The sequence below is a fragment of the Pseudomonas sp. W5-36 genome (genome assembly GCF_046540455.1).
In the GTDB taxonomy this organism is placed as follows: Bacteria; Pseudomonadota; Gammaproteobacteria; order Pseudomonadales; family Pseudomonadaceae; genus Aquipseudomonas; species Aquipseudomonas graminis_B.
Genome location: NZ_JAXCIQ010000001.1, coordinates 57,672 through 172,544, shown reverse-complemented (window position 1 = coordinate 172,544; position 114,873 = coordinate 57,672). Strand labels below are relative to the sequence as shown.

At 60.5% G+C, this 114,873-nt stretch carries 102 protein-coding genes, 1 tRNA gene and 1 pseudogene (1 of these 104 cut by a window edge); 42 read left to right on the top strand and 62 right to left on the bottom strand.

Annotation, left to right across the window (positions count from 1 at the left end):
* Window positions 1–2: 2 nt before the first annotated feature.
* The 14 genes from SLW74_RS00750 to trmJ all read right to left on the bottom strand — a co-directional run bounded on the left by SLW74_RS00750 (window position 3) and on the right by trmJ (window position 10,831).
* Complete coding sequence (locus SLW74_RS00750; protein ID WP_410927850.1) at window positions 3–1,037, bottom strand: helix-turn-helix domain-containing protein; 1,035 nt, start codon at window positions 1,035–1,037, stop codon at window positions 3–5.
* On the bottom strand, window positions 1,037–1,795 hold the full coding sequence (pilW, locus tag SLW74_RS00745) for a type IV pilus biogenesis/stability protein PilW (RefSeq protein ID WP_410927849.1): 759 nt from the start codon (window positions 1,793–1,795) through the stop codon (window positions 1,037–1,039). The genes SLW74_RS00750 and pilW overlap by 1 nt, the downstream gene beginning before the upstream one ends.
* Before the next feature lie 26 nt (window positions 1,796–1,821).
* The gene (gene rlmN, locus SLW74_RS00740; protein ID WP_410927848.1) at window positions 1,822–2,970 is read right to left on the bottom strand and encodes a 23S rRNA (adenine(2503)-C(2))-methyltransferase RlmN; all 1,149 of its coding nucleotides are present in this window, start codon (window positions 2,968–2,970) and stop codon (window positions 1,822–1,824) included.
* Window positions 2,971–2,997: 27 nt separating this feature from the next.
* The gene (gene ndk, locus SLW74_RS00735; RefSeq protein WP_007916882.1) at window positions 2,998–3,423 is read right to left on the bottom strand and encodes a nucleoside-diphosphate kinase; all 426 of its coding nucleotides are present in this window, start codon (window positions 3,421–3,423) and stop codon (window positions 2,998–3,000) included.
* 90 nt (window positions 3,424–3,513) lie between these two features.
* A complete protein-coding gene (iscX, locus tag SLW74_RS00730; protein WP_192132319.1) occupies window positions 3,514–3,714 on the bottom strand; it encodes a Fe-S cluster assembly protein IscX in 201 nt (66 codons plus the stop codon).
* A gap of 13 nt (window positions 3,715–3,727) precedes the next feature.
* A complete protein-coding gene (gene fdx, locus SLW74_RS00725) occupies window positions 3,728–4,069 on the bottom strand; it encodes an ISC system 2Fe-2S type ferredoxin (protein WP_065990018.1) in 342 nt (113 codons plus the stop codon).
* A gap of 3 nt (window positions 4,070–4,072) precedes the next feature.
* The gene (gene hscA, locus SLW74_RS00720) at window positions 4,073–5,935 is read right to left on the bottom strand and encodes a Fe-S protein assembly chaperone HscA (RefSeq protein WP_410927847.1); all 1,863 of its coding nucleotides are present in this window, start codon (window positions 5,933–5,935) and stop codon (window positions 4,073–4,075) included.
* Window positions 5,936–5,983: 48 nt separating this feature from the next.
* Window positions 5,984–6,502 (bottom strand): co-chaperone HscB, encoded by a 519-nt coding sequence (hscB, locus tag SLW74_RS00715; protein WP_065990020.1) that lies wholly within the window; start codon window positions 6,500–6,502, stop codon window positions 5,984–5,986.
* Window positions 6,503–6,510: 8 nt separating this feature from the next.
* On the bottom strand, window positions 6,511–6,834 hold the full coding sequence (gene iscA / locus SLW74_RS00710) for an iron-sulfur cluster assembly protein IscA (protein ID WP_065990022.1): 324 nt from the start codon (window positions 6,832–6,834) through the stop codon (window positions 6,511–6,513).
* A 51-nt stretch (window positions 6,835–6,885) separates the two neighbouring features.
* A complete protein-coding gene (gene iscU / locus SLW74_RS00705) occupies window positions 6,886–7,272 on the bottom strand; it encodes a Fe-S cluster assembly scaffold IscU (protein ID WP_062383507.1) in 387 nt (128 codons plus the stop codon).
* An 86-nt stretch (window positions 7,273–7,358) separates the two neighbouring features.
* A complete protein-coding gene (locus tag SLW74_RS00700; protein ID WP_065990024.1) occupies window positions 7,359–8,573 on the bottom strand; it encodes an IscS subfamily cysteine desulfurase in 1,215 nt (404 codons plus the stop codon).
* Window positions 8,574–8,617: 44 nt separating this feature from the next.
* The gene (iscR, locus tag SLW74_RS00695; protein ID WP_065990026.1) at window positions 8,618–9,109 is read right to left on the bottom strand and encodes a Fe-S cluster assembly transcriptional regulator IscR; all 492 of its coding nucleotides are present in this window, start codon (window positions 9,107–9,109) and stop codon (window positions 8,618–8,620) included.
* A gap of 166 nt (window positions 9,110–9,275) precedes the next feature.
* Window positions 9,276–10,058, bottom strand: a complete 783-nt coding sequence (cysE, locus tag SLW74_RS00690; protein WP_296308333.1) for a serine O-acetyltransferase — start codon at window positions 10,056–10,058, stop codon at window positions 9,276–9,278.
* Window positions 10,058–10,831, bottom strand: coding sequence for a tRNA (cytosine(32)/uridine(32)-2'-O)-methyltransferase TrmJ (gene trmJ / locus SLW74_RS00685; protein WP_065990030.1), 774 nt, complete (start codon window positions 10,829–10,831; stop codon window positions 10,058–10,060). Before trmJ ends, cysE begins: the two co-directional genes overlap by 1 nt.
* A gap of 235 nt (window positions 10,832–11,066) precedes the next feature.
* On the opposite strand from trmJ, the gene suhB reads away from it, so the two are divergent.
* Complete coding sequence (suhB, locus tag SLW74_RS00680; RefSeq protein ID WP_410927846.1) at window positions 11,067–11,882, top strand: inositol-phosphate phosphatase; 816 nt, start codon at window positions 11,067–11,069, stop codon at window positions 11,880–11,882.
* A 118-nt stretch (window positions 11,883–12,000) separates the two neighbouring features.
* Here suhB and SLW74_RS00675 read toward each other — a convergent pair whose 3' ends face one another.
* The 6 genes from SLW74_RS00675 to queA form a co-directional block, all read right to left on the bottom strand.
* A complete protein-coding gene (locus SLW74_RS00675; RefSeq protein ID WP_065990034.1) occupies window positions 12,001–12,546 on the bottom strand; it encodes a glycine zipper 2TM domain-containing protein in 546 nt (181 codons plus the stop codon).
* A 118-nt stretch (window positions 12,547–12,664) separates the two neighbouring features.
* On the bottom strand, window positions 12,665–13,576 hold the full coding sequence (gene secF / locus SLW74_RS00670; protein ID WP_296308330.1) for a protein translocase subunit SecF: 912 nt from the start codon (window positions 13,574–13,576) through the stop codon (window positions 12,665–12,667).
* A 9-nt stretch (window positions 13,577–13,585) separates the two neighbouring features.
* A complete protein-coding gene (gene secD / locus SLW74_RS00665; protein WP_065990037.1) occupies window positions 13,586–15,454 on the bottom strand; it encodes a protein translocase subunit SecD in 1,869 nt (622 codons plus the stop codon).
* Window positions 15,455–15,516: 62 nt separating this feature from the next.
* On the bottom strand, window positions 15,517–15,855 hold the full coding sequence (gene yajC / locus SLW74_RS00660) for a preprotein translocase subunit YajC (RefSeq protein ID WP_037012510.1): 339 nt from the start codon (window positions 15,853–15,855) through the stop codon (window positions 15,517–15,519).
* A gap of 53 nt (window positions 15,856–15,908) precedes the next feature.
* A complete protein-coding gene (gene tgt / locus SLW74_RS00655; RefSeq protein ID WP_167355804.1) occupies window positions 15,909–17,024 on the bottom strand; it encodes a tRNA guanosine(34) transglycosylase Tgt in 1,116 nt (371 codons plus the stop codon).
* 14 nt (window positions 17,025–17,038) lie between these two features.
* Window positions 17,039–18,118, bottom strand: coding sequence for a tRNA preQ1(34) S-adenosylmethionine ribosyltransferase-isomerase QueA (queA, locus tag SLW74_RS00650; protein ID WP_065990039.1), 1,080 nt, complete (start codon window positions 18,116–18,118; stop codon window positions 17,039–17,041).
* A 108-nt stretch (window positions 18,119–18,226) separates the two neighbouring features.
* Between queA and SLW74_RS00645 the strand changes: the two genes are divergently transcribed.
* The 9 genes and pseudogenes from SLW74_RS00645 to SLW74_RS00605 all read left to right on the top strand — a co-directional run bounded on the left by SLW74_RS00645 (window position 18,227) and on the right by SLW74_RS00605 (window position 26,985).
* Window positions 18,227–18,311, top strand: a tRNA-Leu gene (locus SLW74_RS00645).
* A 339-nt stretch (window positions 18,312–18,650) separates the two neighbouring features.
* Window positions 18,651–20,099, top strand: coding sequence for an OmpA family protein (locus tag SLW74_RS00640; RefSeq protein ID WP_410927845.1), 1,449 nt, complete (start codon window positions 18,651–18,653; stop codon window positions 20,097–20,099).
* A 24-nt stretch (window positions 20,100–20,123) separates the two neighbouring features.
* Complete coding sequence (locus SLW74_RS00635; protein ID WP_410927844.1) at window positions 20,124–21,746, top strand: hypothetical protein; 1,623 nt, start codon at window positions 20,124–20,126, stop codon at window positions 21,744–21,746.
* A gap of 1 nt (window position 21,747) precedes the next feature.
* Window positions 21,748–22,584: a hypothetical protein gene (locus SLW74_RS00630; RefSeq protein WP_410927843.1), complete on the top strand. Its 837-nt coding sequence runs from the start codon at window positions 21,748–21,750 to the stop codon at window positions 22,582–22,584.
* A gap of 406 nt (window positions 22,585–22,990) precedes the next feature.
* A complete protein-coding gene (locus SLW74_RS00625; protein WP_410927842.1) occupies window positions 22,991–23,794 on the top strand; it encodes a hypothetical protein in 804 nt (267 codons plus the stop codon).
* A gap of 2 nt (window positions 23,795–23,796) precedes the next feature.
* A pseudogene (locus SLW74_RS00620) lies at window positions 23,797–24,078 on the top strand (chorismate mutase); the annotation flags it as partial.
* Between the two features lie 397 nt (window positions 24,079–24,475).
* Window positions 24,476–25,099, top strand: coding sequence for a DedA family protein (locus tag SLW74_RS00615; RefSeq protein WP_065990051.1), 624 nt, complete (start codon window positions 24,476–24,478; stop codon window positions 25,097–25,099).
* A 67-nt stretch (window positions 25,100–25,166) separates the two neighbouring features.
* On the top strand, window positions 25,167–25,952 hold the full coding sequence (locus SLW74_RS00610; protein ID WP_369318857.1) for a transporter substrate-binding domain-containing protein: 786 nt from the start codon (window positions 25,167–25,169) through the stop codon (window positions 25,950–25,952).
* 46 nt (window positions 25,953–25,998) lie between these two features.
* A complete protein-coding gene (locus tag SLW74_RS00605) occupies window positions 25,999–26,985 on the top strand; it encodes an ATPase (RefSeq protein ID WP_192132342.1) in 987 nt (328 codons plus the stop codon).
* A gap of 80 nt (window positions 26,986–27,065) precedes the next feature.
* Here the strand turns inward: SLW74_RS00605 and cyoE are convergent, their stop codons facing one another.
* The 7 genes from cyoE to hmpA form a co-directional block, all read right to left on the bottom strand.
* Window positions 27,066–27,956 carry a heme o synthase gene (gene cyoE / locus SLW74_RS00600; protein ID WP_192132344.1) on the bottom strand — a complete coding sequence of 297 codons (891 nt, stop codon included), beginning with the start codon at window positions 27,954–27,956 and terminating at the stop codon, window positions 27,066–27,068.
* Between the two features lie 10 nt (window positions 27,957–27,966).
* Window positions 27,967–28,314, bottom strand: coding sequence for a cytochrome o ubiquinol oxidase subunit IV (gene cyoD / locus SLW74_RS00595; RefSeq protein ID WP_065990055.1), 348 nt, complete (start codon window positions 28,312–28,314; stop codon window positions 27,967–27,969).
* Window positions 28,315–28,947, bottom strand: a complete 633-nt coding sequence (locus tag SLW74_RS00590) for a cytochrome o ubiquinol oxidase subunit III (RefSeq protein ID WP_192132347.1) — start codon at window positions 28,945–28,947, stop codon at window positions 28,315–28,317.
* 3 nt (window positions 28,948–28,950) lie between these two features.
* Window positions 28,951–30,969, bottom strand: a complete 2,019-nt coding sequence (cyoB, locus tag SLW74_RS00585) for a cytochrome o ubiquinol oxidase subunit I (RefSeq protein WP_065990059.1) — start codon at window positions 30,967–30,969, stop codon at window positions 28,951–28,953.
* Window positions 30,970–30,972: 3 nt separating this feature from the next.
* Window positions 30,973–31,908: a ubiquinol oxidase subunit II gene (cyoA, locus tag SLW74_RS00580; protein ID WP_074886395.1), complete on the bottom strand. Its 936-nt coding sequence runs from the start codon at window positions 31,906–31,908 to the stop codon at window positions 30,973–30,975.
* 470 nt (window positions 31,909–32,378) lie between these two features.
* Entirely contained in the window at window positions 32,379–32,888 is a 510-nt protein-coding gene (locus tag SLW74_RS00575) for a disulfide bond formation protein B (RefSeq protein WP_065990066.1), read from the bottom strand.
* Between the two features lie 333 nt (window positions 32,889–33,221).
* Window positions 33,222–34,403: an NO-inducible flavohemoprotein gene (gene hmpA, locus SLW74_RS00570; protein WP_065990068.1), complete on the bottom strand. Its 1,182-nt coding sequence runs from the start codon at window positions 34,401–34,403 to the stop codon at window positions 33,222–33,224.
* Between the two features lie 287 nt (window positions 34,404–34,690).
* Here hmpA and SLW74_RS00565 point away from each other — a divergent pair, with 287 nt between their 5' ends.
* Genes SLW74_RS00565 through SLW74_RS00555 form a run of 3 tightly spaced genes read left to right on the top strand, consistent with a single transcriptional unit; the run spans window position 34,691 to window position 36,465 of the window.
* Complete coding sequence (locus SLW74_RS00565; RefSeq protein ID WP_065990071.1) at window positions 34,691–35,587, top strand: chemotaxis protein; 897 nt, start codon at window positions 34,691–34,693, stop codon at window positions 35,585–35,587.
* Between the two features lie 41 nt (window positions 35,588–35,628).
* Window positions 35,629–36,090: a GNAT family N-acetyltransferase gene (locus tag SLW74_RS00560; RefSeq protein WP_410927841.1), complete on the top strand. Its 462-nt coding sequence runs from the start codon at window positions 35,629–35,631 to the stop codon at window positions 36,088–36,090.
* A gap of 48 nt (window positions 36,091–36,138) precedes the next feature.
* Complete coding sequence (locus tag SLW74_RS00555) at window positions 36,139–36,465, top strand: hypothetical protein (protein ID WP_296306282.1); 327 nt, start codon at window positions 36,139–36,141, stop codon at window positions 36,463–36,465.
* Window positions 36,466–36,551: 86 nt separating this feature from the next.
* On the opposite strand, the gene SLW74_RS00550 is transcribed toward SLW74_RS00555, so the two are convergent.
* From SLW74_RS00550 to SLW74_RS00535, 4 genes are all read right to left on the bottom strand, one after another.
* Window positions 36,552–36,794, bottom strand: coding sequence for a hypothetical protein (locus SLW74_RS00550; RefSeq protein ID WP_065990075.1), 243 nt, complete (start codon window positions 36,792–36,794; stop codon window positions 36,552–36,554).
* 109 nt (window positions 36,795–36,903) lie between these two features.
* Window positions 36,904–37,896 carry a fimbrial protein gene (locus SLW74_RS00545; RefSeq protein WP_296306279.1) on the bottom strand — a complete coding sequence of 331 codons (993 nt, stop codon included), beginning with the start codon at window positions 37,894–37,896 and terminating at the stop codon, window positions 36,904–36,906.
* On the bottom strand, window positions 37,893–38,645 hold the full coding sequence (locus tag SLW74_RS00540; RefSeq protein ID WP_410927840.1) for a molecular chaperone: 753 nt from the start codon (window positions 38,643–38,645) through the stop codon (window positions 37,893–37,895). The genes SLW74_RS00545 and SLW74_RS00540 overlap by 4 nt, the downstream gene beginning before the upstream one ends.
* Window positions 38,636–41,089 carry a fimbria/pilus outer membrane usher protein gene (locus SLW74_RS00535; protein ID WP_410928092.1) on the bottom strand — a complete coding sequence of 818 codons (2,454 nt, stop codon included), beginning with the start codon at window positions 41,087–41,089 and terminating at the stop codon, window positions 38,636–38,638. The genes SLW74_RS00540 and SLW74_RS00535 overlap by 10 nt, the downstream gene beginning before the upstream one ends.
* 60 nt (window positions 41,090–41,149) lie before the next feature.
* Here SLW74_RS00535 and SLW74_RS00530 point away from each other — a divergent pair, with 60 nt between their 5' ends.
* The gene (locus SLW74_RS00530) at window positions 41,150–41,332 is read left to right on the top strand and encodes a hypothetical protein (RefSeq protein ID WP_410927839.1); all 183 of its coding nucleotides are present in this window, start codon (window positions 41,150–41,152) and stop codon (window positions 41,330–41,332) included.
* Window positions 41,333–41,380: 48 nt separating this feature from the next.
* Here SLW74_RS00530 and SLW74_RS00525 read toward each other — a convergent pair whose 3' ends face one another.
* From SLW74_RS00525 to SLW74_RS00515, 3 genes are all read right to left on the bottom strand, one after another.
* Complete coding sequence (locus SLW74_RS00525) at window positions 41,381–42,124, bottom strand: molecular chaperone (RefSeq protein ID WP_410927838.1); 744 nt, start codon at window positions 42,122–42,124, stop codon at window positions 41,381–41,383.
* A gap of 72 nt (window positions 42,125–42,196) precedes the next feature.
* A complete protein-coding gene (locus SLW74_RS00520) occupies window positions 42,197–42,781 on the bottom strand; it encodes a fimbrial protein (protein ID WP_065990085.1) in 585 nt (194 codons plus the stop codon).
* A gap of 338 nt (window positions 42,782–43,119) precedes the next feature.
* Window positions 43,120–43,449, bottom strand: coding sequence for a hypothetical protein (locus SLW74_RS00515; RefSeq protein ID WP_410927837.1), 330 nt, complete (start codon window positions 43,447–43,449; stop codon window positions 43,120–43,122).
* Between the two features lie 301 nt (window positions 43,450–43,750).
* Between SLW74_RS00515 and SLW74_RS00510 the strand changes: the two genes are divergently transcribed.
* The 4 genes from SLW74_RS00510 to SLW74_RS00495 are packed head-to-tail and all read left to right on the top strand — an operon-like array spanning window position 43,751 to window position 50,137.
* Window positions 43,751–44,911 carry an efflux RND transporter periplasmic adaptor subunit gene (locus SLW74_RS00510; protein WP_296306268.1) on the top strand — a complete coding sequence of 387 codons (1,161 nt, stop codon included), beginning with the start codon at window positions 43,751–43,753 and terminating at the stop codon, window positions 44,909–44,911.
* The gene (locus tag SLW74_RS00505; RefSeq protein WP_410927836.1) at window positions 44,908–48,051 is read left to right on the top strand and encodes a multidrug efflux RND transporter permease subunit; all 3,144 of its coding nucleotides are present in this window, start codon (window positions 44,908–44,910) and stop codon (window positions 48,049–48,051) included. The genes SLW74_RS00510 and SLW74_RS00505 overlap by 4 nt, the downstream gene beginning before the upstream one ends.
* A 54-nt stretch (window positions 48,052–48,105) precedes the next feature.
* Complete coding sequence (locus tag SLW74_RS00500; protein WP_065990091.1) at window positions 48,106–48,783, top strand: heavy metal response regulator transcription factor; 678 nt, start codon at window positions 48,106–48,108, stop codon at window positions 48,781–48,783.
* Window positions 48,773–50,137 (top strand): heavy metal sensor histidine kinase, encoded by a 1,365-nt coding sequence (locus SLW74_RS00495; RefSeq protein WP_410927835.1) that lies wholly within the window; start codon window positions 48,773–48,775, stop codon window positions 50,135–50,137. The genes SLW74_RS00500 and SLW74_RS00495 overlap by 11 nt, the downstream gene beginning before the upstream one ends.
* A gap of 637 nt (window positions 50,138–50,774) precedes the next feature.
* Here the strand turns inward: SLW74_RS00495 and SLW74_RS00490 are convergent.
* Complete coding sequence (locus tag SLW74_RS00490) at window positions 50,775–51,116, bottom strand: zinc ribbon domain-containing protein YjdM (protein WP_410927834.1); 342 nt, start codon at window positions 51,114–51,116, stop codon at window positions 50,775–50,777.
* 153 nt (window positions 51,117–51,269) lie between these two features.
* Here SLW74_RS00490 and SLW74_RS00485 point away from each other — a divergent pair, with 153 nt between their 5' ends.
* The gene (locus SLW74_RS00485) at window positions 51,270–51,704 is read left to right on the top strand and encodes a DUF1810 domain-containing protein (RefSeq protein ID WP_410927833.1); all 435 of its coding nucleotides are present in this window, start codon (window positions 51,270–51,272) and stop codon (window positions 51,702–51,704) included.
* 12 nt (window positions 51,705–51,716) lie between these two features.
* Here the strand turns inward: SLW74_RS00485 and SLW74_RS00480 are convergent, their stop codons facing one another.
* The 5 genes from SLW74_RS00480 to pmbA form a co-directional block, all read right to left on the bottom strand.
* The gene (locus SLW74_RS00480; protein WP_410927832.1) at window positions 51,717–52,604 is read right to left on the bottom strand and encodes a ZIP family metal transporter; all 888 of its coding nucleotides are present in this window, start codon (window positions 52,602–52,604) and stop codon (window positions 51,717–51,719) included.
* Window positions 52,605–52,633: 29 nt separating this feature from the next.
* Window positions 52,634–53,245, bottom strand: coding sequence for a superoxide dismutase (locus SLW74_RS00475; protein WP_410927831.1), 612 nt, complete (start codon window positions 53,243–53,245; stop codon window positions 52,634–52,636).
* Between the two features lies 1 nt (window position 53,246).
* Window positions 53,247–53,708, bottom strand: coding sequence for a hypothetical protein (locus SLW74_RS00470; RefSeq protein ID WP_065990102.1), 462 nt, complete (start codon window positions 53,706–53,708; stop codon window positions 53,247–53,249).
* 11 nt (window positions 53,709–53,719) lie between these two features.
* A complete protein-coding gene (locus SLW74_RS00465) occupies window positions 53,720–54,151 on the bottom strand; it encodes a FagA protein (RefSeq protein ID WP_410927830.1) in 432 nt (143 codons plus the stop codon).
* 166 nt (window positions 54,152–54,317) lie between these two features.
* Window positions 54,318–55,664 carry a metalloprotease PmbA gene (gene pmbA / locus SLW74_RS00460; protein WP_192132376.1) on the bottom strand — a complete coding sequence of 449 codons (1,347 nt, stop codon included), beginning with the start codon at window positions 55,662–55,664 and terminating at the stop codon, window positions 54,318–54,320.
* 93 nt (window positions 55,665–55,757) lie between these two features.
* Here pmbA and yjgA point away from each other — a divergent pair, with 93 nt between their 5' ends.
* Entirely contained in the window at window positions 55,758–56,279 is a 522-nt protein-coding gene (gene yjgA / locus SLW74_RS00455) for a ribosome biogenesis factor YjgA (protein ID WP_410927829.1), read from the top strand.
* Window positions 56,280–56,327: 48 nt separating this feature from the next.
* Here the strand turns inward: yjgA and tldD are convergent, their stop codons facing one another.
* From tldD to mreB, 8 genes are all read right to left on the bottom strand, one after another.
* Window positions 56,328–57,770 carry a metalloprotease TldD gene (tldD, locus tag SLW74_RS00450; protein WP_065990106.1) on the bottom strand — a complete coding sequence of 481 codons (1,443 nt, stop codon included), beginning with the start codon at window positions 57,768–57,770 and terminating at the stop codon, window positions 56,328–56,330.
* A gap of 2 nt (window positions 57,771–57,772) precedes the next feature.
* On the bottom strand, window positions 57,773–58,624 hold the full coding sequence (locus SLW74_RS00445; RefSeq protein WP_410927828.1) for a carbon-nitrogen hydrolase family protein: 852 nt from the start codon (window positions 58,622–58,624) through the stop codon (window positions 57,773–57,775).
* A gap of 299 nt (window positions 58,625–58,923) precedes the next feature.
* Entirely contained in the window at window positions 58,924–62,739 is a 3,816-nt protein-coding gene (locus tag SLW74_RS00440) for a YhdP family protein (protein ID WP_410927827.1), read from the bottom strand.
* A 190-nt stretch (window positions 62,740–62,929) separates the two neighbouring features.
* Window positions 62,930–64,387: a ribonuclease G gene (rng, locus tag SLW74_RS00435; RefSeq protein WP_037012596.1), complete on the bottom strand. Its 1,458-nt coding sequence runs from the start codon at window positions 64,385–64,387 to the stop codon at window positions 62,930–62,932.
* Window positions 64,384–64,995, bottom strand: a complete 612-nt coding sequence (locus SLW74_RS00430; RefSeq protein WP_410927826.1) for a Maf family protein — start codon at window positions 64,993–64,995, stop codon at window positions 64,384–64,386. The genes rng and SLW74_RS00430 overlap by 4 nt, the downstream gene beginning before the upstream one ends.
* Before the next feature lie 380 nt (window positions 64,996–65,375).
* A complete protein-coding gene (mreD, locus tag SLW74_RS00425) occupies window positions 65,376–65,867 on the bottom strand; it encodes a rod shape-determining protein MreD (protein ID WP_065990112.1) in 492 nt (163 codons plus the stop codon).
* On the bottom strand, window positions 65,867–67,009 hold the full coding sequence (gene mreC / locus SLW74_RS00420; protein WP_197985961.1) for a rod shape-determining protein MreC: 1,143 nt from the start codon (window positions 67,007–67,009) through the stop codon (window positions 65,867–65,869). Before mreC ends, mreD begins: the two co-directional genes overlap by 1 nt.
* A gap of 234 nt (window positions 67,010–67,243) precedes the next feature.
* Window positions 67,244–68,281: a rod shape-determining protein MreB gene (gene mreB / locus SLW74_RS00415; protein ID WP_020292894.1), complete on the bottom strand. Its 1,038-nt coding sequence runs from the start codon at window positions 68,279–68,281 to the stop codon at window positions 67,244–67,246.
* Between the two features lie 207 nt (window positions 68,282–68,488).
* Here mreB and gatC point away from each other — a divergent pair, with 207 nt between their 5' ends.
* From gatC to SLW74_RS00390, 5 genes are all read left to right on the top strand, one after another.
* Complete coding sequence (gene gatC, locus SLW74_RS00410; RefSeq protein ID WP_065990114.1) at window positions 68,489–68,776, top strand: Asp-tRNA(Asn)/Glu-tRNA(Gln) amidotransferase subunit GatC; 288 nt, start codon at window positions 68,489–68,491, stop codon at window positions 68,774–68,776.
* A 15-nt stretch (window positions 68,777–68,791) separates the two neighbouring features.
* On the top strand, window positions 68,792–70,243 hold the full coding sequence (gene gatA, locus SLW74_RS00405) for an Asp-tRNA(Asn)/Glu-tRNA(Gln) amidotransferase subunit GatA (RefSeq protein ID WP_410927825.1): 1,452 nt from the start codon (window positions 68,792–68,794) through the stop codon (window positions 70,241–70,243).
* An 11-nt stretch (window positions 70,244–70,254) separates the two neighbouring features.
* Window positions 70,255–71,700 carry an Asp-tRNA(Asn)/Glu-tRNA(Gln) amidotransferase subunit GatB gene (gatB, locus tag SLW74_RS00400; protein ID WP_065990118.1) on the top strand — a complete coding sequence of 482 codons (1,446 nt, stop codon included), beginning with the start codon at window positions 70,255–70,257 and terminating at the stop codon, window positions 71,698–71,700.
* 73 nt (window positions 71,701–71,773) lie between these two features.
* Entirely contained in the window at window positions 71,774–72,148 is a 375-nt protein-coding gene (locus SLW74_RS00395) for a septal ring lytic transglycosylase RlpA family protein (RefSeq protein ID WP_065990120.1), read from the top strand.
* A 45-nt stretch (window positions 72,149–72,193) separates the two neighbouring features.
* A complete protein-coding gene (locus SLW74_RS00390; RefSeq protein WP_065990122.1) occupies window positions 72,194–73,246 on the top strand; it encodes a calcium/sodium antiporter in 1,053 nt (350 codons plus the stop codon).
* Window positions 73,247–73,267: 21 nt separating this feature from the next.
* Here the strand turns inward: SLW74_RS00390 and SLW74_RS00385 are convergent, their stop codons facing one another.
* The 5 genes from SLW74_RS00385 to ptsP form a co-directional block, all read right to left on the bottom strand.
* Window positions 73,268–74,209: an AEC family transporter gene (locus tag SLW74_RS00385; protein WP_133776254.1), complete on the bottom strand. Its 942-nt coding sequence runs from the start codon at window positions 74,207–74,209 to the stop codon at window positions 73,268–73,270.
* Window positions 74,210–74,334: 125 nt separating this feature from the next.
* The gene (locus SLW74_RS00380; RefSeq protein WP_410927824.1) at window positions 74,335–75,897 is read right to left on the bottom strand and encodes an alkaline phosphatase D family protein; all 1,563 of its coding nucleotides are present in this window, start codon (window positions 75,895–75,897) and stop codon (window positions 74,335–74,337) included.
* Between the two features lie 517 nt (window positions 75,898–76,414).
* A complete protein-coding gene (locus SLW74_RS00375; RefSeq protein WP_192132392.1) occupies window positions 76,415–78,145 on the bottom strand; it encodes a PTS fructose-like transporter subunit IIB in 1,731 nt (576 codons plus the stop codon).
* A gap of 16 nt (window positions 78,146–78,161) precedes the next feature.
* On the bottom strand, window positions 78,162–79,100 hold the full coding sequence (gene pfkB, locus SLW74_RS00370) for a 1-phosphofructokinase (protein ID WP_410927823.1): 939 nt from the start codon (window positions 79,098–79,100) through the stop codon (window positions 78,162–78,164).
* On the bottom strand, window positions 79,100–81,961 hold the full coding sequence (gene ptsP / locus SLW74_RS00365) for a phosphoenolpyruvate--protein phosphotransferase (RefSeq protein ID WP_410927822.1): 2,862 nt from the start codon (window positions 81,959–81,961) through the stop codon (window positions 79,100–79,102). Before ptsP ends, pfkB begins: the two co-directional genes overlap by 1 nt.
* A gap of 352 nt (window positions 81,962–82,313) precedes the next feature.
* Between ptsP and cra the strand changes: the two genes are divergently transcribed.
* The 3 genes from cra to SLW74_RS00350 all read left to right on the top strand — a co-directional run bounded on the left by cra (window position 82,314) and on the right by SLW74_RS00350 (window position 84,637).
* Window positions 82,314–83,309 (top strand): catabolite repressor/activator, encoded by a 996-nt coding sequence (cra, locus tag SLW74_RS00360; protein WP_065990136.1) that lies wholly within the window; start codon window positions 82,314–82,316, stop codon window positions 83,307–83,309.
* 5 nt (window positions 83,310–83,314) lie between these two features.
* Window positions 83,315–84,094 (top strand): TatD family hydrolase, encoded by a 780-nt coding sequence (locus tag SLW74_RS00355; RefSeq protein WP_192132394.1) that lies wholly within the window; start codon window positions 83,315–83,317, stop codon window positions 84,092–84,094.
* Window positions 84,095–84,187: 93 nt separating this feature from the next.
* Window positions 84,188–84,637: a low affinity iron permease family protein gene (locus tag SLW74_RS00350; RefSeq protein ID WP_065990139.1), complete on the top strand. Its 450-nt coding sequence runs from the start codon at window positions 84,188–84,190 to the stop codon at window positions 84,635–84,637.
* Between the two features lie 73 nt (window positions 84,638–84,710).
* On the opposite strand, the gene garD is transcribed toward SLW74_RS00350, so the two are convergent.
* The 3 genes from garD to kdgD form a co-directional block, all read right to left on the bottom strand.
* Entirely contained in the window at window positions 84,711–86,264 is a 1,554-nt protein-coding gene (garD, locus tag SLW74_RS00345) for a galactarate dehydratase (RefSeq protein ID WP_410927821.1), read from the bottom strand.
* Between the two features lie 12 nt (window positions 86,265–86,276).
* Entirely contained in the window at window positions 86,277–87,647 is a 1,371-nt protein-coding gene (locus tag SLW74_RS00340; RefSeq protein WP_065990145.1) for an MFS transporter, read from the bottom strand.
* Window positions 87,648–87,823: 176 nt separating this feature from the next.
* The gene (gene kdgD, locus SLW74_RS00335; RefSeq protein WP_065990147.1) at window positions 87,824–88,735 is read right to left on the bottom strand and encodes a 5-dehydro-4-deoxyglucarate dehydratase; all 912 of its coding nucleotides are present in this window, start codon (window positions 88,733–88,735) and stop codon (window positions 87,824–87,826) included.
* 545 nt (window positions 88,736–89,280) lie between these two features.
* On the opposite strand from kdgD, the gene SLW74_RS00330 reads away from it, so the two are divergent.
* The 3 genes from SLW74_RS00330 (at window position 89,281) to SLW74_RS00320 (ending at window position 91,088) form a co-directional block, all read left to right on the top strand.
* On the top strand, window positions 89,281–89,781 hold the full coding sequence (locus SLW74_RS00330; RefSeq protein WP_065990148.1) for an Hcp family type VI secretion system effector: 501 nt from the start codon (window positions 89,281–89,283) through the stop codon (window positions 89,779–89,781).
* Window positions 89,782–89,807: 26 nt separating this feature from the next.
* Complete coding sequence (locus SLW74_RS00325; protein WP_065990150.1) at window positions 89,808–90,344, top strand: DUF2778 domain-containing protein; 537 nt, start codon at window positions 89,808–89,810, stop codon at window positions 90,342–90,344.
* Between the two features lie 519 nt (window positions 90,345–90,863).
* Window positions 90,864–91,088 (top strand): hypothetical protein, encoded by a 225-nt coding sequence (locus tag SLW74_RS00320; protein ID WP_141695204.1) that lies wholly within the window; start codon window positions 90,864–90,866, stop codon window positions 91,086–91,088.
* Window positions 91,089–91,153: 65 nt separating this feature from the next.
* On the opposite strand, the gene SLW74_RS00315 is transcribed toward SLW74_RS00320, so the two are convergent.
* The 4 genes from SLW74_RS00315 to SLW74_RS00300 all read right to left on the bottom strand — a co-directional run bounded on the left by SLW74_RS00315 (window position 91,154) and on the right by SLW74_RS00300 (window position 95,674).
* On the bottom strand, window positions 91,154–91,903 hold the full coding sequence (locus SLW74_RS00315) for a FadR/GntR family transcriptional regulator (protein ID WP_065990157.1): 750 nt from the start codon (window positions 91,901–91,903) through the stop codon (window positions 91,154–91,156).
* A 120-nt stretch (window positions 91,904–92,023) separates the two neighbouring features.
* Window positions 92,024–93,760 carry an ABC transporter ATP-binding protein/permease gene (locus SLW74_RS00310; protein WP_369318834.1) on the bottom strand — a complete coding sequence of 579 codons (1,737 nt, stop codon included), beginning with the start codon at window positions 93,758–93,760 and terminating at the stop codon, window positions 92,024–92,026.
* Between the two features lie 100 nt (window positions 93,761–93,860).
* Window positions 93,861–94,421 carry a response regulator transcription factor gene (locus SLW74_RS00305; RefSeq protein ID WP_065990162.1) on the bottom strand — a complete coding sequence of 187 codons (561 nt, stop codon included), beginning with the start codon at window positions 94,419–94,421 and terminating at the stop codon, window positions 93,861–93,863.
* The gene (locus SLW74_RS00300) at window positions 94,418–95,674 is read right to left on the bottom strand and encodes an ATP-binding protein (RefSeq protein ID WP_065990166.1); all 1,257 of its coding nucleotides are present in this window, start codon (window positions 95,672–95,674) and stop codon (window positions 94,418–94,420) included. The genes SLW74_RS00305 and SLW74_RS00300 overlap by 4 nt, the downstream gene beginning before the upstream one ends.
* Window positions 95,675–95,881: 207 nt before the next feature.
* On the opposite strand from SLW74_RS00300, the gene SLW74_RS00295 reads away from it, so the two are divergent.
* From SLW74_RS00295 to SLW74_RS00245, 11 genes are all read left to right on the top strand, one after another.
* A complete protein-coding gene (locus SLW74_RS00295; protein ID WP_192132412.1) occupies window positions 95,882–96,598 on the top strand; it encodes an SIMPL domain-containing protein in 717 nt (238 codons plus the stop codon).
* A gap of 250 nt (window positions 96,599–96,848) precedes the next feature.
* The gene (locus SLW74_RS00290) at window positions 96,849–99,017 is read left to right on the top strand and encodes an HET-C-related protein (protein WP_410927820.1); all 2,169 of its coding nucleotides are present in this window, start codon (window positions 96,849–96,851) and stop codon (window positions 99,015–99,017) included.
* Window positions 99,018–99,129: 112 nt separating this feature from the next.
* The gene (locus SLW74_RS00285; RefSeq protein ID WP_192132416.1) at window positions 99,130–100,728 is read left to right on the top strand and encodes an ABC transporter substrate-binding protein; all 1,599 of its coding nucleotides are present in this window, start codon (window positions 99,130–99,132) and stop codon (window positions 100,726–100,728) included.
* 283 nt (window positions 100,729–101,011) lie between these two features.
* Window positions 101,012–102,640, top strand: coding sequence for an ABC transporter substrate-binding protein (locus SLW74_RS00280; protein ID WP_065990175.1), 1,629 nt, complete (start codon window positions 101,012–101,014; stop codon window positions 102,638–102,640).
* A 351-nt stretch (window positions 102,641–102,991) separates the two neighbouring features.
* A complete protein-coding gene (locus tag SLW74_RS00275; protein ID WP_065990177.1) occupies window positions 102,992–104,593 on the top strand; it encodes an ABC transporter substrate-binding protein in 1,602 nt (533 codons plus the stop codon).
* Between the two features lie 158 nt (window positions 104,594–104,751).
* Window positions 104,752–106,131 (top strand): OprD family porin, encoded by a 1,380-nt coding sequence (locus tag SLW74_RS00270; RefSeq protein ID WP_065990179.1) that lies wholly within the window; start codon window positions 104,752–104,754, stop codon window positions 106,129–106,131.
* A 95-nt stretch (window positions 106,132–106,226) separates the two neighbouring features.
* On the top strand, window positions 106,227–107,834 hold the full coding sequence (locus SLW74_RS00265) for an ABC transporter substrate-binding protein (protein WP_410927819.1): 1,608 nt from the start codon (window positions 106,227–106,229) through the stop codon (window positions 107,832–107,834).
* 64 nt (window positions 107,835–107,898) lie between these two features.
* Window positions 107,899–108,909: an ABC transporter permease subunit gene (locus SLW74_RS00260; protein WP_065990182.1), complete on the top strand. Its 1,011-nt coding sequence runs from the start codon at window positions 107,899–107,901 to the stop codon at window positions 108,907–108,909.
* A gap of 11 nt (window positions 108,910–108,920) precedes the next feature.
* Window positions 108,921–109,832, top strand: coding sequence for an ABC transporter permease subunit (locus tag SLW74_RS00255; protein ID WP_133776273.1), 912 nt, complete (start codon window positions 108,921–108,923; stop codon window positions 109,830–109,832).
* A 10-nt stretch (window positions 109,833–109,842) separates the two neighbouring features.
* Window positions 109,843–110,811, top strand: a complete 969-nt coding sequence (locus SLW74_RS00250; RefSeq protein ID WP_065990186.1) for an ABC transporter ATP-binding protein — start codon at window positions 109,843–109,845, stop codon at window positions 110,809–110,811.
* Window positions 110,811–111,785, top strand: coding sequence for a peptide ABC transporter ATP-binding protein (locus SLW74_RS00245; RefSeq protein ID WP_065990188.1), 975 nt, complete (start codon window positions 110,811–110,813; stop codon window positions 111,783–111,785). Before SLW74_RS00250 ends, SLW74_RS00245 begins: the two co-directional genes overlap by 1 nt.
* 114 nt (window positions 111,786–111,899) lie before the next feature.
* On the opposite strand, the gene SLW74_RS00240 is transcribed toward SLW74_RS00245, so the two are convergent.
* Together SLW74_RS00240 and SLW74_RS00235 are read right to left on the bottom strand one after the other, a co-directional pair.
* Window positions 111,900–114,452: a PepSY domain-containing protein gene (locus SLW74_RS00240; RefSeq protein WP_410928091.1), complete on the bottom strand. Its 2,553-nt coding sequence runs from the start codon at window positions 114,450–114,452 to the stop codon at window positions 111,900–111,902.
* 257 nt (window positions 114,453–114,709) lie between these two features.
* Window positions 114,710–114,873, bottom strand: the final stretch of a protein-coding gene (locus SLW74_RS00235) for a TonB-dependent receptor (protein WP_410927818.1). 2,086 nt of this gene lie beyond the right edge of the window; the window shows 164 of its 2,250 coding nt (coding positions 2,087–2,250); its start codon lies beyond the right edge, outside the window; its stop codon occupies window positions 114,710–114,712.

The window sequence follows — 114,873 nt, the reverse complement described above, 5'->3', positions numbered from 1 at the left end:
ACTTATTGCCCTAGCTTCAGGCGAGCAGTTTCGCCACTGGTGAAAGGTGCCACATCAACCGGCTGACCGTTGTAGCTCACTTGCGCGCCGCGAGCAAAGCCCAGGCGCAGGGTCAGCGGCGGCTTGCCATTGACGTCGAGGCTGTCGCCTTTTTTCTTGAGTCCGCTCATCAGCACTTTGCCGTTGCCATCGGTGACCTGGGTCCAGCAATCGTTGACAAACTGAACCTGAACGCGGCCGGCACCTGCCGGTACGGGCGCCGCGTCAGCCGCTGCACTCGTTGCGGTATTGACGGGTGCGGTGGTCGCAGGCGTTGGCGCCACGGTGGTGACCGGCGCGGTTGGGGTCGACGTGGTATGTGCAGGTGCTACCGGCGCGGTAGTCGATGTGCCGTGTGGAACAGCAGCGCCTGTGACCGTGCCCGTGTTGGTGGATGCACTGCTGGATGCAGCAGGGGCTTCAGGCGCGGACGCAGGCTCGGCGTTGTTCAACGGCAGCGCGGTCTGGCCTTGAGCGACAGCTTGATCTTCCGGCTCGTCGAGCGGATGGATCTGGGTGGTGCCGTCGGCGCTTTCGACTTCGACGTGCTCCATGCCCAGATTAGTCGGTTCCTTGCCAAGCAGCGTGGCTTGATCCTGCCACCACACGAAGCCGCCCCCGATCAAGGCAATGAGCAGCAAGAGGCTGACGATGCGCAGGATATTGTGAGACAGCCGTACTGGCTCTTCGATTCGGCCCAGCGCATGAACGCTGCTGCCCTTGCCGTCGGTGCCGGTGTACTGATCGAACGCATTGACCAATGCAGCTTGATCAAGGTCAAGCAGCTTGGCGTACGCGCGGACATAGCCGCGGGCAAAGGTATGGCCGGGGAGCTTGTCGAAATCGCCCGCTTCCAGATGAGTCAGGGAAGCCACGGTGAGGTTGAGCCTCAACGCCACATCTGGCAGCGACCAGTTCTTGCTCTCGCGGGCCTGTCGCAATGTTTCGCCTGGGTTCGTGCGAGTGGCTGCTACAACTTCGGGATGCGCCGCTTTCATCATTGCTCCGACAGGTATTGCTGATATTCCGGCGTACCGGGATAGAGTCTTTTTAGAAGCAGCCCATAGCTGGCTGCCTTGTTGCGATCATCAAACACCTTCGCCAGCCGCGTGCCGAGCAACAGGCTCCGCGCATTCTGCTCGCTCAACTGGCTGAAACGCTCGTAGTAATCGCGTGCCGGCACATAATGCCTGTCTTCGTACGACAACTCAGCCATTTCCAGCAACGCGCGTGGCTGCTGACGATCGAGGCGCAGGGCTTTGTCGAAATGCTCACGGGCGGTGTCGCGATCCCCAAGCATCACAGCCGTCATGCCGAGGTTTTCGAACACTCGGGCGCGCTCGGCGTAGAGATTATCCTCGGCGGCCTGCTCGAAGCGCTCGTAGGCGTCCTTGTAACGCTTCTGCTGGTAAAGAAAGCTGCCGTAATTGTTGAGAATTCGCGCGTCTTTGGAACGTGCCGACAACGCTTTTTCGTAATACTGGTTCGCCAGTTCCGGTTCCATCTCGGCCTGGAACACCAGCGCCAGCGCAGCATTGGCATCCGCATCAGAGCCGTTCAGCTCAAGCGCTTTTTTCAGAGGCGCCTTCGCACGCTCCATCTGGCCCTGCTGAAGATAGCCCAAACCCAATTGCACGTAAGCCTGACGAGCTTCCTCACGCCCCTTGCTGGTACTCAGCGGATCGACGTTGCCGGTAGACACACAACCGACCAGCAGCGTGGCAAAACAGAGCAGCAGCGCAACGCGCAGGGACATAGAGATCCTCTCAGTCAAATTCGCATTCAATTGCGAGCGGAAGCGACCTGCACCACGTCGGCATCGGCACTGAGCTCTCGCACAGCGATATAGCGCTCGCTGCGACGGGTGCGGTCCATGACCTGCCCGACCAACTGGCCGCAGGCAGCATCGATGTCCTCACCGCGCGTGGTACGCACGGTGACGTTGAAGCCGGCTTGATGCAGCAGATCCTGGAAACGACGGATTGCGTTGTTGCTGGGGCGTTCGTAGCCCGAATGCGGAAACGGGTTGAACGGGATCAGGTTGACCTTGCACGGCGTGTCCTTGAGCAGCTCGATCATCTCGATCGCGTGCTCAGGCCTGTCGTTGATGTCCTTGAGCAGCGTGTACTCGATGGTCAGCACGCGCTTTTCGCCCAGCGCAGCCATGTAGTTGCGGCAGGACTCGAGGAGCATCTTCAGAGGGTATTTTTTATTGATCGGCACCAGCTGGTTTCGCAGCGCGTCATTGGGCGCGTGCAACGAAAGGGCCAGCGAAACGTCGATGTGCTTGGACAGCTCATCGATCATTGGCACCACGCCGGAGGTGGACAGCGTCACGCGGCGCTTGGAAATGCCATACCCCAGGTCATCCATCATCAGATGCATGGCGGCAATGACATTGTCGAAGTTCAGCAATGGCTCGCCCATCCCCATCATCACCACGTTGGTGATGGCACGGTCGATGGTAGCCGGGACACTGCCAAAAGATTTGTTGGCAATCCACACCTGGCCAATGACTTCGGCGGCGGTGAGGTTGCTGTTGAAGCCTTGTTTGCCGGTGGAGCAGAAGCTGCAGTCCAGCGCACAGCCCGCCTGCGACGAGACACACAGCGTGCCGCGTTTGCCTTGCGGAATATAGACGGTCTCGACGCAGCTGCCGGACTCGACACGGACGACCCATTTACGGGTGCCGTCGGTGGAGATGTCCTCGCTGACGACTTCTGGACCGCGAATTTCGGCACGGCTCTGCAGCTTTTCGCGCAGGGCCTTGCCGACATTCGTCATGGCGTCGAAGTTATCGACGCCAAAGTGGTGAATCCACTTCATGACCTGACCGGCACGGAAGCGTTTCTCCCCGATAGACTCGAAGAATTTTTCCATTTCCAGCCGGGTCAAACCCAACAGGTTGATTTTGCCAGTTGATTCAGTCATGGATTCACCCTCACTCGCAGCAATAGCTTAGCGAGTGGTTACCTCGGTAGCAGCGAAGAAGTACGAGATTTCACGAGCAGCAGCGGCTTCGGAGTCGGAGCCGTGAACAGCGTTGGCGTCGATGGAATCAGCGAAGTCAGCGCGGATGGTGCCGGCAGCAGCTTCTTTAGGGTTGGTAGCGCCCATCAGCTCGCGGTTCAGAGCGATAGCGTTTTCGCCTTCCAGAACCTGCACGACAACCGGGCCGGAGATCATGAATGCAACCAGATCACCGAAGAAACCACGGGCGCTGTGCTCAGCGTAGAAACCTTCTGCTTCGGCCTTGGACAGTTGCTTCAGTTTCGAAGCGACAACGCGCAGACCGGCTTTTTCGAAACGGGTGGTGATTTCGCCGATGACGTTTTTGGCAACAGCATCAGGCTTGATGATCGAGAAAGTACGTTGAACAGCCATGGTGTAACTCCAGAAGCAGTGATTATTGCGAAAAATTAAACCCGCGAATTATACGCGGGTTTGATGTTATTGCCTAACGTGCAAATCTGATCAGTCGATTTCGCCGGCCCAGAGCGTCTGGACCGCCTCCAGCACTTTCTCGCCGACGCGGCCAGAGGTGTCGTCGAAATCCGGGAGCTGCTTGATCATCAGTTGCAGCTTGGTGAACCCTACCGAATAAGGGTCAACGCCGGGGTGAGTCTCGGCGAGTTCTTCAGCGATGCGTTGTACGTCATTCCAACCGTAACTCATGACAGCTTCTCGATCAGTGCGGCGCTTCGGCAGCGTGGTTAAGCGAATATTTCGGGATCTCGACGGTGAGGTCTTCGGTGCCGACCTTGGCCTGACAGGCCAGACGGGACTGCGCTTCCAGCCCCCACGCACGGTCAAGATAGTCCTCTTCCAGCTCGTCCGCTTCTTCGAGGGAGTTGAAGCCCGCACGAATAATGCAGTGGCAGGTGGTGCAGGCGCAGACGCCACCACATGCGCTTTCGATCTCGATGTGGTGGTCGTGGGCGAGTTCCAGAATCGACTTGCCGACTTCGGCCTCGACAACCATCCCGTCCGGGCAATGCTCGGCGTGTGGCAGAAATGTAACCTGCGGCATCAGTTATTCCTCAATCTCATTCAGGTTGCGCCCTGACAGCGCGGCTTTCACCGTCGAGTCCAGGCGGCGGGCGGCGAACGCATCTGTCACCTGCGACAGACGCTTGGTCTGCTGCTCGATGGCCGGACCGTCATCGCCCTTCATCAATTCACGAAGTTCTTCCATCTGCATGTCGATCACCATGCGCTCTTCGGCATCGAGCAAGCGTTCGCCATCGGCCTGCAACGCACCTTCGACCGCTTCGAGCAAACGCTGCGCGTCGACCTGCTGCTCTCGCAGCGCGCGAGCCACCATGTCGTCACTGGCGTACTGGAACGAATCCTTCAGCATGCGGGTGATTTCACCGTCAGTCAGGCCATAAGAAGGCTTGACCTGAATGCTCGACTCAACGCCCGACGCCAGCTCGCGGGCGGACACGCTGAGCAGGCCGTCGGCGTCAACCTGAAAGGTCACGCGGATTTTCGCAGCGCCGGCGACCATCGCGGGAATGCCGCGCAGGTCAAAACGCGCCAGTGAACGGCAGTCGCTGATCAATTCACGCTCGCCCTGGAGCACGTGGATCATCATGGCCGACTGGCCGTCCTTATAAGTGGTGAACTCCTGTGCGCGGGCCACCGGGATCGTGGTGTTGCGCGGAATGACCTTCTCCATCAGTCCGCCCATGGTCTCCAGCCCCAGGGACAACGGGATCACATCGAGCAGCAACAGCTCGCCGCCATCGCGCTTGTTGCCCGCCAAGGTATCGGCCTGAATCGCAGCGCCGATGGCGACTACCTGATCGGGGTCGATCTCGGTCAACGGCTGGCGGCCAAACAGTTCGGCCACCGCTTCGCGCACTCGCGGGACGCGGGTGGAACCGCCCACCATGACCACGGCTTCGACTTCATCCAGCTCAATGCCGCAATCACGAACGGCACGACGGCAAGCTTTGAGACTGCGGGCGATCATCGGCTCGATAAGGGCATCGAATGCGCCGCGGGTGAGAACGCCCTGCCACTCGCCATGGACGACTTTCACCGAATCGGCGTCAGTCAGGGATTCCTTCGCCGCACATGCCGCCTGCATCAAGCGGCGCTGGGCAGCAGGATCGAGGTCGTCGGACAGATCGGCTTCAGCAATGATCCAGGTTGCGATGGCGTGATCGAAATCATCACCTCCCAGCGCGCTGTCGCCACCGGTGGCCATGACTTCAAACACGCCGCCGGTGAGGCGCAGGATCGAGATGTCGAAGGTGCCGCCGCCCAGATCGTAAATGGCGACCACGCCCTCTGCGTTCTGGTCCAGCCCGTACGCCACGGCAGCCGCAGTGGGCTCGTTGAGCAGGCGCAGGACGGTGAGGCCCGCCAGCTTCGCGGCGTCTTTGGTGGCCTGACGCTGAGCGTCATCGAAATAGGCGGGAACGGTGATGACCGCGCCGACCAGTTCGCCACCCAGTGTTTCTTCGGCGCGCTGGCGCAGCACCTTGAGAATGTCGGCCGACACTTCGACCGGGCTCTTAGGGCCCTGCACGGTTTCAATGAACGGCATGTGGGATTCCCCACCGGTGAAGCGGTAAGGCAACTGCCCACCCAAATGCTTCACGTCGGAGATCCCGCGCCCCATGAGGCGCTTGACGGAAATAATGGTATTCAGAGGATCTGTCGCGGCCGCACCCTTGGCCGACTGGCCTACTTCGACACGATCGGCGTGATAGCGAACGGCGGACGGCAGGATGACCTGACCGTTGGCGTCGGGGAGCGGCTCACTGATGCCGCTGCGCAGGGCAGCCACCAGCGAGTTGGTGGTGCCGAGGTCAATCCCGACAGCCAGGCGACGCTGATGAGGTTTTGGAGCTTGGCCGGGTTCGGCGATCTGCAGTAGAGCCATTGCTTTTCTGATATCACTGGCGAGCCGCCCCAGAAGGACGGCGCGGGGTTAATCGTCGAGGCGCTCTTCGAGCTGGCGCACTTCGTAGGAGAGCTTGTCGAGGAACTGCATGCGGCGCATCAGCCGTTCAGCCTGATCACGCTGTGCAGCATCGTCCCAACAGGCCGCGAAGCTTTCGTTCAGTTCTTCCTGGGCAACCTTCAGCCGGCGTTTGAATACCGCAACACCCGCCAGATCCGCGTCGTCCTGCAAATCTTCGAGTTCTTCGCGCCATTGCATCTGCTGCATCAGAAACTCGGGATCCTGCACAGTGACTTCCAGCGGAACTTCGCCCTTCAGCGCCAACAGGTAACGCGCCCTTTTCGGCGCATTCTTGAGCGTTTGGTAGGCGTCGTTCAGACTGGCGGAGCGCTCCAGCGCAACCCGTTGCTCAGCCTCAGGGGCATCGGCAAAACGGTCGGGGTGCACGCTCCGGGCAAGCTCACGGTAACGCGTCGCCAACAGGTCGAGGTCCAGATTGAAGCCCGGCTGCAGGTCGAATAAAGCAAAGTGACAAGGAGTACCCACAATAAGCCTCAGACGTTGAAGCTTTCGCCGCAGCCACATTCACCGCGCGAGTTGGGATTGTTGAACTTGAAGCCTTCGTTCAACCCTTCCTTGACGAAATCGAGCTCGGTGCCGTCAAGGTAGACCAGGCTCTTGGGATCGATGATCACCTTGACGCCGTGATACTCGAACACCGTGTCTTCGCTTTCCGGCTCATCGACGAACTCGAGCACGTAGGCAAGCCCGGAACAACCGGTCGTGCGAACGCCCAGACGAATGCCGTCACCCTTGCCGCGCCCATCGAGGGAGCGGCGTACATGGTTGGCGGCCGCTTCGGTCATGCTGATAGCCATCGGAACTCCTTACCTCACGCAAGTTACTTAAAGCAGCGGAACAGACTCTGCTCAGAGCAGGCCTTTCTTCTGCTTGTAGTCGCGAACGGCCGCCTTGATGGCGTCTTCAGCGAGCACGGAGCAGTGGATTTTCACTGGCGGCAGGGCCAGTTCTTCAGCCAGCTGAGTATTTTTGATGGTCTCTGCTTCATCCAGAGTCTTGCCCTTCATCCACTCGGTGGCCAGGGAGCTCGACGCGATGGCAGAGCCGCAGCCGTAGGTTTTGAACTTGGCGTCTTCAATGATGCCCTGCTCGTTCACCTTGATCTGCAGACGCATGACGTCGCCGCAAGCCGGCGCGCCGACCATGCCGGTGCCGACATCAGGGTCTTCCGCGTTCATCTTGCCGACGTTGCGGGGATTCTCGTAGTGGTCAATGACCTTTTCGCTGTAAGCCATGGTGCAATTCCTCATCAGTTACAACACGTCGCTCTCGCGGCACTCGGAAGCTGTTTTCAAAGTGCCGCAGGTGTGGCGACTTTGAATTAATGCGCCGCCCACTCGATCTTGGAGATGTCGACGCCGTCTTTGAACATGTCCCACAGCGGCGACAAGGCGCGCAGCTTGGTCACTGCCTCGCAGACTTTCTGCGCGGCGTAGTCGATTTCTTCTTCAGTGGTGAAGCGACCGAAGGTGAAACGGATCGAACTGTGTGCCAGCTCATCGTTACGGCCCAGGGCGCGCAGCACGTAGGAAGGTTCCAGGGAAGCCGAGGTGCACGCGGAGCCGGACGAAACCGCCAGGTCCTTGAGCGCCATGATCAGCGACTCGCCCTCTACATAGTTGAAGCTCAGGTTGAGGTTGTGCGGCACACGGGCAGTCATGCTGCCGTTGATGTACAACTCTTCCAGGTGCGCAACCTGCTGATAGAAGCGATCGCTCAAGGCTTTGATGCGAACGTTCTCGGCAGCCATGTCTTCTTTGGCCACACGGAAGGCTTCACCCATACCGACGATCTGGTGCGTCGCCAGCGTACCGGAACGCATGCCACGCTCGTGACCGCCACCGTGCATTTCGGCTTCGATGCGAACACGTGGCTTGCGGCTGACCCACAATGCACCAATACCCTTCGGACCGTAGGTCTTGTGGGCCGAGAACGACATCAGATCAACTTTGAGGTTGGCCAGGTTGATTTCAACCTTGCCAGTAGCCTGTGCTGCATCGACGTGGAAGAGCACACCGCGGGAACGGGTCATCTCGCCGATGGCAGCGATATCGTTGACCGTACCAATTTCGTTGTTGACGTGCATGATCGAGACCAGAACGGTGTCGTCGCGCATCACTGCTTCGATCATGGCCGGCGTAATCAGGCCATCTTCGGTCGGTTCGAGATAGGTGACTTCAAAGCCTTCACGCTCAAGCTGACGCATGGTGTCGAGCACGGCTTTGTGTTCGATTTTGCTGGTAATCAGGTGCTTGCCTTTGGAGGCATAGAAATGCGCAGCGCCTTTGATCGCGAGGTTGTTGGACTCGGTAGCACCGGAAGTCCAGACGATTTCGCGTGGGTCGGCATTGACCAGATCGGCAACCTGACGGCGGGCGTTCTCGACCGCTTCTTCGGCCTTCCAGCCAAACACGTGGGAGCGCGACGCCGGGTTACCGAAGTTGCCATCAACCAGAAGGCAGTCGCTCATTTTCTGCGCAACACGCGGGTCGACCGGGGTCGTCGCGGAATAATCGAGGTAAATTGGCAATTTCATTGAATATCTCCTATCGGGCAGGCGCGCCGCGCGTTCATCTGCGTTCACTCAACGGCGGATGTTTCAATCTTGTCCAGTGGCTGCGTCTTGCTACCGCAACGGCGCAGATCCTGACGTTGGGCGACTTCTTGCACTTCACGGCGAGTGACGAGGTCGGCCAGGCTGATGCCACTTAGAAACTCGTGAATTTGCTGACTGAGGTCACACCACAAGTGGTGGGTCAGACAGGTGTCACCGGCATGGCAATCACCGAGCCCCTGGCAGCGCGTCGCGTCAACCGACTCGTTGACTGCGTCGATCACCTGCGCCACCTGAATGCCCTGCATTTGACGGGCCAGCTGATAACCGCCGCCGGGCCCACGCACGCTGGAGACCAGATTGCCGCGGCGCAGCTTGGCGAACAGTTGCTCGAGGTAGGAAAGGGAAATCCCTTGCCGCTCGGAGATATCGGCCAGGGACACTGGCCCATGCTGCGCATGCAATGCCAGGTCGAGCATGGCAGTGACAGCGTATCGGCCTTTTGTAGTCAGTCGCATGACGTGTACCGCGGAGGTTCGGAATGAGGGCGAGTATGCTATTCCCGAGTATTTAAGTCAACTATAAGACCCAGCGGAACAGTCGGGATTACCCGCAAAAGCGCGGCGGCATCATAGCAAAACACGCCGGGATTGGCACATGCTCGACCTGAGGGCGCGCGCTGACTTATTCCCGGGGCGCATTAACCTCGCAACGCTCTTTCATGCAGTCGAAGACTTCCTGACGCAGCTCGGGCAGTTCTTTTTCGCGATACTCGCCGCCCAGGCTTTTCAATGCCTTGCCCATGTCCTCCACGCGCACGTCCATCGCTTGCAGGTGATCGAGCAACTGGCCGATCGCGCGTGCCACCGGATCAGGCATGTCCTCACCAACGCCATACGCATCGAAGCCGAGCTTTTCGGCGATCGCCTTGCGCTTCGCTTCGGCTTCGTCGTCAGACTTGACGATGATACGCCCCGGAATGCCCACCACCGTTGCACCCGCCGGCACAGGCTTGGTCACCACCGCATTAGAGCCGACCTTTGCCCCGGCGCCCACGGTGAACGGTCCGAGCACCTTGGCGCCCGCGCCGACAACCACGCCGGACTCCAAAGTAGGATGGCGCTTGCCCTTGCTCCAGCTGGTGCCGCCCAGGGTCACGCCCTGATAGAGCGTCACGTCATCGCCAATCTCGGCGGTCTCGCCGATCACAATGCCCATGCCGTGATCGATGAAAAAGCGCCGACCGACTTTCGCACCCGGGTGAATCTCTATCCCGGTGAGCCAGCGACCGAAGTTGGAGACCATGCGCGCCGGCCATTTCAGTTCGTTGCGCCACAACCAGCCAGACAGCCGATGCAGCCAGATCGCGTGCATGCCGGGGTAGCAGGTCAGCACTTCAAAGGCATTTCGAGCCGCCGGGTCACGATGAAACACGCTTTGAATGTCTTCCCGCAAACGCTCGAACATTACTGATCCTTCCGCTTATAGGGTTCACCGGTGGCCGCTTTCTGGGTCTCGGTGAGGATGCCGCGCAAGATGCTCATCTCGGATCGATTGACCGCAGAGCGGCCGTACAGACGACGTAACCGCGCCATCAGGTGACGAGGCTTCTCGGGATCAAGGAAGCCAATGGCAACCAGCGTGGACTGGAGGTGCTCATAGAATTTTTCCATCTCATCCATGGTCGCCAGCTCGGTACTGCGCACCGAATTGACTTCGAACTTCTCCACCTTGCTCGCTTGACCGTCGGCCGCGAGCCAGGCCATGCGGGTTTCGTAACTCAACACCTGCACAGCGGCGGCCAGATTCAACGAGCTGAATTCCGGGTCCGATGGGATGTGTACGTGGTAATGGCAGCGCTGCAACTCTTCATTGGTGAGGCCGGCGTATTCACGACCGAACACCAGTGCGATCTCCTCGCCCAGCGCGGCGTGCTCAACGGTTTTGACGCCCGCTTCACGAGGGTCGAGCAGCGGCCAGGGAATGCGGCGGTCCCGGGCGCTAGTGCCCAACACCAGATTGCAGCCTACCAGCGCATCTTCCAGCGTCGCCACGACCTGCGCACCTTCCAGAATATCGCCCGCGCCAGACGCCCGTGCATCGGCCTCATGGTGGGGAAACATGGCGGGATCAACCAGCACCAGACGTGAAAGGCCCATGTTTTTCATGGCACGTGCGGCGCCACCGATATTTCCGGGATGGCTGGTACCGACCAGGACGACACGAATTTTTTGCAGCACTGGTGAAGTCTCGCTAGCAGGTGAAAAGGGGGACGAATGTTACAGAAGCACTTGCTGCAACGCCACGAACCTTGCGCCTCACGCGCCGGATACGCCACTAAAAGGAGACAGGGCACCCCCGACCTCGTCGCGCCAAGCCGACCGGCCGCGCGGCAAAGTCTGCACTCGCGCTGGAAATCATCCAAGAGAACCAATAGAATGGCCGGCTCTCTTTAACGACCTAGGTGATCCATCCATGCAGCCCATGCTGAATATCGCGCTGCGCGCCGCCCGCAGCGCCAGCGAATTGATTTTCCGCTCCATCGAGCGCCTGGATACCATCAAGGTCGACGAAAAAGACGCGAAAGATTACGTGACCGAAATCGATCGCGCCGCCGAGCAGAGCATCATCACCGCACTGCGCAAGGCGTATCCAACCCACGGCATCCTTGGCGAAGAAAGCGGCCTGCATGAAGGCAGCGGCGAAGGTACCGACTACCTCTGGATCATCGATCCACTCGACGGCACCACCAACTTCGTGCGTGGCGTTCCTCACTTCGCCGTCAGCATCGCGTGCAAATACCGCGGTCGCCTGGAACACGCCGTTGTTCTGGACCCGGTCCGTCAGGAAGAATTCACCGCCAGCCGTGGTCGTGGCGCTGCCCTGAACGGCCGCCGTCTGCGCGTTAGCCCGCGCAAGAGCCTTGAAGGCGCACTGCTCGGCACCGGTTTCCCGTTCCGCGAGAATCAGCTCGATAACCTCGATAACTACATGAACATGTTCCGTTCGCTGGTGGGCCAGACGGCCGGTATCCGTCGCGCCGGCGCCGCAAGCCTGGACCTGGCTTACGTGGCTGCGGGCCGTTTCGATGCGTTCTGGGAATCGGGCCTGTCGGAATGGGACATGGCCGCAGGCGCCCTGCTCATTCAGGAAGCAGGCGGACTGGTCAGCGATTTCAACGGCGGTCACGACTTCTTTGAAAAAGGTCACATCGTTGCTGGCAACACCAAATGCTTCAAAGCAGTGCTGACGTCGATCGCTCCATTTGTGCCGACTTCGCTGAAGCGTTAAGCCCAGCACGCTGTACAAGAGAACCGGCCATGTGCCGGTTTTTTTGTACCCTTGAGTTCCATGACACCGGCAACAAAAAAGCACCCGAAGGTGCTTTTTTGAGGAACGGTTAGTGCTATCACTGGCCCGCTTGGCTCAACTCCAGCTGACCTTCCTTGTTGACGGGGATCTGACTGCCCGGATCGCGATCCATACGCACCTGCCCGACTTTGTCGTTGAGCTTGTACTTCACGTTGTAGCCGACGACTTTATCGCTGATGTCATTGACGGTATTGCAGCGCGACTCGGTGGTGGTGTAAGTGTCGCGGTTCTGCATGCCTTCCTGAACCTTGTTACCGGCGTAACCCCCGCCGACCGCACCGGCGACCGTGGCAATCTTCTTGCCATTACCGCCACCCACCTGGTTGCCGAGCAGGCCACCGGCTACGGCACCGATGACACTCCCCACGATCTGATGCTCGTCCTTCACCGGCGCTCGGTGAGTGACTGCAACGTCTTTGCAGACTTGTCGCGGGGTTTTGATTTGTTCTTTAACAGGCTCGACGGCAAGTACGTCTGCGTACTCTGGGCCGCTTTGTTTTACGAGGCTATAGGTGGCCAAAGCACCACCGGCGGTAACACCGACGGCACCCAATACTGCACCAATAAGCAACGACTTGTTCACTTGAACCTCCTGACGATATTCAGCGCGATTCCTCACGCTACTCCCAGCCTTGGAGCACAAAAAAAGGCGCGAGTTCACACTCGCGCCTTTTCAGGTGATGGCCGGTTACCATTACTGGTTACGGACGGTCATCCACCTTGTCGACCGTGACCGGTGGCAGCAAGTCTTCGCTGCGCAGGTTCAGCCAGATCAGCACCACGTTGGCGATGTAGATCGACGAGTACGTACCTGCCAGAACACCGATGAACAGTGCCACCGAGAACCCGTGCAGGCTATCGCCGCCAAAGATCCACAGCGCGACGATCGCCAGCAATGTGGAGATCGAGGTGGCCATGGTCCGCAGCAAGGTCTGCGTGGTGGAGATGTTGATGTTCTCGATCAGCGAAGCCTTGCGCAGCAGACGGAAGTTCTCGCGAACCCGGTCGAATACCACGATGGTGTCGTTGAGCGAGTAACCAATGATCGCCAACACAGCGGCCAGAACGGTCAGGTCGAAGGTCACCTGGAAGAACGACAGAATGCCCATCGTCACCACCACGTCGTGGATCAGCGAGATGATCGCCCCCACCGCGAACTTCCACTGGAAACGGAAAGCCAGGTAGACGAGAACGCCGCCCAGTGCCAACAGCATCCCGAGGCCACCCTGGTCGCGCAGCTCTTCACCCACCTGCGGACCGACGAACTCGACGCGCTTGACGGTCACCGGGTTATCGGCGCCTGTCTTGCGCAGCGCTTCAGCAACCTGAGTGCCCAGCTGCGGGTCTTCACCCGGCATACGAACGAGCAGATCGGTGGTCGCACCGAAGCTTTGCACGACCGCTTCGGTATAACCCGACGTAACCAGCTCTTCGCGCACTTTGTGCAGATCGGCAGGGCGCTCGTAGGTCAGCTCGATCAGCGTACCGCCGGTGAAATCCAGACCGAAGTTCAGCCCTTTATAGAACCAGCTGAACAACGCCAGAACGGTAAGAAGCATGGTAATGGCGAACGCAATGTTGCGAACGCCCATGAAGTTGATCGTACGTTTCATGGCAGCCCCTTAAATCCACAACTTCTTGAAGTCACGACCGCCAAAGATCAGGTTGACCATTGCGCGGGTCACCATGATGGCTGTGAACATCGAGGTAAAGATCCCGAGGGACATGGTGACCGCAAAACCCTTCACCGGGCCGGTGCCCATCGCGAAGAGAATGCCGCCGACCAGCAGCGTCGTCAGGTTGGCGTCGAGGATCGCGGTATACGCGCGGTCGAAGCCCTCGTTGATTGCACGCTGAACCGTCATGCCATTGGCGATCTCTTCGCGAATCCGCGAGAAGATCAGCACGTTGGCATCGACCGCCATACCCATCGTCAAGACGATACCGGCGATGCCTGGCAGGGTCAGCGTTGCACCCAGCAGCGACATCAGCGCCAGCAGCATGACCATGTTGAAGGCCAGTGCCACGGTCGCGATCAGACCGAAGAAACGGTAGATGGCGAGGATGAACAGCGAGACGAACAGCATGCCCCAGAGGGATGCATCGATACCCTTGGTGATGTTGTCGGCACCCAGGCTCGGGCCGATGGTGCGCTCTTCTGCGAAGTACATGGGTGCAGCCAGACCACCGGCACGCAGCAGCAGCGCCAGCTCGGACGACTCACCTGCGCCGTTCAGGCCGGTGATGCGGAATTGAGCACCCAGCGGCGACTGAATGGTCGCCAGACTGATGATCTTCTTCTCTTCCTTGAACGTCTGGACCGGCACGTCTTTTTCGACGCCGTTGACCATTTGCTTGGTGTAGGTGGTGGTCGGCTTCTGCTCGATGAAGATCACCGCCATGCTGCGACCAACGTTCGCGCGGGTCGCGCGGCTCATCAGATCGCCACCATGGCCGTCCAGCTTGATGTTCACCTGAGGACGGCCGTGCTCGTCGAAGCCGGCCTTGGCGTCGGTCACCTGGTCACCGGTGATGATCAGACCACGCTCGACCGGCGCCGCAGGACGACCGCCTTCGCGGAATTCGAACATCTCGGTGGTGGCTTTGCTGTCGTCGGGGCCTGCGCCCAGACGGAACTCAAGGTTGGCCGTCTTGCCGAGGATACGCTTGGCTTCGGCGGTGTCCTGAACACCTGGCAGCTCGACCACGATGCGGTTGGCGCCCTGACGCTGAACCAGCGGCTCGGCGACGCCCAGCTCGTTGACCCGGTTACGCACGGTGGTCAGGTTTTGCTTGATCGAGTATTCGCGGATTTCAGCGATCTTGGCCGGCGTCATGGCCAGACGCAGGATCGGCATCTCGCCGCGATCGCTCGTGGTGATATCGAAATCAGTGTAGTCCTTGCGGATCAGCGCACGGGCCTGTTCGCGGGTATCAGCATCGCTGAAGCCCAGCTGGATGGCGCCGTTGTCCTGCGGCAGGCTGCGATAACGCACTTTTTCCTTGCGCAGCAGGCTCTTCACTTCGCCTTCATAGACATTCAGACGCGCACTGAGCGCTTTGTCCATGTCGACTTCAAGCAGGAAGTGCACGCCGCCGGACAGGTCGAGACCCAGCTTCATCGGCGTAGCGCCAATGCTGCGCAGCCATTTTGGCGTGGTCTGAGCCAGGTTGAGCGCGACAACGTAATCGTCGCCCAGCGCCTTGCGTGCGACATCTTTGGCTGGCAGCTGGTCTTCCTGTTTGGTCAGACGCAACAAACCGCCCTTGCCATTCTCGGCCAGAGAAGCGCCCTTGACCGCGATGCCAGCATCGGTAAGCGCCTTGCTTACGCGATCCAGATCAGCCTGATTGACCTGCAGCGCAGTGCTTGCGCCCGTGACTTGGATAGCCGGGTCATCAGGGTAGAGATTGGGTGCGGAATAAATAAAACCAATCACCAGCACTGCCAGGATCAGGATGTATTTCCACAGAGGGTATTTGTTCAACATCACGCCGCCTGCTTATAACGCGGGGCGCCTTGCGCGCCCCGTCGATTGGTAAAAGACTGGAATCAGATGGCTTTCAGAGTGCCCTTGGGCAGGGTGGCAGCGATTGCGCCCTTCTGGATTTTCAGCTCTACGGTGTCGGACACTTCGATAACAACGAAGTCATCAGTCACTTTGTTGATCTTGCCTGCGATACCGCCGGTAGTGACGACTTCATCACCCTTCTGCAAGTTGCCCAGCAAGTTCTTTTGCTCTTTGGCGCGCTTGGCCTGTGGACGCCAGATCATCAGATAGAAGATGACCAGAAAGCCGACCAGGAAAATCCACTCGAAACCGCCGCCCATAGGGCCTGCAGCAGCAGGGGCAGCCGCATCCGCGAAAGCGGAAGAGATGAAAAAGCTCATTTAACACTCCAGTTGCATATTTTAATAATAGGAAGCGAAAGACCGGATTTCGCTCAGTCCAGTAACGGCGTCACAAGCCCGCGTTTGGCATAGAACGTGTCGACAAAGGCGGCCAATGTACCTTGTTGAATAGCCTCGCGCAAACCAGCCATAAGCAGCTGGTAATGACGCAAATTGTGGATCGTATTGAGCATGCTACCCAGCATTTCGCCGCACTTGTCCAGGTGGTGCAGATAGGCGCGGGAGAAGTTTTTGCAGGTGTAGCAATCGCAGGTCGGATCCAGCGGCGACTCATCGTAACGATGAAACGCATTACGGATTTTCAGAACACCGGTATCGATGAACAGATGACCGTTGCGCGCATTGCGCGTAGGCATCACGCAGTCGAACATGTCGACGCCGCGGCGGACACCTTCAACCAGGTCCTCGGGCTTGCCTACACCCATAAGGTAACGAGGTTTGTCAGCCGGCATGCGGCCCGGCAGGTAGTCCAGGACCTTGATCATCTCGTCCTTGGGCTCGCCGACCGACAGGCCGCCAATCGCCAGGCCGTCAAAGTCGAGCTCACTCAAGCCTTCGAGCGAGCGCATGCGCAGGTTCTCGTGCATGCCGCCCTGAACGATGCCGAACAGCGCCGCGGTGTTTTCGCCGTGGGCGATCTTGGAGCGCTTGGCCCAGCGCAGCGACAGCTCCATGGAGGTGCGCGCAACTTCTTCGTCCGCAGGATACGGCGTGCATTCGTCAAAGATCATCACGACGTCGGAACCGAGGTCGCGCTGAACCTGCATCGATTCTTCAGGCCCCATGAACACTTTTGCGCCGTCAACTGGAGAGGCGAAGGTCACGCCCTCCTCCTTGATCTTACGCATCGCGCCCAGGCTGAACACCTGAAAACCGCCGGAGTCGGTCAGAATCGGTCCTTTCCACTGCATGAAATCGTGAAGGTCGCCGTGGCCCTTGATGACTTCAGTACCCGGACGCAGCCACAGGTGGAAGGTGTTGCCGAGGATCATCTGAGCGCCGGTGGCCTCGATGTCTCGAGGCAGCATCCCCTTGACCGTGCCGTAGGTGCCGACCGGCATGAACGCAGGCGTTTCGACAACGCCGCGAGGAAAGGTCAGGCGACCGCGACGCGCTTTGCCATCGGTGGCCAGCAGCTCAAAAGACATACGACAGGTGCGACTCATGCGTGATCCTCTGGGGCCGAGTCCGTCGGGGTTGATTCCCCGGGAGCGGTCGGCGCGGGATTGCGGGTGATGAACATGGCATCCCCGTAACTGAAGAAGCGGTAACCGTGCTCCACCGCAGCCGCGTAGGCCGCCATGGTTTCGGGATAACCGGCGAATGCCGAGACCAGCATCAACAGCGTCGATTCCGGCAAATGGAAGTTGGTAACCAGCGCATCGACCACATGGAACGGTCGGCCCGGGTAGATAAAGATATCGGTGTCGCCGCTGAAGGGCTTGAGCACGCCATCGCGCGCGGCACTTTCCAGCGAACGCACGCTGGTCGTGCCCACGGCGATCACCCGACCACCGCGTGCGCGGCAAGCGGCCACGGCGTCGACCACGTCCTGAGTGACTTCAAGCCACTCGTTGTGCATGTGGTGATCTTCAATGCGCTCAACGCGCACCGGCTGGAATGTCCCGGCGCCGACGTGCAGCGTCACGAATGCGGTCTCGACGCCCTTCTCGGCAATCGCGGCCATCATGGTCTGATCGAAATGCAGACCTGCCGTCGGCGCCGCCACAGCACCGGCGCGCTGGGCGTACACGGTCTGATAGCGCTCGCGGTCGGCATCGTCGTCCGGGCGGTCTATATAAGGAGGCAACGGCATGTGCCCGACGCGCTCGAGCAGCGGCAGCACCGGCTCGGCGAAGCGCAGCTCGAACAACGCATCATGGCGCGCGACCATCTCGGCCTCGCCACCGCCATCGATGAGAATCGTCGAACCCGGCTTGGGCGACTTGCTGGAGCGCACATGGGCCAGCACACGGTGCTGATCGAGAACGCGCTCAACGAGGATTTCCAGCTTACCGCCCGAGGCTTTTTGCCCGAACAGCCGCGCCGGAATCACCCGGGTATTGTTGAAGACCATCAGATCGCCAGGGCGCAAATGCTCCAGCAAATCAGTGAATTGGCGGTGTGCCAGCGCGCCGCTTGGCCCGTCGAGGGTCAGCAAACGGCTGCTGCGTCGCTCCGCCAGAGGATGGCGAGCGATCAATGAATCCGGGAGCTCGAAGGTAAAGTCAGCGACACGCATGATGGGGTTCGTCTAGCAGGGCCGGGAAGTTTAGCGGAATAAGTGAAAATTGACCATGAAACATGATTGACCAACGGTAGGCTCGTCTCTATACTTCGCCGCCATTGAGCCCTGATGGCGGAATTGGTAGACGCGGCGGATTCAAAATCCGTTTTCGAAAGAAGTGGGAGTTCGATTCTCCCTCGGGGCACCAAACAGCAACACCTTCAAGTGGTTACGTGACTTGGAGCACAGAAAAACCGGCCAGATTTGAGCCGGTTTTTTTGTGGGCGGCATTTACTAAACGGTTAAGCATCAGCATCAATCACCCCCATCCTCAGCACATCGCCAGCCTAAGCTGATCCCCTCAGCAAAAATTCCCAAAACCAAACGGGAATGGCCCTTTGACATTGAATCCCCTGCCCCGCTGTGGTGAAATCCACCGCCTGAGAAATCGGATCCATTGAAGGCTTTTCATCACGGACGAAGACAGGCGATTGCGCCCGGTCATCACGTCCGTGCGCCTTTCGCAGTCTCACAAGGAGCGTACGCATTGAAGTCTTTTCATCCCGGCAAGCTGACGGTGCTGGCACTGGCAGTGACGCTGAGCAGTTGCGCCACGTTCGATCAGGCCGGCCGTGATTACGGCACGGCGATAGGGTGCGCAGGTGGGGCATTGCTCGGCGCGGGTTTGATCTACGCCGCCACGGGTAATGCTGGCAAAGCCGTCGCAGGCGGTGTGGTCGGCGGTGCAGCGGGTTGCGCAGTGGGCCATGTCTGGCAGAACCGTCAGCAGGAACTGCAGCGCATCGCGCAGGAAGAACACCTGAAAATGCAGATCGACACGCTGCAGGCACAGGCCCCCGCGCAGAATGGCAAACCTGCCGTGATGGCGGACGCGGGCATTGTTGCCCAGGTCGAAGATCAGGGCATGTTTCCCACGGGCAGCGACCAACTGACAGCCGATGGCCTGCGTCAGGTGCGCAAGCTCGCCAACGCGTTCAAGCCGGCGCAAGGCCAGTCCAACGCTCAGCCGCAAGCGGTTTTGGTGGTGGGGCATACCGACGCGACCGGCTCCGCAGACTTCAATCAGCAACTGTCCGAGCGTCGTGCGCGCAGTGTCGGCAAAGTCCTGGCGGAGGCCGGTATTTCCGCTCAGAGTCTGTACTTCCAGGGTGTAGGCGCAGCCCGTCCCTTGGCCGATAACACCACCACCGAAGGGCGCGCCCAGAATCGCCGTGTCGAAATCGTCCAACTGGAGTCCACGGCGCTGCTGGAACAACGCGTTAAACAGGAGCGCAGCAACCCGCGCTACCTGGCCCATGGCACTCGCAATCAATCCCCGCCCAAAGCCAAAGTCGCTGCGTCTGCCCCCCAGGCTGAGGCGCCGAAAAAATCTGCCGAGCAGCCGGTTGCCGCGCTGGCCCCAAACTTCATCGATTTCGGCGGAAGCCCCGCCAGCTCGGATGTCAATCAACTGGCCCGCCTGGTCAAACCCATGGAGTCCACGGGCTTCACGCTGATCAGCAAAGCCAACGCAAGCGTGCCGGTCGCGAGCTGTGAAGCCGATCGCCCACGGGTTGCCGGCGCGGTGAAAAATCTTGCGAGCGGACAAGAACTGGCCGAGCACGAGACCACCGATTACCTGCCGGGTTACAACGGCAGAGTCTGGGCCAACAACGTCAACGGCAATCTGGTGACCATCACGCCAATCGCCGTGCTGCGCAACAACGCAGAGATTGCCAAGCAGCCTCGTATCCAACTGGTTAAAGGCTACGAACAGAACAAGAAAGGCAAAGCGACCACCCTCGCTGCTGTTGCCAACACTTTCGAAGGCCAGGACACCGTGCTCTATCGCGTGTTCATCGACGACGCTCAGGCGCCGGTGAACTGCATGGACATTGTTCTGGACAAGAACGGCGGCAAGGCAGTGGACGGCAAGTTGTTCTATGACAAAACCGGCGAGAGCTACGTCGCTAAATTCGTCCCTATTCGCACCTGAAGTCCGTAACGCTCGAGGAACAACATGGAACAGTTTTCAATGGACGCCCTGACCGCTTTTCTTGTAATGCACCGCGTGGCAGTGGGTTTGATCCTGAGCACGTTGGTGCTTCTGGTCGCCATCAGGATCTGGTGGTCGAAAGTCAGCTACTTCTATATGAACGTGGCGTACGCCCTGCCGCTCGTGGGTCGAATCAGCAGCTTGAGCAGAAAGCCGCCTATCACTGAAGCAGATGGTTGGATGGACAGCGAATCACGCCTGTGTGCCGACTATTACTCGTACTACCGAGGTTTCAACAAAAGCCCGGACTATTATGACAAGTGCCGTGATTACCTGAACAAGGTTCACGAGACCGGTCGACGGGAGAAAGGCTTCTTCATGTGGATGCTGATTATCGGCCTGATCTTCTTCGAAGCCGTTGGTTTTGCCTACGTCCTTGCGCCGTTCATGGTGCAGAACATATCCGCCAATGTCGCTGGCATGCTGGCATGGTTCACTGCCTTTCTGCTCTCTGTCGCCGCGGTATTCTTCACCGAGATGGCAGGCCGTGAGATGCACCACAGCAGCCTGATTACCAAGATTCGCACTTGGTATGAACAGTCGCGCACGCCGAGGGATCTGGAGGCGGACACCAAAGTCGATATCGACAATACCTACCGCGACGACGACGAACCCAATTACCTTAAAGTGCTTAACCGCACTGACCACAACGCACGGGTCACGCCTAAATACACGTGGACCACGGTCTGCCTGATTTATGTGCTGGCGATTGCGATTGGTGCCTTTGTCATCCGTAACTACAGCCTCAAATCGATGGAAGTTGATTTGGTCAGCAACCCGGATGCCTTCAGCCAGACTCAGTCGGGCAACACCAAACTGCCGGATTCGCCATTCGAGTTGCCGGCTGAAAGCGCGCAGGAAAACCAGACTGCCGATCAGACCTCGGCGCACGACAAAATGGAGGCCATCCGCGCTGCGTCGCTGACGACTTACATTATTCTTTCGGTCATATTCCTGGGCATTCAGGGCGTGGGCATCGTGCTGTCCAATCGATTCTCCTTCGCGGGGAAACAATCGGGGCAAGCGTGGCAATACACGCGTGGGTTCAATAACGCCGAAGAGTTTGCTGCTCACTATCAGAATCTTCGCGAACATGTCGCCCGTGATGCGCAGGCCAAACTGACAGCCTTACAAAGTCGACTGGCCAACCGCATTACCACCTCAGGCCATGAGCGAGAGCATTTGCTCAAAGGATTTGGTCACCGTAACTTCGATACATATGTCACCAAGCGCCACGAAGGTTTCCGCAAGAGCGATGACAGCCGCCTGGAGCAAGACCGTCTCAGCCGGGAGCAACGGAGTGCAGACCAGGCTCACGAGCGTGCGAGGGCAAAATCGGCTGTCACTCAATCGGCGGCGGCCGAGTTGGCAATGGCTACGCCTGCTGCCGCTTCAGAAGCGACCCCGATTGCGCTCAAGCCTACAGTCGCACTCGACCCGGACAACTTCGACGACCTCAATGACTTCGACGATGACGAACTGGCATTTCTTGCCGGCAAGTACGAAGTCACTGTCGAACAGTTGAAGAAAGTCCAGAAGCTGCAACGCATGGCTGCAAAAGCCACTCAAACACGTCAGGAGCAGTGATATGAAACGGCGCGCCTTGCTGGCAAGCACTCTCCTGTTACTGGGCACGCCGTCACTGCAAGCGGCTGAGCGTAATGACCTGCCCAGTTGCTATGACTTCGCAAAGCTGTCCGAATACCGACCTGCCTCCTCCGGGCGCGAGCTGATTATCATCGTCGACCAGACGGTTCAGTTGCCGAAGGACCTGAAGGAGTCGACTTACAGTCACGCGCTGCGGTACGTCAAACCGGGCGACAGCGTCCGGCTGTACCAGTTTTCCGCTTACTTGCCGGGTAATTACATGAAGCTTATGTATACCGGGCAACTTGAAGACAAGCTGGATGATAAGAAACGCGACGACATCGGCATGAACAGCCTGCGTCAGCTGGACAACTGCCTGGCCAAACAGGTCGATTTCTTTCGCAAAACATTGGGCCAAAAACTGGTAGAAAGTTTCGCGAAGCCGGGCGAGGACATCGCAAAGAGCGAGATCTTTTTTAGCCTCAAGCAGATAGGCGAAGACATCGCACCGCGGCCTGCACAGGAGAAGGTGGTGTTGCTGGTCTCCGACATGCTGGAAAACAGCGACTTCGGCAGCTTTTACGCCAGCAACCAAATCCGCGCCATTGACCCGGCTGCAGAGTTGAAAAAAGTCGAGCAGAAGAAACTGTTTGCAGACCTGGGCGGCGCCAAAGTCTATGTACTGGGCGCAGGTCTGGTACCTGGGACCGCCAAGAATGGCTATCGGTCGGGCAATACGGTGCAGAAGCTGGAGACCTTCTGGAGCGGATATTTGAGCCAGTCCAATGCTCGACTGGTGAGCTTTGGGGCGCCGTCGCTGACAGTTGATTTGCAGTAGGGCGCAGACTTTCGCGTCTACCAAGACGGGATTTGGCCGGAAAACCGCCAGATACGACGCCGCAAATCTGGCGGCGTCAACACCGGTCGCTTCCCGACTGAAGCCGGTCCCACTGACACAACGCGCGCCTTCGTAGGACTGGCTTTAGCCGGGAAGGCGCCATGTGCCATGCCGCATATCTGGTGGAGTTCATACCACCTCTTTTCAGTGCTACCCGTAACCGCTTCCGCACTTAGCCGTTTTCTCTGTAGGCAACATCCGACAAACGACTCAGAACCCTCTCTACTAGCATCACCCCGCATAGTGAGTATGATCGAACAAGGACGGCACTGAGCCAGTTTTCAACCCTCGGCTGCGCTTAAGGATAAGAGATGCAATCAGTCATTTACCGCGTGGACCTGAGCCCATGCTCGCTGGCCGAGTTCCAGCAGGATGTAGAAAAATACGCGGGCAATATCAGATGTGTCGAGTGCGAGGCAGGCGCTTGGTTTGTCAGCGGATCACTGGTGGGCTGCGCGAGAGAGCTGCATGTTTCGCAGCGCATCACAAAGAAGGCTGCCAAATCAAAACGGTGGTGCTCGTCGTCGATGGCGAAGAGCCAGGCATTGTCGATGGTGAAGACACTGCGCACATCGTTGTGGATCTCGACAAGCGAAAACCCCAAACCATTCTGACACCGGCCCCACCCGCGACACCCCCCGTGGGATCACCTTGGGGCAGCATCCAAAAGCAATACGCAAACGCGGCCGACTATCCAGTCAATAAGTCGCTGAGACAAATCCTGTCGAAGCTGATGCGTAATCCTGACTATCCCGAAGATGAAACCAACATCAGGATAACCGCCGACAATGGGCGGGTAGTCCTTGAAGGAAGCATTCGCCGCTTGCTGTTCTCCCAATATCAACTTTCAGATATTGAGCTGGGCTCGGTGCGGCTGTTCTGGGGACAGATCAACAACGTCAACAGAAAGGAGGGTTCAGCCTGGCTCAACTGCGGCGACTATCTCAGTGAGCCAAGTATCCTGATTCGAGATAAGGATCTGGAAGATGAGATGCTTTCGGCATTTAAGCTCAGTGGCCTTAACGATCTCGCAGGTGCACGATTCATCATGGTGGGCCACCTGTCGGGATCTCCTAAAAAGAAAATCCTGAACTTCGGCTTCGCCAAATATATCGCCTTCGTAAAATACCGGATCAAAGACGAGAATTGACTGTGGTGACCTGCACACCGCTTGAAGAAGTCCGGCGGCACATCGACCACATTGACCGCGACCTTGTGTCATTGCTCGCCCGTCGTGGGAATCTGGTTAACCAAGCCGCAGCGTTTAAAAAGACGACTGCAGAGGTCAACGCGCCCTCGCGGGTTGAGGACGTAATTGCGAAAGTGCGCGCGGTCGCTGAGGAGTGCGGAGCCTCAGCAGAGGTGGTGGAGAAGGTAAACCGAGCGATGATTGCAGCGTTCATCGAAGAAGAGTTGTCGGCTCATGCTGCATTGAAAATGCGGTATTGCGATCTAACCACCCCAGCCGCAATCCCTGCCCCCATTAAAAGTCGTGCGAAGTCAGCCCAGCACGACCTCGTTGCTGTCCACATCCCCCGCCTGTTCGATCGCGTTAGGTGCCGCATTCCGCGCCGCCGCCCATGGGCCTTTCCGTGTACCGAACGCAGTCAGGACCGGTGCCGAGCAGGGTGAGAATTGTCTACGATCATCTGATCCAGTGTCTGGGGGACCCGCAGACCTTCCCCTGACGGCGCGGCGACGGAGGATTCGACTTACAACGACCGAACCGATGACGACCCGCTTCGGTCGAACGCCGTGCAATACCCCCCGAGGCGTGCACGCTGCTGGACGTTTTAGCAGGCACTCATTCACCGAAAACCACCGGCCTTCCATGTTCGAACACATCGACTTCAACTATCTGCTTTCAAACTACGGGTACTGGGCCGTGTTCATCGGCTGCCTGCTGGAGGGGGAAACCATCCTGATCCTCGGCGGGCTGGCGGCACACCAGCATGTCCTGCAATGGCAGCAAGTGCTCATCTACGCCACATTGGGCGGGATGCTCGGCGATCAGATACTGTTCTGGACCGGGCGCTACTTCGGGCCACGCCTGCTGCCTCGCTTGCACCGTCAGCAGGCGACCATCGATCGCGTGTCGGACCTGATCAAGCGCTACCCCACGGCGTCCATTTTCTCGGTCCGTTTTCTCTACGGCATGCGCCTGATCGGGCCTCTGGTGATCGGCGCGAGTCGCTTGTCGCCCATCCGCTTCGCGATCATCAACCTGATCGGCGCGGCGGTCTGGGCGAGTCTGTTCCTGGCTGCGGGTTACTGGGCGGGCGGCTTCCTGGAGAACATGCTCGGCAACCTGAAACCTTATAAAATGCCGATCTTCCTGGGCGTGGTCGTGGTGGGCGCGGCCGTAGCGCTGTATCGCCATCGTCGCGCGAAAACCCGGCCTGCACGCCAAGCAGCCAAGCAGGCGAAAGACGTCCCGCCCTCCTCCGCTGGATAACGCTTCCCATCTGCGGCGACCGCCTCTATAACGGCAGACAGGCATTAGACGCAGAGGGATCGACTCGATGAACACACGCATCACCGCCGGTTTGCTGTTGAGCATGGTCAGCATCGCACAGGCTCAGGCCGCTGAGACGCCGTCGCGCCTGGACACCGTCATGCAGAAGGGTCAACTGGCCGTTTGCACGACTGGGGATTACAAGCCGTACACCTTTCTCAAGCCTGACGGCCAGTACGAAGGCATCGACATCGAGCTGGCTCAGTCGCTGGCGCAGAGCCTGGGCGTGAAGATCGAGTGGGTCCCGACCACTTGGAAAACCCTGATGCCCGACTTCACGGCCGGCAAATGCGACATCGCCATCGGTGGCATCTCGGTCACCCTGGAGCGACAGAAAAAGGCGGCGTTCAGCAGCACGCTGGACATCGACGGCAAGGTCCCGCTGGTGCGCTGCGAAGACGAGTCCAAGTACCAGACCCTCGAGCAGATCAATCAGCCCGGCGTTCGCTTGATCGAACCTCAGGGTGGCACCAACGAAGCCTTCGCCCACGCTTATTTACCCAAGGCCAGCCTGGCCTTCCACGACAACAAAACCATTTTCCAGAAGTTGCTCGACAAGCAGGCCGACGTGATGATCACCGACGCGTCCGAAGCGCTGTACCAACAGAAACGCATGCCCGGCTTGTGCACGGTCAATCCGTCGCACTACATGCAATACGGCGAAAAGGCCTACCTGCTGCCCCGGGATGATGTGGCCTGGAAGGCCTATGTCGATCAATGGCTGCATCTTTCAAAAGCCACCGGCGCTTACAAGAAAGTGGTCGGCGAATGGCTGGCGATGCCCAACGAGTGACCATGCGCATGCCCGCAAGACTTCGGCACAGGACCCCGCCGTATCCATGAAAACCAACAGAACCATTACTCGCGCGTTTTGCGTCGAGCTGCAGCAAGAGCTTTCCATCGTAGCGGCGCGACGTGAGTACTTTTCTCAAGAGCCGCCTCGGGCGCGCTTCAGCTTTTTGTGCTCGTCCGAGCCGTGCCGTGCCCTGGGTGTCAAAATCACCGGGGTTCGCTATGACGTGAAGCCCCAGGAGCACCCGACCTTCGTCGCCGCGCACTACCGGGCCAACCCGAACTACGAACATCATGCCGATTGCGAATGGGTGGATGAAGCCGTCGAAACGCCGGTTGTGCAGGAAGCCGAAACTGAGGCCGAAAGCGAGCTGCGCAAGGTCAAGCGCAAGCTGGATGACTACATAGATGTCTTCGATCCGACCCCGAAGGAACGCGCAAAACCCACACCGCCGACAGATAAGCCTGACGCCGATCCGCTCGAGAGGCCCGAAGACGCCACGCCTCCCGCCGACGCGCTCAAGGCCAGACAGGACAAGCAGAACCGCACCAGCAATCTGGAGCGTTTGGTCGACAGCTTTCGTCAGGCCCAAGCCTCGTTGACCAAGGAAGAGCTTGCACTGCTGACCCTGCGCATTCCGGGTCAGGGTGAAGTGTCGTTGCGCGCCTATTTTCGCCATATCAAATTCGCTCAGCTCAATGACGAGCGCCGGGTGCTGTATGGCGGCGGGCTGGTCGAGCGCTACGGGACAGGCTTCAAATTCAAGTTCTTCGATCGCCTGCAAGGCAAGTTGGTGACCTTGTACGTGTCACCCGCGCAGATGCAGGCCTACCGCTCAAGCCGCTACCTCAGCGAGCTGCTGAGCCACGCCGATGAGGTGCGCTTCTTCACGGTCTTTGCCTTGGGCACACTGGTCGCCAGCCCTTCCGGGAAAAGCGTCAGTGTGGAGATCGAAGACTTGCGCCATCTGGCCATCGTGCTTGGGCCGGCCAAGGACGCCGAGGAGGCCTCTGCGAAAGGGCCAACCAGCTAAACCAGAGACCTTATTCGGCTCGAAAAAAAACCCGGTTTCTCTCGCGAGCGACCGGGTTTTTTTACGTTTCATTCAAGAGACTAAGGCGCTGCGTATGTCACCAACAGTTCCTTAGTTACCTGAAAATCCAGCGACATGGCCACGCTCAAGGCAGTGATCGTGAAGATGGAGAACACGAACAGCTTACGTGCCCAAACCGTGTCGTCTTTGGCTTTGTAGCCGGTCCAGGCCATGTACAACCAGTACATGCCCATCGCCGCTGCAACGGCCAGATAATTGAGCCCGGCGTAACCGCCGAAGGTCAGCATCAAGGTCGCCAGCAGGAAAGCCAGGATGTAGATCAGGATGTGCCGCTTGGCGACCCGGATACCACGCTTGACCGGCAAGACCGGAATCGAGGCAGCCCGATAGTCATTGAAGCGGAAAATCGCGATGGCGTACGAGTGAGGCATCTGCCACAAGCTGAACATCACCAGCAAGGTCAACGCCGCGAGGTCGAAGGTGTTGCTGACCGCGACGTAACCGATCACCGGCGGCATCGCACCCGACAGGCTACCTACCAACGTGCCATGAACCGACCTGCGCTTCAGGTACAGGCTGTAGAAGCCGACGTAGATCACGAAGCCGATCACGGCAAACAGCGCCGCCAGTGCGTTGGCCTTGGTGTACAGCAGGCCGACGCCGACGACGCCGAGTACGGTGGCATAGATCAGTGCCAGTTGCACTGACACCAACCCTTGCACCAGCACCCGATTCTTGGTGCGCTCCATCTTCACATCGATATCGCGATCGATGCAGTTGTTGAACACGCAGCCAGAAGCCACCACCAGTGAAGTCCCGATCACCGCTGCCAGGAACAGGCCGATGTCGACATGTCCCTTGGACGCCAGAAAAAAGCCACCTGCCACCGAAAGCACGTTACCGAAAATGATCCCCGGTTTGGTGATTTGGATAAAGTGCTTCAGTGACATCAGGTTTTCCTCACTTCGCCATCATGGCGGTGTGAATGCTGAACATGATCCAGGTGCTCAAGCCAACGAGCAGCACGATCACCAGCCCAGCGAAGGCAAACGCGATGACGTTGTTGCGCTGTGCTGCGGAGCGGTCAAGGTGCAGGAAGTACACCAGGTGAACGATAACCTGCACGACTGCGAAGATCAGAACGACCCACAGCGTGGCCACTTTCGAAATCGTCGGGAACATCACCAGACCGAAAGGAATCGCGGTCAGGATGATCGACAGTACGAAACCGACCATGTACGACTTGAAGCTGCCGTGGGCGGCAGGTTCATGGCTGGCAGCGTCATTTGAGTGATGTGAATTCGCCATTTAAATGGTCCCCATCAGATAGACAACGGTGAACACGCAGATCCAGACAACGTCCAGGAAGTGCCAGAACAGGCTGAGCATGCTCAGGCGAGTCTGGTTGGTCCCGGTCAGACCGTGCTTGGAGACCTGATACATCATGATCGCCATCCAGATCAGGCCGCTGGTCACGTGCAGACCGTGGGTGCCGACCAGCGTGAAGAACGCCGACAGGAAACCGCTGCGGTTAGGGCCGTAGCCTTCGGAGATCAGCAGGTGGAACTCGTTGATCTCCATGCCGATGAAGCCCAGGCCGAACAGGAAGGTCACGAATAACCAGCCCAGAACGCCCGACTTGTTGCCCTTGTGCATCGCCAGCATGGCGAAGCCGTAGGTGATCGAGCTGAGCAACAGGCAGGCGGTTTCGCCAAGCACGTATGGCAGCTCGAAGATATCGTGGCCCGCAGGGCCACCCGCTACGTTGTTAACCAGTACCGCGTAAATGGCGAAGATCGACGCAAACAGAATGCAGTCGGTCATCAGGTAGATCCAGAAACCGTAGATCTTCATCTCGCCGGCGTCATGGTGACCATGGTCGTGCTCGTGGTCATGACCGTGGTCGTGCCCCTTCGCACCATCTAATACTAAGTTCGACATTGTTTATGCCTGCTCCAGCTTGTTGACAGGAGTGTTTGTCTGACCGTTGCGGACCCGAGCCAGGATCGCATGCTGTTCGCCTTCGATGCGTGCCACTTCGGATGCAGGAACCATGTAGCCCTGATCGTCACGTGCAGCGTGAATCACGAAGTACACGATGGTACCGATCAAGCTGACGGCAGCCAGCCAGAAGATGTGCCAGATCATCGCGAAACCGAAGACGGTCAGCAGGAGGCCCATCACCATGCCCGTCGCCGTGTTGTTCGGCATGTGGATGTCGGAGTACTTGGCCGGAACCTTGTACGCCTCGCCATCACGCTTGGCGGCGTAGAACGGATCGATCTCGTTGGCTTTCGGCATTTCTGCAAAGTTGTAGAAAGGCGGTGGCGACGAAGTGGACCATTCCAGGGTGTGGCCATTCCATGGGTCACCGGTCAGGTCGCGGTTCTGCTCGCGATCACGGATAGACACATAGATCTGGATCAGCTGGCAGGCGATACCGACGGCAATCAGTGCAGCGCCCACGAACGCGACGTGCAGGTACGGCGTCCAGTCCGGGTTGTCAGTGGTGTTCAGACGACGGGTCATGCCCATGAAGCCCAGTGCGTACAGCGGCATGAAGGCGACGTAGAAACCAGAGATCCAGAACCAGAACGCTGCCTTGCCCCACTTCTCGTTCAGCTTGAAGCCGAACGCTTTAGGGAACCAGAACGCGAAGCCGGCGATGTAACCGAACACAGCACCACCGATGATCACGTTATGGAAGTGCGCGATCACGAACAGGCTGTTGTGCAGAACGAAGTCGGCACCCGGGATAGCCAGCAGTACGCCGGTCATACCACCGATGGAGAAGGTCACCATGAAGCCCAGGGTCCACATGACTGGCGCGGTGAAGCGCAGACGGCCCTGGTAAATCGTAAACAGCCAGTTGAACAGCTTCACACCCGTCGGGATGGAAATCAGCATCGTCGCCAGACCGAAGAAGGCGTTGACGCTTGCACCCGAACCCATGGTGAAGAAGTGGTGCAGCCAGACCATGAAGCCCAGAATCGAGATCGCACCGGAGGCGTAGATCATCGAGTGGTGGCCGAACAGACGCTTGCCGGTGAAGGTCGAGATGACTTCGGAGAAGACCCCGAACGCCGGCAGAATCAGGATGTAGACCTCAGGGTGACCCCACGCCCAGAACAGGTTCACGTACATCATCGGGTTACCACCCAACTCGTTCGTGAAGATGTGGAAGTCCAGGTAACGGTCGAGGGTCAGGAACGCCAGGGTGCCGGTCAGGATCGGGAACGAAGCCACGATCAGGACGTTGGCCCAGGTGCAGGTCCAGGTGAAGATCGGCATGTCCATCAGTTTCATGCCAGGGGTGCGCATCTTCAGAACGGTGACCAGGAAGTTAACCCCGGTTAACGTCGTCCCCAGTCCTGAGAGCTGCAGTGCCCAGATGTAGTAATCCACACCCACGCCCGGGCTATAGCCGAGTTCGGAAAGCGGTGGATAGGCAACCCAGCCAGTGCGTGCGAACTCGCCGACGCCCAGAGACACGTTCACCAGAATCACGCCGGAGATCAGCAGATAGAGGCTCAACGAGTTCAGGAACGGGAAGGCAACGTCGCGAGCGCCGATCTGCAGAGGCACCACGATGTTCATCAGGCCGGTGAAGAAAGGCATCGCCATGAAGATGATCATGATCACACCGTGAGCGGTGAAGATCTGGTCATAGTGCTCAGGCGGCAGGTAGCCGGGCGAGCCTTCAGTGGCCATGGCCAATTGCGAACGCATCAGTACGGCGTCGGCAAAGCCGCGCAGCAGCATGACCATTGCAATGATGATGTACATGACACCGATTTTCTTGTGGTCGACGGACGTCAGCCACTCGGTGTAGAGGTAAGTCCATTTCTTGAAGTACGTGATCAGGCCCAACAACGCCGCGCCACCGATCGCGATCATGGCGACCGTGATCATGACTATCGGCTCGTGGAACGGAATCGCGTCCAGACTTAATTTACCAAACATTGCTTACTCCTCTGCCTGCGCAGCTGACTGCTTACCCATGTCCATCCCTTCCGTACCTGCTACTTCTTTCTTCTCATGGACAATCTTGCCCGGCTTCATACCTTCATACTTGTCGATGATGATCTGGAACAGGTTCGGAGTGACCGAGGAGTAGAGTTCAACGGGGTTACGTTCGCTAGGCTTGGCCAGCGCGGCGTATTCGGCCGTTGCCAGTGTTTTAGGTGAATTCTTGACGTCGGCAACCCAGGTGTCGAAATCAGCCTGTGAGGTGGCAGTCGCCTTGAACTTCATGCCGGTGAAACCTGCGCCACTGTAGTTGGCGGAGATGCCATCGAACTCGCCGTTTTCATTGGCGATCAAGTGCAGCTTGGTCTGCATGCCGGCCATCGCGTAGATCTGGCCGCCCAGTGCAGGGATGAAGAACGAGTTCATGACCGAATCGGACGTGATGCGGAAATTGATCGGCGTGTTGGCCGGGAACACGATCTTGTTGACGGTGGCGATGCCCTGTTCCGGATAGATGAACAGCCACTTCCAGTCCAGCGCGACCACTTCAATGGTCAGCGGCTTGACGTCCGACTCGAGCGGGCGGTAAGGATCCAGCGCGTGGGTCGACTTGTAGGTCACGTAGCCGAGCACGATGATGATGGCCAATGGAACCAGCCAGACCACCAGTTCAATGCGGGTCGAATGCGCCCAGTCAGGCGTGTACGTCGCGCTCTTGTTCGTAGCGCGATACTTCCAGGCGAAGATGATGGTCATGAAAATGACCGGCACCACTACCAAAAGCATCAGCAAGGTAGCAGTGATGATCAGGTCACGCTCTTGAACGCCGACATGCCCTTTGGGATCCAGCAGGGTGTAATCGCACCCGCTGAGCAGGAGCATGCTGAAAAGGGCCAAGAAGCCAAAAAACCTGGGGTACCTTTTTTTACTCATCTCACGACCTCTAAAAGCAGCTTTCGCATCGCAGTTGGGTTTCGACCGCCAACACTTCACCCTGCCAGGTGCTGGCAAATGCTTGGATTGAAAAGGGGCCTGTCAGGAAGCATGTGGGCCTCACAACAAATCCGGGTTGAGCTTTGGTTTCTTATTCGAATGGTGGCACCCGCTAATGCGGACCAGATCCTTTGGCGCAGACATTCAGAACGTGACTCAGGAGGCCATTCGAACCGCGTCTACTAGAGCGAAAAGACGCTCAATAACCTCGATTTACACCGTCCCGCAAATGAGGGGGGGCGTGAATTGGGGGCGATTGTAGATACGTAAAGTTTTATTGACTATAAGTTTCTGCGCAACAGTTAATTTCGGAATCGGTAAAAATGCGGTGTTATGTCGCACCCTGAAAAGGCGGAAAGCCCCGGTTCCCGTGGAGGAGCACAGGGGCTTTGTTACGCAACACTTTGTAATCAGCGTGCTTTCATCCTGTTACGAATGATTCCTGCCGGAACCAGCACGACAGTCAGAACAAACGCTACCAATGCCCACTGCGCCAGAGACAAACCGAGAACTGGCGGATATGGCGTCTCGCAGAAACCACCTACCTGAAAGCCTAGCGGAAATAGCGACGCCAGAGGCAGACCGTCGACGATCGGCTGAAGCACGTCGATGCCGCAGCTCTCTGTCGGATGGGTCTGGATATACACATGACGCCCCGCTGCAACGAGGCCGCCTACTGCGCTCAAGGTGACCAGCGCTTCACAGATCGTCAGGCTCAGACGCCCGGGCATCGCTGCGCCGATGAACGCAAACACCGCGATGAACAACAGCGCATACCGTTGCAGAATGCACAGCGGGCAAGGCGCTTCGCCCAGCACCACCTGCATGTACAGGGCGCCGCCGATCAGGGCCAGGCAGATGATCCCGAGCACCACCAGAAGCTGCTTTTCACGCCGCAGGTACACCATCTCGTCAGTCATTCACATATCCTTTGAATTGGAGTCATCCGGATCGACGGATGCGTTGTGTTGCGGCCCGGACGCCCCGGAAAGCCGGCGATTCTACCACCGTCGTGCCCGTCCGTTCACAGAACGCCCGCCGTAGCACAACAGCAGCAGGCCAACGCCCGGCACCGCAACCGGCGCAATGGTGGACACTTGCGCATTACCTGAGCGTTAACATCCCCATACACAGCCCCCACCCGGCCTGACACCTTGCTTATATATAGAAGAGTGCGGCTTTTTGTCGCAGACGCGCATCGCCGCGCGAACTCCTTCTATATATATGTAGGATGCGTCTAATTGTCGCAGCGATCATTCCAGCGCCGATGCAGGCCCGAAGAATTCGTAACGCGTCTGCGCATCGGGTACGCCCGCCGTTTTCAATTCACGCTTGATCGCAGACATGAAGCCTTTGGGCCCCAGAAAGTAGGCGTCAACATCCCGGTTCTCCGGAAGCCACTGTTCCAGCCGCGTCTGATCGAGAAGCCCTGTCCCATGGGGTGCGGGGCTTACGCCATCATCTTGCGCGTAGCAGTAGAAACGCTTGAGTTGGGGATGCCGGGTGGCGAGGTTTTCTATCCAGTCGCGAAACGCGTGCACCGAACCATTGCGAGCGCAGTGGATGAAGTAGATCGGACGCTGGGTATGCAGCGCGGCTTCCAGCATCGCCAGGGTCGGCGTGATGCCGACGCCGCCGCTGATCAACACCAGCGGTTTGTCGCTGTGGGTCAGGATGAATTCCCCTGACGGCGGAAACAGATTGATGCTGTCCCCCAGCTGCAGGTGATCGTGAAGGTAATTGGAGGCAACGCCGCCAGGCTCGCGCTTGACGCTGATGCGGTACTGATTGTTCCCCGCAAGCGCTGACAGCGAGTAGTTCCGGCGGATTTCTTCGCCCCCCACCTGCAGTTGCAGGCCGATGTACTGGCCGGCAGTGAATTGCAGAATCGGGTGGCCGTCTGCGGGGGCGAAGTAGAACGAGGTGATTTCTGCGCTCTCCGGTGTCTTGGCGACGACCTTGAATTCCCGTGCGCCGCGCCAGCCGCCCACTGCCTGGGCCTTCTCGTCGTAGATGGCTTTTTCTGCACCGATCAAAATGTCGGCGAGCTGGCCGTAGGCGTTGCCCCACGCGGTAATCACCTCGTCAGTGGCGATCTCGGCACCCAACACTTCGCGAATGGACTCAAGCAGGCATTCCCCGACGAGAGGGTAGTGCTCGGGAAGGATCTGCAGTGCCACGTGCTTGTTGATGATCTTGGCGACCAGATCGCCCAGCTGATCAAGCTGATCGATGTGCCGCGCATACATCAATACGCCGTTCGCCAGCGCGCGTGGCTGATCGCCGCTCACTTGGTGGGCCTGATTGAACAGAGGACGCACCTGCGGGTATCGATCGAGCAGCATTTTGTAGAAATGGGTGATCAGCGCTTCGCCTCCGCTTTCCAGCAGTGGCACTGTCGACTTGACGATGGCACGATCCGATGCAGACAACATAGAAAACTCCTGAGATAGAATGAGCTGGCAATACCTCAGCAGTTCATGAACCGTGCCAGCTGCGCGCCCCCCTGAAACCGGCCTCCGCGATGAGGGTGAGTCAATTTGACTCCTCGCATTGCGTGTCAAAATGACCCTGCCGGGGTCAATTTGACTGTGCAGGATGTGCACCGAAATGAGCCTTCAGGTCGAAAGGGTTAAAGCCTGACTTGCGCAGGTCGATAAACCGTCATCGAAAGCTTTTGGCCGATTCCACGCGGCCAGGCAACGCATCACAGAAGGTTTATATGTCCAAGAACGTCCGCGCAGATTCACTCTCGCTTCTGCTGTTCACGTTACGCAGCGGAAAGCTGATGGCGATCAACCTGCTCAAGGTCAGTGAAATCATCCCCTGCCCTCCCCTCACGCGCTTGCCCGAATCCCACCCGCACGTCAAAGGCGTCGCGACCCTGCGCGGCAACCCGCTGTCGGTGATTGACCTGAGTCGCGCGATTGGCGAGCGTCCGTTGGTGGACCCGGATGGCGGCTGCCTGATCGTCACCGATGTCAGCCGCTCCAAGCAGGGGTTGCATGTACAGGCCGTCAGCAAGATCGTTCACTGCCTGACCACTGACATTCGCCCCCCACCCTTCGGCTCCGGCAACAAGTCGTTCATCACCGGCGTGACGCAGGTGGACGGGACGCTGGTTCAGGTGCTGGACATCGAGAAGGTCATTCACGGCATCGCGCCGGCGCGGATCGTCGCCGAACGTGCCGAGCTGAGTACCGAAGACGCTGCCGTGCTAGCCAAGGCGCGCATTCTGGTGGTCGATGACAGTCAGGTGGCGCTGCAACAATCGGTGATCACCCTGCGCAACCTGGGCATCGAATGCCACACCGCCCGCAGCGCGCGGGAAGCCATTGATCAGTTACTTGAACTGCAAGGCACGGCGAAGCAGATCAACGTCCTGGTGTCCGACATCGAGATGTCGGAGATGGACGGCTACGCGCTCACCCGCACGCTTCGGGAGACCCCGGACTTCCAGGAGCTGTACGTCCTGCTGCACACTTCACTGGACAGCGCGATGAACGCCGAGAAGGCCAATGCTGCCGGCGCCAACGCTGTTCTGACCAAGTTCTCCTCGCCCGAGCTGACACGATGCTTGATCGAAGCCGCCCGCACGGTCGAAGCTCAGGGAATCTGAGTCCGGCCGCAGGCGATGCCTCCACCGCGCACTACTGGCTGATGCGCCGCCACCTTGCCCCGGCCCCTGATGATGCGGTCTGGCCCGCTGGTGTGCGCCCCGTTGAGCTCAGTGCGCACAACGCCCCGGCGGTTCATCAATTGCTGATGCTGGGACGCGAATACGGCGGCGGCCGGGTGCCCGACTATGCCACCTGGCTGGACGCCTTCGAGACTGATCCCGAGTTTGACCAGGCGCTGTGTTTCGTTGTGGAGGATGCTCAAGGCGTGGTGGCCGTGGCGCAATGCTGGACCAGCGCGTTCATCCGCAATCTGGTGGTTCACCCGCGCGCGCACCGTCAAGGCCTGGGTCTGGCGTTGCTGAATCAGGCGTTCTCGGCCTTCCGCCAGCGGGGCGAAGGCCACGTCGATCTCAAGGTGATGGAAAGCAACCTGGGCGCACGCCGACTGTATGAGCGCGCCGGTATGCAATATATTCAGCGCCACGAACTCGAACCGCGCTGAATCTGCGCCGAGACGCGTTCCCCCCTCATGCCATGGAGAGCCCTACCCATGAAGATGCACGCCGCGCTGTTACTCGTTCTCACCGCCTGCGCCGCCGGCCAGGCCAATGCCTCCAGCCCGGACGCCTGGGCCGGCTTCAACAAAACCCTGGTCGACAGTTGTGTCAGCGCCAGCTCCCTGAAGAATGCCAAACCTGCCGGCGCCGATGCGGCCTTCGATGACAGCGTCGGCTTCAACGCGCTGTTGATCAAAGGCCAGTACAAACAGGCGTTCATGAAGAACAAGACGGGCACCGAGCTGTGCCTCTACGACCGCAAGAACAAGAAAGCGGTGATCACCGAATGGGATAACGTCACAACGTTGCCGGAGAAGTAAGGCTCAGTATCAGGACAGTTTTCGTAACGAAGCATGACCACGGCGGGGGTCGGATGACCCTGCCGTGCGCGCCAGCGAAGGTGTGATCAGCGCTTGCCCATCGACCGACGGGTGCCTGATGGCGCGACGCCCGGACGCTTGTCGTGGTTCGATTTGCCCGAGCCTTTGTAGTGCTGCTGGTCCTTCTTGGCCTGCAACAGCTCGCCCGGTTTGAACGGGAAGCTGAAGGCCGGGATCGCAGGTTTTGTGTCCGCCGCCGCAGCGTTGGCGTCGACCGAAGCGTGCGAATCACGAGCATCAGGAGCGGGCGTGTGTTCGGGGGTGGTCATGAAAGCTCCGGAATGGCAGACGTTCGAGAATACGGGCGGCGCCCGAGGGCCGCGCAGCATACCTGAATCGCCAGCGGATCGCTTCTGCCAACAGACCGGCTGCGCGCGCCTATTTGTAGAACAGATCCACCATCACTTCCGCCGAAAACGGGCCTGCGGTCGGCTTACTGGTTTGCCAGAGCAGCTCGGCGTTGAAGTCAGCGGTCTCCGAGTAATTGCCCTCCAGCAGATCGGTCAGGTGGAAGGGTTCGAGGAACGGCACGGGCGAGCTGTCCCGGGCATGGGTGATGCGAACGCCGATGCTGTCGTTGTTGATGGGCACCAGCACGTCGCCCTTGAGTGTTCCAGACACCGGCGTGATGCGCGCATTGAGGCTGAACGGCGATTCGCAGGTGCGGCTGGTCGCCAGGGCGAAGCGCTGAAAGGTGGCGACTTCTCCCACCCGCACGTTGCGGATGGCCACGTCGCCGAAATCCACGGTCTCGGGCATGACCCGCAACTCAGCATCGCAGGCGACGAAGCGCAGCCCTTCAAGGTTGTTGATGACGTAGCTGAGCGTGCGGTCTCCCCCCGGACTCTGCCCGCTGCCAGCGTCGAGCTGGAACAATCGATAGTCGTGCAGATCACTGGCGACGCCGGAGGGCGGGGTCGGACCGTACTTCTGGATGAACACCGAAAACGCCAGGTTGAACGCGACGCTCGGGCAGGCCGAGCGTGCCTCCGTGCAGGCCGGGGCTTGCTGACGCGTGGGAATACGCCCGCTGGTTTGCACGAAGTCGACGCCGCTCAATGTGAGTCCGGCGCGAATGCCTTGTCCGATCTGCAGGTTGTCAGGGTTCAGATAAATCAACACATCCTCGGGACCACCCGGTTCGTCCCTCGCACATTCGACGGCAAGGTTCAGTCGCTCCGAACGCCAGACCGCGCTGCCATCGGGCAGATTCGCCGGGATGGCGACGGTGCTGCCGAGGTCCGCGCGCACCACCGTCTCGCCGGCGCCCTGGGTCTTGCAGGTCAGCGCCAGTGCGCAGCCGGGCATCAACAGCATCAGCAGCGGCGTCGTCAGCAACGTCAACCACCCTCGGATGATGGTTCTTTTCATGTCAGCATTTCCCTATGGGTGAGTGTGAATCCGGCGTGCGCAGCGGCACAGTAATCGCGCTGTCCGCCGTAATCAGTCATGGCCTTGAAACTCAGGATGAAGGGCACCGGGACTTTTGTGCCGAGGACAGGGAGGGGCAGCGATGCGTCCGAAAAAGGCGCCAGCAACCGGTGGTCTGCGACCTCGATTCCATTGAGGCGCAGGTCCAGCAGCGAAACGTGATACGGCGTCGGGTTGCGCACCGAAAGCCTGTCGCTCACCGATGGCGCGCGTTGCCAGAGGAGCGTTTGTGCCGCATCCGCCGGGTCGCCGGTCAGCCCCGCTGGCCGATAGAACACGTTGATGCGCTGGCGGATGGCAATGCTCAACTGCTGAACCGCCGGGCTGCGCCGAGGGATTTCCAGCACGAACAGGTGCAGCATCGATTCCCGGTCCTGGGGCATGCCGATGCCTTCATACAGCAGGCGCAGGGTCTGCTTGCCCTTGGCTGGCAGGCGCACCAGATGCGGGGTCAACGCGAACGGCAGGTCGGCCGCACTCCCATCGCCTGGCTGATCGTCGCCGCGGGGCGCATCGAGCCAGGCCTGAATCAAGGCCTCGGCATCACTGCGATTGCTGACCTCGATCGTCGCCTCGTTATCGCGACCGTCGAAGATCAACCGGGTACCTGACAGCGAGACCGCGCCTTGGGCCATGCCGCTGATCACGGCCAGAAATAACCCTGACAGACAGGCGCGTTTCATAGGCATTGCACCTTCAGGCGATCGTAGCTGCGATGGGCTTCCTTGGGCGGCAGCACGAACGATGCACGGCACTGCTGATCGGTCCATTTGACAATGAGTTCGCCGCTGTCCCGCTCGCTCAGCACCAGCGCACGCCCGCTGGGGTCGACGGTTGCCAGCGGCTTGCCCTGCTCGTCTTCAACCGCTGCGCCCATGGGCAAGCGGCTGCCATCGGCCCGCACCAGTTCGAATTGCACACGCCGGCCGATTGCCGTGCGAAAGCTGATCAGGGGTGCCGCGCCGCGCCGGGGCACGACTTGGTCCACGGCATTTTCCAGCTCAACATCGGCGCCCAACTGGCGAGTATCGAGGTTGACCCAATTGGTTCGATAGGGCTGGGCGTAAGGCAGGATGGCATAGCCGTTATCGGCGGTTTCGACGTTGCTGAAATTGCTCAGCCGCGCACCGCTGACGTCTTTTACCTGCACCAGCGCGAAGGTCTCGCCCAGGGGCTGGCCCAAATTCACCCCGCCGCCGTGAGCAACCACCGAACCCGAAGCGCCCAGGCTCAACGCCTGATAATCCCTGCCCTGTCCGTAGCCCGCATCAAAACGCCCGTAGGCCGTGGTGGTGCTGAGCTTGCCGAACCCTGACGACCCCGACTCACTGTCGTGACCCGCCTGTACCGAGTAGAAGCTGTTGCGGTCGTCGAAGAGTTGCCCGTTGAGGCCCGACTGCACGCTGGACGCGCCAGAGCTGTCGCGAACGGCATTCCCGAACACCCGCGACGAACCGGATTCGCTCCCCAGCGGCAGGCTCAATGTCAGCGCGACACGGTTGTCCGATCGATTGTCTCCGCTGCGCTCGAAGGTCTGGTTACGCTCGACCGACAGGCTGTAACTGAGGCTGCGCCACGCCGAGTTCCACGACAGAAAAAACTGGCGCGTCTTGCTGCCCCGGTCCCAGTAACGTTGTTCGGATCCGGTAAAGCTTAGCGACGCGCCCTGCGCCGGCAGCGATTGGGTCAGGCTGATTTCGAGGCGATCCTTGGCCCGCGCGCTGGCGGATCCGTCACGCGCCTGCAACGCATCCACATGGTCGTCGAACGTCAGGTATTGATTCGTTGAATAGCGATAGCCGGCCACGGCGAGGGTGGTTTGGGTCAGGTCCAGCGTGTTGGCGTAGCGCACCCGCAGGCTCTGCCCGCTGTAGCGTTGCTCACGCTGGCGGCTGAGGGACTGGGTCACGTCCAGCGACACCGCGCCGAGCCCGGTGTTAACACCCGCCCCGATGTTGCCGGCCTGGTAATCCTCGGCGATTTGCACGCCGCCCGCTGCCGTTACCCGCTCGGTCAGGCCGTATACCACGGTGCCGGAGGTGAAGCCGGGAGAGAGACCGTCCTCGGTGTTGCTGTCGTATTGGCCGGCGGCGAGGCTGTAACGCAACGCGCCTTTGGGCACCATGATGGGCAGCGATGCGTAGGCCTGGACGAACACGCGCTTGCTGCCGTCGGCTTCGACCACCGTCACTTCCAGATCGCCGTTCGACCCGCTGGGATAGATGTCGGTGATTTCAAACGGGCCCGGCGAGACGTTGCCGCTGTACAGCATGAAACCGTTCTGACGCACTTCCACCAACGCGTTGGTGTCGGCGATGCCACGAATGACCGGCGCGAAAATCCGCTCGCTGTCGGGCAGCATGCCCTCGTCGGACATCACCATGGCGCCGAGGAATCGAACGCTGTCGAAGACTTGCGAATCGGTAAAGGTTTCGCCCAGGGTCAGCTGGCCTTTCATTGCCGTGAGGTCGCGCTGCACGAATGTCCGGTTGCTGCGAAAGCGGTACGGCTGATCATTGCCATAGGTCAGCGAGGACTCGTTGCGCAGTCGCCAGGCACCGAGGTTCACGCCGTTGCGCAGGCTCAGGTAATACTGATCCTGGGCGTGAGAGCGACCCTGGCCACTGCGGGTACGGCGCGCGCCGCTGAAGTTGTAATTGACGAAACCGACCGTCTCGCCCTCGTCCCATAACTCCGGCGGCACGTAGCCGCGAGCGCTGCGCAACATCATGGCCTGGGGAATGCTGATGTTCAGGCGCAGGCTCGCCGGCTGGTAGTCGACGCGGGCGAATTCGACCCGCGCCGGGAGATCGAAACATTCCGTCGACGAGGCATCGCCGGCTTCCACAGCCTCCGGGTTCATGCCGAACTGGCGGAGCATGTCCAGGGTGAGGCAGGCCTCGACGGTGCCTTTTGCAGGGTTGGCGATGAAGCTGATGTCACGCCGCCCGCTCAGCACACGATTGACGTATACATCCACCCGATAGGTCCCGGGGACCACGCTGTTACCGTGCAAAAAGGTCGCGAGATCAGCAGGCTGATCGGTGCCCTGGATGAACGAGGTGTTGAATTTCACATCGGTCGCGGCGCTGCTTTGGTCAGTCATTGCAGTCGCGGATGAGGCCAGTGCCATGCCTGCCGAGGCAAGAATAATCCTCGCCAGGGGGCTGATCCGGACAGGCAGGTGTGCCAAATGTCTGCGGTCGATGCGGGACGAGCATGCTGCGATCCGTGCATCTCCCTGGGTGTGATCTCGGGGTTCCATTGGCTGGTTTCACTCGTGTTCTCGATTCCGACGCGCTGGCAAATCATGTTTGGCAGGCGCAAGGCGCTGGCAAATCATGTTTGGCAGGCGCAAGGCGCTGGAGCCGCATGACTGCGACCGAAGAAAGACCTGGGTAAAATCCGGCCCGCGACTGAGTGGCTACTCGGCCCGGGTGATGACGTTGGCGGCCTTGATGGCTTGAGTCGTCTGGCCACCGGACACCTTTGCGGTGTACGGCTCCTGCGCGCCGAAATCGTTGATGCTGATGAACCGCAGGTCCACCGCGTGACCACTGGCCGAATGAGTGAGCGGCAATTGAACGGTCTGCTTTGGCGCCAGCATCCTGCTGTCCGCCTTGAACAGCGTCTTGCCCTGCTGGCGGGCGTCGATCTGAATCATTGAAACGTGATACGACGTCGGATTGCTGACTTCCAGCTGGCCGTCATGCATGCGCCATTTGAGGTTTTTGGCAGCGTCGAGCGGATCGTCACTCAAACCGGCGGGCCGGTAGAAGAGTTTGATGCGCTGACGAATCGCGATCTGCAGCTGATTATCCTTCGCCGATTGCGGGATCTCCTGGACGTTGAGCCAGAACACCGACTCGCGATCCTGAGGCAAACCTTCGCCGGCGTAGATCACCCGAATCATTTGCCGGGCACTGCCCGCCATTCGCGCCAGCGGCGGAGTGACGACAAAAGGCAGATTCTCGGTGTCGTTCTGCGCTTCGAGCCATGACTGGGCGAGGATGTCAGCCGTCCCGCTGTTGTTCACAACGAAACTGACTTCCTTGTCCGTAGCCTGGTAGATGACACGCGTGGTGTTGAGCACGATACCCGCCTGCGCCGGGGCAGCCAGGAGCAGGCCCAGCCATAGGGCCGAGCCGCGAATGAAATCAGGAAACATGGTGAGACCGTCTTGGGCTGTGGGGTGGACACGCCAGGAAGGCGAGCGAGCAACGCCCGCTCGCCCGCTACATCACTGGTAATCCATCACGAACGGCAGGAAGCCGTCGGCATTACCCGGGTTGGTGGCCGCGCCGTTGAGGACGTACACCGCGCCGAAGTTGATCTCGGCGGTCGCGCCATCGGCACCGTCCTTGACCAGCGGCGTGTCGATGGTTTCGTTGCCGCTCAGGTCCATCAACTGATTGGATGCATTGAGCAGACCGATGCCCACACCGTCCGCCGCGCCGGTGGCCCGCAGCAGTTTCTGATCGAGGTTATCCAGACCGCTGCCCTGGCGAGCAACGAAGCGCATGTTCACAGTGTTGTATTGAGAGGCGCCGCCGGTGCAATTGACCAACAGCTGGATGGGCGATGCGGTTTCAAGTTTGTTGTCGGCGAAGAGACCGATGTCGGAAAACGAGACGTTGCCCAGGTCTACGTTGATCTCGCCGGGGTTGTTGCCAGGGGTGGCGCCCGTTCCGGCGCCGATGTCACACGTGATATTGGTCAGGGTACCGGTGAAAACAAGTTTGCCGTTGTTCGCAGCATTCGCGGTCCCGGAAATGCCAAGCCCCATTGCGGCCACGATAGCCAGGGTAAGAGAAAGCTTTTTCATATAACGACGTTCCTTGTGTCGATTCGTGTGTGCCCAAAAGGACGACACGAACTATAAGCAGCGTCTTCAAGGTCGGCTGTCAGGCGATCTACCTCTTTTGGATTGAAAATACAGTTGCGCGTGTGGGACCTTTCAGTAGGAGGTGACGCTTCTGTGTCAGACCCCAGGCAGGCCGCGGCTTGCGGCATTACGTCCTCAGAAAACCTGAGGCGAACGTTTGCACGGTGCCCCGAAAGGCCTGGCCGCAGACGAGCCCCTTTAAAGCGTTCACCCACAAAAAACCCGGCTCGATTGAGCCGGGTTCGTCAGCAGATAGCTTCGGGTGAGCGCGAAAGCGCTTATGGATAAGTCAGCGTGACGATGCCCGCGTGAGCCTCAGACCCGGCTGCGGACAGCGCGTTGTAGGTCACCTGTACGGGCCCGACTCGCTGAGCGCACGCGTCATCACCACGGCTTGCGCTCAAGGTGAGATGAGTGTCGGCTGGCACGGTATTAAAGGAGCCGGTTGAAGACGGAGCGCTATAAACCTGCGCGTCGCACGTCGCATTGACCACGCTACCGTGAAACATTAGCGCGCCTTGGGCAGCCCAGGCGGCAGGCGCCGTCATGTCACACGCACCGATGACCGCGATCGAGAAAAACAGCGAAACAGCCTTTTGGCTTTTCATCGCACTACTCCGGAGTAGGGACCTGCTGAGCGAAATCAGTCCAGCCCCTGGTGAACCAGCATTCAGAACTCACGAAGTTTATGTAGGAATTTTCCCCGTCACAGTAGAACTCGTTCATCGAAACTCGTGGCTTCTATCTGGGTATCGCCCTGCGGCGTTGTTTCTTTACCCACGTTCATCGTCTGCCCTTATTCACCTGACAATATTGACAGGCAGCAGTCATTTTGCTGACCGGGTCAAAGGGTTATAAAGAACGCTCTCGGTTACCCGCCCCTCATTCACTGGTTGGCCCTGTCCCTGTATGCAGAAGAAGAACAACGTTGTGATGCTCGCGACCCTGTTGGTCGTGCTCGTGGTGATAGGCGTCTGGGCAGTGACACGTCCCGCGGCAAAGAAGGTCAGCACCCCGGTTGCCGTGCCGGTGCGCGTGATCAACGTCATGCAGGAAGACGTGCCGCGTTACGTCACCGGCATCGGCTCGGTGCTGTCGCTGCAAAGCGTGGTGATTCGTCCTCAGGTGGACGGGATTTTGACCAGGGTGCTGGTGAAGGAAGGGCAGCAGGTCAAGGCGGGTGATCTGCTGGCGACCATCGATGATCGCTCGATCCGCGCCGCACTCGATCAGGCAAAAGCGCTGTTGACCCAGAGCCAGGCGCAGCTGAACGTGGCCAATGTCGACCTCAAGCGCTACAAGCTGCTGACCGTCGACAACAGCATCTCGAAACAGCAGTACGATCAGCAGCAAGCGCTGGTCGACCAACTTAAGGCCACGGCGCTGGGCAATCAGGCGTCGATCAATGCCTCGCAAGTGCAGCTGTCCTACACGCAAATACGCTCGCCGGTGACAGGTCGGGTCGGCATCCGCAACGTCGATGAAGGCAACTTCCTGCGCGTCAGCGATGCGACCGGGCTCTTCTCGGTGACGCAGATCGACCCGGTGTCGGTGGAGTTTTCCCTGCCGCAGCAGATGCTGCCCACGCTGCACGATCTGATTGCCTCCAACACGCCCGCACCGGTCAATGCCTATCTCGGCGAAGGCGCGACTGGCACGCTGCTGGGTCAGGGGAAGTTGCTGTTGATCGACAATCAGGTGGCGGCCAGCACGGGCACCATCCGCGCCAAGGCGATATTCGACAATGCGGACGAGAAGCTGTGGCCAGGGCAGCTGGTGACCGTGCGCATTCAGACCGCCATCGATCGCAATGCCTTGAAGGTTCCGCCACAGGTGGTGCAGCGCGGCATCGACCAGCATTACGTGTATCGGGTCAAGGGCGACACGGCCGAGGTGGTGCCGGTCAAGGTGCTGTATCAGGACAGCGACCTGATGCTGATCAGCGGGGTGGAGGCCAATGACGTGCTGGTCAGCGACGGTCAGTCGCGTCTGAAAAACGGTTCGCACATCGAGGTGGTCAAGGGTGATCCTGTGGACACCCTGGCCGACTCCACCGGGGCGGCGAAATGAACAGCCGCGGGTCCATCTCCGCGTGGTGCGTCAACCACCCGATCGCCACGGTTCTGCTGACCTTCGCGCTGGTGCTGCTGGGCTGCATCGCCTTCCCTCGCCTGCCGGTGGCGCCGCTGCCGGAGGCCGAGTTTCCGACGATTCAAGTGGCTGCGCAGTTGCCCGGCGCCAGCCCGGAAACCATGGCATCGTCGGTGGCGACGCCGCTCGAAGTGCAGTTCAGCGCCATCCCCGGCATGACCCAGATGACGTCGAGCAGCGCGCTGGGCTCCACCAACCTGACGCTGCAGTTCACCCTCAACAAAAGCATCGACACCGCCGCGCAGGAAGTGCAGGCGGCCATCAACACCGCGGCCGGCCGTTTGCCCGCAGACCTGCCGACCCTGCCGACCTGGCGCAAGGTCAACCCGGCGGACAGCCCGGTGCTGATCCTCAGCGTCAGCTCGAACCTGATGCCCGCCACCGAACTCAGCGACGTCACCGAATCCCTGCTGGCGCGCCAGTTGAGTCAGATCGATGGCGTCGGACAGGTCAACATCACCGGTCAGCAACGTCCGGCAATTCGCGTGCAGGCGGCGCCTGAAAAACTTGCATCCATCGGGCTGACCCTCGCCGATCTGCGGGAATCCCTGCAGCAGACCAGCCTGAACCTGGCCAAGGGCGCGCTGTACGGCAAAGACAGCATTTCCACCCTCGCCTCCAACGACCAACTGTTTCAGGCGAAGGACTACGAACAACTGATCGTTTCCTACAAAGATGGCGCACCGGTTCATTTACGTGACGTGGCGCGGGTCATCAACGGTTCGGAAAACGCCTACGTGCGGGCCTGGTCCGGGGATCAGCAGGGCGTGAACATCGTGGTGTTCCGCCAGCCCGGCGCGAACATCGTCGAGACGGTCGACCGGGTGCTCGGCCAGTTGCCCAAATTGCAGGAAATGCTCCCGGCGTCGGTGGACGTCTCGGTGCTCAGCGACCGCACCAAAACCATTCGTGCATCGTTGCATGAAGTGGAGATGACGCTGCTGATTGCCATCGCGCTGGTGATCGCGGTCATGGCGCTGTTCCTGCGCCAGCTCTCTGCGACGCTGATCGTGACCGCCGTGCTGGGCGTGTCCCTCGTTGCCAGTTTCGCGCTGATGTACGTGCTCGGCTTCAGCCTGAACAACCTGACGCTGGTGGCCATCGTGGTGGCGGTGGGGTTTGTCGTCGACGATGCGATTGTCGTGGTGGAGAACATCCACCGACACCTGGAAGCCGGCGAAAGCAAGCGCGACGCGGCGATCAAAGGGTCCAGCGAAATCGGCTTCACCGTGGTGTCGATCAGCTTTTCGCTGGTCGCGGCATTCATTCCGCTGCTGTTCATGGGCGGCGTGGTCGGCAGGCTGTTCAAGGAGTTCGCGCTGACCGCGACATCGACCATTCTGATTTCGGTGGTGGTCTCGCTGACCCTGGCGCCTACCCTCGCGGCACTGTTCATGCGCGCACCGAAACACGATCCCCACGCCAAGCCCGGCTTCGGCGAGCGACTGCTCGCGCGGTATGCCCGCGGCGTGCGCTTTGCCCTTGCGCACCAGCGATTGATGCTGGGTATTTTCGGCCTGACGTTGGCGCTTGCGGTGGTCGGCTATGTGCTGATCCCCAAGGGATTTTTCCCGGTTCAGGACACCGGTATGGTGCTGGGCACCAGTGAAGCGGCGGCGGATATTTCCTTCCCGGACATGATCGAGAAACACAAACAGCTGGCGAAAATCATCGCCGCGGATCCGGCGGTCAAGGCGTTTTCCCATTCGGTCGGTGTCAGCGGCAGTAACCAGACGATCGCCAACGGCCGGGTGTGGATCGCCCTCAAGGACCGTGCAGACCGTGACGTTTCCGCCAGCCAGTTCATCGACCGGATCCGGCCGAAACTGGCGCAGATCCCCGGCATCGTCCTGTACCTGCGCGCGGGGCAGGACATCAACCTGAGTTCCGGGCCGAGCCGCGCGCAGTACCAATACGTGCTCAAGAGCAACGACGGCGCGCTGCTGAATGTCTGGACGCAAAAGCTGACCGATAAACTGAAGACCCTGCCGGCCTTCCGCGACCTCTCCAACGACCTGCAACTGGGCGGCAGCGTCACGCACCTCGACATCGACCGCAGCGCCGCCGCGCGTTTCGGCCTCACCACGGCGGACGTCGATCAGGCGCTGTACGACGCCTTTGGTCAGCGCCAGATCAACGAATACCAGACCGACATCAACCAGTACAAAGTCATCCTGGAGCTGGAGCCGCAGCAGCGCGGCAAGGCCGAAAGCCTCAATTACTTCTACCTGCGCTCGCCGCTGACCAATGAAATGGTGCCGCTGTCGGCGCTTGCCAAGGTCGGCGCGCCGAAGATGGGACCGTTGTCGATCAGCCATGACGGCATGTTCCCGGCCGCGAACCTGTCGTTCAACCTGTCGGCGGGCGTTGCCTTGGGTGATGCGGTGGTGCTGCTCGATCAGGCGAAGAACGAGATCGGCATGCCCGCCTCGATCATCGGCAACTTCCAGGGCGCGGCCCAGGCGTTCCAGAGTTCGCTGGCCAACCAGCCGTGGCTGATTCTCGCGGCGCTGGTGGCGGTGTACATCATTCTGGGCGTGCTGTATGAAAGCTTCGTCCATCCGCTGACGATCATTTCCACCCTGCCCTCCGCCGGTATCGGTGCGCTGTTGCTGCTGTGGCTGATGGGTCAGGACTTTTCGATCATGGGCCTGATCGGGATCGTGCTGCTGATCGGCATCGTCAAGAAGAACGGCATCCTGCTGGTGGACTTCGCGCTGGACGCCCAGCGCAATCGCGGCATGTCTCCGCGTGACGCCATTTATGAAGCGTGTCTGACGCGCTTTCGGCCCATCATCATGACCACGCTGGCGGCATTGCTCGGCGCGCTGCCGTTGATGCTCGGTTATGGTGTCGGTGCGGAGCTGCGTCAGCCCTTGGGCATTGCCGTTGTCGGAGGGTTGCTGGTGAGCCAGGCGCTGACGCTGTTCACCACGCCCGTGATCTACCTGCAACTGGAGCGACTGTTCCACCGCCCGCGTCAGACGCCTGCTTCGACAGCGCCGGGCGCGACAGCATCCGGTAAGCCGGCGGTTGCGGAACTGGCCACTGAAAAGTAAGCCGTTGAAACCAAGTACCTAATAAGCAAGCAGTGAAAAAGTGAGCGTGGACCGATGCGTGTCCTGATTATCGAAGACGAAGAGAAAACCGCCGATTACCTGCACCGGGGCCTGACCGAGCAGGGTTACACCACCGACGTCGCGCGCGAAGGCATCGAAGGCCTGCACATGGCGCTGGAAAGCGACTACGCGGTGATCATTCTCGACGTCATGCTGCCCGGCCTCGATGGCTATGGCGTGCTGCGAGCCCTGCGTGCGCGCAAGCAGACGCCGGTGATAATGCTCACCGCCCGCGAGAACGTCGACGATCGCATTCGCGGCCTGCGCGAAGGGGCTGACGATTATTTGGGCAAGCCGTTTTCGTTTCTGGAGTTGGTGGCTCGCCTGCAGGCTTTGACCCGGCGCAGTGGCGGCCACGAGCCGGTGCAGATCAGCGTCGCTGATTTGTGGATCGACCTGATCAGCCGCAAGGCCACGCGGGCCGGCGCACGTCTGGATCTCACGGCGAAGGAGTTTTCGCTGCTGAGCGTACTGGCTCGGCGTCAGGGGGAAATCCTGTCGAAGACGTCGATTGCCGAGATGGTCTGGGACGTGAATTTCGACAGCGATGCCAACGTCGTCGAAGTCGCGATCAAACGCCTGCGTGCCAAGCTCGACGGGCCGTTCGAGCAAAAACTGCTGCACACCATTCGCGGCATGGGTTACGTGCTGGAGAGCCGTCGTGTCGACTAATTCCATCGCCCTGCGCCTGAGCGGCATGTTCGCCCTCGTGGCGCTGCTGGTGTTTCTGTTGATCGGCTGGGCGCTTTACCTGCAAGTGGACAAGGGCCTCGGGCTGTTGCCGGAAGCCGAAGTCGACGCCCGTTACAGCGTGCTCGAATCGGCCGTCCAGCGTTATGGAACGCCCGAGCACTGGGCCAAAATCAACGCCAAGCTCAGGCTGCTCAGTGAGGAAGACAAACGCCTGCGCTTTTGGGTGGTCAGCGACAACCCGACCTATGAATTCGGCAACCCGGACACCGAGATCCGCGCTTTCGCCAAGGGCCCGCTGGGCATGCGCGACTTGAACCTGAGCGGCCATGACTACCCGTTCAAGGTGCTGGTCAGTCAGTTCCCGGCGAAAGATCAACGTCCGCCGCTGCGTTTTCTGACAGCGGTGGACACCGAAACCTTCTGGCAGACCCAACATTCCCTGCTCATCGCGCTGATCAGTCTGGCCGCCGTCGGCATCCTGCTCGCGTCTGCTCTGGGTTACTGGGTGGCGCGCATCGGCTTGAAGCCGCTGACGGAGTTGTCTCTGGAGGCGCGCAAACTGACGCCGCCACGACTGAGCGGGCGCCTGAAATTGTCGCATCTGCCGCCTGAACTGGATCAGTTCGTGACCTCGTTCAACTCGACGCTGGATAGGGTCGAGCAGGCCTATTCACGGCTGGAGTCATTCAACGCCGACGTTGCCCATGAACTGCGCTCTCCCCTGACCAACCTCATCGGTCAGACGCAGGTGGCGCTGACCCGCGGGCGCTCGGCCGAGCATTACTTCGAGGTGCTGCAATCCAACCTCGAAGAGCTCGAACGGCTGCGCTCGATCATCAATGACATGCTGTTCCTGGCCAGCGCAGATCAAGGCAGCAAAGCTACTCAACTGACCCAGGCCTCACTCGCCCAGGAAGTGGCGAAGACCCTGGATTATCTGGACTTCATTCTGGAAGACGCCCAAGTGCATGTTGAAGTGCGGGGTGATGCCAACGCGCCCATCGAAACCGCGCACTTGCGCCGGGCGCTGATCAACCTGCTGCACAACGCGGTGCAGCACACCTCGCCTGGGCAGTTGATTCAGGTGGACATTCGCGATGAAGGCGATCACGTCAGCATCGGCGTGACCAATCCCGGCGCGCCGATCGCCGGGGAACATCTGCCCAAACTGTTCGAGCGCTTCTATCGCGTCGATGCCTCGCGCAGCAACAGCGGCGCCAACCACGGGCTTGGCCTGGCGATCGTCAAAGCCATCGCCCTGATGCACGGCGGCACCGTGTTCGTGCGCAGCGAGGATGGAGTGAATACGTTCGGGATTAATTTGCCGAGTTGAGGCGGGCATCTGGGTTAGCGTGCGGAAAACCATGCCGCACACAATCCATTGTGGGAGTGAGCTTGCTCACGAAGCGGTGGGTGCATCCGCGAATCATCTAGCGGCTGAAATGCCGTGTTCGCGAGCAAGCTCACTCCCACAGGTCCAGCAGCGTCACCGAGATACTGAGTTCACCCCCTTGATGATCGTTCCCACGCTCTGCTTGGTAACGCCGCCGGGGATGCTCCGCGTTTGAATAACGCGGAGCATCATGAGCGGCATTCCCACGCGGAGCGTAAGGAACGATCACAGCGCACGATAGCGAGGCCGCATGAATCGCGCCTACCGACTAAGCTCTGCGCTTTTTCAACTCGCGCCTCAAGCGCGTGTTGTCCACGGCAAGCGACACAACTATCAAAGTGCTCAGTAGCTCAAAACCGCTCAGCCCGGCGTAGTGCCAAAACACCCAAGCGGCAAAGGCGACGATCACCGCGACTGTCAGTAGCAAGACTGAGTCTTTCACACTACATGCCTCAAAAATCTAAAGTTGGCTCGGCCAGGAGTAGCGACTTGCTGATCGTTCCCACACGGAGCGTAAGGAACGATCAGCAGGTAAACCGTGAGGAACGATCAATCTGCCGATCAGGCCGGACGGCGATCAACCCTTCTTCACAAACTCCGACTTCAGCTTCATCGCGCCGATGCCGTCGATTTTGCAGTCGATGTCGTGATCGCCGTCCACCAGGCGGATGTTTTTGACTTTGGTGCCGACCTTGACCACCAGCGACGAGCCTTTGACCTTCAGGTCTTTGATGACTGTGACGGTGTTGCCGTCCTGCAGGGTGTTGCCCACAGCGTCCTTGATCACCTTGGTGTCATCGCCCGCTTCGGCGCTGGCGCCGTCAGCCGACCACTCGTGGGCGCATTCCGGGCACACGAGCTGGCTGCCATCTTCGTAGGTGTACTCGGAACTGCATTTTGGGCACGGCGGTAAGCTCACGGCGGATCTCGCATCAGAGGGAATAGGCGCAGGATTATAAGGGTTTTTACGCGGTTGAGGAGCAGGCGCCTGAAAGTGCTGGAAACATCACTCGCTGCTGTAGTCTCAATCGCAAGCGCGGCGAGGTGCCGCGATCAGGGCGAGGCGTCAGCAATGAACGATCCATTTGGCCTGCAACGATTTGTCGAAGCGCAAGCGTCGATGCACGAACGCGCACTGGCGGAACTGAAGTCCGGGCGCAAGCAGTCGCACTGGATGTGGTTCGTGTTCCCGCAACTGGCCGGTCTGGGCCACAGCGACATGGCTCGGCGGTACGCGATCAGTGGGCGTGACGAGGCGATTGCCTATTTGCAGCATCCAGTATTGGGCGAACGGTTGGCGCGCTGCTGCGAGGCGTTGCTTGAATGGAAAAACCGCAGCGCCATGCAGATCATAGGCTCGCCGGATGACATGAAGCTGCGATCAAGCATGACGCTGTTCGCAGCGGTGGCGCCGGATACGCCGGTTTTCCAGCAGGTGCTTGAGGCGTTTTTCGACGGCAAGCCGGATGCCGTCACGCTGTCGAAGCTGGGCGGAGGCAGGCTGTAGCCGCCCGCCCCCTCAGGCCAGCGCCGTGTCCATCACCATCATCAAGCAGAATCCGACCAGCAATCCGAAGCTGGCGATTTTGTCGTGACCGTTGCGGCGGGATTCGGGGATGACTTCGTGGGTCACCACCAACAGCATCGCCCCCGCCGCCAACGCCAGTCCTACCGGCAACAGCAACGCAGCCACTTCCACCAGCCAGGCGCAGAGCACTGCGAACACCGGCTCGACCAATCCGGACGCCGCGCCGATCAAAAACGCCTTGAGCCGCGACATGCCGGCAGAGGCCAGCACCAGCGCGATGACCAGCCCTTCCGGCACGTCCTGAATGGCAATACCCATTGCCAGACTGTCGGCGTGAGCCAGACCACCCCCCGCCGACACGCCCACCGCCATCCCTTCGGGAATGTTGTGGGCAATGATGGCGATGACAAACAGCCAGATGTTCGAGGGGATCGTCGGTTTCCCGGCCACCTCCGATAACGGCGACCCTCTGGAAACCAGCGTGTCGACCAGAAACAAACCGGCCGCGCCAAGCAGTATCCCGAAGCTGATCAACGCTCCCGCGCCCCACGGGGTGAAGCCCAGATCGTGGGCCGCGCCCAGGCCCGGCACGATCAACGAAAACGCTGTCGCCGCCAGCATGATGCCGGCGCCGAAACCCAACAGGCCGTCGGACACTGCCACCGGCATGCCGCGGATCACCAGCACCGGCACGGCGCCCAGGGCAGTGCCCAACGCGCAGATGGCGCCGCCTTCCAGCGCTCGCAACATTCTCGGCTCAAGTGCAACCCATGAGAGTCCCTGGGCCACCAGCAGAGCGGTGCCCACGAGGACCAGAATCGAGCCCAATGCCAGCCGCAATAACCGCACGCTGCCGAGAGCCAGTATGTCCGAACGCATAAATCGCCTTATCCGGGGTCTGGTAGGGATCAGCCGAGCGCCGCTGCGTAGCGCCGGGCAACTTCATCCCAGTTGACGACGTTGTAGAACGCAGCGATGTATTCCGGACGACGGTTCTGGTAGCGCAGGTAATAAGCGTGCTCCCAGACGTCCAGCCCGAGGATCGGCGTGTTGCCGTTCATGAGCGGGCTGTCCTGATTGCCGCTGCTTTCCACGATGAGTTTTTTGTCCGGCGTGACGCTCAGCCAGGCCCAGCCGCTGCCGAAGCGCGTCAACGCTGCTTTGGTGAAAGCGTCCTTGAACGCGTCGAATCCGCCCACTTGCTCGTCAAGCGCCTTCGCCAGCGCACCGCCTGGCACGCCGCCGCCCTGGGGGCTCATCACCTCCCAGAACAGCGAATGGTTGGCATGCCCGCCGCCCTGATTGATCACCGCCGGGCGCAGTTTTTCCGGAAGCTCGGCCACGCTGGCAACCAGCTTCTCGATCGGCCACTCCGCGTATTCGGTGCCCTCGACGGCTGCGTTGAGGTTGTTGATGTAGGTCTGGTGGTGCTTGCTGTAGTGAATTTCCATGGTCTGCGCGTCGATGTGGGGTTCGAGCGCATCGTAGGCGTAGGGCAAGGCAGGCAAGGTAAAGGGCATGTCAATGGACTCCATACGAGAGGGTGCCGGCGCGAGCGGCGTGGTGCTGAAGCGCCGAGCGGGAATGTTCGCCGCGGCTGTTGAGCAGGCGTTGGGTGCGTGGGTACTCGCCGTATTGGCCGACGAAACCCAAGAGTTCGCTGTAGGTTTTATTACTGTGGCGCAGCGCTGCCTGTCGCAGGGCGGGCGTCATTTGCGGGTCCTGAATCACATTCAGCATCCGCTGATGCACGGCGCAGAGGTATTCGGCGCTCTCCTCGGGCTGACCCAGACTCAGGTGCAGATCCGCCAGGTTGTGATGAGAAATCACGAACGCCGCAACGGCCTCATCGGCGACGCTCCAACGGTCGAAGAGCACCTGCGCCAGCGCGAGGGCTTGCAGGTACAGCTCGCGCGCATCGATCAAGTCGCCTCGGTTAAAGCAACTGTTACCGCTCAGGATGGTACGTTTCCATTGCTCCATGGCGCAGGTCCTCACGAGTGGCGCCGGCGATCAAAAGCCGTCGGCAGGGCGTTTTGCGGATTCGATGGCGCGGGTTCGGTCAGAGGAATCGACGGCAGCAGTGCGCAGGTCGCCAGACGCTGAGCGAAGGCCTGAACCCGTTGCTGTTGCGCAGCGGATTCGGCGAGGGCCTGCATGTCCCGCAGCGGACGCCATGCCTGGTCCAGGCACAGACAACGCCAATGCCAGGGCAGCGCGGTATCGCTGGCGGTGTCGACCAGCAGGCGAAAGGTGCATTCACAGATGAGGGATTTGGGCGTGGCGGTGAAGCGCGCCAGATAGCGGCCTTCCGCAAGGTAGTGTTCGATGAGCCGCGGCTCGTCCGGATCCAGCGCGCAGCGAATCCGCAGACTCAATGCGCGCCAGTGTTCCAGGTACGGCGACTCGTGCAGAACAGTGCCCATGACCGAGGCCCACTTAACGAATGAGATTCATTATTAAATGAGTTTAAGAATCAACACAACCCCGGCGATGTATTGAGTCTGCTGCAGTGTCTGAAAGCGCCCATAAAAAAGGCCCGCACCGAAATCGGGGCAGGCCTTGGGGGTGACGCGCTAACGCAGAGCGGAATCAGCTACCCGCCACCATCATCTTCTCGATCAGCACAGAACCGGTGCGGATGTTGCTGCGCAGCTCCAGATCACTGCCCACGGCAACGATTTGCTTGAACATGTCGCGCATGTTGCCGGCGATGGTCACTTCCTGAACCGGGAACTGGATCTCGCCATTCTCGACCCAGAAACCCGCAGCGCCACGGGAATAATCGCCGGTAACCATGTTCAGGCCGCTGCCCATCAACTCGGTGACCAGCAGCCCGCGCCCCATGCGGCGGATCAGCGCCGCCTGGTCTTCAGTGCCGTGGCTGACGAACAGGTTATGCACGCCACCCGCGTTCGCGGTGCTCGGCAGGCCCAGTTTGCGGCCCGAATAGGTGCTGAGGATGTAGGAAACCAGATCGCCATTTTCGACAAACGGCTTGGCGTAGGTCGCCAGGCCATCGCCGTCGAACGCGGAACTGCCCATGGCGCCAACCAGATGCGGACGCTCGTCGATGGTCATCCACTCGGGGAACAGGCGCTGACCGATCGCGCCTTCGAGGAATGAAGACTTGCGGTACAGGTTGCCGCCAGAGATCGCGCCCAGCAAACTGCCGAACAGACCGCCCGCCAGCTCGGCGGAGAACAGCACAGGCACTTCGCAGGTCGGCACCGGCCGCGCGCCCAGCCGGCTTGCGGCACGCTCGGCGGCTTTCTGGCCGATCAGCCGGGCGTCCATCAACAGCTCGCCACGGCGATTGACGTCATACCAGTAGTCGCGCTGCATCTGCCCTTCGCCTTCGGCGATCATCACGCAGCTCAGGCTGTGGCGGGTCGACGCGTAGCCGCCGATGAAACCGTGGCTGTTGCCATAAACGCGGCAGCCCTGATGCACGTTCAGCGTGGTGCCGTCGGCGTTCTTTATCCGGCTGTCGGCGTCGAAGGCGGCCGCTTCACAGACCAGCGCGCGTTCGATGGCCTGCTCGGGGGTGATGTCCCACGGGTGATAAAGGTCGAAATTCGGCTGGTCTTTGGCCATCAACGCAGCGTCGGCGAGCCCCGAGGCCTCGTCTTCCGACGTGTGCTTGGCGATGGCCAGCGCGGCGGCAACGGTCTCGCGAATGGCGTCGGGGCCGCTCGCGGAAGTGCTGGCTGAACCCTTGCGGTGGCCTACGTACAAGGTGATGCCGAAACCTTGATCGCGGTTGAATTCGACTGTCTCGACTTCGCGCTGGCGAACCGTGGTGGACAGGCCCTGCTCCAGCGACACGGCGACTTCGCACGCGGTCGCGCCCTGACGTTTGGCTTCAGCGACGATCTGCTCGACCTGCTGTTGCAATGCCGGCAAAGCCTGCGGGCCGACGCTTTCTGATGCACTCATGACGTTCTCCATCAAATTCTGATTTCAGCAGCCGGGCCGGACAACCGGGCCCTGACTGGTTATCATGGCGGCGTTTATTTGCGGACGGCCCCCATGGTTGATTCTTACGACGACTCCTTCGACGGAGAGAAAAGCAAAACCCAGGTCAAACGAGAGCTTCACGCTCTGGTGGAGCTGGGCGAACGCTTGACGACATTCAAGCCCGATGTGCTGGCCAAGCTGCCTCTGACCGACCCTCTGCGTCGGGCACTGGCCGATGCTCCCAAGCACACCGCGCACATTGCGCGCAAACGCCACATTCAATTCATCGGCAAGCTGATGCGCGATCAGGATCTGGATGAAATCCTGGTGCTGCTCGATCAGCTTGACGCCTCTACGCGCCAGTACAACGAGCGCTTTCACAATCTGGAACGCTGGCGTGATCGCCTGGTGACCGGTACCGACGACGTGCTTGAGCAGTTCGTCAGTGAGTACCCGGACGCCGACCGTCAGCAACTGCGCTCGCTGATCCGTCAGGCTCAGCATGAAGCTGCGCAGAACAAGGCCCCTACCGCGACCCGCAAAATCTTCAAATACATCCGCGACCTGGACGAAAGCAAACGCGGACTGCGCTAGAACTGCTGCGCCGTTTGAGTCACTCAACCGGCGCAAGCCCCTCGATTATCAAGCCCCGCCTGTGCCGCCAACGGTGATCGCATCGATCTTCAGCGTTGGCTGACCGACGCCTACCGGAACCGATTGACCGTCCTTGCCGCAGGTGCCGACGCCGCTGTCCAGGGACAGATCGTTGCCGACCATCGACACACGGCTCATGCATTCCGGGCCGTTGCCAATCAGCGTCGCGCCTTTGACCGGCGCGGTGATTTTGCCGTCTTCGATCAGATAGGCCTCGCTGGTGGAGAACACGAACTTGCCACTGGTGATGTCCACCTGCCCGCCGCCGAGGTTGGCGCAGTAGATGCCGCGCTTGACCGAGGCGATGATTTCCGCCGGATCGCTCTGGCCGCCGAGCATGTAGGTGTTGGTCATGCGCGGCATCGGCAGGTGTGCGTAGGACTCGCGACGGCCGTTGCCGGTGCGCGCGACGCCCATCAACCGTGCGTTGAGCTTGTCCTGCATGTAGCCCTTGAGCACGCCATTTTCGATCAGCGTGGTGCACTCGGTCGGGGTGCCCTCGTCATCGACGGTCAGGGAGCCGCGGCGATCGGCCAGGGTGCCGTCATCGACGATGGTGCAGAGTTTGGACGCAACCATTTCGCCCATGCGGCCGCTGTAGGCCGAGCTGCCCTTGCGGTTGAAGTCGCCCTCAAGGCCGTGGCCGACGGCTTCGTGCAGCAATACGCCGGACCAGCCGGAACCCAATACGACCGGCAAGGTGCCAGCCGGCGCCGGAATGGCTTCCAGATTGACCAGCGCCTGACGCAACGCTTCACGGGCATAGCCCATGGCGCGGTCGTCGCTGAGGAAATAACGGTAATCAGTGCGACCGCCGCCGCCGTGTCCGCCGCGCTCACGACGGCCGTTCTGCTCGACGATCACACTGACGTTGAAGCGCACCAGCGGACGCACGTCGGCGGCAAGACCGCCGTCAGTGGACGCCACAAGAATACGTTCCCAGACACCGGCCATGCTCACGGTGACTTGCTGAATACGCGGGTCCAGCGCACGCGTGGCGGCGTCGACGCGCTTGAGCAGTTCGACCTTCTCGGCGCGGGTCATGACTTCCAGAGGGTTGTCCGGCGCGTACAGCTGGGCGACGTCCTGGGTGGTGAACGCCTGAACACGGCCGTTCTGGCCCGCGCGGGAAATCGAGCGAGCGGCCCGGGCCGCCTGGATCAGGGCTTCATGAGTAATGGCGTTGCTGTAGGCGAAGCCGGTTTTCTCGCCTGACTGCGCGCGTACGCCGACGCCCTGGTCCAGGTTGAAGCTGCCTTCTTTGACGATGCCGTCTTCCAGTGCCCAGGACTCGGAAATCTGCCCTTGAAAATACAGGTCGGCGGCGTCGATGCCTGGACCGGCCAGCTCGCCGAGCACCGATTGCAGGTTGTCTAAGCTCAGGCCGCCTGGTGCCAGAAGGTGTTCGCTGACAGAGGACAAGTGGCTCATATTCACTCCGGGGTATTGGCAGGTCGCACGGCGGCCTGCGAAAAAAATCGCCGGTGATTCGCTACCGGCATGCGCGCCCGTATGGACGCTAGTTCGACGCTGTCTCGTTCGGCCAGCAGCACGGCTTCACCCTGCGCCTGCTCGGCCAGCACGCGGCCCCATGGATCTATGATCGCCGCATGCCCAAATGTTTCTCTCGGCCCCGGATGAATGCCGCCTTGGGCCGCCGCCAGCACATAGCACTGGGTTTCGATGGCCCGGGCGCGCAGCAGAATGTCCCAGTGCGCCGCGCCGGTTACGGCGGTAAAGGCCGATGGCGCGGTGATCAATTCAGCCCCGGCTTCCCGCAGCGCGGTGTACAGCTCGGGAAAGCGCAGGTCGTAACACACCGAAAGCCCCAGGCGCCCGACCGGGGTGTCGGCCACCACCACGTTGTTGCCATGGGCGTAATCGTCGGATTCCCGGTAACGCCCTCGCGCATCGGCAACGTCGACATCGAACAAGTGCAGTTTGTCGTAACGCACGACTTGCCGGCCCTGATCGTCAATCAGCAACGAACACGCCGTGACCTTGCCATCCGGCTGGCCTTCCGGCGGCAGCGGCAATGTCCCGGCCACTATCCATAAGGTGAGGTCGCGAGCGGCAAGTTTCAACCATGGCAGGATCGGACCTTCGCCAAGGGCCTCGGCGCGGCCGATGGCAGCGATATCACGACGGCCCATGGCAGCGAAGTTTTCCGGAAGCACCGCCAGTTTGGCGCCCGATGCAGCGGCCTGTTCCAGCAGCCGGCGCGCCTGAGCCAGATTGCCGAGCACATCGCTCTGGCTGACCATCTGAATGACTGCGAAGGACATACACGCTCCCCGATCGATAGAACTGCACTCTACTCCAGGCGCCGACGATTGGGCTCGTTCGAAAGCCCCAATTCGACAGCCAACCTTAGTCGGACCGGCTTTAGCCGGGAAGGCGTCGGGTGTTACACCGCAGAGTTTGGCCAACGGAGACAGATTAATTTACGGTGAAGCGCTGTAAATAAATCAGTCCCCTCTCCCCTCGGTCCTCACTGACACCGCATTTACCCAGTGGGACCGGCTTTAGCCGGGAAGGCGTCGGGCGTCACGCTGCACAGGTCTGCGTCGTGCCAAGGCAGTGATTACTGCGGTTTCTCGAACGGCTTGTCGAAGGTGATCTTCGGCTCTTTCCAGGGACCTTCGACCTTGTACTGCACGCTGGCGAAGCGCGATACGCGATCGCCGAGCAGCTTGTCGACCAGGAATAACGCGCCGCCAATCGCCGGTGCTCCCACGATCAACGCGGCAATCGGCAAGTTATTGGTCACCGGCAGGGTCACCAGCAGCTTGGCGTTGACGCGGTCGCGGACCATGTCCAGCGTGCCGTCGAGCTCCAGATTGGTGGACGGGCCGGTCATGGTGATCGGGTCGCGGGTGACGTATACGCCATCGCTCGCTACCAGGAGCCCTTTGACCTTGTCGTAACTCAGGCCCTTGCCCAGCAGGTCGGAGAAGTCCAGACGCAGACGCCGGCCAATGGAATTGAAGTTGAGCAGGCCGAACACCCGCAACGCCTGCGCACCGCCCTCGACCTCAACGAACTGGCCGTTTTTCAGCGTCGCATCCAGGCTGCCGGAATAGCGCTTCAACCCCACCCAGGCGGGCGAGCCCGGCCAGCGACCGTCAGCGTTCAGCTCGAATTCCTGACTGGTGACCGTAGGCGCGAAACCCCAGGCCTTGAGCACATCTGCGAGATTCTTGCCGCTCACCTGGCCCTTGAACCAACTGCTGGTCGTCCCCGGTGTACCTTCCCAACCGCCATTGCCCAGCAGCGCAATGCCTTTGAGGCCCAGATTCATGTCGGACATCTGGATACCGTTCGGCGTCGGGCGGATCTTGAGCGACCACGCCCCCATCAATTGATCGCCCTGAAACAGCTGAGTGATCTTGATGTTCAGCGCGGGAATATTGCGCGGGTCCACGTCCGCCAACGGGTCCGGCGCGTTTTCAACGACTGCCGCGTTGGGGTCCGGTGCAGGCAAGCGTACATACAGCAGACTGATGTCGATCGGCGCGGCTTTGCTGTCCGGCAACGTCGCAGTGCCTTTTACCTTCGAGCTGTCCAGCGACAGCGCCCATGCGGCACTGCTGCGCTGGAGCTGAACGCCCACTTGCTCCAGCGTCGTGCCCATCGCGGTCAGCTTGCCGATCTGCAAATCGACGCTGTTGAGTAATTGCTTGGCGCTACCCCCCGGGTCATTGCCGGCATACCGCTCAGCCATGGCTTGCCAGGGCGCGATGTCCAGTTCCGACAACGAACCGCGAACGCGCAATCCCTTGGCGTCCGGCACGATCGCCCCGCCTTCACCGAGGAAGAGTTCGCCACGGCCGTCGCCGAATTTGCCCGGCGGCGACGCAAACGCGAGATTGGCGATATTGCCGTAGCCGACGTCGATGCGCCGCTCCGGGCCTTGCAGGTTCATGCGCAAATCGGTGTCGCGCGCATCATCTGCGGTTTTGCCGAAGGGCGCCGGCAAATCGACCGCCAACCCTTTCAGATTCGAGTTGATCTGCAGCTGACTGGCGTTGCCGCTCAATGTCAGTTGCAACTGGTAGGGCAGATCGCCTGAGATCGGCAACGGCTGCGTCACGCCCAGCCAATCGGTCAGGCGCTTGCTGGCGATCTGGCTGCTGGCGGTAATACGCGTCACCGGTGCTCCCGGTTTGCCTTCGGCGAAAATCTCGGCGTTCACCGGCTTGTCAAAGGCGACGGCCTTGACGTTCTTGCCGCCCAGGCCTTTGGTGTAATCGAAACGGAAGTCGCCGCGCAGTTGCGTCAGCTCCAGCACCGGATCAGCAAGCTTGAGCCGCGAATTGTCGGTACTGAAATCGACGACGACTTTAGGCTCTTGGCCCTTCACCAGCGGTATATCCAGGTTGATATGCCCCTGCAGCGGCCCTTCTGCCTGCCAGCCCGCGAAGGTCTGCCCGGTGCCGATTGGCGCTTCCTGGAGAATCTTCATGCCGTCCTGGAGGCTGCCTTTCAGATCCCCGTCCACCAGCAGATGGCTGGACTGGCCCGCCGGAACATGGGGAATGTCCACCGCGACATTGCTGACCTGGGTGTTCAGCAACTGCCCCTTGCTGGCCCGAATGCGCACGCCACTGTTTTCGACGAAGACGTCACCGTCGACATTGTTCAGCTGCGGCCATCCCGGCTGGAACGCCAGGCTCGCGTTGCGCACCTTGAAAAACAGGCTGATAACCCGCGCCACGTCAGGCGCATCTTTGCTGATCGAGCCCTGATACTGGAAGAAACCCTGATCGACGTTGCCACCCAGAATTGCGGTGCGCAACCACTGATCAAGGGACGGGCTGAGCACGGCAGGCAGGTATTTGGAGGTGTAGCGCCCGTCGCCGTCGACCAGCCCGACGCGCAGGTCCATGTAGTCTTCCTGGCTGTGATCGAAGTGCAGGCGAATCAGGAAGTCGCTGGCAATATTGCCCTCCTCCCCCTGAACCTTGATGTACGGTGCAATCAGCGTGAAGCCCTGATCGTCCAGCGACCAGGTCAGCTTTGCATTGGCGTGACGGTACTTCCATTCGTTACGGAAGATCGGGTCCAGGTGCAGCATGAAATCATCGGTGTCGAGGCGCAGTTCGCCCTGACCCAGATCACCGCTGATCGCGCCGCTGACGTTCCCCGCCGCCGGCGCGCCGTGGTAGGCGTCGAAACCGACCTTGTCCAGATTGGCAGCGAAGCTCACTCGTTTTGGCGGCTCGGCCTGCGGTCGGTAATCAACCAGCACGTTGCGCAGGCCCCCGGTGACTTTCAGGCGGTCGACCGCCACCATTACCTTGTCAGGCAACGGCGCCAGTGAGTCGAGCAGCGGCGTGATCGGCGTCAGATCAAGCCGGTCAGCCTGCACGTGCCACAGCTCTTCGGCATCGGCCGTCGCAGCGGTCTGCTGCAGATCAACGCGGCTTTCCCAGCGCTTGCTGTTCAGGTCCATCGCCAACGAATCGAGCGTGGCGCTGAAGCCTTTTTCGTCGCGCACAAACCAGGCGTTAAGGGCCAGATTGTCAATGCGTGCAGGCTTGCGGTCGGCGTACGAGCCTTTGAACTGCGGCGCATTCAAGCGGGCGACGGCGCTTTGCAGATTGCCCTTGCCCCAGTTCAGCCACAACTCGCCGCCGGCCTTGAGCTTCTGAATTTTCCAGTCGCGGGTCAGGCTCTTCGGCAACCACTGCGACCACTCGCTTTGCGGCAAGCTCAGGTAGGCCTGGGCCTCGCCGTCGCGCCATTCATGGGCGCGCACCGTGGAGCGCACGTTCAACGACAATGGCTGGCCGTCGGGCAGGTTCAGGCGCGCGTCGAGGCGCTGATGCAGACTGCCGGTCTTCAGCGTCAGGCTCACATAGGTCAGCGTCAGGGGCGAATGATCATAGGGCTGCAAGGTGATCTGGCTGTCGAATAGCGACAGGTGCGAGACCATCTGCATCTGATTGAGGATTTGCTCGGGATCGGTCACCTGATCGGGCTGTACGGGCAGGCCCTGCAGTGCCCAGTGGCCGTTCTGGTCTTCTTTCAGACCAATCTGCAGGCCGTCCAGCTCAAGGCGTTCGAGACGCACTTCGCGGGTACGCAGGCTGGCGAGCAGGTCGGGCATGGCGCGCACGTGATCGAGCCGAACGGCGTTGCCGCCCTCGCCGATCATCACATCACGCGCAACAAAGATGGGGGCGAAGCCGCTCCAGCTGCCTTCCAGCCGACCGATGCTCACCGGCATGCCCAGCGCCGTCTGCGCCTTGGCTTCCACGTCGGCGCGGTATTCGGCCACCATCGGCACCAACTGACGGCCGATGCTCACGTACAGCGCAACCAGCACCACGAAAAGGGCGCACAGACTCAGCCCCCAACGGGTCAGCACAGCCAGAAACCGCGTCAGACGTTCCATGTCGCTGCGCCTCCGCAAAAACCGCCTGCACATGGCGTCAGGCCCAATCGTGCAGGTGCGGGTACGTCCAGGTTGTGCTCAATCGCCACGCGTTGTTCTCTTTGGACGGCATCCGTTCCGTCTGCCTCAAGGGCACTGTTTTCTGTTTTCAACTGCACCGCCACTGGGCAGCACGGCGCATCACGCACTCTCAGAGCAGCACGACGTCATATTGTTCCTGGGAGTACATGGTCTCGACCTGAAAGCGAATGGTCCTGCCAATGAACACTTCCAGCTCGGCCACGTTGCCGGATTCTTCGTCGAGCAGCCGGTCGACCACTTTCTGATTGGCGAGCACGCGGTAGCCCACCGCCTGATAAGCCCGGGCTTCGCGCAAAATCTCGCGGAATATCTCGTAGCAGATGGTTTCCGGGGTCTTCAGCTTGCCACGGCCCTGGCAACTGCTGCACGGCTCGCACAGCACTTGCTCCAGACTTTCCCGGGTGCGCTTGCGGGTCATCTGCACCAGGCCCAGCTCGGTGATGCCGATGATGTTGGTTTTGGCGTGATCGCGCTCGAGCTGTTTTTCCAGGGTCCGCAGCACCTGGCGCTGATGCTCGGCGTCTTCCATGTCGATGAAATCAATGATGATGATGCCGCCGATGTTGCGCAGCCGCAGCTGTCGGGCAATGGCGGTCGCCGCTTCAAGATTGGTCTTGAAGATGGTCTCTTCGAGGTTGCGATGACCGACAAACGCACCGGTGTTCACGTCGATGGTGGTCATGGCTTCGGCGGGATCGATGACCAGATAGCCGCCGGACTTGAGCGGCACCTTGCGGTCCAGCGCCCGCTGAATTTCATCCTCGACGCCATACAGGTCGAAGATCGGCCGCTCGCCGGGGTAATGCTCAAGGCGGTCGGCGATTTCCGGCATCAGCTCGGCGACGAATTGGGTGGTCTTCTGGAAGGTCTCGCGGGAGTCGATGCGAATCTTCTCGGTGCGCGGGCTGACCAGGTCGCGCAACGTGCGCAGCGCCAGGCCCAGGTCTTCGTAGATCACGCTGGCCGGGCTGATGGTTTTGATCTGCTCGCCAATCTGGTCCCACAGCCTGCGCAGGTAGCGGATGTCCATCATGATCTCGTCGGCGCCCGCACCTTCGGCCGCCGTGCGCAGGATGAAACCGCCCTTCTCCTTGATCCCTTCCTTGGCGACGCAATCGCTGACGACTTGTTTCAGGCGCTCGCGCTCGGCTTCGTCCTCGATTTTCAGGGAAATGCCGACGTGGGCGGTGCGCGGCATGTACACGAGGTAGCGCGACGGGATCGACAGTTGAGTCGTCAACCGCGCGCCTTTGCTGCCGATCGGGTCCTTGGTGACCTGAACCACCAGGCTCTGTCCGTCGTGGACCAGCGAACTGATGGTCTCCACGGCCGGGCCTTCGCGCATGGAGATTTCAGATGCGTGAATGAACGCCGCGCGGTCCAGCCCGATGTCGATGAACGCCGCCTGCATGCCAGGCAGCACGCGCACCACTTTGCCCTTGTAGATATTGCCCACGATCCCGCGACGCTGGGTGCGTTCGACGTGCACCTCTTGCAACACCCCGTTCTCAACGACGGCCACGCGCGATTCCATCGGCGTGATGTTGATCAGAATCTCTTCACTCATGACTTGTCACCTTCCGGGCGTTGCCAACAGGGTATGCCGAAACGCTGGAGGATTTCTGCGGTTTCGCACAAGGGCAAGCCGACCACGGCGGAATAACTGCCACTGAGGTTTTCCACAAACACCGCGCCCAGCCCCTGGATACCGTAGCCGCCGGCCTTGTCGCAGGGCTCGCCGCTGGCCCAGTAGCGGCGGGCCTCGTCTTCCGGGATCGCCCGAAAGCGGACACGGCTGGTAACGGTTCGGGTTTCGCAGCGTTCTTCGTGCACCACGGCGATGGCGGTCAGGACTTCGTGTTCCCGGTTCGACAATGCGGCCAGCATCGCCAGCGCCTCGTCTTCGTCCGCCGGTTTGCCCAGGATGCGGCCGTCGAGGACCACGGCGGTGTCGGCGCCCAGTACGCAGGCGGTCGGGTAGGCGGGATCGTTGGCGAGCTGCAGCAGCCCGGCGTCCGCCTTGCCACGGGCCAGCCGCAGGACGTACGCGGCGGGGGTTTCGTTGGCCAGAGGGGTTTCGTCGATGTCGGCGCTGAGGGTCGTGAACGGCACGCCGATCTGGGTGAGCAGCTCACGACGGCGCGGGGAGCCGGAGGCAAGAAGAAGGTGGGGCATGGGACGTCTCCGTGTCGTTGATCACAAGCGTAGCCTTGGTGCACACCGCTGAAGGGAGGGTGCTCGCGCCGGCCTCTTCCCTTGTAGGACCGGCTTCAGCCGGGAAAGCGCCAGGTGTAACGCCGCAACATTCAGCTGCCGGGGACAGATTAATTTACGGTGAAGCGCTGTAAATAAATCAGTCCCCTTTCCGTTCAAATAAATCAGTCCCCTTTCCGCTAAATCAGTCCCCTTTCCGTTCTTTCCGTTCCTTCATCCTGTAGGACCGGCTTTAGCCGGGAAAGCGTCGGGTGTCACGCCGCAGGATTGGGGTGCTCACACTGGCCTCTTCCCGGCTGAAGCCGGTCCTACAAAAACTGGCAGATGCCGTTCCCAATTACTTAGTTGATCTTCAAACGCAGGCGTAACCCCCGCAGTCCGTAGCTGACCCATGGCCAGAGCAATGCGCTGACCAACGCCGGCAACACCAGCGCCAGGGTCGGTTGACGGTTGCCGGTCAGGGCGCTGAGCCACAGCTGCACCAGCTGCGCGAGGCCGAAAATCACCAGGATCACCAGGCACTGCTGCCACATCGGGAACATGCGCAAGCGCTGCTGCAGCGACAGCACGAGAAAGGTAATCAACGTGAGGATCAACGCGTTCTGCCCCAGCAACGTGCCGTACAGCACATCCTCGGCCAGCCCCAGCATCCACGCCGTAACCATGCCGATCTTGTGCGGCAACGCCAATGCCCAGAAGGCCAGCAGCAAGGCCAGCCACAGCGGGCGAAATATTTCCATGAACTGCGGCAGCGGCGAAACGCTGAGCAGCAGGCCGATGGCGAAGGTCAGCCAGACCACCCAGCCGTTTCGTGCGGGAGCGTGACGCGCCATTATTCTTCCCTCTCGCGTGGAGCGGCCGGGGTCGCAGCAGGCGTCGCCGGTCGGGTGGCGGCAGGTTTCGCCGCAGGTTTGGCGGGCGGCTTGCTGGTCGCGGGCTTGGCAGGCGTGGTCGCCGCCGGTGCAGTGGTCGCCGGAGCAGACGCGCTGTTGGCGTTGGCCGGCGTCGACGAAGCACTGTGTCCGGCAGGCTTGGGCACGGTGGCCGGAACGACCGCCTTGTTCGGAGTGGCAGCAGGGGCGGCACCCGGCACAGTGGCCGAGGGCACCGCCGCCGGGTCGGCCGTCTGACGATCAAGGGATTCCTGCTGCTGCGCGGCGTCGGCAGCGCGCTCTTCAGGGGAACGGCCGTCCGAGAACACCAGCAACAGATAACGGCTGCGATTCAGTGCGGCGGTGGGCACCGCCCGGACGATGGCGAAAGGCTGGCCGGAGTCGTGGATCACCTCTTTGACCGTCGCCACCGGATAACCCGCCGGGAAGCGCTGACCGAGGCCGGAACTCACCAGCAGGTCGCCTTCCTTGATGTCGGCGGTGTCCGCCACATGGCGCAGCTCAAGACGTTCAGGATTGCCGGTGCCGCTGGCAATCGCGCGCAGGCCGTTACGGTTCACCTGCACCGGGATGCTGTGGGTGGTGTCGGTCAGCAGCAGTACACGGGACGTGTAGGGCATCAACTCGACCACCTGCCCCATCAGGCCGCGCGCATCGAGCACTGGCTGGCCGAGGACTACGCCGTCGCGCTCACCCTTGTTGATGATGATCCGGTGGGTGAACGGGTTGGGGTCCATGCCGATCAGCTCGGCGACTTCGACTTTCTCGTTGACCAGCGCCGACGAATTCAGCAACTCGCGCAGGCGCACGTTCTGCTCGGTCAGCGCCGCCAGCTTTTGCAGGCGGCCCTGCAGCAGCAGGTTCTCGGTCTTGAGTTTTTCGTTTTCGGCGGCGAGCTCGGTGCGGCTGCCAAACTGGCTGGCAACGCCCTGGTACAGACGCTCGGGCAGATCGGCAATCCAGTAAGACTGCATCAGCACCAGTGACATCTGACTGCGGACAGGTTTGAGCAGGGTGAAACGCGCGTCCACGACCATGATGGCCACAGACAGCACGACCAGCACCAGTAGACGGACGCCCAGAGACGGACCCTTGGAAAAAAGCGGTTTAATGGGCCGCTCCTTCCAGAGATGCGCGCAGAGGTGCGTGAGTGTGGCTGTGCTTATTCATGCGACATGAAACCGGCCTGATGCGGGTTGGTGGAAATGCAGGGCGTCAGACTTGCAACATCGCTGCGCGACGTCAACAGGTCGGACACGAACAGGCAGCACGGTGAGGTGCTGCCCGTTAAGCGCAACATGCTGCGTACCGGCGACTTATTCGCTGGAGAGCAGGTCCATGGTGTGCTTGTCCATCATTTCCAGCGCACGACCACCGCCACGCGCAACGCAGGTCAGCGGGTCTTCGGCCACGATCACCGGCAGACCGGTTTCCTGGGCCAGCAGCTTGTCGAGGTCACGCAGCAACGCGCCACCACCGGTCAGCACCAGACCGCGCTCGGCGATGTCCGAAGCCAGCTCTGGCGGAGACTGTTCCAGAGCGCTCTTCACGGCCTGAACGATGGTTGCCAGGGATTCCTGCAACGCTTCCAGCACTTCGTTGGAGTTCAGGGTGAAGGCACGTGGCACGCCTTCAGCCAGGTTGCGACCGCGTACGTCGACTTCACGCACTTCGCCGCCCGGGTAGGCCGTGCCGATTTCCTGCTTGATGCGCTCGGCGGTGGATTCGCCGATCAGGCTGCCGTAGTTGCGACGCACGTAAGTGATGATTGCTTCGTCGAAACGGTCGCCACCCACACGGACGGACTCGGCATACACCACGCCGTTCAGGGAGATCAGCGCGATTTCGGTGGTGCCGCCACCGATGTCGACAACCATCGAGCCGCGGGCCTCTTCGACCGGCAGGCCGGCACCGATGGCCGCAGCCATCGGCTCTTCGATCAGGAATACTTCACGTGCACCGGCGCCCAGAGCGGATTCGCGGATGGCGCGACGCTCGACCTGGGTGGATTTGCAAGGAACGCAGATCAGCACACGAGGGCTTGGCTGCAGGAAGCTGTTCTCGTGAACCTTGTTGATGAAGTACTGAAGCATTTTTTCGCAGACGCTGAAGTCGGCGATGACGCCGTCTTTCATCGGGCGAATGGCGGCAATGTTGCCCGGGGTACGGCCCAGCATCCGCTTGGCTTCCATCCCGACAGCAACAACGCTCTTCTGATTTCCGTGGGTCCGAATGGCCACAACTGATGGTTCATTCAGCACAATGCCGCGCTCACGCACGTAAATAAGGGTGTTGGCAGTGCCCAGGTCGATGGAAAGATCGCTGGAAAACATGCCACGCAGTTTCTTGAACATGGGGAAAGGACCCTAGGCAACGCGTGGGTAAAAAAGTGCGGCAAACTCTAACAACGACAGGGATTTTGGGCAAGGAGCCAATATGTTAAATTGGCTGTTTTTCCGAGCACTACCCTGGAAGATCGCGGCCTTATGACCGTTTAAAGGGCGTAGTGTTCCGCAATCTGACGTACGGCTCACCCCGTGCGCATTCCACTGGAGAACCCCATGGCGCTTGATCGCTCCGACGTGGAAAAAATCGCTCATCTGGCCCGACTGGGCCTCAATGACGCCGATATCCCGCGTACTACTGAAGCACTTAACAGCATTCTCGGGCTGATTGATCAGATGCAGGCGGTCGATACCACCGGCATCGAGCCCCTCGCGCACCCCCTTGAAGCCTCGCAACGTCTGCGTGTAGACGCCGTTACCGAGATCAATCATCGCGATACCTATCAAGCCATCGCACCAGCGGTCCAAGACGGCCTTTATCTGGTTCCGAAAGTCCTCGACTAAGGGAATGTGCCTGCAATGCATCAAATGACTCTGGCAGAGATCGCTCGCGGACTCGCCGATAAAAAGTTTTCTTCCGAAGAATTGACCCGCACTCTGCTGGCGCGCATCGCCCAGCTGGATCCGCAGCTCAATAGCTTCATTACCGTCACCGAAGACCTGGCGATCACCCAGGCGCAGGCTGCCGATGCCCGTCGCGCGGCAGGTGAAACCGGCGCGCTGCTGGGTGCTCCCCTGGCGCACAAGGACCTCTTCTGCACCAAGGGCATTCGCACCAGCTGCGCGTCGAAGATGCTCGACAACTTCAAGGCGCCCTACGACGCCACCGTGGTTGCCAGGCTCGCCGCCGCCGGCACCGTGACCTTGGGCAAGACCAACATGGACGAATTCGCCATGGGGTCGGCCAACGAATCCAGCCACTACGGCGCGGTGAAAAACCCGTGGAATCTGGATCACGTCCCGGGCGGCTCCTCTGGCGGTTCGGCAGCAGCAGTTGCCGCGCGTCTGCTGCCAGGCGCCACCGGCACCGACACCGGCGGCTCCATTCGCCAGCCTGCTGCACTGACCAACCTGACCGGCCTGAAGCCGACTTACGGTCGCGTGTCGCGCTGGGGCATGATCGCCTATGCCTCCAGCCTTGATCAGGCTGGCCCGATGGCGCGCACCGCTGAAGACTGCGCGTTGCTGCTGCAAGGCATGGCCGGTTTCGACGTCAACGACTCCACCAGCATCGACGAGCCCGTGCCGGATTACAGCGCAGGCCTCAATGCCTCGCTGCAAGGCCTGCGCATTGGCGTACCGAAGGAATACTTCAGCGCCGGTCTCGACCCGCGCATCGCCGATCTGGTCATGGCCAGCGTCGAAGCGCTGACAAAGCTCGGCGCCGTGGTCAAGGAAATCAGCCTGCCGAACCTGCAACACGCGATTCCGGCTTACTACGTAATCGCGCCGGCCGAGGCCTCTTCCAACCTGTCGCGTTTCGACGGCGTGCGCTTTGGCTATCGCTGCGAAGACCCGAAAGACCTCACCGATCTGTACAAGCGCTCCCGTGGCGAAGGCTTCGGCCCTGAAGTGCAGCGCCGGATCATGGTCGGTGCCTACGCGCTGTCGGCCGGTTACTACGACGCTTACTACCTGCAGGCGCAGAAGATTCGCCGGCTGATCAAGAACGATTTCATGAACGCGTTTGCCGAAGTCGACGTGATCCTCGGCCCGACCACGCCGAACCCGGCCTGGAAAATCGGCGCCAAGAATGCCGACCCGATCGCTGAGTACCTGGAAGACTTCTACACCATCACCGCCAACCTCGCGGGCCTGCCCGGCCTGTCGATGCCTGCCGGTTTCGCCGACGGCCTGCCGGTGGGCGTGCAATTGCTGGCGCCGTATTTCCAGGAAGGCCGCTTGCTGAACGTTGCCCATCAATATCAGCAAGTAACCGATTGGCACACCCGCTCGCCGGCTGGCTTCTAAGGAGAAAACACATGCAATGGGAAGTCGTCATCGGGCTGGAGATTCACACCCAGCTCACCACCCAATCGAAGATTTTCTCCGGTAGCGCCACCACGTTCGGCTCCGAGCCGAACACGCAGGCCAGCCTCGTCGATCTGGGCATGCCCGGCACGTTGCCGGTGCTGAACAAGGAAGCCGTGCAGATGGCGGTCAAGTTCGGCCTGGCCATCGACGCCGAGATCGGTCAGCACAACGTGTTCGCCCGCAAGAACTACTTCTACCCGGACCTGCCGAAGGGCTATCAGATCAGCCAGATGGAATTGCCGATCGTTGGTAAAGGCCATCTGGATATCACCCTGGAAGACGGCACCATCAAGCGCATCGGCGTGACCCGCGCCCACCTTGAAGAAGATGCGGGCAAGAGCCTGCACGAAGACTACAGCGGCATGACCGGCATCGACCTGAACCGCGCCGGTACGCCGTTGCTGGAGATCGTTTCCGAGCCGGACATGCGTTCGGCCAAAGAAGCGGTTGCCTACGTCAAGGCGATGCACGCGCTGGTTCGCTACCTTGGCATCTGCGACGGCAACATGGCCGAAGGCTCGCTACGCTGCGACTGCAACGTGTCGATTCGCCCGAAAGGCCAGGTTGAGTACGGGACGCGCTGCGAGATCAAGAACGTCAACTCGTTCCGCTTCATCGAGAAGGCGATCAACAGCGAGATCCAGCGCCAGATCGACCTGATCGAAGACGGCGGCAAGGTCATTCAGCAGACCCGCCTGTACGACCCGAACACCAACGAAACCCGCGCCATGCGCAGCAAAGAGGAAGCCAACGACTACCGTTACTTCCCCGATCCCGACCTGTTGCCGGTGATCATCGAAGACGCGTTCCTGGAGCAGACCCGCGCGACCCTGCCGGAACTGCCGCCGCAGAAACGCGAGCGTTTCCAGTCGCAGTTCGGCTTGTCGCTGTACGACGCCAGCGTGTTGGCTTCGAGCCGCGAACAGGCAGACTTCTTCGAGAAGGTGGTGAGCATTTCCGGTGACGCGAAGCTTGCGGCCAACTGGGTGATGGTCGAGTTGGGTTCGTTGCTGAACAAGCAAGGCGTCGAGATCGACGAGTCGCCGGTCAGCGCTGAACAGTTGGGCGGCATGCTGCTGCGCATCAAGGACAACACCATTTCCGGCAAGATCGCCAAAATGGTGTTTGAAGGCATGGCTAATGGCGAAGGCAGCGCCGACGAGATCATCGATCAGCGCGGTCTGAAGCAAGTCACCGACAGCGGCGCCATCGAGTCGATGCTGGACGACGTCCTGGCTGCCAACGCCGAACAGGTCGAGCAATACCGCGCGGCCGATGAGGCCAAACGCGGCAAGATGTTCGGCTTCTTCGTCGGGCAAGCGATGAAGGCATCCAAAGGCAAGGCCAACCCGGGCCAGGTCAACGAACTGCTGAAGCGCAAGCTGGAAGGCTGAGTGCGTTCACGCTAGCGGTTGTTCCCGCGCCTGGCGCGGGAACGATCAACACTTTCTGTAGAGACCCTGCCCCATGCGGCGAATCCTCGGCGCTTGCGCCCTGCTCTCTCTGCTGGCCGGCTGCGCCAGTGACGGCATCATCGACCCGCACGGCTACAACGCCACCGGCGGCGCCTCGTATTACGGCTCGCAACATCAAGGTCAGCGCACCGCTAGCGGTGAACGCTTCGACGCCAATTCACTGACCGCCGCGCACCGGCAATTGCCGTTCGGCACGCGCGTGCAAGTCACCAATCTGGACAACGACCGCAGGGTCATCGTCCGCATCAACGACCGCGGCCCGCACACCCGGGGGCGGCTGATCGATGTGTCACGTGCAGCCGCCGCGCAATTGGGTATGCTGCGCAGCGGAACCGCCCAAGTGCGGGTACAAGCCCTCGACGACTGACTGGTGCCCTGAATTCTTGCCCTAACGAATCTGCCCCTGCCCACGCTGATCGAGCTGGCCTGCGGCCTGCTGTTGATGATCATCGGCGCACAACTGTCGGTGCGCGCCGCTGTGGCCCTGGCCGCCCTGCTCAAAACCCGCCCGCTGTTCCTCGGCCTGACCGTCGTGGCGCTGGGCAGCAGTGCCCCGCAACTCGCGGTCGGGCTGCAAGCGGCGTTCACTGACAGCACCGACATTGCGGTCGGCAGCGTCATTGGCAGCAATATTTTCAACGTGCTGGTCACGCTCGGGCTGTCCGCACTGATCATCCCGCTGCGCGTGGCCCGGCAACTGGTGCGCGTCGATTTGCCATTGATGATTGCGGCCACCGCCCTGGTCGCAGCGCTGGCGTGGAATGGCGAGCTGAGCGCGCTGGATGGCGTCGTGCTGTTGATGGGCATGGCGGCGTATCTGTTCGTCGTGGTCCGTCAGTTCGCCCACGGCGCGCGGCATGTGGCGAGAACGGACCTTGAACCGCGCCGACGCATTTGGCCGATGCTGGGCCGGCTGGCGCTGATGGCCTGCGGCCTGGCGCTGCTGACGTTCGGCAGTCACCTTCTCGTCGGCGCGGCGGTTTCGGTAGCCCTGGATCTGGGCCTGTCGGAGCGGGTCATCGGCCTGACCGTGATTGCGGTTGCGACCTCGCTGCCGGCGTTGATGACCTCGCTGGTCGCGGCATTGCGCGGCGAGCGGGATATCGCGGTGGGCAACATCATCGGCAGCAACCTGTTCAACCTGCTGGGCGTGCTCGGCATCACGGCGTTGATCTCCACCGGGCCGTTGTCGATCTCGCCCAATGCGCTGGATTTTGATTTGCCGGTGATGCTGGGCGTCGCGGCGCTGTGCGTCCCGCTGTTCTATTCGGGGTATCGGATCACCCGGCTGGAGGGGCTGTTGTTGCTCGGGCTTTACGCGGTGTACGGGCTGCACATCGTGTCGTTTACCACGGGCATGCCCCTGGCCGAGCGGCTGGAGCGTTTGATGATTCACTACGCGCTGCCGGTGATTGCGCTGTGTATCGTCGTGGGAACGGTGCGGGCGTGGCGGCGTCAGCATTGATGGGCGACAGGCCTACTAAGACTAAATCCACCCGCCCCACTGCAGAATGAATATCCCGACGTTGGTCGTGACCGCTGCTGCCAGGGTGGTCATGACGATGATCGACGCGGCCAGCTCGTGGTTGCCGTTGGCCGCGCGGACCATGACGAAACTGGCGGATGCCGTCGGGGCGCCGAAGTACAGAAACAGAATCCCCAGTTCCGCATGTCGAAAGCCCAGCAGCCACGCGCCCAGCGTGCAGATCAGCGGCAGCCAGACCATCTTCATCAGGCTCGCGCTGATCGCCAAGGTGCCGCTCTCTCGCAACGACTTCAAAGACAGCGTGCCACCGATGCACATCAGCGCCAGCGGCAGGGTCATCTGCGCCAGGTAGCTGCCGGAGGTATCGAGCCATTTGGGGAGCGGGATCTGGAAGTAGGCGAACGGCGCCGCGACGACAATGCTGATGATCAGCGGATTGGCCATGACGCTTTTTGTGATGCTCCACGGGTCGGACTTGATCACCGGGCTGTAGACCGCCAGCACGACGGTGGACAGGGTGTTGTAGAAAAGAATGACCAGCGCCGCGAGGATCGCACCGAGGGAAATGCCGTAGTCGCCATACATGCTCGCGGCCAGGGCGAGGCCGATCACGCCGTTGTTGCCGCGAAACGCCCCTTGGGTGTAAGTCCCACGCTCGGCGAACGGCACGCGGTAAATGGCCCACCCCCACGACAACGCGAAACCCGCCAGCGTGGCGACGATGAAGTAGATCAGCACGCCCGGCTGAAACGCCGCGTGGAGGTCAGCGTGAATGATCCCCAGAAACAGCAGCGCCGGCATGGTGCAGTTGAACACCAGCGACGAGGCGGTGTGGATAAAGCTGTCGTTGATCCAGCCCACGCGCTTGAGCAACACGCCGAGAAACAGCATCGCGAAGACCGGCGCGGTGATGTTCAGGGTTTCCAGAAAGATTGCCAGCATGCACGCCAACCCTGAGCCGTCGTTAGGTGCCTAATGATAGGCCAGCGGCGCGGGAAGTGTTACCGGCAATTACCTGGTTATCGTACGACTGATCAATAAGCCGGACCGCGTTGCCTGTCGGGGCGTCAGGCCTGGCTGGCAGGTTGCAGCCTCTTCTCAAACACCGAAACCCCGTCCAGATCCCGCAGTGTCACGGTCATTTCCCCGCTTTGGCCGTCAATGTTCACCTCACCAAAAAACTGGAAGCCGGCGAAGGGTGAAGTGTTCTGCGCTGGCGGAGCCTTCTGGAATACCAACTCGGGCCCGAAGGTCTTGTCCAGAGTATTAGGCCCGTAACTGCCCGCATTCAAAGGCCCGGCCACAAACTCCCAGAACGGGTCGAAATCTTGAAACACCGCCTGATCGGGTTGGTAGTGGTGCGCCGCGCAGTAATGCACATCAGCCGTCAACCAGACGGTGTCGCGGACCTTCTGCTGGCGCAGGAAGCCCAGCAGTTCGGCGACTTCTTGTTCACGGCCTTTCGGCGCGCCGTCGTCGCCGTTGGCGATGGCCTCCCAACGCATCACGCCGGGGCTGATCTCGCCGTCGGGCACGCCCAGGCCGATGGGCATGTCAGCGGCAATGACTTTCCACTGAGCCCCAGAGGCTTGAAGTTCGCGCTTGAGCCAATCCAGTTGCTCGCGGCCCAGAAAGGCAGTGGTCGGCCCGGGCTTGTCGGCCAGATTGGCGTCGTTGCCGTCGCGATAGCTGCGCATGTCGAGCACGAACACGTCCAGCATCGGGCCGTAAGCGATCTTGCGATAGACCCGCCCGCCGTTGTCGGCGCTCTGCAGGCGCATCGGCGCATATTCGAGGAACGCCTGTCGCCCGCGCGCCGCCAACAGCTGGATGTCCTTGACCTTGTAGCGGTCGTCGAGCTGCTTGCTCGGTGACCAGTTGTTGGTCACTTCGTGGTCGTCCCACTGCCAGATCTGCGGGACCTCGGCGTTGAAGCGCCGCAGGTTTTCGTCCATCAGGTTGTAGCGGTAGGCGCCGCGGTATTCGTCGAGGGTTTCGGCGACCTTGCTCTTCTCTTCCGTGGTGATGTTGCGCCAGACACGCCCACCCTCGGTGACCACTTCGGCAGGCACCGGGCCGTCGGCGTAAATGGTGTCGCCGCTGTGGATGAAGAAATCCGGCAGGCGCAGACGCATGGCTTCGTAAATGCGCATGCCACCGATCTCGGGGTTGATGCCGAAGCCCTGGCCAACGGTGTCGCCGCTCCAGACGAAGCGGATGTTGCGGCGATTGACCGGCACGCTGCGCAGATGGCCGAACCAGGGTTCGCTGGCGACGCCGGTTTGCGCGTCCTCGAAGAACACGCGGTAGAAGATGGCTTGATCCGCCGGCAGGCCGGTCAGTTCGACGCGCGCGGTGAAGTCGGTGCGTGGGTCGGCGAGCAGCGAGACCGTGCGGCGGGGGTTGCTGAACATGCTGCGGGTGTCCCATTCGACCACCATCCGCGCAGGCCGGTCGCTGCGGCTCCAGACCATGGCACGGTCGCCGAGCACATCGCCGGACTGCACGCCGTCGGTCATTTTCGGGCGATCCTTGACCGACGCAATAACCGCCGGCGCAAGCCCCGGCAACAACAATCCGGCGCCAGCGGCCTGGATGATACGGCGGCGAGTCAGGTCGAACCGGGACATGTTTATCCTCCTCAAGGGAATGCCAAAAGGAGGAAGCTAGCAGCGGATTGTTTGCAGGAGATGACAGGGAAGTGAACAGGCCGAGTGTTGTCTGTGTCTGGCACAAGATCCAGTGCCGAGTGTTGTCTGTTCTGGCACAAGATCCAGTGCCAAGCCCGGTCCCTGTGGGAGTGAGCTTGCTCGCGAAGAGGCCCGAACATCCGACACACATTCAGCGCCTGGGATATCGCTTTCGCGAGCAAGCTCACTCCTACAATTGATCGTGTTCCGCCGCGGAAATCCGGGGCGCACTCAGCCTTCTGTAGGAGCGAGCTTGCTCGCGAAGAGGCCCGAACATCCGACACATCTCCGGAAGCCGGACCGCACACTTGTAGGACTGGCTTTAGCCGGGAAGGCGTCGGTAGTCACACCAAAGTTCTGATGGCGGGCACACCGGCCTCTTCCCGGCTGAAGCCGGTCCCACTAAAAGCATCGCGCGCATCCCGTGGAACCGGTTATAGCCGGGAAGCGCCAGCGGTTACGCGCCGGCGGGCACCGCGTCCAGTTCTGCCGGTTCAGGTCGTTTCAGCAGCGCGTACAGCACGCCGGTCACGACGCTGCCCGCCACGATCGCCAGCAGGTACAGCAGCGCATGGTTGATTGCGTTCGGAATGAGCAGCACGAACAACCCACCGTGGGGCGCCATCAGTTTGCAGCCGAAGAACATCGACAGCGCACCGGTCAGCGCGCCGCCCGCGATGCTCGCCGGAATCACCCGAAGCGGGTCTTTCGCGGCAAACGGAATCGCGCCTTCGGAGATGAAGCACAGCCCCAGCACGAAGGCCGCTTTCCCCGCTTCACGCTCGCTCTGGGCAAACTTGCGCCGGGCGATCAAGGCCGCGATGCCCATACCAATTGGCGGCACCATGCCGGCAGCCATCGTCGCGGCCATCGGCGCGCCGCTGCTGGAGGCCAGCAAGCCCACGGAGAATGCATAGGACGCCTTGTTGATCGGCCCACCCAGATCCACGCACATCATCGCGCCCAGCAGTACGCCGAGCAGCACCGCGTTGGCCGTGCCCATGGTGTCGAGGAAGTGGGTCAGCCCTTCGAGCATGCCGGCGACCGGCTTGCCCACCACATAGATCATCACCAAACCGGTGAACAGGCTCGCCAGCAGCGGAATGATCAGAATCGGCTTCAGCGCTTCGACACTCGCCGGCAGCTTCGCGTAGCGATTCACCGCCCAGGCGCTGTAGCCCGCCAAGAATCCCGCAATGATCCCGCCAATGAAGCCGGCGCCCAGGGTGCTGGCGAGCAGACCGCCGATCATTCCCGGCGCAAGGCCCGGACGGTCGGCAATGGAATACGCGATGTACCCGGCCAGCAACGGCACCATCAACTGGAACGCCGCGCCCGCGCCGATCTGTTTCAGCGCAGCCGCCAATGTCCCCGGTTCCTCGGCCGCGTGAATGCCGAACACGAACGAAAGAGCAATCAGCAAACCGCCGGCCACCACCATCGGCAGCATGAAAGACACGCCGGTGAGCAGGTGTTTGTAGACACCGGTCTTCTCTTTTTTGGAGGACGCCTTGGACGTTGAAGCCGTGGACTCAACCTCCGCCTCCGCCAGCGCTTTTTTCAGCGTCGCGTCGGCCTGCTTGAGCGCAATACCGGTGCCGCAGCGATAGATGCGCTTGCCGGCGAAACGCTCGGTAGCGACTTCGATATCACACGCCAGCAGCACCACGTCGGCGTCGGCAATGGCCTGGGCGCTGAGCGGATTACGTGCACCGACCGAGCCCTGAGTTTCCACCTGCAGGTCATAGCCAAGCTTTTTCGCCGCCTGCTGAATCGCCTCGGCGGCCATGAAAGTGTGGGCAACGCCGGTCGGGCACGCCGTCACCGCCACCAGACGCGGCTGCGCGCTGGACGTGGCAGGCGGGGCGGAAGTCGCGGTGTGCTCGGTCGCCAGCGCCGACGCTGAACGCAGAAAGCCGTCGGCATCCTGCAACGCCTGTGCGGGCGTGGCCTGATACAGGCGCTTGCCGGAAAAACGCGTCAAGTCCAGCGCGCCGGTGTTGACCACCAACACCCAGTCCGCCGCTTCGATGTCGCCCGGCGACAGTTGCTTTTCCGGATGACGCGGATCGTGGATCTCGACGCTGGTGCTCCAACCCTGGCGTTGGGCCGCCGCATCCAGCAGACGGGCACTGAGGACGCTGCTGATTTTGCCGTTCGGACAGGCCGTAACGATGGCTAACTTCATCACACTTCCTCTCTTGTTATGCCGTCAGGACGCGGACGTTGACGCCGCTTTCCAGACGTTTCAATTGCGCCGGATCATTGATGCCGAAGCCGATCTGAGTGACGGCCATGGCCGCAATGGCCGTGGCAGTCCGCAAGGTTTGCTCGGGTTTGTGCCCAGACAGCAAGCCGTGAACCATCCCGGCCAGCAGCGAATCACCCGCGCCGACGGTGCTGGCGACGGTGACTTTGGGCGGCAATGCCTGCAAGGCCACGTTGGAACTGAACCAATGAACGCCTTCCGAGCCCTGGGAAATCACCACGTGCTCGATGCCGCGCTGGCGCAGGTCGGCTGCGGCCTCTGCTTGCGCGGCGATGGAAATGATCGGCGCATCAAGGGCGTCGGCCAGCTCTTCGGTGTTGGGTTTGATCATCCACGGCGACGCTTCCAGTCCAGCGCGCAACGCTTCGCCGCTGGTGTCCAGCGCCACTTTCAGGCCCATCTCGTTGAGGCGCAGCAACAACGTTTTCAACCACTGGGGGCTGACGCCACGGGGCAGACTGCCGGCCACGACCACCGCATCAAAACCCGACGCGATCTGCTCGACCCGAGCGGCCAGCGCTTGTTGCGCCTGCGGGCTGACTTCCGGGCCCGGGCCGTTGAGGTCAGTAATGCGCCCGCTGCTTTCCGCCAGCTTGATGTTGCTGCGCGTCTCGCCCGGCACCCGCACGAATTCGTCGACGAAGCCGCGCTTGGCGAACAGGGTTTCGAACGGTTGCTGGTTGTCCACGCCGAGGAAACCGGCAACGGTCAGCTCGTGGCCCAGATCAGCCAGCACCTGGGCGACGTTGATGCCCTTGCCCGCCGCGTGGCTGAGCATGGCGTCGCTGCGGTTGACCTGGCCGATCTGCAAGGGGCCCAACTGCACGGTCAGGTCCAGCGCCGGGTTCATGGTCAATGTCAGTATTTTCGCCATTACAGCCCCTCCACGAGGGCACGCACGTCCGCCGCGCTGCCAACGGCCAGGGCCGCCTGCGCAAGTTTCCGGGCTTCGATCAGATTCAATTCACGGACGCAGGCTTTGACTTCGCCGATGCTCCGCGCCGAGACGCTCAATTCATCCATACCCAGACCGACCAGCACCGGCACGGCCAGCGGGTCGGCGGCCAATTCGCCGCAGACCCCCACCCATTTGCCATTGGCATGGGCCGCGCGCACGGTGATGTCGATCAGTTGCAACACCGCCGGGTGCAGGCCATCGGCCTGGGCAGACAGGGTCGGGTGACCGCGGTCGATGGCCATTGTGTACTGGGTCAGGTCGTTGGTGCCGACGCTGAAGAAGTCCACTTCCTTCGCCAGCACCGGCGCCAGCAACGCCGCCGATGGCACTTCAATCATGATGCCCAGTTGCAGGTCGGCCACCGGGATCTCCAGACGCAGACGCTCGGTCATGTCGCGGGCCTGACGCCACTCTTCGACGGTGCCCACCATCGGAAACATGATGCGCAGCGGGCGATTGTCTGCCGCACGCAGCAATGCGCGCAGCTGGATTTCCATGATATCCGGGCGCTGCAAGGTCAGGCGAATGCCGCGCACGCCGAGAAACGGGTTTTCTTCTTTATCGATGGGCCAGTAAGGCAGCGGTTTGTCGCCGCCGACGTCCAGGGTGCGAACCACCAGCGGGCGACCGTCGAGGTCTTTGAGCACGCGACGGTATTCCGCTTCCTGGGTCGCTTCATCCGGCGCGGAGCTGTGGGCCATGAACAGCAACTCGGTGCGCAGCAGGCCAATCCCTTCGGCGCCCTGCTCCACCGCTGCCGGCGTACCGGCGCTGTCACCGATGTTCGCGAAGACCTCAACGGCGTGGCCGTCCTGGGTGATCGCAGGCTCCATGCGCAGGGCAGCGGCAGCCTTGAGCCGTTGCTCGCGGGTGTCACGGTCCTGCAAGGCGCGCTTCAGGGTCGCGTCGTCCGGCGCGACGTCGAGACGCCCGCGCTGGCCGTCGATCAACAGTTGCGTGCCGGACTTGATCAGCAATACCGCATCGCCCGCACCGACCAGCGCGGGGATGCCCAACGCCCGGGCAACGATGGCGCTGTGGGCCGTAGCGCCGCCGCGCGCGGTGAGAATGCCGGCGACACGGGCAGGGTCAAGACGTGCGACGTCGGACGGGCCGACTTCATCCATCACCAAAATGTACGGTTCTTCCGGCTCAACCAGGTCCTCGACGCCACAGATCTGCGCCAATACGCGGCGACCGACATCCCGCAGGTCAGCGGCACGTTCCGCCAGCAGCGCATCTTTGAGCTGTTCCTGCTGACGGGCGGCGGCCTCTATCACGTTCATCCATGCCGCAGCGGCGCTTTCGCCTTGTTTCAAGCGCTGCGCCACTTCGTCGACCAGTTCGGGGTCGGCGAGCATTTCCTGGTGAGTGACGAAAATCTCGCGAATGGCCTTCGCCGTGCTGCGTTGAATCAATTGCTCGATGTCGAGGCGCACCTGCGCCAGCGCGCTGTGCAGACGTTCGTGCTCAACGCTTTGCGATTCGCCCTGGGCCGGGTAATCGAACACTGGCAGAACATGCACGTGGGCCGGGCCGACGGCGATGCCGGGCGCCGCAGGAACGGCCTGGATGTGAGTGCCCGCAGCCGGCGCGCTGAGGGTTTTCTCAACAATCGTCGGGGCGGGTGCGGGCTCACTGTGGGCCGGCAACGGTTCGATTTCTTCGCCCAGACCTTCGAGCACTGCGGCGATCAACGCAGGCAAGGCATCGGCGGCAATGGTCGGCTCGGCAATGAACTCAAGGGACTGACCGCGCTGCACGCCGAGGCTCAGCAGCTTGCTCAAGCTCTTGGCCGACACCGGATTCTCGGTGCCATCGACGATGCGCACGCGGATGTCGCCCTCAAAACCCTTGGCCAACTGCGCAAGGATTTTCGCCGGACGCGCGTGCAGACCGTGGGCATTGGCCAGGGTCACGCGCTCGCTCGGCCAGTCCGGCGGCACTTCGCCGCCCAATGCCTGAAGCACGGCGCGGCTGCTGGTCGCCTCGCCCAGTACGTGGCCGCGACCTTCGATCAGCAACGCGCATAGACGTTCGAGCAACGCCTGGTGGGACTCACCCAAGCTCGCGAGGCAGAACAGGCCGGTCAGCGACTGGCCCAGATGACGCATGGGTTTGTCCGGGGTGACGAACGCCAGGCCGGGCTTGTTGACCATCTGTTCGCTGTGCAGCCACCAGAGGCCTTCGCCCAACGGCAGTGGCTCGACCTGCTGCAGCACCGCCGCGAAGCCGTTGTTCACACACTCGGCCTTGCGCAGCAGACGCGCGCCGCGCCAGACCAGTTCTTCGAAATCATCGACCATGACGCCCAGGCTGATCATCTGCGCATCGAGGGCCAGTTCTTGTGGCGCACCCTGCAGCAGTTTGAGCAGCGACTCGGGGTCCTTCGCCTGACGCAACGCTTCGCCCAGGTCGTTTTCACCGAGTGCGCGGGTCAGCAACTGGAGCAAGCGCAGATGCTCGTCGGACTTGGCGGCGATGCCGATGGCCAGGTAGACCATTTGCCCGTCGCCCCAGTCCACCCCTTCGGGGAATTGCATAAGGCGCACGCCGGTGGCGAACACCTGGTCGCGGGTCTCTGGCGTGCCGTGGGGAATGGCAATGCCCTGCCCCAAAAAGGTCGAGCCTTGTTGCTCGCGCGCCTGCAAGCCTGCAAGGTAGCCGGCAGCTACCAGGCCGTCAGCGACGAGCAAGTCAGCCAGCAGTTGCAACGCGGCGGGCTTGTCCACCGCCGACTGGTCCATGGAAATTTGCTCTATGGTCAGCTCGAGCATTGCGTTCTCCTGTGCTGCGCGGGGTCGCGCCAGATTCTTGTTGTAGGACCGGTCGTACACACCGATGACTGACGGTTTGCGAATATTGAATGCGGCATTCAGAGGTCCGATTGGGCAAAAAGTGCCATAAACAGGCCTGCTGAATCGTTTAATCTGAAGTGCCGCGCACGTTACTTGATAATTCCGGCGGTTTGAAGCTCATCCGGTCGAATCGTGTAGGAAACATCCCGTGCAGGTCACAAGCTTCCTACGAGGCGACGGTCTGCTGTCATGATGGCTGTTAATCGGTGAAAATCCCTGCCACGGTAGTTCAGCTCCCACTTTTGCTTCTCATCACGAAAGGATGCCCGGCTTGAAACTCAGTGATATTGCGCGTCTGGCCGGTGTTTCTGTGACCACGGCCAGCTACGTGATCAACGGAAAGGCCGAACAGCAACGCATCAGCAGTGCAACGGTCGAGCGCGTGCGCGCGGTGGTCGACGCCCATGGCTTCAGGCCCAACCCGCAGGCGGCCGGGCTGCGCAGCCGGCATACCCGCACACTGGGCTTCATCCTGCCGGACCTGGAAAACCCCAGCTACGCGCGCATCGCCAAGCAACTGGAACAGGGCGCTCGCGCGCGCGGCTACCAATTGCTGATCGCCAGTTCAGACGACGATCCCATCAGCGAGTTGCAGTTGTTGCAGCTGTTTCGTGCGAGACGCTGCGATGCACTGTTCGTCGCCAGTTGCCTGCCGGCCAGCGATGACAGCTATCGCGCGCTGCAGCAGCAAGGAACGCCAGTCATCGCCATCGACCGGGAGATGGACCCGGCACACTTCTGCTCGGTGGTCAGCGACGACCACGACGCCAGCCAGCAACTGACCCGCAGCCTGCTGGAGATAAAACCCCGACACATCGCCTTGCTTGGCGCGCAGCCCGAGCTGAGCGTCAGTAAGGCGCGGGCCAAGGGCTTCGAAGACGCGCTGGAGGGTTTCGAAGGCTCGGTCATCAGCGAGCACGGCGACGCGTTCAGCCGTGACTGCGGCCTGCAACTGGCCAGCGATATGTTCGATCGGCTGGGTTATTTCCCGGACGCGCTGATCACGACGTCCTACGTCCTGCTGCAAGGGGTGTTCGACCTGCTGCACCAGCGGCGCCTGAACCCGGACCAACTTCACCTGGGCACGTTCGGTGACACGCAACTGCTGGATTTCCTGCCGCTGCCGGTCAATGCCATGGCCCAACAGCACCACTTGATCGCCGAAAAAGCCCTGGCCCTGGCCCTGTCGGCCATTGAGCAGGACCAGTACGAACCGGGCGTGCATGCCATTGTGCGGACGTTCAAGCAGCGGATTCACGAGGCGTAAGCAACGTGCGACTGATCGACACCCACACACACCTGGATTTCGACGATTTCGATGCCGACCGCAACGACGTACTCGCCAACAGCCGGCAGCTGGGTGTGGAGCGCCTCGTGGTGTTGGGCGTGTATCAGCGCAATCTGCAGCGAGTGTGGGATCTGGCGCTCAGTGAGCCGTCGGTGTACGCCGCGCTGGGCTTGCACCCGGTGTTCCTGGAAGAGCATCAGCCCGAGCATGTGCAGCAACTGCGCGACTGGCTGACGCGTCTGGCCGGGCATCCCAAACTGTGCGCCGTGGGCGAAATCGGTCTGGATTACTACATCGAATCCCTGGACCGCCCGCCACAACAGGCCTTGCTCGACCAGCAGTTGCAGATGGCAGCGGACTTCAACCTCCCCGCCCTGCTCCACGTGCGCCGCAGCCATGCCGACACCCTCGCCGCGCTCAAGCGTTTCAGGCTCAAGCGCTGCGGTATCGTTCACGCCTTCGCCGGCAGCCGCGAAGAGGCGCGGGAATACATCAAGCTGGGTTACAAACTGGGGCTGGGCGGTGCGGCGACGTGGCCGCAGGCCTTGCGCATGCATCGGGTGATCGCCGAGTTACCGCTGGACAGCGTCGTGCTGGAAACCGACTCGCCGGACATGGCGCCGGCGATGTTTCCGGGCATGCGCAACAGCCCCGAGCATCTCCCCGACATTTGCGCCGCCATCGCCGAGCTGATGAAAATCCCTGCCGACACGCTGGCCGCAGCGAGCACCGCCAACGCGTGCGAAGTGTTCGGCTGGGTCTGAAGTCTGTCGCCGATTTCATGTTGTAAGAAGAAATTTCAAAGACGCAGCGTGGTCCCTTGGGTACCTCTCTAGGCTCACAAAGGAAACCCGTTAATGAAATTCTCGAAGTTCGCGCAGGCCTTGTCGCGATGGTCCGGCAGCCCACGAACCTTCCTGGTGGCAATCGCGCTGATTTGCGTGTGGGCCGCGACCGGGCCGCTCTTCCACTACAACGACACTTGGCAACTGATCATCAACACGTCCACGACGATCATCACCTTCCTGATGGTTTTCCTGATCCAGAACACCCAGAACCGCGATACCGATGAGTTGCATATCAAAATCGACGAACTGCTGCGCGTGACCAAAGATGCACAGAACGCCGTACTGAGCCTGGATAATCTCAACCAGAAGGAACTGCACGCGCTGCGCAAGAAGTACAAGGCGATGGGCAAAGGCATTGAGTTTGATCACGCCGAGGCGTTTCCGGAGCCTGAGCCTGAGGCGGGTGAGGAGGCCGGTACATCCGCTAAATCTTCAGCGGCTGCAGTGACTTCTTCGTGAGCACGCTCACTGCCACATGAACCGTGATCCAGCCGGGCTCAGATGCCCGGCTGGTAAAGGGCTGAATGCCGGCTCAGGTAATCGGCGCCGGGTTGAACAGGGTGATGTCGTTGTGCAGACGATACTTCTCGGTCCAGGTCGTCTTCTTGCCACTGGCCACGTCCAGATAGAAGTGAAACAGCTCCCAACCCAGATCCTCGATGCTTGCACGCCCGGTCGCAATGCGCCCGGCATCGATGTCGATCAGGTCCGGCCAGCGCTGGGCCAGCTCGGTACGGGTCGACACTTTCACCACCGGTGACATCGCCAGACCGTAAGGCGTGCCGCGCCCGGTGGTGAACACGTGCAGGTTCATCCCGGCCGCCAGTTGCAACGTCCCACAGACAAAATCGCTCGCCGGCGTTGCGCAGAAGATCAGGCCTTTGCGCGTCACCCGTTCGCCAGGGCCAAGCACCCCGTTGATCGCGCTGCTGCCGGATTTGACGATCGACCCCAGCGACTTCTCGACGATGTTCGACAACCCGCCCTTCTTGTTCCCGGGCGTGGTGTTGGCGCTGCGGTCCGCTTCGCCCTTGGCCAGATAACGGTCGTACCAGTCCATCTCGCGAACCAGGCCTTCAGCGACTTCCATGTTTTCCGCACGGGAGGTCAGCAGGTAGATCGCGTCACGCACCTCGGTCACTTCCGAGAACATTACGGTCGCGCCTGCGCGCAGCAGCAAGTCCGAGGCATAACCCAATGCGGGGTTGGCGGTGATGCCAGAGAACGCATCGCTGCCCCCGCACTGCATGCCCAGGATCAATTCCGACGCCGGCACGGTTTCGCGACGACGCTGGTCGAGCTTCTTCAAGCGGGTCTCGGCCAATTCCATGATCTGCTCGATCATTTCGTTGAAGCCGTGTTTGGAATCCTGCAAGCGATACAGCCACGGCTCGCTCAGATCGACCGAGGCGTCGTCGATGTGCATGACCTGATCGGCCTGCAACTTCTCGCAGCCCAGGCTGATCACCAGCGCCTCGCCACCCAGGTTCGGGTTGCGCGCCAGGTTGCGCACGGTGCGGATCGGGATGTACGCGTCCTTGGCGGTGATGGCGACGCCGCAGCCGTAGCTGTGGGTCAGCGCCACCACGTCATCGACGTTCGGGTATTTGGGCAGCAGTTCTTCGCGGATGCGCTTGACGGCGAAATCCAGAACGCCGGTCACGCACTGAACGGTCGTGGTAATGCCGAGGATATTGCGCGTGCCGACAGTGCCGTCGGCGTTGCGATACCCCTCGAAGGTGAAGCCTTCCAGCGGCTCACCGCGGACCGGCACGGCATCGGACATCGGCAGGCTGTCCAGCGCTGGCGCCGACGGCATGCGCAGCTGATCTTCCCTGACCCAACTGCCCTTCGGGATTGGCTGCAGCGCATAGCCGATGGTGTGGCCGTAACGAATGATCGGCTCCCCTTCGGCGATGTCCACGGTGTTCACCTTGTGGCTCTGCGGCACATTGTCGACGGTCACCAGACCGTTATCGAATTCAGTCCCCGCCGGGACGCCCTGGTCATTGACCACGACGACGACGTTATCAAGCGCATGCAGGCGAATGTAACGCGGCGAGTCGGCATGTTGGATCAAGTTCATCACGGTTTTTCCTCAGAGTTTCGCTTGAGAAAGCTCGGCTTCACTGGCCGGCAAGGCACCCTTCTTTGGGGTTTCCTTGAGTTCTACACGTTTGATTTCACCGACGATGAAGATGTAGCTGATCACTGCCACCAGCGCGTTGGCGCCGACGAACACCAGGGCCCATTTGAACGAACCGGTGGTGCTGATGATGTAGCCGATGACGATCGGGGTGGTGATGGAGGCGATGTTACCGAACATGTTGAACAGACCGCCGCTCAAACCGGCGATTTGTTTCGGCGACGCGTCGGACATGACCGCCCAGCCCAGTGCGCCCACGCCCTTGCCGAAGAAGGCCAGTGCCATGAAGCCCACGACGACCCATTCGACATCGACGTAGTTGCAGGTCACGATCGAGGTCGACAGCAGCAGGCCACCGATGATCGGCGCCTTGCGTGCGAAGGTCAGCGAATGGCCTTTGCGCAGCAGGTAGTCGGAAATGATCCCGCCCAGTACGCCGCCGATGAACCCGCAGATGGCCGGCAGCGATGCAATGAAGCCCGCCTTGAGGATGGTCATGCCCCGTTCTTGAACCAGGTACACCGGGAACCAGGTCAGGAAGAAGTAGGTGATGCCGTTGATGCAGTATTGAGCCAGGTAAATCCCCAGCATCATGCGGTTGGTCAGCAACTGACGCACGTAGTCCCATTTGGGACCGCTGGCGGAGCCTTTACCCTTGTCCTGATCCATGTCGACCATGCCGCCGTTGTTAGCGATGTGATCGAACTCTTCCTTGTTGATTTTCGGGTGGTTGCGCGGGCTGTGGATAACTTTCAGCCAGATCAGCGAGAACAGGATGCCGATACTGCCCATCACGATGAACACATGCTGCCAGCCGAAGGTATAGACGATCCAGCCCATGATCGGGGCGAACAGCACGGTGGCGAAGTATTGCGCCGAGTTGAAGATGGCCGAGGCCGTGCCGCGTTCAGACGTCGGGAACCAGGCCGCCACGATACGGGCGTTGCCGGGGAACGACGGTGCTTCGGCGAGGCCCACCATGAAGCGCAGGGCGAACAGCAGGAAGATGGCGGTCGAGAGACCGAATTCACCCACGTAGCCTTGCAGCACGGTGAACAGCGACCAGGTGAAGATGCTCATTGCGTAGACTTTCTTGGAGCCGTAACGGTCCAGAAGCCAGCCGCCCGGGATCTGGCCGGCGACGTAGGCCCAACCAAATGCGGAGAAGATGAAACCGAGGGTGACGGCGTCGATGCCGAGGCTTTTTTGCAGGCTGGAGCCCGCGATGGCGATGGTTGCACGGTCGGCATAGTTGATCGTGGTCACCAGGAACAGCATGAGCAAGATCAAATAGCGGACGTGCGTCGGCTTGGTTTTCAGCATGTTCGAAACTCCCACTAATTATTTTTTTGTGCGGGTAAACGATCTTATGTGTGTGTGCTGCTCGCCCCTGCCCCTAAAACAGATGCGATCTGAAGCGGTACTGCCAGGTATCCGTTAGCGAAGCCCCGAGGGCAAAAAACCGCTGATCGCTCAGCGGTTTTGCGGCATCCGGGCGGTTACTGCTTGCCCTGCTTGTCCATCAGAGCAGCCAGCAAGTCCACTTCCTCGGAAGTCAGGTCAGTCAGCGGCGCACGGACCGGACCTGCGTCGTAACCGGCAAGCTTGGCGCCCGCTTTGACGATGCTTACGGCATAGCCGTGTTTGCGGTTGCGGATGTCCAGGTAGGGCAGGAAGAAATCGTCGATCAGCTTGCCGACGGTCTCGTGATCGTCTTTGGCGATGGCGCGGTAGAAGTCCATGGCCATTTTCGGCAGGAAGTTGAACACCGCCGACGAGTAAACCGGCACGCCCAGCGCCTTGTAGGCGGCGGCATAGACTTCTGCGGTGGGCAGACCACCCAGGTACGAGAAGCGGTCGCCCAGACGACGGCGGATCGAAACCATCAGCTCGATATCACCCAGGCCGTCTTTGTAGCCGATCAGGTTAGGGCAGCGCTCGGCCAGTTGTTCCAGCAGCGCAGGCGTCAGGCGGCAGACGTTACGGTTGTAGACGACAACGCCGATCTTGACCGATTTGCAGACCGCTTCAACGTGGAGGGCAACGCCGTCCTGGCTGGCTTCGGTCAGGTAGTGAGGCAACAGCAGCAGGCCTTTGGCACCCAGACGTTCGGCTTCTTGAGCCATCTGAATCGCCTGGCGGGTGGGACCACCGACGCCAGCCAGAATCGGCACTGTGGTTTCGCAGGTGTCGACGGCAGTCTTGATGATTTCGGAATATTCGTCGCCGGTCAGGGAGAAGAACTCACCTGTGCCGCCCGCTGCGAAAAGCGCGGAGGCGCCGTAAGGAGCGAGCCATTCCAGACGCTTGATGTAGCCAGCGCGGTGGAAGTCGCCCTGGGCATTGAAATCGGTAACCGGGAAGGAAAGCAGACCGTGAGAGAGGATGGACTTCAGTTCTTGTGGATTCATTATTCGAACACCCTGGGGAGCTATTTTTGTGGATGAAGCACCAGTCCTGCGCTGATGTCGTAAGTCATCGTACAACTGGGAGGGTGATCACTCAATAGCGTTTTGAAATATTTATGCCGGGTGAGGATGAGTGGTGCCTGGCTGCTCTCGCAAGTGGTAACGGTGCCTGATTATCAGAAGCCGCAGCCGCCCCAAGGGCTGCGCTAAATGGCGCTATTTGTAGGAGTGAGCTTGCTCGCGACCTGGCGCGAAGCGGCAGCATCCTTTTGAAGGCGGCATGTCGGAACGAACTGCAGCTTCAGCTTTACGACTGCTGCGCAGCCGATCGCGAGCAAGCTCACTCCTACGGCCTCCGGCCAGAATCAAGCGCTTTCACCGCCCTCTCGGATTATTCCGTAGTCCAGTGATCCAAACGTTGTAGTCCTTCTCTGAAACTGCTCGCGCACCTGCCTGGAAAACCTTCTGCGGGGCGCGGCACGTCGCTAAAGTCATTGCGGTTCAAATTCAAATTCTTAATCACCGCGAACCGCAAGGAACGAAACGAAATGGCAATTGATGCATTTTTAAAAATGGCTGACATCCCGGGTGAGTCACTGGATGCCCAGTTCAAAGACTGGATTGAGATGGAAGACTTTGATGTCGGCGCCAGCCAGTCAGCCTCCGCAACCACGACGAGTTCGGGCGGGGCCAGCAGTGGCCGCGCGAAAATGAGTGATTTGTACTTCCGAAAAGCTGTCGATAAAGCAACACCTAAGCTGCACGAAGCCTGCTGCAGTGGCAGGCACTTCAAAGAAGTGACGATCGCGTTAAATCGGGCGGGCAACGACAAGATCAAATACCTAGAAATAAAGCTTGAGGAAGTGATTGTTTCTTCAGTTTCGCTGAATGGCAACGGCAGCAAAGAAACCGGTTTCCCCACCGAAACAGTCCGCCTGAATTACGCACGGATCAAGATGACCTACATACAGCAGAAGCGCTCCGATGGATCAGGCGGCGGCCAGATAGTCGGGGGCTGGGATGGTGTTGCGAACAAGGTATACGCGTAAGGCAAACTCGCAGGAGGATGACTGGCATGGCTGGTAAAAATGAGCGGAACCCGAATATTGCTTACTGCACCTATGTGCTTAACGGCGAGCCGCTGAGCGAGTTGACGTGTGAGGGAATGACTTATGAAGCTTTCTCAGGGGACGTATCAAGTTATGTGAACAATTCACGCTACCAAGACGTGGTGAAGCTGGGTCCTTTGCCGCTTGGCAGGTATTACATCTTGGACAGGGAGTCAGGAGGCATGCTGGGCTGGCTGAGACAACCCGTGAATGATTATTTTGCGGAGACTGACAGAAGCGAGTGGCTAAGTCTTTATCGTGATGACGAGGTTGTTGATGACATGACGACTATCAATCACATTCAGAGAAGCGCATTCAGGATCCACCCAGTCGGGCCAAGGGGCATTAGCCAAGGCTGCGTCACTCTGACATCACAACTGGCATTCGACGAATTAAGAACAATTTTACGCAACAGGCCAGGCGAGATACTGGACGGCAGGAATATAAAATATTACGGCGTATTGGAGGTATTCGATAAGCCTCCAAGCAAGAACAACCAATGACGGTGCTGACTACTTTCATAAAAGTCATTATTACCCTCGCCCTTACCATCCTAATGACAAAGTGCGCGATGAATACCTGGCCCATTCCAGTGATATTGCGTACTGATCAAGGCTTGCTCGCTTACGCATGGTTGCTCACTTTGCTTGACCTAGAGGGCATCGAAGAGGGCGAGGAAATGCTGATCGCCATATCCCTGTGCATGGGCCTCGCCACTTCGACAGTAGTCTGCGCGCTGCTAACTAAGGGGCTACGAAAAATTAAACATGCGTTAACGAGCCGGAGCACAAGGCAATAGCTAGCAGAAAACTCCATCGGCATGAGTGAGCGAGGGCTAATAGAAGTGTGTGCCCATACCTCACGGGGCCGCACCTTGCCGATCCATACGTAGACCAGACACAACGATGAAAGGTTAGACAATGTGCGATGAAAGGCGACACAGCTTGGCGTGCAAGGCCTTAACATGCTTAATTAAGGCTGTATTCATTCTAGGTCTCACTACCTTGCTTACAAGGTGGGCAATGACCCTATGGCCGATTCCCCGGATCCTTCATACCGACTGGGGCATGGGCGCTTATCTATGGCTGCAAAGACTTTTTCACCTGAACGGCTGCGAAGACGGGGAAGACATGCTCATTCTCTTGACGCTCAGCTTGACGCTCATGGTTTCAACGCTGACATGCTTAGCCCTCACCAAAGCCTTGCGAAAATGGAGACGCGCACCGATCGATCAAAACGTCGAATAACCCAGCCATAACCTTGTTCGATCAAGGGCACCGCAGCAACGCGATCCCCTATCAATCAATCCAGATCAAGCCCGCTGCGACTCAGCCTCTTCATGAGCATGGCGCAGGCGTTCGCGGCTGTTGGTCAGGTGCAGGCGCATGGCGGCGCGGGCGGCGTCGGAGTCCTGGCGCGCAATGGCGTCGTATATTTCCTCGTGCTCTCGGCTCAGGCGGCTCATGTAGTGCTGGTTGTCGTCGTGGGCGAGGCGCGCGGAGTTCAGGCGGGTGCGGGGGATGATGCTCGTGCCCAGGTGATTCATGATGTCGGTGAAGTAGCGGTTACCGGTCGACAGGGCGATCGCCATGTGGAACTGGAAATCGGCGCCGACCGCATCGCTGGCATGGGCCGCGCTTTCGGTGAGTGCGTCGAGGGCGGCGCGCATGTCGGCCAGTTGTTCGGCGGAGCGGCGTTGAGCGGCAAGGCCGGCCGACTCGACTTCAAGGCTGATGCGCAGCTCAAGAATCGCCAGGACATCACGCAAGGTCACGATGGTCGCCGGATCGATACGAAAACCACTCGGGCTTGGCGTGTCGAGGACGAAGGTGCCGATGCCGTGCCGGGTTTCCACCAGCCCGGACGCCTGCAGCCGCGAGATGGCTTCGCGTACGACGGTACGGCTGACCCCCTGCTCTTCCATGATGGCGGACTCGGTGGGCAACTTATCGCCGCGCTTGAGTCCGCCACTACGGATGCGCTCGGAGAGTTCGGTAACCAACTCCTGCGCGAGACTGCGGTGCTTTCGGCGGGCGCGAGGCGGAGCGCTCTGATTTTCCATATCCAACATGCATCTCTAAATACGCTGAACGCTGATGATAGCTCACCAGGTTGTGTGATCACACAACAACCCCGGTGAGGCGCCTTGTTTACGACACTTTATCGCTTCAGCACTCTACGCTCAAAATGCCGTTTCGGTGAGCGGCTGCTCATGCAACTGACCGCCGTCGATGCGCACGTGCCGACGATGGAAGCGCTTGAGGCTGCTGCGGTGGCCGATACTGAGCAAGGTCACGCCCGGCAACTCGTCCAGCAACGCCTGATACAACGCAGCTTCATCCTCCTCGTCCATCGCTGAGGTGGCTTCGTCCAGGTACAACCAGTCCGGCGCGAACAACAGGGCGCGGGCGAACGCGACACGTTGCTGCTCGCCCGGCGACAGCATGCGCTGCCAGTGCTCGGTCTCGTCCAGTCGAGAGATCAGATGACCGAGGCGGCAGGTTTCCAGCACTTCAGCAAAGCGCTCGGCAGGATAGACTTCGGGCGCCTGGGGATAACTTAGCGCCTCCCGCAGCGTGCCGATCGGCAGATACGGTTTTTGCGGCAGGAAGAAGGCACGTTTTGCCGGTAACTTCACGGCACCGTGGCCTTCTTTCCACAACCCGCCCATCGCCCGCAGCAGTGTGCTTTTACCGCTCCCGGAGCGGCCGCTGAGCATGACCTTCTCGCCTGCGGCAATGCTGATGTTTGCGTTGTTCAGCAACTGGCGACCGCCGGCGAGGGACAGCGCGAGGCCTTCGAGCTGCAAGGCATCGCCCTCGTGACTGACCTTGATGGCCGGCACGCGCGCTTCGTTTTCGTCCATGGCCTGACGGAAACTGAGCAGACGATCGCAGGTGGCGCGCCACGACGCCAGTTGGGTGTACGCGTCGATGAACCAGCTGAAGTTCTCCTGCACATTGCCGAACGCCGAGTTGATCTGCATCAGCTCGCCCAGTTCGATCTTGCCAGCGAAGTAACGCGGCGCGGCCACGACAAAGGCGAAAACGATGGCGATCTGCGAGTAACCGGCGGTGAAGAACGTCAGGCGCTTCTGCACCTTCATGATCGTCCAGAAGTTACTCCAGACCATGCCGAAACGCGCGCTCAGACGCTGATTTTCGTTGGCCTCGCCGTCGGACAGGGCGATGCTTTCGGCGTTCTCGCGAACGCGCACCAGCGAGAAACGCATGTCGGCTTCGTAGCGCTGTTGCTGGTTGCTCAGCACGATCAGGCGTTTGCCGATCAGGTGAGTCAACAAGCTGCCCACCGCTGCATAAATAAGTGCGGCCCAGAACATGTAGCCGGGAATGGTGATGCCGAACAGCTCGATGCTGCCGGACACGCCCCACAGAATCACCGAGAACGACACCAGACTGACGACGGTGCGCAGCAGGCCCAGGCTCAGGCTGAGGGTGTCGGACGTAAAGTTGTTGAGGTCTTCGGACAGACGCTGGTCAGGGTTATCGGTGTAACCGCCCTGCTCCAGCCGGTAGTAATTCTTGTGCGCGAGCCACTTGGCGAAATGCTGTTCGGTCAGCCAGCGACGCCAGCGGATGGTCAGCATCTGGGTCAAATACAAGCGATACACGGCACCGAGGATGGCGATGGCCGCAATGCCGCAGAAATACAGAATCAGGTGCGTGAAGGCCCCCAGATCCTTGTTCTGCAGCGCGTTGTAGAAGTCGCGGTACCAGCTGTTGACCAGCACCGAAATGAAGACACTGAACAGCGACAGCACGATCACTGCGATCAGCAGCACCCAGGCCATGCCTTTTTCTTCACTGCGCCAGTAAGGCGTGACCAGCTTCCAGACCCGGGAAAAGAAACTCCCGTTTACAGCGTCATTGACCCTGGATTCGTCTACATCAAAATTCATGGCAAAAAGCTCGGCAGCGGGCAGTTATAGGCGTTGGCGCCAATGTGCCAGACGCCACAGACGATCTTCCATGAATAAATGTTTAAGAAGCTGTCCGTGCTTAACGACGGACCGGGCGCTTCTGCAACTTGCGCTGCAAGGTGCGTCGGTGCATGCCCAGCGCACGGGCGGTGGCGGAGATATTGCCTTCGTGCTCGGTCAACACGCGCTGAATGTGCTCCCACTGCAAGCGGTCCACCGACATCGGATTTTCCGGCACCAGGGTGTCCAGATCGGCGTGTTCGGAGAGCAGCGCTGCCAGCACGTCATCGGCATCGGCGGGTTTGCACAGGTAGTTGCAGGCGCCGCGCTTGATCGCTTCGACTGCCGTGGCGATGCTCGAATAACCGGTCAGGATCAGCACGCGCATTTCCGGGTCCAGTTCCAGCAGCTTGGGCAACAGCACCAGCCCCGAGTCGCCTTCCATTTTCAGGTCGACGGCGGCGTAGTCCGGAATGTCCTGCTGCGCGAGGGCCAGGCCCTCGTCAGCGGAACCGGCGGTGCTCACGCGGAAGCCACGGCGCGCCATGGCCCGCGCCATCACGCGGGTGAAGGTGGCATCGTCGTCCACCAGCAGCAGGTGCGGCAGTTCTTCGCCTTCAACCTGGATTTCGTCAGTCATGCTTCATCTCCTCGTGCGTCACGGGGCAGGCGCAGCTCGGTCAGCGTGCCGCCTTCCTCGTGAGGATAGAGTTTCACCGAGCCGCCCGCGCGGGTCACGCTGGCCTTACTCAAGAACAGGCCAAGGCCGAAGCCTTTGCCCTTGGTGGTAAAAAAGGGTTTGCCGATCTGCTCGGCGATGGCCAAAGGAACGCCGGCGCCATGATCGCGGATGCTGATGCGAATCTCGGTGGCGGTCCAGTCCAGATTCACCTCGAGCCCTTCGGCGCAGGCATCGGCGGCATTGTTAAGCAGGTTCAGCAGCGCCTGGGTCAGATCGGGCGGCGGCGCCAGCATCGGCACATCGCCCTGCCCCAGGCGCTGGAAGCGGTAGGTGGCTTCCGGGCGCATCAGGTGCCAGCGGTTGAGCGCCTGATCGAGCCAGTGCGTGACGGTCTGCTCCTGAACCGACAGCCGGCGATTTGCCTCAGCAGCGCGCACCAGTTGCTGCAGCGTCTCTTTGCACAGCTTGACCTGGTCCTGCAGCACCGAAAGATCTTCCTGCAACGCAGGGTCCTTGTGGTGATGCTGCATTTCCTTGAGCAGCACGCTCATGGTCGCCAGCGGCGTGCCGAGTTCATGGGCAGCCCCGGCAGCTTCGGTCGCCACCGCCAGCAATTGCTGGTCGCGCGCGCCTTCTTCCCGGCGCAAGGCACGCATGTGTTCCTGACGGCGCAGCTCTTCGGCCATGCGCGCGGCGAAGAAGGTGATCACCCCGGCCGCCAGCGCAAAGCTCAGCCACATGCCGTAGATCTGCATGTTCTCGCGGGCCACGAAGGCATCCAGCGGGAAAAACTTGGCCAACATCAGGGTGTACAGCGCGAGTGCAATACCCGACAGGATCAGCGAGTAACGCCACGGCAACGTCACCGCGGCGATGGTCAGCGGCACCAGATAATAAGAAACGAAGGGGTTGGTCGAGCCGCCGGAGAAGTACAGCAGCGCGCTGTGGATAAACAGGTCAAACGCCAATTGCACCGCGTATTCGAGCTCGGTCACCGGCCACGAGGTGCGCAGGCGGATGGCCGTCAGCAGGCAGACGATCGCCGAAAAACCCAGGGTGATGTCCAGCTGCAGCCAGGGCAGCGGCAGCAGATCGAACAGGTAGGCGAACCCCACCGAGCCGGCCTGCGCACCCAGCACCAGAATACGGATGAAGGTCAGGCGCCAGAGGTTCTGACGGGTAGCGGAAAGCAGTTGCAAGGGGGCGAGCATGAGCTCTCCTGATGAGCGCTCCAGGCGAATCGAAGCGAGTATAACCAATGCGACAACAGTTGCCGTCAAAGTGCGTCAAAGCGCCACATTCATTTGACGCCTATCAGACCGCGCAGGAACAAGCCTACGGGTTCACAGTCTCATGGGCATCCGTCCGCCAAGGGCTTGCCACACGCCTCGGGACGGTTCGCCAAACAAGGAGTTTTTATGTTCAGCCTTCGCCCCACTGCCACATTGTTCACCCTCGGCGCACTCGCGCTGGCCAGCACCCCTGCCCTCGCCGACGACGTTCACTACAACCAGGTTTCGGTCCGTGCCGAGGTCAGCCAGGAAGTGCAGCGCGACCTGATGACCGTCACGCTGTACACCGAAGCGCAGAACACCGATCCCGCCAAACTGGCGGCCGGCGTTACTGAAACCCTGAACAAGGCCCTGGGCGAAGCGCGTCAGGTCAAGGACATCAACATTCGTCAGGGCAGCCGCAACAGCTACCCGGTCTACGACGACAAAGGCCAGAAGATCACCGGCTGGCGTGAGCATGCGGAAATTCGCCTGGAAAGCGCCGACTTTGCCGCCCTGTCGAAGTTGACCGGCGACTTGCTGGGCGGCGACATGAAGATGGGCGGCATGGACTTCTCGATTTCCAACCCCGCGCGCAAGACCAGCGAGGACGCGCTGCTCAAGGACGCCGTCACCGCCTTCCGCGCCCGCGCAAAACTGGTGACCGACGCACTGGGCGGCACCGGCTACAAGCTGGTCAACCTGAACCTCAACACTTCCGGTTTCCCGCAGCCGTACCTGCGCGCGCCGGTCATGATGATGAAGGCCGCGCGTGCCGACGCCGCGCCAACGCCGGATGTCGAAGCCGGCACCAGCCAGGTCAGCGTCGCAGCAGACGGTGTCATCGAAGTCGCTATCCCTTGATGCACGCGGCGGCAGCCGGTGGCTGCCGCTCTTTCCCTCGCCCGCTCCCACTTTTTCCGGCCATTCCGTGGCCCCTTCCCCATCAGCGCGCCCCCTGTCTCCTACGCCTCAGGGCGATTCGACCGATTTCCACGCTGGCCGGAATACATAGAATTGTCCCCGGCAACACTCACCCTCAACACGCACCTAAGGCCGCCTGATCCACAGGGCACGGCCGTGCACAGCTAATGATTCAAGGAAGAATCCGATCATGCCTTTTCAAGCTCAACCCGTCATTCCGGTCGACATGACCAGCTGCACGTTACGCAGCACGTTCGCGCTGGACCTGCTGACCCAAGTGGCCGAAAAACTCGCGCCAGATTCTTTCGCCCTGGAGATGAGCAACGTCTTCGGCAACGACATCCCGCCTCACCGCTACACGAATCTGCAGGACAAGCTGCTGGCGGGTGAAATACACCACCCTGAGGTCCTCCTCTCCCGGGATCTGGGCTTCGAAGCGGACTACGACAACCGCGAGCGGGTCATCCGCGTCGATTGGGCATTTTTCGCTCGCACGACCGCCAATCCGCAGCACTACTGGTGGTTGTTGACGGCACTGCTCCACGAATTCGGTCACCACATCGACAACGTCCTGCGCCGGGAACTGACCGATGAGCACGCGCCAGTGGCAACCGATGCGCCGTTCGAAGAGGGCCATCTGTTTACTTTGTGGTTGACCGAAGCAGCCTCACCGTCGCGAGACGACATGACCTTCGCCACGTATGCCGAAGAGGCCTCCACCGAGCGTCAATACGCGACTTCCTGGAAGCAAGCCTGCGAAGCCATTCGCGACTATCTGGCCTCGACCGATCTGCGCTTCGAGCCATCGCACGTCCATTCCGATCGCGAAGCGTTCGAAGCGGGCACTGACACCAAAGGCAGCACTCACCAGACGATCGAATGGGTGCTGCAGGACTTCAAGCTCAGCCGAATGGAAATCGACGCCGTTTACTTCGGCAACTGGTTACGGGATTACTCTCAGGTTGTTGATCCCAAGATCACCCGCGCGGCGGACATGCCGGGCGAATTCCCGGCGACGCTGTCGCGCGACGCCTGGACCCGTCTGGTCGACGTGCTGGCGGCGAAAAAATTCATCGACCTGCGGATACGCTACCCGAACGAAATGAAGGTCACGCCGGAGAAGCTGGGTGTCTATCGGCCGACGGAGCACATCGACAATCCGTTGGTCATCGATCCGCCGTTCCCGGACCCGAAAGTGCGTGATCCGGACTTTGAAGCCTGGGTGCTGCCCGGCGACCCATCCCTGGGTGCCGAGCTCGCCACGTCGATGAAGCGCTACATCGGTAATGCGGTCGGCTACATGGAACAGGAGCTGCGGCTGGCCATGAAACACGGCCGTTCCCTCGACGGCCTGCGCAGCTTCGGCGCCGCACTGCATGTGGTCGAAGACTTGTTCGCTCATTCGAACTTCGTGGAGCTGAGCCTGATCAAGGCCGGGCATGTCAGGGTTCTGCCGTGGACAACGCCTGTTCACGTCAAATGGAATCTGCCCTTGGTCACAGGCACGTTCGGGGCCACCGACGTGGTCGCCAGTCTGGCAGGCCCCCTGGGCAAAATCCTCTTCTCCACCGAAGAGCTGCAGTTTGAAATCTCCCAGCCGGGTTATCGCTCGGACCGGGACAAAGTGATGCTGATACTGCTGAGCGAACATCCCGAACAGGCTTACTTCACTGCATTCAACGCGCTGCTCACGGCCAGGGACGGCATGGTGACGCTCGCTCAGGCGGTCGGTGTGGATACGCTCAGGCTCTACCGCTGGCTGCTCAACACCCCGGCAGCCATTTTGATCAACGCTTACAACAGCGCGGCGCAAGGCGTTCTGACCTGGATCGGCAACAGCGTCGACGATGCACAAACGCTGCTGGGCAGCGATCCAAACGAAGATCCAGACATCGAGCCCACCCACTCACAACTCTCCAAGGATCACGCTGAACACCCGCTTCACGATCTGGCGGCGCTGCTTGCCACCGAAGCCGTGCGCAGGGTCGCCCGGTCAATGGTCGATTACTGGGAGGGCAAACCTGGCGCAGACCCGGTCGCTGTGGCATCGGCCTTCTTTTGCCACCCGGCCGACAGCGAGTGGCAATACCCGATCGTCAACGCATGGGCGGCCAGCAACCCGGCGGAAGTGGCGCGCAGTGAATCAAAGAGTGAGCTGGACAGAACCCAGCAGTTGGCGATCGACGAGCTCCGCGCCATTCAGAACACGCTCATCAAGGACAGTCAGAACTACCTGAATGAGGTGCTAAACACCAAGCTGCCAGCGCCGTCACGCCTTCAGAGGTATCTGGAGGAAGGGTTCATGAAGCTGGCGTCCGAAACCACGTGGTGGAAAGACCTGCAGCAAATCATCAAGTAATAAGCTTATGAATTTCCGAGGCTTGTTGCCCGAGTGAGCCGTGCGGCATTCTTGGCTGTCTATCATCCTGTCGATGAATTCAGGCATGAGTGCCGCACTTAATGAGGTTCACATGGACACATCCTTCAAACCCCTGCTCTTGGCAGCGGCTATGGCACTTTGCGTTCCTTCGGTCCAGGCGGCCAGCACCCTCGTGTATTGCTCGGAAGCCAGCCCTGCCGGTTTCGATCCCAGCCAGTACACCAGCGGCACCGAGTTCGATGCGTCAGCAGAGACCGTCTTCAATCGCCTGACCCAGTTCAAGCGCGGCGGCACAGACGTCGAGCCTGGCCTGGCAACCCAATGGGACGTGTCCGACGACGGCTTGACCTACACCTTTCACTTGCGGCCTGGCGTGAAATTCCACACCACGGACTATTTCAAACCGACCCGCGACTTCAACGCCGATGACGTGCTGTTCACCTTCAACCGCCTGCTGAACCCGGATGACCCGTTCCGCAAGGCGTACCCGTCCGAGTCGCCGTACTTCACTGACATGGGCATGAACACCACCATCAAGCAGGTCGAAAAGGTCGACGATCAGACCGTCCGCTTCAAGCTGAACAACATCGATGCCGCGTTCATCCAGAATCTGGCAATGAGCTTCGCCTCGATTCAATCGGCTGAATACGCGGCGCAACTGATCAAGCAGGGCAAGGCTGGCGACATCAACCTGAAGCCGATCGGTACAGGGCCGTTCGTGTTCAAGCGCTATCAGAAAGACGCGCAGATCCGTTACGTCGGCAACACGGAATACTGGAAGCCGGAGGACGTGAAGCTCGACAACCTGATCTTCTCGATCAATACCGACGCCGCCACCCGCCTGCAGAAACTCAAGACCGGCGAATGCCAGATCAGCGGGTATCCGCGCCCGCAGGACATCGAAGAAGCGCAGAAGGACCCGAACCTCAAGGTGCTGAGCCAGGCCGGTTTCAACCTGGGCTTTCTGGCGTACAACGTGACTCATCCCCCGCTCGATCAGCTGAAGGTGCGTCAGGCGCTGGACATGGCCATCGACAAGCCGGCCATCATCAAGGCGGTGTACCAGGGTGCCGGGCAGTTGGCACAGAACGCTCTGCCACCGGCGCAGTGGAGCTTTGATCCGAACATCAAGGACGCGCCCCACGATCCGGCAAAAGCGAAGCAACTGCTCAAGGAGGCGGGCGTTGCACCGGGCACGCAGATCAACCTGTGGGCGATGACCGTGCAGCGCGCGTCCAACCCGAACGCACGCATGTCGGCGCAGATGATTCAGTCGGACTGGGCGAAGATCGGCATCAAAGCCAACATCGTCAGCTACGAATGGGGCGAGTACATCAAGCGCGCCAAGGCGGGCGAGCATGACGTGATGATCTACGGCTGGACCGGTGACAATGGCGATCCCGATAACTGGCTCGGCGTGCTGTACAGCTGTGGCGCGGTCAAGGGCAGCAACTACGCCAAATGGTGCAACCCCAGCTACGACAAACTGGTGACCCAGGCCAAGCTGACCAGCAACCGTGATGAGCGCATCAAGCTGTACCAACAGGCGCAGAACATCCTGAAAAAGGACGTGCCGATCACCCCGATCGCCAATTCCAAAGTGTTTCAGCCGATGCGCAAAGAGGTTCAGGATTTCAAACTCAGCCCGTTTGGCCTGACCCCCTTCTACGGCGTCAGCCTGACCAAATAATCAGGACAAACCAACAGCGAAGTAACACTTGATGACCGAAGCGGGTGCAATCGCCACGTTGCGATGCACCCTTTTGGTGCTGCAAAGATATCGATATGCGACACGCAAACGTTCAACAGCGTCAGAAATTACACTTATGCGACATTCGTGTACGTTCGTGCCACTGTTTGTCACCTCGCTGGCGCCAACATCTTGCTTTGGGTATGGCGCCTGCATAAGTATCCGTGGGACAGGCTCAAAAGGCCGTACCCTCAATCAAAAAATGACAACAACTGAGGCCACCATGCTCAAAAAAGCGGTCATTCCGTTTCTTCTCGGCGCAGGTTTGATCGCCAGCGCTCCCTTCGCCCATGCAGCATCGAGTCTGGTGTTCTGCTCCGAAGGCAGCCCTGCTGGTTTCGATCCAGGTCAATACACCACCGGTACCGACTTCGATGCTTCGGCCGAGACCGTTTTCAACCGTTTGAGCCAGTTCGAACGTGGCGGCACCGCTGTCATTCCAGGCCTCGCCACCAGCTGGGACGTTGCCCCGGATGGCCTGACCTACACCTTCCACCTGCGTGAAGGTGTGAAATTCCACACCACGCCCTACTTCAAACCGACGCGTACCTTCAATGCCGATGACGTGCTGTTCACGTTCAACCGCATGATCAACAAGGACGACCCGTTCCGTAAGGCGTACCCGACCGAATTCCCGTACTTCACCGACATGGCGATGGACACCAACATCACCAAGATCGAGAAGGTCGACGATCACACCGTCAAAATGACCCTCGGCACCGTCGATGCTGCCTTCATCCAGAACCTGGCGATGAGCTTCGCCTCCATTCAGTCCGCTGAATACGCCGCGCAGTTGCTCAAACAAGGCAAACCGGAAGACATCAACCAGAAGCCGATCGGCACTGGCCCATTCGTGTTCAAGAGCTACCAGAAAGACTCCAACATCCGCTTCACCGGGAACAAGGACTACTGGAAGCCTGAAGACGTCAAAGTCGACAACCTGATTTTCGCCATCACCACTGACGCCTCGGTTCGTGCGCAGAAGCTGAAGAAAGGCGAATGCCAGATCACCGCCTACCCACGTCCGGCTGACCTCGCTCCGCTGAAGGCTGACCCCGCGCTGAAGATGCCTGATCAGGCCGGCTTCAACCTGGGCTACATCGCCTACAACGTGATGCCGAAGATCAAGGGCGAAGACAAGCCGAACCCGCTGGCTGACCTGAAAGTACGTCAGGCGCTGGACATGGCCGTCGACAAGAAAGCGATCATTGACGCGGTGTATCAGGGCGCAGGCCAACTGGCCACCAACGCCATGCCGCCGACCCAATGGTCCTACGACACTACGATCAAAGATGCACCGTTTGATGTCGCCAAGGCCAAGGACCTGCTCAAGCAGGCGGGCGTGAAGGAAGGTACCGAAATCACCCTCTGGGCGATGCCGGTTCAGCGTCCTTACAACCCGAACGCCAAGCTGATGGCCGAGATGCTCCAGAACGACTGGAAGAAGATCGGCATCAACGCCAAGATCGTTTCCTACGAGTGGGGCGAGTACATCAAGCGCGCCAAGGCCGGCGAAAACGGCGCCATGCTGATTGGCTGGAGCGGCGACAACGGTGACCCGGACAACTGGCTGGGTACTCTGTTTGGCTGTGACGCCCTCAACGGCAACAACTTCGCCAAATGGTGTGACAAGCCGTTCGATACCTTGATCCATCAGGCCAAGGAAACCACCGATCAGGCCAAACGCACCGAGCTGTACAAGCAGGCTCAACATCTGCTCAAAGATGCCGTGCCTATGACCCCCATTGCTCACTCGACTGTTTATCAGCCAATGCGCAAGGAAGTTCAGGACTTCAAGATCAGCCCGTTCGGTCTGAACTCGTTCTACGGCGTCAGCGTCAGCGGCAAGTAATACGTCCAGATGACCACTCGGTCGCGTTGCCCCAGGGCGACGCGATCGCGTTGTTATGTGCTCGATCGTTAAATGAAATTGACTATCGTTAGATGCGTAGCGATTGGCGGTTAGCGCCTGTCCGACAGCCCCTGCCTACTTACGATAAGCACTTTTCCTACAAACTTTGAAGCACGCGTAACTATGGACTGTGGGGCGCCAGAGACATACCTTCTGACAAGCCGCAAATACAGTCCGTTGTCTATCTTGAACAGTGAGATGTATCAGGTGTTGACTCTCCATTTGCGCAAACGATTGCCATGGATTGCGCAGGCATTGCCCTTTAATGCGCCTCTCACGATAAGGAATATCATGCGTCCAACTATCGTTATGCCGTCACTTATTGCCGCTGGCCTCCTGGCTATGACGCCCGTTGTTCAGGCCGCCAGCAAAAGCCTGGTCTTCTGTTCGGAAGGCAGCCCGGCCGGGTTTGATATTGGCCAGTACACCTCCGGTACTGACAACGATGCCGCCGAACCGATCTACAACCGTCTCGCCGAGTTCGCACGCGGCGAGACCACCGTGGTACCTGCTCTCGCAACGAGCTGGGACATCTCCCCTGACAACCTGACTTACACGTTCCATCTGCGCGAAGGGGTCAAGTTCCACAGCAACAAACTTTTCACGCCCACGCGCGATTTCAATGCCGACGACGTGCTGTTCACCTTCAATCGCATGCTGCACAAGGACCATCCATTCCGCGTGGCGTATCCGACGGAGTTCCCGTTCTTCACCAGCATGGGCCTGGACAAAAACATCAAGTCGGTGGAAAAGACCGACCCAATGACCGTGGTGTTCACGCTCAACAACGTTGATGCGGCATTCATCCAGAATGTTTCGATGAACTTTGCGTCCATTCTGTCTGCTGAATACGCTGACAAACTGATGGCCTCGGGTGATGTGCGCGACATTAACCAGGCGCCCATTGGCACCGGCCCGTTTGTGTTTCAGCGCTATCAAAAAGATTCGCAAATTCGCTACGTGAAAAACAAACAGTTCTGGGACCCGAGTCGGGTCAAGATTGATCAGTTGATCTTTGCGATCAATACAGATGCGTCGGTGCGGGTTCAAAAACTCAAAAAGAACGAGTGTCAGGTCACTTTGAATCCACGCCCGGCGGACGTTGAATCGATCAAAGAGGACAAGAACCTGAGGGTCATCGAAAAGCCTGGGTTCAATCTCGGATACATTACCTACAACGTCCGCCACGCCCCGCTGGACAACTTGCAGGTTCGCCAGGCGCTGGACATGGCGGTGGATAAAAAAGCGATCATCGAGGCGGTGTACCAGGGCGCCGGGCAACTGGCCCAGAACGCCATGCCACCGACGCAGTGGTCTTACGACGACACGGTCAAGGACGCGCCCTACAACCCGGAAAAAGCCCGCGAGTTGCTGCGCGCCGCCGGCGTCAAGGAAGGCACCGAACTGACCCTCTGGGCGATGCCGGTCCAGCGCCCCTACAACCCCAACGCCAAGCTGATGGCCCAGATGCTCCAGGCCGACTGGGCCAAGGTGGGCATCAAGGCGACCATCGTCAGTTACGAGTGGGGCGAATACCTCAAGCGCAGCAAGAACGGCGAGCATGACATTTCGCTGATCGGCTGGACCGGCGACAACGGCGATCCGGACAACTGGATGGGCACGCTGTACAGCTGCGCGTCCATCGGCGGCAATAATTACTCGATGTGGTGCGACGAGAAATACGACGCCCTGGTCAAGGCGGCCGTCTCGAACACCAACAAAGACCAGCGGATCGCGCTGTACAAACAAGCTCAGCATTACCTGAAAGAACAGGTGCCCATTACGCCGATTGCCCACTCGACGGTGATTCAGCCGATGCGCAAGGAAGTGCAAGGTTTCCTGGTGAGCCCGTTCAACCGCAACAACTTCTCGGGCGTCAGCATCGCCGACTGATTCAAAAACATGCCTGGGGGCGCAACCACGCCCTTTGGCATTGCTTTATCCGCGTTTCGCCGGATAGGCAAGAAAATGGCCCATGGGGCCGCACCACCGAGCGGGCTACACCATAAAAAGCCCGCCTCTAAAAAAGCAGCAATCGGGAGCTTCAGAACGTGAAAAAAGCCAGCACCGCTGTATTCGCCTTATCCGTCCTCGCCATCAGCGTCGCGGCCCAGGCAGAGCCGACCAGTCAGGAATTCGTTCCGACCACACTGGCCACCACCAACCTCCAGGGCGAAGCAAAGGGCTTTCTGGAAGACTCGAAACTGACCGGTTCGACCAAGAACTGGTACGCCAACGAACTGCTGCGCCGTGGCGGCGAGTTCCGCCGCAGCGAGAACGGCGTTGTGGTCGACAGCGACCCGCGCCGGATCAACTGGGTTCAGGGCACCATCGTTGATTACAGCTCGGGCTTCACCCAGGGCACTGTCGGCTTCGCCACGCAAATGGCGGTCTACAACGCCGTCGCGCTGGACCGTGACAAAGACGACCTGATGGGCGGCGCCAACCGTACGCTGACCGAAAACAATGGTGACCCTGTTGGGCAGTGGAGCAAGTTGGGCCTGGGCAACATCAAGGCGCGCGTCTCCAACACGACCCTGACCGCCGGCCGTCAGTCGATGAACACCCCGGTGCTGGCTTACATCGGCAACCGTGCGCTGCCTTCGAGCTTCGAAGGGGTGAGCGTGCTGAGTGAAGAGTTCAACAACATCTCGATCCAGGCCGGCAGCTTCGACCGCGTATCGCCACGCACCGAGCAGAGCCTGACCAAGTTCCGTTCCGAGTACACCAACAACACCGCCACCGCCGATCGCGTTGACATGGCGGGCGTTGATTACAAACCCTTCAAAAGCCTGACCACCAGCTTCTACGCGTCCAACGTCGAAGACTTCTGGCATCAGTACTACTTCGCCTTCACCCACGAACTGGGTGACCCCGATGTACTGGGCCTGAGCACCAACCTGAACTACTACAAGACCAAGGATTCCGGTCAGAAGAAGATGGGCGAGATCGACAACGACACGTACAGCCTGTCGTTGACCGCCACTCACAAGGCGCACAGTTTCAGCGTCGCGTACCAGGAAGTCGAAGGCGACACCTACTTCGACTACGTCCACGACACCAACGCGATCTTCCTGGCCAACTCCCTGCTGTCGGACTTCAACGGCCCGAACGAGAAGTCGGTGCAGCTGAGCTACCTGCTGAACATGGCTGACTACGGCGTGCCGGGTCTGAAATTCAACATCTATCAAGCGCGCGGTTTCGACATCGACGGCACCCATTACAAAGGCACCGCTTACGATGTCCGCGGCATGGACGGCGAAAATCACTACGAATACGGTGTCGGCTCGTCGTACACCCTGCAGTCCGGCCCGCTGAAGGCCTCCACGATGCGTGCGACCTACACCACTCACCGCGCGAGCGCCAACCAGGCCGACGGCAACATCAACGAATTCCGTCTGGTGACCACCATTCCATTCAACATTATGTAATCAGTACGATCGATCGGGCCTCAAGGTGCGGTTTACCGAACTTCGTGGCCCGATACCGACTCACTAATGGCTTCATCACTTGCGGAGTGCGTTACTTGAAATCGACATTCAAACTCGCAACATTGCGCAGCGCGATCGCACTGGCGGTATTCAGCGTTGCGGTCGGCGTATCGGCCAAGCCTCTGGTGGTCTGCACCGAAGCCAGCCCGGAAGGTTTCGACACAGCGCTCTACACCACCGCCGTGACCGCCGATGCTTCGGCGGAAACCATTTACAACCGTCTGGTGGATTTCAAGCCAGGCACCACGGAAATCGTTCCGGCATTGGCCGACACGTGGGAGATCAGCGATGACGGCCTGACCTACACGTTCCACCTGCGCAAGGGCGTCAAGTTTCACACCACCGAATACTTCAAACCGACCCGCGACATGAACGCCGATGACGTGGTCTGGAGCTTCCAGCGCCAACTGGACCCCAACCACCCGTGGCACAAACAGTCGATGGTCGGCTATCCGTACTTCGAGAGCATGGGTTTCAAAGAGCTGCTGAAGAACGTCGAGAAAGTGGACGACAGCACCGTCAAGTTCACCCTGACCCGTCGCGAAGCGCCGTTCCTGGCGGACGTCGCCATGGCTTTCGCCTCGGTGTACTCGGCGGAATACGCCGATCAGTTGCTCAAGGCCAACAAGACCGACAACCTCAACAGCCAGCCCATCGGCACTGGTCCGTTCGTCTTCCAGCGCTATGCCAAGGACGCTCAGGTTCGCTTCAAGGCCAACCCGGATTATTTCCGGGGCAAGCCGCCGGCTGACACCCTGATCTTCGCAATCGCCACGGACAACAACGTGCGCCTGCAGAAGCTAAAGGCCAACGAGTGTCAGATCGCCCTGTATCCAAAGCCGGACGACATCCCGAGCATCAAGAAAGACCCCAACCTCAAGGTTGATGAGCTGAACGCGATGACCACCGCGTACATCGCCATGAACACTACACACAAGTACATGAGCGACGTGCGGGTGCGTAAGGCGATCGAGATCGCGTTTGACAAAGAAGCCTACGTCAACGCGCTGTTCGGCAAAGGCAACGCCACCGTCGCGGTGAACCCGTATCCGGACACCCTGCTGGGCTACAACAAAGACCTGAAAAACCCTGCCCATGATCTGGACAAGGCCCGCGCCTTGCGCAAGGAAGCCGGCGTTCCTGAAGGCACCGTGCTGACGCTCTTCACGCGCAACGGCGGCGGTCCGACCAACCCGAACCCGATGCTCGGCGCACAAATGATGCAGGCCGACCTGGCCAAAGTCGGCATTAAGTTAGATATACGCGTCATGGAATGGGGCGAAATGCTCAAACGTGCCAAAAACGGCGAACACGACATGGTGTCGGCCGGCTGGGCAGGTGACAATGGCGACCCTGATAACTTCCTGACCCCGAACCTCAGTTGCGAGGCCGCCAAAAACGGCGAAAACTACGCGCGCTGGTGTAATCAGAAGTTCCAGACGTTGATCGATCAGGCTCGGGAAAAAACCGACCCGGCCGAACGCGCTTCGCTCTACGAGCAGGCTCAAGTGATCTTCAATCAGGACCTGCCGTGGATCAGCATGGCCCATACCAAGATGTTCACCGCAATGCGCAACAACGTGGAGGGTTACCACATCAGCCCTCTCACCACTAATAACTTCGCTACCACCCAAGTGAAGTAGAAGAAGAATCCGGCGGGCTCTGCTACCCAGAGACCCGCCGGTACCTGATGAGGTACACGAGAAGATGTTTAGTTTTATCGCTCGCCGAGTGGGGTTGCTCATACCCACCTTCTTCGGCATCACCTTGCTGACCTTCGCCCTGATTCGCCTGATTCCCGGCGACCCTGTCGAAGTCATGATGGGTGAACGCCGGGTCGATCCGGAAATGCACGCCCAAGCCATGGAACGTCTTGGCCTGAACAAACCCCTTTATGCGCAATACATCGATTACGTCGGCAAGCTCGCCCATGGCGATCTCGGCGAATCGCTGCGTACGCGCACGAGCGTGTGGTCCGAATTCACTTCGCTGTTCCCGGCAACACTGGAACTGTCGATTGCGGCGCTGATCTTCGCAGGCATTCTCGGGCTGCTGGCCGGTGTGATTGCGGCATTGAAGCGAGGATCCCTGTTCGACCATGGGGTCATGGGTATCTCCCTGGCGGGGTACTCGATGCCGATCTTCTGGTGGGGCCTGATCCTGATCATGTTCTTCTCGGTATCCCTGGGCTGGACCCCGGTATCGGGACGTATCGACCTGCTGTACGACATTCCCCCCAAAACCGGCTTCATGCTGATCGACACTCTGCTCAGCGATGAAGAAGGTTCGTTCATGGACGCCCTGCGTCACCTGATTCTGCCGGCCATCGTGCTGGGTACCATCCCGTTGGCGGTCATCGCCCGGATGACCCGCTCCTCGATGCTCGAAGTCCTGCGTGAAGACTACGTGCGCACCGCCCGTGCCAAGGGCCTTTCGCCGGCTCGCGTGGTATTCGTTCACGGCCTGCGCAACGCGCTGATCCCGGTGCTGACGGTGTTTGGTCTGCAGGTGGGCACGCTGCTGGCCGGTGCGGTTCTGACCGAAACGATCTTCTCCTGGCCGGGTATCGGCAAGTGGCTGATCGAGGCCATTGGCGCCCGTGACTACCCTGTCGTGCAAAACGGCATCCTGCTAATCGCCTGCCTGGTGATTCTGGTCAACTTCGTGGTGGACATCCTCTACGGCTTTGCCAACCCACGCATTCGTCATCAGCGCTGAGATCCCTTTTTATGAGCACACCTACTCCCGTAGTAGCAGTCGATCAAAGCCTGCTCTACCCGTCCGTCTACAAAGAGTTCTGGCAGCACTTCTCCAAGAACAAGGGCGCCGTCGCGGGCCTGGCGTTCATGCTGGTGATCGTGTTCTGCGCCCTGTTCGCGCCGTGGGTTGCCCCCCATGACCCGAGCGAGCAATACCGCGATTTCCTGCTGACCCCGCCGGTCTGGCTTGAAGGCGGCCAATGGCAGTTTCTGCTGGGCACCGATGAACTGGGCCGCGACCTGCTGTCGCGTCTGATTCAGGGTTCGCGCCTGTCGCTGCTGATCGGTTTGTCGTCGGTGGTGATGTCGCTGATTCCGGGCATCCTCATGGGCCTGCTGGCCGGTTTCTTCCCGAAAATCCTCGGCCCGACCATCATGCGTCTGATGGATATCATGCTGGCGCTGCCGTCGCTGCTGCTGGCGGTGGCCATCGTCGCGATCCTCGGCCCTGGCCTGATCAACACCGTCATCGCCATCGCCATCGTTTCCCTGCCGTCCTACGTGCGTCTGACCCGTGCAGCCGTTATGGGCGAACTGAACCGTGACTACGTGACCGCCGCGCGTCTGGCCGGCGCAACGCTACCGCGCCTGATGTTCATCACCGTGCTGCCCAACTGCATGGCGCCGCTGATCGTTCAGGCCACCTTGAGTTTCTCCTCGGCGATCCTCGACGCTGCGGCGCTGGGCTTCCTGGGTCTGGGTGTACAACCGCCGACGCCTGAGTGGGGCACCATGCTCGCTTCGGCCCGCGACTACATCGAACGCGCCTGGTGGGTGGTGAGCCTCCCGGGTCTGACCATTTTGCTCAGCGTGCTGGCAATCAACCTGATGGGCGACGGTCTGCGCGATGCGCTTGACCCGAAACTCAAGAACGCCGCCTGAGGACGTCCGAATGTCTCTGTTAAACATCAAGAACCTCAACGTGCGCTTTGGCGACGCCACGGCCACCCCAGTGGTAGACGGCCTGGATCTGGCCGTCGACAAGGGCGAAGTCCTGGCTATCGTGGGCGAATCGGGTTCGGGTAAATCCGTGACGATGATGGCGCTCATGGGCCTGATCGAGCACCCCGGCATCGTCACCGCCGACGCTCTGGTCTTCGACGGCAAGGACATGCTGACGCTCAATGCGCGTCAGCGTCGCAAGATCGTCGGCAAAGACATGTCGATGGTCTTCCAGGACCCGATGACCGCGCTGAACCCGAGCTACACAGTGGGCTTCCAGATCAAGGAAGTGCTCAAGCAGCACTTGGGTCTGTCCGGACGCGCGGCCCACCAGCGCGCACTTGAGCTGTTGCAGAAAGTAGAGATCCCGGGCGCCGCACAGCGTCTGGACGCCTACCCGCATCAACTCTCGGGCGGCATGAGCCAGCGCGTTGCGATCGCCATGGCCATCGCCGGCGAGCCGAAGCTGCTGATCGCCGACGAACCGACCACGGCATTGGACGTGACCATTCAGGCGCAGATCATGGACCTGCTGCTGGCCCTGCAGAAAGAGCAGGACATGGCGCTGGTGCTCATCACCCACGACCTCGCCGTGGTAGCCGAAACCGCTCAGCGGGTCTGCGTGATGTATGCCGGCCAGGCCGTGGAAGTGGGTCAGGTGCCGGGGCTGTTCGACGTTCCGGCGCACCCGTACAGCGAAGCACTGCTGGCGGCGATTCCCGAGCACAGCATGGGCGCCGCGCGCCTGTCGACGCTGCCGGGTATCGTGCCGGGGCGCTACGACCGTCCAAGCGGCTGCCTGCTGTCGCCGCGCTGCCCGTACGTCCAGGACAAATGCCGCCAGCAACGCCCGGGCCTTGACCCGAAAGCCCATAGCCTGGCGCGTTGCTTCTTTCCGCTGAATCAGGAGGTGGCGTGATGAGCGAAATCGTACTGACCGCTCGTGACCTTACTCGTCACTACGATGTGTCCCGTGGGCTGTTCAAGCCCCATGCAACCGTGCGCGCGCTCAACGGCGTGTCGTTCGAACTCGAAGCCGGCAAGACCCTGGCGGTGGTCGGTGAGTCCGGCTGCGGCAAGTCCACGCTGGCCCGCGCGCTGACGCTGATCGAAGAGCCTTCTTCGGGATCGCTGAAAATCGCCGGTCAGGAAGTCACCGGCGCGACCAAGGCACAACGCAAACAGCTGCGCAAAGACGTACAGATGGTGTTTCAGAGCCCGTATGCGTCGCTCAATCCGCGGCAGAAGGTCGGCGATCAACTGGGCGAGCCCCTGCTGATCAACACCAGCCTTTCCGCCGCCGAACGTCGCGAGAAAGTGCAGGCGATGATGGCTCAGGTCGGTCTGCGTCCAGAGCACTATCAGCGCTACCCGCACATGTTCTCCGGCGGTCAGCGTCAACGTATCGCGCTGGCCCGGGCGATGATGCTGCAGCCTAAAGTGCTGGTGGCGGACGAACCGACTTCCGCGCTCGACGTGTCGATTCAGGCCCAGGTGCTGAACCTGTTCATGGACCTGCAACAAGAGTTCAACACCGGCTACGTGTTCATCTCCCACAACCTGGCGGTGGTGCGTCACGTCGCCGACACCGTGCTGGTGATGTACCTCGGTCGCCCGGCCGAGATGGGTCCCAAGGACGAGATCTATAACCGTCCGCTGCACCCGTACACCCAGGCGCTGCTGTCAGCGACCCCGACGATCCACCCGGACCCGTCTAAGCCGAAGATCAAAATCGTCGGCGAATTGCCTAACCCGCTGAACCCGCCTTCCGGCTGCGCTTTTCACAAGCGCTGCCCGTACGCGACCGAACGCTGCGCCGCCGAAGTGCCGGAACTGCGCTGGGTCGACAACCGGCAGGTTGCCTGCCATTACGCGGAACAGTTTGTGGCGTGATGGTTGAGTAAGAAAAAGGCCGTTGCGTGTGAGCGCAACGGCTTTTTTTTGTGGCTGGCGTAGGACTGGCTTTAGCCGGGAATGACTCGACAGGCTTTGGCAACCAGAACGCTATCAATACACATCACGCCGATAACGACCCTGCTCGATCAAATCCCGAACGGCGTCTTCACCCAGCAACGCATTCAGCGTCGCATCGACACCCGCTGCCATACCTTCGAGGCTGCCGCAGATGTAGATCACAGCGCCCTCGGCCAGCCAGCGACGCAGCTCATCAGCGGCCTCCCGCACGCGATCCTGCACGTAGATCTTCTCAGCCTGATCCCGGGAAAACGCTAGGTCCAGACGCGCCAGTTCCCCACTCGCCAGCCAGCCCTTTAGCTCATCCGCGCAGTGGAAATCGTGGGCAGCGTGGCGCTCGCCAAACAGCAGCCAGTTGCGCTGCTCACCCGACGCGACGCGCGCCTTGAGCAAGCTGCGCAGGCCCGCCAGTCCGGTGCCATTACCGATCAAGATCATCGGTGCCGATTCGGCCGGCAGGTGGAAACCACTGTTCCGACGCACCCGCAGACTGATCGCGCCGCCCACCGCAGCATGCTCGGTCAGCCAGCCCGAACACAGCCCGAGGCGGCCATCGGGGTGCAGCTCCTGACGCACGATCAGCTGCAACACACCGTCCTGGGGAATCGACGCGATCGAATACTCGCGCATCGCCAGCGGCACCAGCGCGTCGATCAACGCCTGCGCGTGCAAGCCCACCAGATGACTGCGATTCACCGGTAATTGCCGCGAGCACAAGGCTTGGCCGAGGGTCTCGCTCAAGCCGTCGACGGTGACCTGCGTGTCGGCAGGAATGCCCAACCCGGACAGGAACTGCTCGACCGCAGAGGCCGGGTTGCGTGGCAACACCTCCACCAGATCGCCGGCCTCCCAGCGGGTTGCCGAATCGGCTGTCAGGCCGAGCATGAACACTTTCGAACCCACGCTTCCGGGGTTCAGCCATTCCCGGGCCACCAGCGTCCAGTTGTGATACTCCGGCGCTTGCCAGACGGTCGTCGGCGTCGAGCCGGTCAACCGGCCCAGTTGCTGTTGCCAGTGTTGCAGCGCCGCACCGTCGCCGCTGTCCACTTCCACCGGTGCGAACAGCGTGCGTCCGCCGCGCTCCGCCAGCCAGCCATGCAGCCGCTGAGCGAACCCGCAGAACTGCTGATACTGACGATCGCCCAGCCCAAGCACCGCATAGTTGAGATTGTCCAGCGCCAGCGGCCGGCCCAGCACCTTGCGCTCAAATCCGCGGGCGCTGTCGGGCGCCTCGCCGTCGCCGAAGGTGCTCACGACGAACAGCGCGTTGCGGCTCTGATGCAGGTCCTGCTCGGTGATGTCGCCCAGACGCTGCACCTTGACCGGCACACCTGCGGTTTGCAGCTGGCCGGCCGTCTGCCAGGCGAGTTGCTCGGCGAACCCGCTCTGGCTGGCAAAGCCGATCAACCAGGCCGCGCCCTGCTCGCCCGTCGTCGTCGACACTTCACCGCGAGCGTTGCGAATGTCGCGTTTCTTGCGTCGGCGGTCCAGGTAGAGCAACCAGCCGGTGATGAAGAACAGCGGCATCAACAGCGCGGCAACGGTCACAACGATGCGTCCGATCAGGCCGAAGTAGCTGCCGGTGTGCAGCGCATAGTTGCTGATCAACAACTGAGAACCGAGGCCTTTCTCGGAATAGCGCGACACCGCCTTAAGCGTGCCATCGGCCGGATCGAGGCTGATCTGGTTCAAGGCACGGGCGTGCGGCGCGGTTTTAAGGAGGTAAAACACCGTGGCCATCTGGCCCGGTGCCTGGGGCATGCGCAGGTTGTAGGCCTTGAGATCCGGGCCGGCGGCGCTCTGGATGGTCTGCCAGATGGCGTCATAGTCCGGCGCCGAGGCCGCGATTTCCTTGGGCGCCTCTTTCGCAGCAGGGACTGGACGCGCCCCTGCGCCACGGCGCTGCTCGCCCGCCACGGGGGGATCGCCAATCAGCTTGGTCATGCCGTTGCTGAACCAGTCGTAGGACCACATCAGCCCGGTGATCGCCAGCAGCAGATAGATGACCAGGCACCAGGTGCCGAACACCGAATGCAGGTCCCAGTTGAAACTGCGTCCCTTCTTCGCCCAGTCCATGGTCAGCCAGACGCGCCAGTTCAGCGGCTTGCGCGGCCAGCGTAGATAGAGCCCGGAGAGGCAGAAGAAAATGAGGATCAACGTGCAGGCTGCGGTGACTTGCTTGCCGTATTCCCCTGCAGCCAGGAATCGGTGCAGGTTGAGGATGAACCCGAAGAAGTCCTGACCGACGGCATCCTCGGTGAACGCGCCGGTGTAGGGGTTGAAGTTGTGCATCTCGCCGCGGCGCTGGCCGGGCGGCGGTGTGAACCAGACCTGGGCGATCCTGTCGCCGCCGACATCGATGCGGAACATCGCTACCTTGTCTTTGCCCTGGGCTTCAACCTTGCTGACCATTTCCGCCAGTGACAGTTGGCGACCCTGGGGCTGCACGAACAACACGTCAGGGTTGAGCGCGTCGACGATTTCGTCTTCGAAGGAGTACAGCGCGCCCGTGATCCCCATCAGGGCAAGCACAAGACCGGCCGTGATCCCGAAGAACCAGTGCACTTGAAACAGGACTTTCTTCAACACCCTCGACCCCTCACTCACCCGCTACGGCGCGCATTATGCGCACAAACGGCATACATTCTCATCTGTGGCTGATTCTTGATGCAGAACCAGTAGGAGCGATCTTGCCCTGACACCCCGCGCTCCTGGCCAGCGCAAAACTTGTGGGAGTGAGCTTGCTCACGAAGAGGCCGGTACATTCAGCCACTTTCTCTGAAGACTGAAAGTAAGCATTCGCGAGCAAGCTCGCTCCCACAAGTGACGTGTCCGAATCCGGATCAGAAGTGGAAGCTGGCACTCATCAGCGCGGTACGTCCGGCGGCCATGTGGGCGTAGTGGGTGGTGAAGACCTGATCGTAATAACGCTTGTCGGTCAGGTTCTGCACGTTCAGCTGCAGGTCAACGTTCTTGGTCAGCGCGTACGTGGCCATGGCGTCGTAGC

What these genes read in the sequence shown, in the direction of transcription:
- SLW74_RS00615 (WP_065990051.1), top strand. Translation starts at nt 24,476, where the DNA reads ATGTTCGAACACATCGACTTCAACTATCTGCTTTCAAACTACGGGTAC.
- cyoE (WP_192132344.1), bottom strand. Translation starts at nt 27,956, where the DNA reads ATGTCACTGAAGCACTTTATCCAAATCACCAAACCGGGGATCATTTTC.
- SLW74_RS00480 (WP_410927832.1), bottom strand. Translation starts at nt 52,604, where the DNA reads ATGCGTTCGGACATACTGGCTCTCGGCAGCGTGCGGTTATTGCGGCTG.
- iscU (WP_062383507.1), bottom strand. Translation starts at nt 7,272, where the DNA reads ATGGCTTACAGCGAAAAGGTCATTGACCACTACGAGAATCCCCGCAAC.
- SLW74_RS00590 (WP_192132347.1), bottom strand. Translation starts at nt 28,947, where the DNA reads ATGTCGAACTTAGTATTAGATGGTGCGAAGGGGCACGACCACGGTCAT.
- SLW74_RS00485 (WP_410927833.1), top strand. Translation starts at nt 51,270, where the DNA reads ATGAACGATCCATTTGGCCTGCAACGATTTGTCGAAGCGCAAGCGTCG.
- SLW74_RS00260 (WP_065990182.1), top strand. Translation starts at nt 107,899, where the DNA reads ATGTTTAGTTTTATCGCTCGCCGAGTGGGGTTGCTCATACCCACCTTC.
- cyoB (WP_065990059.1), bottom strand. Translation starts at nt 30,969, where the DNA reads ATGTTTGGTAAATTAAGTCTGGACGCGATTCCGTTCCACGAGCCGATA.
- SLW74_RS00630 (WP_410927843.1), top strand. Translation starts at nt 21,748, where the DNA reads ATGAAACGGCGCGCCTTGCTGGCAAGCACTCTCCTGTTACTGGGCACG.
- SLW74_RS00280 (WP_065990175.1), top strand. Translation starts at nt 101,012, where the DNA reads ATGCTCAAAAAAGCGGTCATTCCGTTTCTTCTCGGCGCAGGTTTGATC.
- mreD (WP_065990112.1), bottom strand. Translation starts at nt 65,867, where the DNA reads ATGGCGCGTCACGCTCCCGCACGAAACGGCTGGGTGGTCTGGCTGACC.
- SLW74_RS00475 (WP_410927831.1), bottom strand. Translation starts at nt 53,245, where the DNA reads ATGCCCTTTACCTTGCCTGCCTTGCCCTACGCCTACGATGCGCTCGAA.
- SLW74_RS00385 (WP_133776254.1), bottom strand. Translation starts at nt 74,209, where the DNA reads ATGCTGGCAATCTTTCTGGAAACCCTGAACATCACCGCGCCGGTCTTC.
- SLW74_RS00465 (WP_410927830.1), bottom strand. Translation starts at nt 54,151, where the DNA reads ATGGGCACTGTTCTGCACGAGTCGCCGTACCTGGAACACTGGCGCGCA.
- SLW74_RS00320 (WP_141695204.1), top strand. Translation starts at nt 90,864, where the DNA reads ATGACCCTATGGCCGATTCCCCGGATCCTTCATACCGACTGGGGCATG.
- SLW74_RS00295 (WP_192132412.1), top strand. Translation starts at nt 95,882, where the DNA reads ATGTTCAGCCTTCGCCCCACTGCCACATTGTTCACCCTCGGCGCACTC.
- SLW74_RS00560 (WP_410927841.1), top strand. Translation starts at nt 35,629, where the DNA reads ATGCGCCGCCACCTTGCCCCGGCCCCTGATGATGCGGTCTGGCCCGCT.
- gatC (WP_065990114.1), top strand. Translation starts at nt 68,489, where the DNA reads ATGGCGCTTGATCGCTCCGACGTGGAAAAAATCGCTCATCTGGCCCGA.
- SLW74_RS00555 (WP_296306282.1), top strand. Translation starts at nt 36,139, where the DNA reads ATGAAGATGCACGCCGCGCTGTTACTCGTTCTCACCGCCTGCGCCGCC.
- SLW74_RS00275 (WP_065990177.1), top strand. Translation starts at nt 102,992, where the DNA reads ATGCGTCCAACTATCGTTATGCCGTCACTTATTGCCGCTGGCCTCCTG.
- SLW74_RS00290 (WP_410927820.1), top strand. Translation starts at nt 96,849, where the DNA reads ATGCCTTTTCAAGCTCAACCCGTCATTCCGGTCGACATGACCAGCTGC.
- cysE (WP_296308333.1), bottom strand. Translation starts at nt 10,058, where the DNA reads ATGTTCGAGCGTTTGCGGGAAGACATTCAAAGCGTGTTTCATCGTGAC.
- pilW (WP_410927849.1), bottom strand. Translation starts at nt 1,795, where the DNA reads ATGTCCCTGCGCGTTGCGCTGCTGCTCTGTTTTGCCACGCTGCTGGTC.
- SLW74_RS00375 (WP_192132392.1), bottom strand. Translation starts at nt 78,145, where the DNA reads ATGAAGTTAGCCATCGTTACGGCCTGTCCGAACGGCAAAATCAGCAGC.
- SLW74_RS00625 (WP_410927842.1), top strand. Translation starts at nt 22,991, where the DNA reads ATGCTCGCTGGCCGAGTTCCAGCAGGATGTAGAAAAATACGCGGGCAA.
- SLW74_RS00515 (WP_410927837.1), bottom strand. Translation starts at nt 43,449, where the DNA reads ATGAAAAGCCAAAAGGCTGTTTCGCTGTTTTTCTCGATCGCGGTCATC.
- SLW74_RS00635 (WP_410927844.1), top strand. Translation starts at nt 20,124, where the DNA reads ATGGAACAGTTTTCAATGGACGCCCTGACCGCTTTTCTTGTAATGCAC.
- SLW74_RS00565 (WP_065990071.1), top strand. Translation starts at nt 34,691, where the DNA reads ATGTCCAAGAACGTCCGCGCAGATTCACTCTCGCTTCTGCTGTTCACG.
- iscX (WP_192132319.1), bottom strand. Translation starts at nt 3,714, where the DNA reads ATGAGTTACGGTTGGAATGACGTACAACGCATCGCTGAAGAACTCGCC.
- SLW74_RS00550 (WP_065990075.1), bottom strand. Translation starts at nt 36,794, where the DNA reads ATGACCACCCCCGAACACACGCCCGCTCCTGATGCTCGTGATTCGCAC.
- SLW74_RS00445 (WP_410927828.1), bottom strand. Translation starts at nt 58,624, where the DNA reads ATGTCCTTCGCAGTCATTCAGATGGTCAGCCAGAGCGATGTGCTCGGC.
- fdx (WP_065990018.1), bottom strand. Translation starts at nt 4,069, where the DNA reads ATGCCGCAGGTTACATTTCTGCCACACGCCGAGCATTGCCCGGACGGG.
- suhB (WP_410927846.1), top strand. Translation starts at nt 11,067, where the DNA reads ATGCAGCCCATGCTGAATATCGCGCTGCGCGCCGCCCGCAGCGCCAGC.
- SLW74_RS00430 (WP_410927826.1), bottom strand. Translation starts at nt 64,995, where the DNA reads ATGCCCCACCTTCTTCTTGCCTCCGGCTCCCCGCGCCGTCGTGAGCTG.
- SLW74_RS00245 (WP_065990188.1), top strand. Translation starts at nt 110,811, where the DNA reads ATGAGCGAAATCGTACTGACCGCTCGTGACCTTACTCGTCACTACGAT.
- queA (WP_065990039.1), bottom strand. Translation starts at nt 18,118, where the DNA reads ATGCGTGTCGCTGACTTTACCTTCGAGCTCCCGGATTCATTGATCGCT.
- SLW74_RS00605 (WP_192132342.1), top strand. Translation starts at nt 25,999, where the DNA reads ATGAAAACCAACAGAACCATTACTCGCGCGTTTTGCGTCGAGCTGCAG.
- SLW74_RS00305 (WP_065990162.1), bottom strand. Translation starts at nt 94,421, where the DNA reads ATGACTGACGAAATCCAGGTTGAAGGCGAAGAACTGCCGCACCTGCTG.
- iscA (WP_065990022.1), bottom strand. Translation starts at nt 6,834, where the DNA reads ATGGCTATCAGCATGACCGAAGCGGCCGCCAACCATGTACGCCGCTCC.
- gatA (WP_410927825.1), top strand. Translation starts at nt 68,792, where the DNA reads ATGCATCAAATGACTCTGGCAGAGATCGCTCGCGGACTCGCCGATAAA.
- SLW74_RS00545 (WP_296306279.1), bottom strand. Translation starts at nt 37,896, where the DNA reads ATGAAAAGAACCATCATCCGAGGGTGGTTGACGTTGCTGACGACGCCG.
- SLW74_RS00505 (WP_410927836.1), top strand. Translation starts at nt 44,908, where the DNA reads ATGAACAGCCGCGGGTCCATCTCCGCGTGGTGCGTCAACCACCCGATC.
- mreB (WP_020292894.1), bottom strand. Translation starts at nt 68,281, where the DNA reads ATGTTCAAGAAACTGCGTGGCATGTTTTCCAGCGATCTTTCCATCGAC.
- tldD (WP_065990106.1), bottom strand. Translation starts at nt 57,770, where the DNA reads ATGAGCCACTTGTCCTCTGTCAGCGAACACCTTCTGGCACCAGGCGGC.
- ndk (WP_007916882.1), bottom strand. Translation starts at nt 3,423, where the DNA reads ATGGCTGTTCAACGTACTTTCTCGATCATCAAGCCTGATGCTGTTGCC.
- SLW74_RS00610 (WP_369318857.1), top strand. Translation starts at nt 25,167, where the DNA reads ATGAACACACGCATCACCGCCGGTTTGCTGTTGAGCATGGTCAGCATC.
- yjgA (WP_410927829.1), top strand. Translation starts at nt 55,758, where the DNA reads ATGGTTGATTCTTACGACGACTCCTTCGACGGAGAGAAAAGCAAAACC.
- rlmN (WP_410927848.1), bottom strand. Translation starts at nt 2,970, where the DNA reads ATGACTGAATCAACTGGCAAAATCAACCTGTTGGGTTTGACCCGGCTG.
- SLW74_RS00350 (WP_065990139.1), top strand. Translation starts at nt 84,188, where the DNA reads ATGAAATTCTCGAAGTTCGCGCAGGCCTTGTCGCGATGGTCCGGCAGC.
- SLW74_RS00250 (WP_065990186.1), top strand. Translation starts at nt 109,843, where the DNA reads ATGTCTCTGTTAAACATCAAGAACCTCAACGTGCGCTTTGGCGACGCC.
- SLW74_RS00395 (WP_065990120.1), top strand. Translation starts at nt 71,774, where the DNA reads ATGCGGCGAATCCTCGGCGCTTGCGCCCTGCTCTCTCTGCTGGCCGGC.
- SLW74_RS00535 (WP_410928092.1), bottom strand. Translation starts at nt 41,089, where the DNA reads ATGGCACTGGCCTCATCCGCGACTGCAATGACTGACCAAAGCAGCGCC.
- SLW74_RS00330 (WP_065990148.1), top strand. Translation starts at nt 89,281, where the DNA reads ATGGCAATTGATGCATTTTTAAAAATGGCTGACATCCCGGGTGAGTCA.
- ptsP (WP_410927822.1), bottom strand. Translation starts at nt 81,961, where the DNA reads ATGCTCGAGCTGACCATAGAGCAAATTTCCATGGACCAGTCGGCGGTG.
- SLW74_RS00380 (WP_410927824.1), bottom strand. Translation starts at nt 75,897, where the DNA reads ATGTCCCGGTTCGACCTGACTCGCCGCCGTATCATCCAGGCCGCTGGC.
- gatB (WP_065990118.1), top strand. Translation starts at nt 70,255, where the DNA reads ATGCAATGGGAAGTCGTCATCGGGCTGGAGATTCACACCCAGCTCACC.
- SLW74_RS00520 (WP_065990085.1), bottom strand. Translation starts at nt 42,781, where the DNA reads ATGAAAAAGCTTTCTCTTACCCTGGCTATCGTGGCCGCAATGGGGCTT.
- kdgD (WP_065990147.1), bottom strand. Translation starts at nt 88,735, where the DNA reads ATGAATCCACAAGAACTGAAGTCCATCCTCTCTCACGGTCTGCTTTCC.
- iscR (WP_065990026.1), bottom strand. Translation starts at nt 9,109, where the DNA reads ATGCGACTGACTACAAAAGGCCGATACGCTGTCACTGCCATGCTCGAC.
- SLW74_RS00325 (WP_065990150.1), top strand. Translation starts at nt 89,808, where the DNA reads ATGGCTGGTAAAAATGAGCGGAACCCGAATATTGCTTACTGCACCTAT.
- SLW74_RS00315 (WP_065990157.1), bottom strand. Translation starts at nt 91,903, where the DNA reads ATGGAAAATCAGAGCGCTCCGCCTCGCGCCCGCCGAAAGCACCGCAGT.
- hscA (WP_410927847.1), bottom strand. Translation starts at nt 5,935, where the DNA reads ATGGCTCTACTGCAGATCGCCGAACCCGGCCAAGCTCCAAAACCTCAT.
- SLW74_RS00470 (WP_065990102.1), bottom strand. Translation starts at nt 53,708, where the DNA reads ATGGAGCAATGGAAACGTACCATCCTGAGCGGTAACAGTTGCTTTAAC.
- secF (WP_296308330.1), bottom strand. Translation starts at nt 13,576, where the DNA reads ATGAAACGTACGATCAACTTCATGGGCGTTCGCAACATTGCGTTCGCC.
- SLW74_RS00310 (WP_369318834.1), bottom strand. Translation starts at nt 93,760, where the DNA reads ATGAATTTTGATGTAGACGAATCCAGGGTCAATGACGCTGTAAACGGG.
- hmpA (WP_065990068.1), bottom strand. Translation starts at nt 34,403, where the DNA reads ATGTTGTCTGCATCGGATCGTGCCATCGTCAAGTCGACAGTGCCACTG.
- SLW74_RS00510 (WP_296306268.1), top strand. Translation starts at nt 43,751, where the DNA reads ATGCAGAAGAAGAACAACGTTGTGATGCTCGCGACCCTGTTGGTCGTG.
- secD (WP_065990037.1), bottom strand. Translation starts at nt 15,454, where the DNA reads ATGTTGAACAAATACCCTCTGTGGAAATACATCCTGATCCTGGCAGTG.
- cyoA (WP_074886395.1), bottom strand. Translation starts at nt 31,908, where the DNA reads ATGAGTAAAAAAAGGTACCCCAGGTTTTTTGGCTTCTTGGCCCTTTTC.
- pmbA (WP_192132376.1), bottom strand. Translation starts at nt 55,664, where the DNA reads ATGAGTGCATCAGAAAGCGTCGGCCCGCAGGCTTTGCCGGCATTGCAA.
- SLW74_RS00285 (WP_192132416.1), top strand. Translation starts at nt 99,130, where the DNA reads ATGGACACATCCTTCAAACCCCTGCTCTTGGCAGCGGCTATGGCACTT.
- SLW74_RS00440 (WP_410927827.1), bottom strand. Translation starts at nt 62,739, where the DNA reads ATGGAACGTCTGACGCGGTTTCTGGCTGTGCTGACCCGTTGGGGGCTG.
- garD (WP_410927821.1), bottom strand. Translation starts at nt 86,264, where the DNA reads ATGAACTTGATCCAACATGCCGACTCGCCGCGTTACATTCGCCTGCAT.
- rng (WP_037012596.1), bottom strand. Translation starts at nt 64,387, where the DNA reads ATGAGTGAAGAGATTCTGATCAACATCACGCCGATGGAATCGCGCGTG.
- SLW74_RS00300 (WP_065990166.1), bottom strand. Translation starts at nt 95,674, where the DNA reads ATGCTCGCCCCCTTGCAACTGCTTTCCGCTACCCGTCAGAACCTCTGG.
- SLW74_RS00700 (WP_065990024.1), bottom strand. Translation starts at nt 8,573, where the DNA reads ATGAAATTGCCAATTTACCTCGATTATTCCGCGACGACCCCGGTCGAC.
- SLW74_RS00525 (WP_410927838.1), bottom strand. Translation starts at nt 42,124, where the DNA reads ATGTTTCCTGATTTCATTCGCGGCTCGGCCCTATGGCTGGGCCTGCTC.
- SLW74_RS00255 (WP_133776273.1), top strand. Translation starts at nt 108,921, where the DNA reads ATGAGCACACCTACTCCCGTAGTAGCAGTCGATCAAAGCCTGCTCTAC.
- SLW74_RS00340 (WP_065990145.1), bottom strand. Translation starts at nt 87,647, where the DNA reads ATGCTGAAAACCAAGCCGACGCACGTCCGCTATTTGATCTTGCTCATG.
- SLW74_RS00530 (WP_410927839.1), top strand. Translation starts at nt 41,150, where the DNA reads ATGTCTGCGGTCGATGCGGGACGAGCATGCTGCGATCCGTGCATCTCC.
- cyoD (WP_065990055.1), bottom strand. Translation starts at nt 28,314, where the DNA reads ATGGCGAATTCACATCACTCAAATGACGCTGCCAGCCATGAACCTGCC.
- SLW74_RS00500 (WP_065990091.1), top strand. Translation starts at nt 48,106, where the DNA reads ATGCGTGTCCTGATTATCGAAGACGAAGAGAAAACCGCCGATTACCTG.
- yajC (WP_037012510.1), bottom strand. Translation starts at nt 15,855, where the DNA reads ATGAGCTTTTTCATCTCTTCCGCTTTCGCGGATGCGGCTGCCCCTGCT.
- pfkB (WP_410927823.1), bottom strand. Translation starts at nt 79,100, where the DNA reads ATGGCGAAAATACTGACATTGACCATGAACCCGGCGCTGGACCTGACC.
- SLW74_RS00750 (WP_410927850.1), bottom strand. Translation starts at nt 1,037, where the DNA reads ATGAAAGCGGCGCATCCCGAAGTTGTAGCAGCCACTCGCACGAACCCA.
- SLW74_RS00540 (WP_410927840.1), bottom strand. Translation starts at nt 38,645, where the DNA reads ATGCCTATGAAACGCGCCTGTCTGTCAGGGTTATTTCTGGCCGTGATC.
- SLW74_RS00575 (WP_065990066.1), bottom strand. Translation starts at nt 32,888, where the DNA reads ATGACTGACGAGATGGTGTACCTGCGGCGTGAAAAGCAGCTTCTGGTG.
- tgt (WP_167355804.1), bottom strand. Translation starts at nt 17,024, where the DNA reads ATGTCTTTTGAGCTGCTGGCCACCGATGGCAAAGCGCGTCGCGGTCGC.